Raw genomic sequence first — 115343 nt, forward strand, 5'->3', positions numbered from 1 at the left:
CGACAACATGGAAGCCGTTCTTGCCGAGGCGAATATGTCCTTGGCGAATCTCGTCCGGCTCAACGTGTACACCACCGATGTCGACGCGTTGCTGCCGCACTACGGCGACTTGGCAGCGCGACTGGGCGCGGTGGGCGTCAAGCCCACCAGCACCCTGCTCGGGGTCACCCGGCTCGCGATTCCCAGTTTGCTGGTCGAACTCGAGGGCACCGCGGTCGGGTAGATCGACCGCCGTTCATCCGCCTGTCGGGGCTGACTCCGGGGCGAGCACGATGTCGAATTCGACTCTGGACCAGGTGTTCTCGCCCAGATCGCGGCCGTCGGGCGTGGGTGTGCCCGCAGGTTGCTCCACGAAGTCTTTGATGAGCGTGTCCTTGACGCCGAACACCGAATCGCGATCGAGGAGTTCGTCGCCTCGGACGAAGATGTGTGTGATCAGTGTCCGTTGCCCCTCGGCGGTCACCATGAAATGCAGGTGAGATGCCCGCATCGGCGAGCGTCCCACGGCGTCGAGCATGCGGCCGACGGGTCCGTCGAACGGAATCGGGTACGGAGTGGGGGTCAGACCCCAGAATGCGAACCGGCCGTTGTCGTCGGAGAACAGATGGCCGCGAGCGGCAACACGTCCGTCGGAGTACTGGACGTCGTAGAACCCGTCGTCGTCGGCCTCCCACACCTCGATGCGAGCATGTGCAACGGGATTCCCATCGATGTCGGTGACCGTGCCCTCGACCCAGCAGGCCTGCCCCGGTGCGCCCTGGGAGATATCACCGCCAGACTCGATGGCGGGGGCGTCGTCGACGAAGAACGGACCGAACACCGTCGACTCCGTTTCACCGGCCACCGCTTCGTTGTTGACGGTCACGGTCTGCATCGAGGCACCGAAGACGTCGGACAGGAGAATGAATTCCTGACGCCGGTCGTCTGTGATGTGACCGACCGCGGTGAGAAAGTCGATGGCGCTGGTCCATTCGTCCTGCGTCAGCCGAACTTCTCTGATGAACGCGTGCAGATGCTCGGTCAATCCCGTGAGCACTTCCCGCAGTCGAGGATCGGGGGCACCCGCGAAGCTGGCGACGACCTTGTCGGTCAGTTCACGCTCCCGGTTGCTCTGCTCGGAGGAGACCTCGGTGCGATCGTCGATACTCATGTCAGTGGCTCTCCTGGTCGGAAGTCGTTCCTGCCCAGGCGTTGCGAAGCAGGATCGTGAGCGATTCGGTGGTGACCGGCCGTGGATTCGAGGCGTGAGCTGCGTCGAGGACGAGTGCGACGGCCTCGTCGAGATCGGACTCCTGCAGACCGTAGTCCCGCAGTGCGGTGGGTGCGTCGAGTTCGGTGCGCAGCGAGCGCAGTCCCTCTACAGCACTGGTGCTGCCGAACGCCTCCGCCATGCGCTGCTCGGCCGCGGGTGCATACGGACCGTTGTACTCGAGTACGTGCTGCAGCACGACTGCATGGGTTTGGGCGTGAGGCATGTTGTAGGTACCACCGAGCACATGGCAGATCTTGTGATGCAGTCCGGAGCCGGCCGACGCGAATGCCACCGCGGACAGGTAAGCGCCGTAGAGGGTTTGCTCGTGGCCGGACTGACTCGCCGAATCGTGCTTGATCTCCCGTAGCCCCCGTGACAGCGCGCCGATGGCCTCGACGGCAAGAGTGGAGTTGATCGGGTCGGCTCGCGGTGCCCACATCGAGTCGACGGAATGCGCCAAGGCATTGAGTCCGGACGCCACACTCAGCTCCACCGGAAGGGTCAGCAACGAGAGGACGTCGTAGATCACCGTGGTGGGGAGCACTCGCGCGTCGACGCCGGTGGTCTTGCGCGAGGCCTCGGTCAGTCCCCACACGTTCGTGGCCTCGGAGCCCGCGTACGTGGTGGGGATCGCGACGATGGGAATGCCGGTGGTGAGTGCGACTGCTTTCGCGAGACCGGTGGTGGAGCCGCCGCCGATGCTGACCAGCAGGTCCACCTCGTGCGTGCTCGCGGCGGCGCGCGCCTTCTCCGCCGTCTCGATCGGAACATGCGGCACCACATCGGAATACATCAGTCGAGGCTCGATCTCACGGCAGACCGATTTCGCCAGATCCGTTTCGGCAGGGCCTGCGATGACCATGACGGACGTCGCGCCCAATCGGTCGACCTCGGCAGCGAGGTGCGAGGACGACCTGCCTGCGCCGAACAAGACGCGTTGAGCGAGTGAATCGTGCTCGAATTCGAGCATCCGTGCCTCCGCAGTTTTTTCGATCGTGTGAGTGGAGCGAGCGTGTGAACCGGGACGAGTCAGCGCGAGGGCCGCGGAGTCGGCTGGTAGGCGAGGAGCAACCACTGGTCGTTTTCGTTGACCCACACTGCGATCGAGTTGTTCACCAGTTCTTTGTCCTTGCCGTTGGCAGTGATGCTTGCATTCATCTCGCCGACGACGACCGCGGTGTTTCCCACGACGAGGATGTCCTCGGTGGGGTGATCGATGCGGTGGTAGACGTAGAAGCCGGAGGTGACCTTCTCCAGGTAGGAGCTGACCGAATCTCGACTGCCGTCGGAGTGGGTGTAGACGAGGTCGGGGTGGCAGCAGCTGGTGAAGGTGTCCAGGTCTCCGTCGACGATCGCGGTGTAGCGCTTGTTCTCGAGCTCGGAGATCGTGGCCTTGATGGCGTCGATGTCGAGTTCCTGTGCCTGTGTCATGGGGGTTCTCCTGGGGAAGTCGAGCGGCCACGAGTGTGCCGGTAGGTGAGACGGTAGGCAGCCGATCAGCAAGTGTCAACTGTCACAGAACACCTTCGATGTCGGCGATCGGCTCGGTTTACGGTGGTTCGACTCTGATGTCGAACGCATACGAACCGACATTTCTGCAGTTGAAGGCCACTGCTGCAACCGCAATAGTGGCGTACCCCATGACCTGCTTGACAAAGTGACCCACTGCACAGTTCAATCAGGACAGGACATTCATGCAGCACTGGTGGACATTCTGAATCCTGCGTCGACGGGCACCGCCGAGTTCTTCGCGACAGAACATTCCGCCGACTCCATCACCCTCATCGCCCGATCAACGGAGAACTCTCGTGACATCACACGGTCAATCGGTTGGGGGACCCGCTCCCTCGACGGGCGTCGGGCCCACTCCCGGGAACGAACGATCGACGGCAGGCGTCCTACGCACGGCTCTGAGCGGCCGAGCCAGGGGTGCCGCCGCCATCGGAATCGCCACTGTCGTGCTGTTCCTGATCAGTGCCGTGCTCGCGCCCCAGAGCGTCAGCGGTGGCGCGATCTCCGCGATGTTGCCCTTCGCGGCCATCCTGGCGGTCGTTGCGATCGGGCAGACCCTGGTCGTACAGCAGGGCGGCATCGATCTGTCGGTACCGGGAGTGTTCTCACTGTCGGTCGTCGTGGTCACCAAGCTCGGGGCCAGCGGCACACCCGGTGCGATCCTCGCGGCGGTCCTCGCTGCACTGGCCATCTCCGCGGGGGCAGGAGCCGTCTCGGGCTTCGTCGTCGCTCGGTTGAACGTCGCTCCGATCGTCGCGACCCTGGGTATGAACGCGCTGCTCATCGGTGCGACCTGGGCGGTGTCCGAGGGCGCTGCGCGCCGCACCCCGACCGGACTGTCCGACGTCATCGGCTCGACGATCCTCGGAGTTCCGGTCACCGTCGTCGTCGCGGTCGTCCTGACGATAATCGTCGGGGTCGTCGTTCGGCTCACCCCCTCCGGCCGCATCTTCGAAGCCGTCGGTGCCAACCCGCGGGTTGCGGTCGCGGCAGGTATCGCGCCGCTGCGCTACACCCTGAGCGCGTATTCCGTTGCCGCCCTGCTGTATGCCGTCGCCGGCGTGATGTTGACGGGCATCGTCAACACACCGGGAATCAGCGAGGGCAACACCTATCTTCTGCCGTCGGTCGCAGCCGTGGTCCTCGGCGGCACGTCGTTGCTCGGCGGTAAGGGCAGCGTGCTGGCGTCGTTGATCGCCGCAGTGTTCTTCACCCAGGTTGACCGTCTGGCCTCGACTCTGGGGCTCGCGTACGGCTGGCAGATTCTCATCCAGGCTCTCGCACTCGGTCTCGGTGTGGCATTCCACAGTGGGTTCAGGCCGGGCGCGCGGCTTCGGTCGGGCCCGAAACGCCACGCGCCGGCCGCCGAGGAGCCGCGGGCATCGGTCGAGGTCCCATGACCCCGCGCATCCGACACCTGCCCCGGCACGACATTCGTCATTCCCCTGCGACTCGAGGACTCCATCGATGAAGCTCACGACCTACACCCTGCGGATGCTGACCCTGCTGCCCGTTGCCGCCCTGGTGGCGGGCTGCTCGGTGGGCGGTTTCGAGACCGTGTCCAGCAGCGAGCCGCGTCCGGATTGGTGCGGACCCACCCCGGCGGTCATCGGATTCGCCGACGGAAACGGCGGAAACAGTTGGAAGAGAACCAATTTCGCCGAGCTCAGCGACGAGCTGGCCAAGTGCTCGTCGGTGACGGACCTCATCACCACCGATGCCCAGGGAGACACTCAGAAGGCAATCGCCGACATCAAGAGCCTCGGCGCACAAGGCGTCGACGGGATGATCGTGTTCCCCGAGGCCGGAAAGGCCGTTCTTCCCGCGTTGCGCTACGAGTACAAGGCAGGCGTTGCCGTTGTCCCGTACCGAATATCTCCCGGTGGGGACGAGGGATCGGAATACACCACGTTCGTCGCGGCCGATTTCGCAGCGATCGGCCGGCTCTATGCCGAGTGGCTGGTGAAGTCACTGCCGAACGGTGAAGGCAACGTCCTGTTCCTCGGCGGTCCGCCCGCGAACTCCCAGGATCTCGCCGAATACCAAGGCATGCAGGAAGTTCTGGTCGACCACCCCGGCATCAAGTTGATCGGTGACCAGCCGTTCACGGTCACCAACTGGACTCCCGCCGAGACCCAGCAGGCCACGTCGACCATGCTCTCGCGTTACCCACAGATCGATGCGGTCATGACGGACTTCGCGGCGACCAGCATCATGACGGCATTCCAGCAGGCGGGCCGCCCGTTGCCGCTGATCGCATCGGCGGACTCCAACGGATTGTCCTGCCAGTACGAGCAGTTGAAGGCCACCAACCCGGGGTTCGAGCTGTTCACGGTCACCTCGCAGACGTACATGGTGCGGCTGGCAGTCCAGCACGTGGTCGCCGAGGCCACCGGAGGCACCGCGCCCGATTCGAAGGTCGACGTGCCGGTGGCCTTCGAGGACTCGCTGAGCGGTACGCCGAGCACCCCGATCTGCGATCCGGCTCTTCCCGAGGATGCGCTCCTGTCGAGCGAACTCGATCCACAACGCATCGGAGAGGTGCTCCGATGACACGTCCGATCACACCGCAGCCAGTGCTGTCAGGAGCTTCGATGAACGAGACTTCAACGTCCACAGCCACTCTCACCGAGCCGTACCTCCAGGTCCGCGGTATCGGCATGACCTTCGGCCCGGTCACCGCGCTGGCCGGGGTCGACATCGACATCCGGCCCGGTCAGGTGCATGCACTGCTGGGCGAGAACGGCGCAGGCAAGTCGACGCTGATGTCGATCATCTCCGGAACCCAGACCCCGACGTCGGGATCGGTCGTCGTCGACGGAGTCGAGCGAACCGACCTGACGCCGGCCGACGCACTGGCGCTGGGCATCTCGATCGTCCACCAGACCCCGGCTCTGTTGCCGGACCTGACGGTCACCGAGAACCTCGTGCTCGCCATCCCCCAGAGCATGCGGCCCTCGGTGTTCGAGATGGGCCCGTGGGTGACCGAGAAGCTGGCCGTGGTGGGGTGCACGGTGCACCCGGACACCAAGTGCGGCGACCTTCCCATTGCCGAGCGTCAACTCATCGAGATCGCCAAGGCGCTCGCCACCGACACCAAGGTGCTGATTCTCGACGAGCCGACCGCACCGCTGGTCCAGGACAAGGTCGACCTGCTCTTCGAGCGTGTGCGCCGGTTCGCTGCCGCCGGAGTTGCCGTCGTCTACATCACCCACCGCATCCCCGAGGTTCGGGAACTGGCGGACACGATGACGATTCTTCGTGACGGCCGGGTCCGTGGTTCCTACGACCCGCAGACGCTGACCGACGACGAGATCATCACGCTCATCGCAGGCCGTGACGTCGACGCGGTGTTTCCTCCGAAGGGTGCCGGGCCGACCGCGGAAGGCCTTGTCGTCGAGAACCTGTCGAGCCCGGACTTCGAGAACATCTCGTTCACGGTCGGTGCGGGCGAGATCGTCGGACTTGCCGGTGTCGCGGGCAACGGGCAGGTAGCTCTGCTCAGGGCACTGTCGGGTCTGACCGAATCCACCGGGACCGTGCGCTTGGGCGGTGAGCAGTTGACGCTGAAGTCCTCTGCCGACGCACACCGCGCCGGAATTGCGTTCATGCCGGCCGATCGCGCCGGTGAGGGCGTGCTGCCGGACTTCTCGATCAGGGAGAACTCCGCACTCGGCGCGTTCGGGAGATTCGTCTCGCACGGGATCATCGACAAGAGCCGCGAGAGCCGACTCACGACGGCCATGGCGACGGCACTGACCGTCAAGGCACCGAGCGTCGAGACAGCGGTGGGGAATCTGTCCGGAGGTAATCAGCAGAAAGTGGTGCTGGCTCGCGCACTGATGTCCGAGCCTGCTCTGGTGCTGGCCGAGGAGCCGACGCAGGGCGTCGACGCCGGAGCCCGCGCCGAGATCTATGCGCAGCTGCGTTCGGCGGCAGCGGCGGGGATGGCGATCGTCGTACTGTCCTCCGACGCAGTCGAACTCGAAGGTCTGTGCGACAGGGTTCTCGTCATCTCTCGCGGTGCCGTAGTCGAGTCGCTCAGCGGTGACGCAGTGACCGAACACAACATGATGCAGGCCATGGTCTCGGCCACCGGGCACCGAAGCAGCAGCGCGCCGACGCGTACCGGGGACGTGAGCGCACCGCCGAATCGACTCGTCCGGTCGTTACCCGCGTACACCTTGCTCGGTGCCATCATCGTGTTGTCCTTGATTGCGACCACTCAGAACGCTCGGTTCCTCGGTGAGGCCAACCTCGTGTCGGTTCTGCTCACGACCACCGCGCTGGCGTTCATCGCGCTCGGCCAGATGCTGGTGGTGATGACCGGCGGTATCGATCTGTCGGTCGGCCCGCTCACCGGGCTGGTGCTGGTCATCATCTCGTTCTTCTGGTTCGACGGGGCGTCGGCGGGGAGTTTGCTCGCCGGTGTCGCGGTTGCGGTGGTCGCCGCGGTGGTCGTCGGCGCAATCAACGGCGGTTTGATTCGAGGTCTCGGATTCACCGCGGTCGCAGCGACATTGGTGACCTACATCGGTATTCAGGGAATCTCACTGCTGTTGCGCCCGGAGATCGACGGCTACGTCGACTTCGCGATCCTCGACGTCATCAACTACAGCGTCGGTCCCATTCCCGTCGCCTTCGTCGTCGCTGTTCTCGCCGCCGTCGTGCTCGGTGTCGTCCTGCGCTTCTCTCGTCCCGGAATTGCTCTGCGCGCCTCGGGATCCGACACGGCGATCGCCGAGAAGATGGGCGTGCGCACCGGACTCACCGTCACAGCGGCCTACATCGGCTGCTCGTTGATGACGATGCTCGGCGGCATCATGCTGGTCGGTCAGGTCGGTGTCGGCGACCCGAATCAGGGCATCGGCTTCACCCTCTCGGCGATCACCGCGGTCGTCGTGGCCGGAACGCTGCTGCGCGGTGGTAGCGGTTCACCGATCGCAGTACTGCTCGGAGCGCTGCTCCTCCAGGTGATCCTGGCCCTGGCCAACTTCCTGCGTCTGGACACTGCCTGGCAGTACTGGCTGCAGGGAGCCATCGTCATCGTGGCCGCCGTGTTGTACATCGCTCTGCAACAGCGCAATTCGGGTCACAAGCGCTGACCCGGCCGCTCGTCACATCAACGTTCCACAGAGGAGACACGAGTGAAAGCACTCAGATTCGTCGCAGAGAACCGAGCCGAGGTCGCAGACCTGGACATACCCGCCATAGCGGCGGACGAGGTTCTGATCGCAGCACGATCGGTCGGCGTCTGTCACTCCGACATCGAACTGCTCGAGGGCCGCTACATCATCCCGTTCGAGTACCCCATCATCCCCGGCCACGAGTGGTCCGGTGAGGTGGCGAAAGTTGGCACCGACGTCGACGGTTTCGAGGTGGGAGACCGTGTCGTCGGAGAATGCGTCATCGGCGAGGACCACTTCGGGTTCTCCATCAGCGGGGCAGCGGCGGAGTTCTTCGTCGTCAAACCCGCATGGCTGCACAAGCTTCCCGACGAGGTCTCGTTCACCAGCGGTGCGCTCGTCGAGCCGTTCAGTTGCGGCTACTACGGGCTGATGCGTGCGGGGAACGTCAACGCGAGCGACGTACTCGTCGTACTCGGAGCGGGACCCATCGGGCTCGGCGTGGTCGCCGGTGGTGCCGCGATGGGGGCGACGACCATCGTCGTCGAACCGTCCGAGAGCCGCAGAGAGGCCGCCCTGTCGTTGGGGGCTGCGCACGCGGTGACCCCGGACGAGGTCGAGGATCTACTCCATCGTGAAAGCAACGGCCGTGGTGCCGATGTCGTCGTCGAGGCGACGGGTCGTCCCGAGGTGATGGCCAGCGCACTCGAACTCGCCGGGCACCGCGCACGTGTGGTGTACATCGGCATCGACGTTGGACGGTCGGCACCGGCCAAGCTCGGTCTGATCCAATCCAAGGAACTCGACATTCGCGGCGCGATCGGTTCACCGGGCGTGTGGCCGGCGACGCTGCGGTTCATCGCCAAGAGCGGACTCGATCTCGGTCGACTGGTGACACGCGAAATCGCCGCCGCCGACGCCGTCACGGCTCTCGACGAAGCACAGAAGCCGGCCGAGAACATCAAGGTGCACATCACTTTCGATGCCACTCTCTGACCTTCTGCACCTACGACACCGAGGAATTTTCATGACTCGTCTGGCCGACAAAGTTGCCATCGTCACCGGATCCGGAAACGGGATGGGCCGCGCGATGGCGACGCTGTTCGCAGCGAACGGGGCTGCGGTCGCAGTCACCGACGTCTCGGAGCAGGACGGAGCCGAGACCGTTCGACTGATCGAAGAAGCCGGCGGCCGAGCGTCGTTCTGGCACGTGGACGTCAGCGACGAAGCCGAGGTGTCCTCGGTGTTCGAGCAGGTGTCCGCGACGTTCGGGAAGATCGACATTCTCGTCAACAACGCCGGTATCGCCGGAGTGGACAAGCCGACCGACGAAGTCACCGAAGCGGAATGGGACGCGGTGTTCGCGGTCGATGTCAAGGGTGTCTTCTTCTGCACCAAACACGTCATCGGGCACCTGCGCGCCAACGGCGGCGGGAGCATCGTCAACATCTCGTCGATCTACGGACTCGTCGGGTCGCACGAGATGGCCCCGTATCACGCGGCCAAGGGTGCGGTGACGATCATGACGAAGAAGGACGCTGCGACCTACGGACGAGACAGGATTCGGGTCAACTCGGTCCATCCCGGAACCATCCTGACTCCGTTCGTGCGTGAACTGGCCGAGCGGAGCGAGGGTGGGCTCCGCGGCTACCTCGACATCATGGAACCGAAGCACCCGATCGGTCATGTCGGTGAGCCGGAGGACGTGGCCAACGCGGTGCTGTTCCTGGCCAGCGACGAGGCCCGCTTCGTTCACGGTGCCGCGCTGGTGGTCGACGGCGGCTACACCGCAGTGTGAGACCGAGTTACTTCTGACGCCCGACCACGAACCATACGGCGATGCAGGTCTCGTCGTGGGGATTGCTCAATCGGTGCGGAATGGAGGAGTCGAAATGCAGGCTGTCTCCGGGGCCGAGCACCTGCCGCGCGAAGGCGACCTGGATCTCGAGCCGGCCGGAGAGGATGTGGATGTATTCCTTGCCGCCGTGGTTCATCAGATTGTCTGCGGGGCAGGACTCGGTTCCGGCGGGGTAGGTGACGCGGAGGAACTCCACCTCGGGATCGTCGTCCGGAGTCAGTCGTTCCCAGCGGACGCCGCCGAGGTACAACTCGGGGCGTTCGTCGGCGCGCTGAAGTCCCGGAAGCGATCCCACCTCGGGGAGTGGCAGCACCGAGGACGGACGCCCGCTGCCGGCTGCGTGCGCAACTTCCGTGTGCTCGGCGAGCTTCGGCCGGGCCGGCGGTGGTGGGGATTCGAGGTCACGGGGTGCAACATCCTCGGCCATCAGCGAATCGAGCGAGAGCCCGAGTTCGGTGACCATGGCGTACAGCGTGCCGACCGAGGGTGCCGTGCGACCCAGCTCGACCTGAGAAATGAAGCTGGGGGACAGGTGAACTCGACGGGCCATCTCACGCAGAGACATGTTCGCCTTCTCGCGCGCACCCCGTAGGCGCAGGCCCATCTGTGCGTTCATCTGAACGGCTGTCTCGGTCGTGTCGACCCCGACGCTCTCTTCGGTCATCTTCTCTGTCGCCTCCCACTCTGCAACGAACGTCTCCCCCTGACACTGGGTGTACGCACCCACTGGACGGACCGTAGTGCATCGATTGTCTCATTGGTCGGCCATTCCGCTGTTCGGTGCTCTTCCATAGCATTTCGTGTCGGAAACGCTATGCACTGAACATGTGCAGTGTTACTCTACACTCAGGTTAGTAGCGCACATCACAGTCTATTTTCGTCCAGGAGGAATCGTGCCCGACACCATGCATGCCGCCGTGTACTACGGCGCGCACGACATTCGCGTCGAGGAGGTTCCGGTTCCCCGACCCGCGCCGGGCGAGGCGCTCGTACGCGTCCTACGCTCGGGTATCTGCGGTACCGACGCCTCGGAGTGGGTCGCGGGACCCAAGACCTTCCCGGTTCTGCACCGCCACCCCAACAGTGGGCACCAGGGGCCGTTGATCCTCGGTCACGAATTCGTCGGAGAGGTCGTGGAAGCGGACCCCGATTCCGAGTTCACGGCCGGAGATCTGGTTGCCACCGGAGCCGGAATCTGGTGTGGCACATGCCGACGCTGCAAGGAAGGCCGCACCAACCAGTGCGCGACCTACACGACCCTGGGACTCAACGTCGACGGCGGCATGGCCGAGTACGCGCGTGTTCCTTCGAAGACACTCCGACGGTTGCCGGTGGGATTGTCCGTCGACCACGCCGGCCTCGCCCAGCCGTTGGCGGTCGGCATTCACGCGGCGCGGCGTTCGAGTGCCCGCGACGGTGACAACGTCGTGGTCATCGGAGCCGGAGCCATCGGCTCGTTCGTCCTCGCCGGCCTGAAGCACCTGGCTGATGTCGACGTCACCGTGGTCGACTTTCCGGGGAAGCGGCTCGATCGTGCGACGCGCCTCGGAGCGCGTCGCACGCTGACTCCGTCCGAGGACCTCGGCGCAGAGATCATCGAGGCACTGGGCGGAAAGAAGCCCGACGTCGTCATCGAAGCGAGTGGAGCACCCGGCCAATTGGTGTCGGCGCTGACCATGGTCGCCGATGGCGGCCGCGTACTCGCAGTAGGAATTCCCAAAGAGAAACCGGAGCTGGATGTGCATTCGCTCGTCTTTCGAGAGATCACTCTCGAAACCACCCTCGCGCACGTGTGCGACACCGATCTGCCTGCCGCACTGGACATTCTGAACAGCGGTCCGCTCGGCTCGGAGCTGGCCGAAGCGCCGGTAGGACTGGCGGATCTGCCGGCAGCGCTGGACCGGCTCTCGACCGGCAAGGTCGAGGGCAAAGTCCTCATCGATCCGGCCATCCGATGAGCGCGCCCAGCAAGGCGGCGCTCGTCATCGGGGCCACCGGCATTGCCGGCCAGACCATTTCGCGTCAGCTCGTCGACGCAGGGTGGACCACCTACGGTCTGGCCCGCGGCACGACCAATCCGGTCGAGGGCGTGGTGCCGGTCTCGGCGAATCTGCTCGATCCGGAGTCGCTTGCCGCCGCACTCGAGGGCGTCGACCCGGAGATCGTGTTCATCACGGCCTGGATGAAGCAGGACTCGGAGGCCGAGAACATCGAGGTCAACGGAGCCATCGTCCGCAACGTCCTCGGTGCCTTGAAGGGCAAGTCCGCGCTGCGTCACGTCGCGCTGATGACCGGCCTCAAGCACTACCTCGGCCCGTTCGACGATTACGCGACCGGTGTGATGGCCGAAACCCCGTTCCACGAGAGCGAACCCAGGCTGCCGAACCCGAACTTCTACTACACCCAAGAGGACGAGCTGTTCGCAGCGTCGGAAAAACAGGGGTTCACCTGGAGTGTGCACCGAGCACACACCGTCTTCGGCTACGCGGTGGGGAACGCGATGAACATGGCGCTGACCCTCGGCGTGTACGCCGAGATCTGCCGCGAAACCGGTGCGCCGTTCGTGTTCCCCGGCTCGGATACCCAGTGGAACGGCTTGACCGACATCACCGATGCGGACTTATTGGCCGAGCAGATGATCTGGGCTGCAACACATGTCGAGGGCGAGAACGAAGCCTTCAACATCGCGAACGGTGATGTGTTCCGATGGCGCTGGATGTGGCCGCAGATCGCGGAGGCGTTCGGCGTCGAACCCGTCGGATTCGCCGATGCCCCGAAGCCGCTGGACGAGCGAATGGGTGACGCCGCGAAGGTCTGGTCCGAGATCGCTGCGAAGCACGATCTGGTCGAAGCAGATGTCGATCGCCTTGCGTCCTGGTGGCATACGGACGGCGACCTGGGCCGCGACATCGAGTGCCTGACCGATATGACCAAGAGCCGCAAGGCCGGCTTCCTCGGATTCCGGTCCACGTTCGACAGCTTCCTGGACAAGATCGAGAGCTACCGCGCCGCCGGAGTGCTACCGAGGAGAGACCGATGAGCGAACAGTCCTCATTCAGCGGCAAGGGTGCAATCGTCACCGGTGCCGGCAGCGGTATCGGACGGGCGGTGGCGCATCGCCTGGCCGCCGCGGGTGCCCGGGTGCTCGCCGTCGACATGAACATGGCCGCCGCAGAGCGGACCGCGTCGGAGTCTCAGGGCGAGATCCATCCCTTCGCCGCCGACGTCTCCGTGCACGATCAGGTGAAAGCGTATGCCGACGCCGCGACGTCGCTGATCGGTGAACCTCGACTGTTCTTCAACAACGCCGGAGTCGAGGGAGTGCACAAGTCCATCGTCGACACCACCGAGAGCGAGTGGCGATCGGTGATCGATGTGAACCTCAACGGCATGTTCTTCGGACTCAAGAACGTACTGCCGCTGCTGCGTCGGTCCGGTGGCGGAGCCGTGGTCAATACCGGTTCGATTCTCAGCCTCAAGGGCGCACCGGATCGCTCCGACTACGTGGTGACCAAGCATGCAGTCCTCGGCCTGACCCGAAGCGCCGCAGCAGAATCCGCCGCCCACGGCATCCGCGTCAACTGCATCTGCCCGGGACCGGTCGACACACCGTTGATGTCGAGGTCCGAGAGTCTGGTCAACCCGGACGACCCGAACTTCGAGCGAGACCGGTTCATCGAGGGCACTCCGCTGCGACGCTATGGATCCCCCGAGGAGATCGCCGAGCTGGTGCTCTTCCTTCTACGCGAGGACGTCGGCTATCAGACCGGCTCCGCGGTCACCATCGACGGCGGAATCACCGCGGTCTGACGCAGGATCACCCCCTTCACACAGGTCATCAACTTCAGGAGAAAGCTATGCGCGCCGCGGTATTTCACGACCGACACGACGTACGGGTGGAAGATGTTCCGGCCCCGAAGATCGGCCCGGGCGAGGTTCTGCTTCGACCGTTCTTCTGCGGCATCTGCGGAACGGATCTGCACGAGTACGCCTTCGGCCCCATCGTCATCCCGACCGAACCCCACGCACTCACCGGTGCGAAAGCCCCGCAGGTGTTCGGCCACGAGTTCTCTGCTCGCGTCGTCGAGATCGGCTCGGATGTCGACTCGGTCTCGGTCGGCGACCGGGTGTCGGTGATGCCGCTCATCACCTGCGGCAAGTGCTACTACTGCCGTCGTGGGCTGAACCACCTCTGTGTCGTCATGGCCTGCACGGGCTTGAGCTGGGGCGGCGGCGGAATCTCGGAACTGGTTGCCGTGCAGGAACAACAGGTGTCGGTGCTACCGGACAGCGTCAGTGATGTGCAGGGCGCGCTCATCGAGCCGGCGGCGGTGGCGGCGTATGGCGTCGACTGCACCGGATTGCGGGCAGGCGACACCATTCTCATCACCGGTGCGGGACCGATCGGGGCACTGTCCGCTCTGTACGCACACGCGTCGGGAGCATCACGGATCATCGTCTCGGAGCCGAACGAGAAGCGACGCAAGCTGATCGAGGCCTTCGGAATCGCAGAGGTTCTGGACCCGACGCAGCAGGACATCCCGGCTGCCGTCCGCGCGCTGACCGGGGGCATCGGTGTCGACGCTGCTGCGGAATGCTCCGGTCATCAACTCGGCCTGACGGCAGCGCTCGAGAGCGTTCGTTCCGGCGGAACCGTCGCGCAGGTCGGTCTGCACGTCAAGCCGGCGACCATCGATCCGATGGCGATGGCGAACAAGGACCTGACGTTGGTGGGTACCTGGTGCTATCCGGTGTACGACTGGCCGCGGATCATCGCCCTGGTCGCATCGGGACGTTACCCGGTGGAAAAGGTGGTCTCGGAGATCATCGACGTCGAGAACATCGTCGTCGACGGGTTCGACAGGCTTCTCGATCCCCACGGTGACGCACAGAAGCTGCTGGTGCGAGTCGGCGGCGCAACAACTCCCTGATCGCCACGGCACTACACGCACTGCACGGTTCCGCCCCACGCTAGGAGAAGAAATGCACATCGGATTTGCCGGAGTCGGCCGCATGGGTACCCACATGGTTCGCCGCTTTCTCGAGGCAGGCCACACGGTCACCGCGTACGACCTGTATCTGACGGCGGACACAGCGCCTGCCGGACTGGTCGATCTCGGAATGACGATCACCACGACGCCTGCTGATCTGGCCGCAGCCGAGGTCTCTTTCAGTATGTTGCCCGACGCGGCTGCAACCGAGGAGGTGCTGTTCGGTGCGCACGGTATCGCCACGGCCGGGGCGACGGAGCACCTCCATGTGGTGATGGGAACCGTCGGACCGACCGCCGTACGCGAATTTGCCGAGCGGGCAGCAGGTTCGGGCACCACGGTGGTGGACGCACCAGTATCGGGCAGCGTGAGCCTGGCCGAGACCGGACAGATCACCACCATGGTCGGGTGCGACGACAGTCAATTCGCCTATCTGACGCCGATTCTGGAGGCTGTGACGCGCGCTCAGTTCCACACCGGCCCGGCCGGTACCGCCTCGGTGGCCAAGCTCGCGGTCAATTCGGTTCTGGCAGCACTGAATCAGGCCGTTGCCGAAGCGCTGATCCTGGGCGAATCCGCAGGCTTGGCCCCGTCTGCCCTGTACGAGGTATTGGGTTCGAGTGCCGTGGCTGCTCCGTACGTGGGCTACAAGAAGGAACATTTTCTCGATCCGGCCGCAGCGGGGGTGGCATTTCCGTTGTCGCTGTTGCACAAGGACGTGGGCCTCGGGCTCGCCTTGGCCCGCGACCATGCACTCGAGCTGCCGCAGGCCACGACCGTCGGCGATGTACTCGACCGGGCGCTGGAATCCGGACTCGGAGCGAAGGACATGGCGGCGGTACTCGAATTTCTGACGCCGTCCGACTCGAAGGGCTGACCGAGGCTCGCTGCTCAGTTCGACGTGGCTTGCTGCATCGACAGCACGAATCCGTGTCCGCCGCCCGCGTCGCAGATCATCGCTTCGACGCGGGAGAAGCACGTGAACCCGTTGAAGGTGATGGATGTGTTGTATTCCAACGGTTGTGCGTTCTCGACTCCGAATTCACCTTGGTTGAAGCACGTCGGCGTCACCTTCCCCGGAGTCATGTAGAAGCCCTTGCCGAGTTGGTCGATGGTGAACGACGGGGTGACGCAGTTCGCGCCGTCGGGTATCGGAGCATCTGCTGCTTGGCAGCCGGACGAGAATTCACTGTCGCCGATCTTGCAATAGATGTTGCCCGACGGCGACTTCCAGCCCACCTGATTGCCGTACGCGCTGTATCGGGCAGGGTCGACGGGGGTGATGGGTGCGGTGTTGTTCGCGGGATCGGCAGCGGTCGGGTTCGATTCGGTCGCCTGTGGCGCTTGTGTCGCACCTTCCGCGTCGCCATCGTTGGACTCGGTCGGCGCGGCGATGGTCACCTGCGGAGGCGCGGGTATCTGTGCGGCAACGCTGGTCGAGGGGGCGGGAGCGGCGGCCGGGGCATCCTGATTTCCGCATGCCGTCAGTACAACCGTCGCCAGTACTGCGGCGAGCGCGAATCTGCGGATCATCGTGAACTCCTTCATCAGAATGCGAGGTTGACGTCGCGGGAGATCATGAAGCCCCGGTCGCCGTCGTAGCAGGTGATGCCGGCCTCGGTGGAGCGACAGAAGGTGCCCATCACTCCGATGACCTGGCCGTATTCCAAGACTCGAGGGCGTTCAGGTCCGCCGACGAAGATGCCCTGATTGGTGCAGATCTGTTCGACGGTTCCGTCTTGGTTGATCTTCACCCCGTAGGTGTTGTTCTCGATGTTGAGGCACTCGCGGCCGGTGTTGCCCGGCACCGAGTAACGGACCTGGCAACCCACGATGGTCCCGGGCGCATTGGAGGAATTGAATCCGCAGAACACGTTCCGGCTGGGTGACTGGAAGAAGTACTGTCCTCCAGCTTGCTCGAAGTTGCGTGTATCGACGTTGACATCGTCGCGGCTCGGGGCGGGCGGTACGGCTGGTGTGCCCGCGGCGGTGGGAATTGCTTGTACTGGGGTGACTATGTCGGGAGCCTGTCCGATTCCGCCTGAACCGTTACCACCGTCGGAGTCGGAGTATCCGTTTGCCGACGGAGCAGCCGCTGCGCTGGTGGCCGGGGTGGGTTGGTTGATTCCAGATTCGTCGGAACCGCAGGCCGTGGCTGCGAGAGCGGTAACGGCGATCAGTGCGCATGTGGCCACGATTGTGCGGACTTGCCTCATTCGATGGTCCTCACCGGTGGCTGCGGAGTGCGTCACCTCTGATCATTGAATCGAACGGGCCAAGTGGTCTGTTAACGTCTTTCGTGTCACGACCCAGTCACGAATCGGTATCCGAGCGGTCCTTTTGTCGCTGTGGCTGCGAGGGTGGGTCGAGTAAAGACTCAAGAACCACTTGATGTTTCAGGTTCAACCTGGGGTTCTTGGTTCGATGTCACGAACGATCCGGGTATCTCGTTGTGCGACTTGAGCGAAAGGCGTGCTGTATGCGAAAAACATTGCGGCGAGCGGTCGTATCGATCGCACTGACGATTCCCCTGGTTCTGGGCATCGGCGCGGGAACGGCCGTGGCAGCGCCGCAGACCACGCTGCTCCAGATTCCGGTCGTCACCGGTTTCCAGATCGCACCCGGTGCCGTGCCCGGAGGGTTGTTCCAGACCATTCCGATGAAGGCGACGGTCGGTACCGAGCCGGGTGTTCTGCTGCTGTCCGCGGCGAATATCGCACCGTACGCAGACCAGTACCCGTACCGAAGTCTCGGTGTGAGCTGGCGAAACTGGGACATCGGCTTCCGTGGAACCGCGGGACTGCGGCATTGGCAGGACAACCCCAACCCGGGCCCGCCAAACGACCTCCCGCCGCTGCGCGGAGAACAGTTGCCACTCGAGGTCGCTCTACCCACGGGCAGTGGGTGGGTCGAAATCACCGTGACCCACTACCGCGACTACCACTACGGCGATCCCTACGCCGACACGCTGATCCCGGGCAAAGGCCTGATCTACGTGCCCTGATCGTCCAACCGAAAGGAAACTCGATGCGGAAATCGATCCGAAGCGGTGTCGCCGCCCTGGCGCTGACCGTCCCCCTGGTCTTCGGCATGGGTGCCGGAACTGCAACCGCTGCTCCGCAGGAGTCTGTGCTCCAGGTCCCCGTCGTCACCGGGCCGGAATTCGGCCCCGTGGGCGTTCCTGGCGGACTCATCCAGACCATCCCGATTCGAGCTGTGGTCGGTGAGAACCCGGGTGAGGTGCGTTTCTCGGCCGCCGACATCCGGCCGTACTACTACCAGTTCAATTACCGGCACGTGACGGTCAACTGGCGCAACCTGTCCACCGGCGAAGTGGGCTCCGCGGGCTTGCGGCACTGGAACGATGAGGTCGATCGGACTCAACCCGCCAATCAAGGTGGCTCGCAGGCGTATCGCCTGCCTCTCGAGGTGACGGCTCGGACGGGTGCAGGGCCTGTGTTCGTGACCGTCACCCACGACCGCGAGAATCCTGATGCGTCGAACGCCCTCATCCCCGGCTTGGGCGTGTTGTTCGTACCCTGACACGCGGTGTTGTAGGCGGTCAGGTACCCAGATCGCCTGCGATATCGGCGGCGGCGAGCATCGAAACCAGAAGCGGCACAACTCGTTTGGCGGCGATTCGATAGTCGCCGCGGCCGTGCTGTTCGACGATGTTCGCCGAACTCAGCGTCTTGAGGTGGTGATAGATCTGGCCGGACGAGCCGAGTCCCACGGCTGCAAGGAGATCTGCAGCGTTCGCCGGGCCTCGGAGCAGGATTCGCACGATCTGCAGTCGCACCGGATGTCCCAGTGCAGCAAGCACTTCTGATGCGGAGGGCACCGGTAGTTCCACGATGGCGTCGGGGGAGTAGCTGATGTCCCAGCGGACGGTGCCGTGCAGATGGACGTCGCCTTGGTAGGCGACCATGCCGCCTGTCGACTGGGCGGCCTCGTACTGCTGGGGAGCGTCGCGTCGTTCCAGCTCGGCGACGCGGGCTTCCAGCTCTGCCAGTCTCGACTCGAACTCTGTGCTCACACCACGCAGGCTATCCGGTCTAGAACCTCCGTCGAGAGCATCGCCTCGACGATGAGTTGCTGTTGCGCGCCGGCTCCTGCATACGCTTGCTCGAATTTGTCTGCAGAAAGACCATCGGTGAGCCAGACGGCCGTCGCGACTGTTCCGTCGTTGCGGCGCAACTCGAATCCCTGGGTGATCACACCCGCGAGGCTGCCACCTTTGAAGCCGACACCGAGAACGCCGTCACCTGCGGGTTGCCATTCCAGTTGGCGCAGAATGGTGTCGGATGCGTCGCCGTAGGTCCCGTCCGTGAAGGCGCGATACATCCCGTTCAATTGTTCGGCGGAACCTCCGCGAAAACTGCTCTCGACCCTGGCGGCCTGGTCTTCGAAGGTCGGCACTTGCACGGACGCCTCGACGTGGGCCCGGAACTGCGGGTCGAATGCCCACTTCTGAGCGGTCTCCCAGTTATCTGCGTCGGCGAGTTCGGGATCGAAGACCGAGAGCATGTCGGCCACCATGCTCGGTGCCTCGAAGTTCTCCCAACCTCCGGCTGCTGCGGCGTCGACGAGTGCCTGATCGCCGAGTCGGTAGCGGAGGTAGTCGGGCACCGAGTTGTCGCTTTCCTGGATCATGGCCGAGACCATGTCGTCGATGCGGACCGTGGCATTGGGGTCGGTTGCGTTGGTGCCGGCGTTGGCAATGCCCAACCGGGTCAAGGCCTTCGGGTGAGCGTTGGCGTCGGTACCGGGTACGTACCACCGCTCCCAATCCGTCAGGGCCACTTGCTCGTTGGGGTCGATGGTGCCGTTCGCGACTGCTTGCGCGTAGGCGGCGAGATGCACCACTTTGATCGCGGATGCGAGTACCTGTTTCTGGTCGGCCCGATGTTCGACGGTTCTGCCGCGGCCGTCGTCGATGACGAGGCCGACGGTGTCGGGTGCTTGATCGATCAGCCCGATCCACCCGTCTTCGGTCGCGAGGTCGGTGGACGTGACGGGAGCGCAGTTCTCCGGCGTCGGCGTGGTGGTGGTTGCTGCACCTGCGTCGGTGTCGGTGGCGCATCCGCCCACCAGCAGCACGGCCGCGCAGGTTGTCGAGATCCAGGTCGAGTGTCGCATCGAGTTCTCCGATTCGTTATTCCGTAATTACGGATAACCATAGAAGCTGATGTGTGGCTCGGCAACCCCTTCGCAGGGATCGAGCCGTTCAGAACAACGTGGGTGCGGTGTAGCGACCGTTCCGTGCTTCGTTCAATCGGGCGCTCCAGCGCTGCACGAGCCACATTTCGACGAGCTCGGGGCTGGTGCCGATGTCGCTGGCCCATGCGGTGATGAGTTCGACGTAGCGGTCGTAGCGGCGTCGAGTGAATCCGGTGACGGACGGATCTTCGAGCCACCCTTCGTGGATGAGTGTCGAGACTCCGTATTGATCGATCAGCTGAGCCGGGCCGCCGTAGACCGACGCCTTCACGGCCCACAGGAACGTGGCCATCAGGGACATCCCGACGCCCGGTGCGTCGGGCCAGCCGGACCAGGTCGAGTTCGGATGGTCGGCCACTGCGCGGTTGCGGACACAGCTGTCGAGCACAGCGAGAGTCTTGGCAACGGGGTTCTCGTCGGGGCGGCTGAGATGCGGGTTCATGACGTCCGGGAATCGTCGCATCGCTCTGCGGTGCCGGTGGCTGCCCTGCCACGCTGCGCAGAGAAACAGCAGTCCGAGCGAATCATGTTTGCCATCAGCCAGATCGGTGCCGATCCGAAGATCGTTGCGCTGCACGGTGGCATCGCCATACTCGACAATTTCGCCGTCGAGATTGCGCCCGCGCAGCCGCAGATCATGACCCGCGCGGTCGAGGTGGCCGTTCCACCAATCCAGGTCCACCTCCACACCGTCGTCGAGGACATGCAGGTCGTAGTTGCGGTGCTGACACCACTGCACACAGGCCGTGGGCGGCGGGAACCCCTCGTCGAGTCGTGACATACCGCCATCGAAGCATCGGGCACCGACAGAGTCTGTGACGTTTCCGATGTCCCTGCGAACTGTCGGTCCCATATGGAACTGTGGGGTCTGGTTAGCCATCAGAACGAACAGGGGAGTGCCGGTGACCAGTGCCGACCAGTTTTCCGACAGGCCGGTCGTCGACGTCGTGATCGACGCGCGGTGGTTGATCTAGCAACGCGTACGAACCTCGGTGACGCGGAGGTCGACGCGTGCCAGCGGTCGAGCGACTGTACCTACGTTGCCGTGCGGACGTTTTGGGCGATCGCCACGCTCGGAAGTTGCGAACGACGTTGGCTCACGTCAGGAATAGACAAGGAGAAATCTAGCGACGTCAGTTGACACGACGTCACCGTGTCCACGCGATCTCAAAATGCGCGGTAAATGGCCATAGGCATCGTGGGTGGAACGGATACGCGACGTACGTAGCCCGCTGCGGGACGATCCGATCAGTCGCTGATTGCGCTCGATACAGTCAGGCGTTGCGGCTGGTCGTCCCGCCGTGGATGTGTAGTCTTGAGATGGTTTGATGAGGGAAATCTACGTTCTTTGGTCAGGGGTAAGCGTGTCAGAGGGCTCGGGTTTGGAGAAATTCTGGGCTGATTTTGTTGCCCTGGATGAAAATGTTGGTTATTTCGTAACAGCAAGGCTTTTCGAGGGCACACCAGCTATATGGCCGGAAGAAGTCGAGTATGTTAGGTGGCGGCATGTTGTTGCAGATCTTTTAGGCGTCGATCCGGTCGGAGTGCAGTTGGTTGGTAGTGCAAGGCTGGGCTACTCGTTGAACCCGGGCAAGGATTTTCGTATCTTCCATGAGGGCTCTGATCTGGACATTGCAATTGTGTCTCAGGAGATCTTCGAGTCGACGTGGGTGGAGTTAAAGAGTCTGCTGGGCTCATCTGAATTCTCGGGGCAGAAAGGCTACTTGCGTAGGTTGGTCTTCGACGAATGTATCGGAACAGAAATGGTTTTGCCTCGTCTCTCAATTGGGGAAAAATGGTCCAAATCGCGAGATTCAATATCAGCAATGCTGGGCCCAGACTTCCGTGCGTTAGACGTAAACTATCGAATCTATCGGAATCATAGAGCGCTCCGTGATTATCAGATCCGAGGTGTGTCGACTGCACGTGATCGTGCAATAGAAGGAGGAGTTTCAAGTGGTCGATAGCGCATTGAAGTTTGAGATCGAGTCCAAGGTCGTCGCAGATTTTAGAAAAATGAGTCAATCTAAAGAACTAATTCTTCGGCCGCCATATCAGCGAAAGGCGGTTTGGCCGGACCTCGCTAAAGTCTCCCTCATGGAGACCATTTTGCTTGGTTATCCAATTCCTGAAATCTATTTGGCTTACGAGACTAGTGCAGACGGGGACCAGTCCGTGTCAGTGGTAGACGGGCAGCAGCGCCTTACTGCACTTTTGGAGTTCTTGGACAACGTTTACCCTCTCGACGGTCTCGAAGACGAGTCGTTGAAGGGGAGTTTTGAAGGAAAGTACTTTCGAGATCTCCCGGCCGATGTGCGCACTGACTTCTTCCAATATCGCTTTCCGATTCGACGTCTTTCCAACATTTCGGAGAATTTTGTGCGATCTGTCTTCGCACGCGTGAACCGTGTCAACATGGTTCTGACGGAACAAGAAATACGAAACGCGCTACTCCCGGGGCCGTTCAACGAGTTTCTACTAGACTGTGTAGCTCACGAAGTCAACACTTTATCTGGTGTGTTCAGCGGCGAAAGAAGGAAGCGCGGCGGCGATCTAGAGTTTTATGCTGAGGTGTTTACTACATGTATCTTCGGGATTTCTAACAAAAAGCAAGAACTGGATGAGAGATACAACGAGTTGTCCAGCAACTTTGAGGACTATCGCTCGCGTTCGGCTGAGTTTTTGGCGATGTTGACCAAGCTGACCGAACTTGTAAAGTGGGACGGGCGCACTCGTTGGTCCAATATAGTAGATCTTTTTACCTTGATCGAAGTCGGATGGAACTCCCGTGAGGAGATCAATCAATCCTTGCCTCAGGATGAAGTTGATAAGTTTCGAGAGGTAATGGATTTATTTCAACGCGCTGTGTCGTCATTTAGGCGTGATTTGAATCAGTCCTCCGGGTCCGCGGAGTCTGACGATTTGGTTGAAGCCATCTCGCTTATGTTGAGCATGGATCGCGAAGCTGTATTGAGGAACATAACGGACTACCTGTCCGGCGTGAGGAACTCGTCAGATTTGGGCTCACGACGCGCGCGGTCACAGGCGCTGAGTGCAATCACAAAAGCAGTTTTAACGTGATCTCTTTACCCGCGTCGTCTGCCCATGGCTTGGCGGAACTCGCGGACGCCAAAAAGTAAATACCGAATGATCGGTCCAGAGAATTTGTGATGCGGTTCAGGTGACTGATTACGCCTGCCAGATTCACGAGAACGGTGTCGCACTACTCGCCTCTCATGTTCCAGTGCATCCCTAGCCTTCGTTTAGCGAAATTTTCCAGTTCGGCATTCCGCGCCGGCCGACACGGGTGCCTCGACGCCCTGTAGTCAAGGCACAGATCTACTCGATGTGTGGAAGATGGAACCGTGACATTCACGCAATCGTGAATGTTAGGCGACCCGGAGGATCTCGTCGACGAGATGTCCGTAGGACCGGACACGCCCCTGCGAAACCATCCGTTCCAGCATCAGGCGGGGAGGCCACCGGTCTAAACCTTCCCTTTTCGTACCTGCAATCTCGGCTGCAGCGGCCCGAAGCTCAGGCAGCGCTACGTGGTACACGCAGTCCACCGATCCGGATCCGTAAGCGATTAGCTTCAGCATTGAGGGTCTCGGCTCCATTGTCAGCACTGCATAGTGGGGCATATGTCCACGTCGAAGACTGACTAGCTTCGCGCCCTGCGATACGCAGTCCTGAGCGCGGTCAGTACGGAGTGACCACTTCGAGGACAGGCCAACGAGGAGGCGGGCAGGATCGGTTGGCACCGACGCGGTGATGTCCAATTTCAACATCGACTCTTCGGGCATGGTGTCACTCAGTTGCATCACGAGCTCGTGGTCGGCTGCGGCTTCCGCTGCAGCAGCGCGAAGACGAGAACGAACGCCACTTGCGTCGGCCTGTAAGGCCCTCTCAAGCTCGAACTCAACGGCTGAGAGCAATTCTGAGGGCCCCTTGTAGTTCCTCGTGAAGGTCTTGAACACGTTCAGGTGTCTGTACTGCTCGAACTCCGACGCAGACCGGGAGTTCGCGATTCGAAGATCGGCCCGTACGGACTGGAGATGCTCCGCGGCGCGGGCCTCCATCACGCTGCCTACCTTAGGAATCTCCGACTGTTCAGGAGCCACCCCTAGCGCGCGAAACAGGGCGTGGCCCCACTCGATGGATCCCGCGTCGTTGTTGTCCGAGGTAGATGGGTTTCCATTCGGTCGGTATCCGCACAGGTCGGCAGCGAAGGGGGCAGTCACAGAACAGACCATGCCGGCACGGTCTCGAAGACTCTGCACCGACACGCGAATCTGTCGGACCTTCCGGCAATGATGGCCGAGTACGATCGAACGGATCTTCGGAGGGTGGCAATGGCTGATATTCGTACACTTGACCTGTTCGCGGGTGCTGGTGGTCTGTCGCTGGGTTTCGAGCTCGCAGACCTTGGATACAAGCCAGTCCACGCTGTCGAGATCGAGCCTGCTGCGGCGCGTACGTTCAAACGTCACTTCGGCTGCCCTGTTTACGACGGACCGATCGAAGACCTCGAACAATTCGAGAAGGCCGATGTCATCCTCGGTGGTCCGCCCTGCCAGGGATTCTCACCGCTCGGCCGGAACCGAGACGATGTATCCCGGGCACAGCTCAACGAGCTGTGGCAGCACTTCCTCCGCGCTGTAAAGCAGGTCAAGCCCAAGGCCTTTGTGATCGAGAACGTTCCCGAGTTCCAGAAGAGCGCGCAGTTCGCGAAGCTCCTCGAACTGCTGGACACCGATCCGGAGTTGAGGAAGTACGGGTTCTCCTACGGTGTCCTCAACGCGGCGGACTACGGAGTCCCTCAACGTAGACGGCGCGGAATCCTCCTCGCGGTCCGGAACCTGAAGATCGTGCCCTGGCCTCCTCCTCCGACGCACGGGCCGGAATCCTCAGGAGCGGTGCCGTATAACACTGTGAGGGATGCGATCAGCGACCTGCCCGTGGTTCCAGCGTCAACCGAGATCGGGACCTCGGGGTCGCATCTCGACCTTCACCTCGGTCGGAATGCGCGGCCAATGAGCTTGGAGCGGTACCGAGCGATTCCAGAAGGTGGCAACCGTTTCGATCTAGCGCTCAACAGACCAGATTTGCTGCCGACGTGCTGGGCGAACAAGCCCACCGGGACGACTGATGTGATGGGCAGGCTGTGGTGGGACCGGCCATCGGTGACGGTGCGGACGGAGTTCTATAAGCCTGAGAAAGGACGGTATCTCCACCCGGTTGCTGACAGGCCGATCACACACCGCGAAGCGGCGAGGCTGCAGTCCTTTCCGGACGCCTTCGAATTCGAAGGCACCAAGATCCAAGTTGCTCGCCAGATCGGGAACGCCGTTCCGCCGGAGCTTGCTACTGCGATCGCTCGGCATCTCGCGCGCCTGTTGGATAAGCGTGTTCCAGCATCGCGACGGAAGGCGATGTAGTTCTACAGAGCTGCGGTTCGGCTGTGTCCGAAGAGCAGACGCGTATCCGAACTAGGGCGGGGGTGGTGCCGGTCTGTCTCAGGCACTGAAAAAGTCATTCAGGTCGACTTTGCTAAACGTGGGCAGGCTGGCTGAGGTACGAGTTGATGGTCTGCGGTCGCGGCCGGTGTGTCTCGCGATGTCGGTGATCTTCCCGCCTCGTTGGTGTAGGACGTGCATTTTTGCGTCTGCCTCCCGTGTAAGCACGAGGAGCGGGTACATTTCGTTGCTGGTGTGGGGTCAGAGACCACCAGCATCCGGGTCAACTGCTCTCGTTGGCGGCGTCATACAGGTAGGGAATTTCGATGAGCGTCGTCAATGCGGCGGTGCGGACCTCGGACATCACCTTCCTGATTAGTGGCGAGAGCGATATGTGACTGTGCGCGATCAAGGATGAGCGCGAAGAAAGTCCTCGGTTGGGCGGTGGCCGATCACATGCGCACCGAGCTCGTTCTCAAGGCCTTCGACATTGCGGTCGCCGAAGGTGGCGGCGATGTTATGGACTTAAACAGAGATACTCAATCCACCGCTCAGGGGTTGAAGTAGGCATCCAAACGCTAGGGCTTGTGCCGTTTGATGCGCAAGACGGGCATGTGCTGGGACAACGCTGGTGCCGAAAGCCTGTGGTCGATCTTCAGCACGAGTACTACTACCGACGCACGTTCGCCCACAGGACTGAATTGGTTGCCGCAGTCGACAACTGGATGAATTTCTAGACACTCTCCGCAGGCAATCCACAATCGCAATGCCTAGCTCCGACAGTTACGAACAGTCACTGAACGCGCCACCATCGCCGCGTAACTTCTGTCCACTTTTCGGGATTAACCGCACGGTGCGTCGGTGTCCGCTTGACCGTAGCTTAAGAGGAAACCGGCAGACGGATCAGCTTCTTGCCCAACCAGGCACGCGCGGTCGAGAAGCTTGTTTTGATGCTCGCACGACACCTCCGGTACGAGGAGGCATGAGTGGCATGCGGCCAAGTTAGCGGCACCCGCGCCGGTCGACATCGACTCAAGGCAAACAGGATCGGCGGAGCACCACTCGGCTCGCTCTGTAGCAGATTGAAAAATGCGCATTACGTTTTCGACGGTTCCGTACGAGCACAGCCCGCCGAGGCTGCCAGCAGCATCTGCCGTGGCGGTGTAAAGCAGAATGCCTGACTGGCCTTGGTCTGCATAGATGCGTTCTCGGATGGATGAAGCCGGATAGCCCGTGTCCAAGGCGAGTTCGTTCAACAGTGCGTGTGATAGCGAATGGAGCAGCAGGAAGCGAGATGACACCCGGGGCACGAGGCCGACGCGCTCGGGTGCGGCAGCCTGTATGGCCTGCGTGAGCGCATCAGCGCGATCATGCGCGAACTTCTTCCGCTCCCAGCGCTTGAGGGCGGTGTCGCTCAGCCGAATGAATATGCCCTCGCCCAAAACTTCAACCGCCGGCAACCAGGCAGACTTCTTCCTCGTCAGCGATCCGGGGGAGGTTGCCACAGCGTCGTTGACGGTGCTGACCCGCGAGAAGCCTCGAAGGGCACGAACTTCGCGAAGGCGCGTGACGCGGGAGACCAATTCAATGCGATCATGGACAGGCCCGAGCGCGCCTACGACCGTTGGTTCGCAGACAAAGGTCTCGGTTCCGTCCATCTCTGGGTGCGACCTGCCCAACGCCTCGTATTCATCTGCACGGAGTTGCCTCGCGGCATCTTCGTACGACTGTGGTGTGGCACTGTGATTGCGGTATGCGTTGATGAGCTCTTGCTCGTTGACGTTGTACTGCCGAGCCCGTAGTCCCAGCATCACCACTACGTCGGCCTCGCGTATCTCCGAGAGCTCCGGCAGGATGCGCTCGAGAACGCGCTCGATGTCGGTTTGGGTTCGGTCGACGGTTAGAGCGGAACGCACATCGGCAAACCAAACGTTGGAGGCACCTCTCTGGAGGCCCACCAGCTGCTCGGCACAGTCCACGCGGTCGCCGTCGAGCCAAGGCGATGCCCCTCCGCACCGCATTCGTAATGAGTTGCTCCCAAGAGCACCTTCCAGTGTCCGGGATTGTCCGCAGCTGCACCGGATAGTAATTCCGGCCAACGTCGAGTCGGTTGCGTCGGTTTCGATTCGCAGGGCATGCTCTGAGTCTGAGATATCCGTTTTTCCGCGGTGCACCCAGTATCTATACGGGAAATCCTGAATGTGGCAGTTCGTGCAGCATGCGACAAATCTCGACGGAACCAACCTTGTCGTCAAACAGTGCCGGCACTTGTTGATGTACCGGTCTTCCAACTTGTCCGCTAGACGCCAGAATCTGTCGAGTCGCGAGCAGTTCGGGCAGTACACCCATTCGGGGAACCGGGCGATCGGGACCATGCTTCCGCCCTCTCCGCCGGGAGGGGCGTACAAACGGCTGACCCCGAGTAGTCCGCAGAGCCTCGGTTCGTCGATTTCGTCGGCGGGTCGCGGATTCCAATTGTCAAGGCCTGCAACAATGAAACTCTCGGACTCGACCGGCAAAATCGAACCGACACCGTACGTGTTTATTAGCTGGCTACGACGAACCGTGGCTTTGACAGGTGGCCGTCCACCTTTGAGGCTCCTACCGATTGCCATTTTATTGAGCCTCTCTTGCCAGGTACTTCTCGAATAACTGTGTCTCGGCGTCGACGTCACGCATGCTGGATAGTGTGGGCCAAGCAGGTTGTTGAACTGGATAGCTAGCGGGCTGCGAATTCCCGCTCGCCGACATCAGCAGCGGCTTCAACACGCTTTGCCTCTTTGCGCTCGGATGCGTCAGCTTGCCATACTCGTCAATCAAATCTCGTTCAGCTGATTCTTCCCAGGTCTTGATGTAGGTGAGCAGCTGGTCCCGGTAGGCCTCGTACTCGTCGGGTGCGATGCGCTCGGCTCGTGCGACGAGTGCGTCGAGAACTTTTCGTACCTCGATGGGATAATTTGCAATTGCAGTGGCCGCGTCGTCTGCACGAAGGCCCGGGATCAGCAGACGAATTGCGGCGACGAGCGTGCCATGGGCTCCTCGGTCGCGCGCTCGCGATGCGAAAGGTGTCGCCGTGGTAGCTTCCACTTCGCGGTAAAGGGCGCGGTGGAACGGGATGAACGATTCGTAGTGGGACGAGTCTCGTGAACGTTGCGCGTTGAGTGCGACGATGACGAGACCTGGGTGTCGTCGGCCGACGCGGCTTGTCGACTGGATGTACTCGGACGAACTTTGGGGTTGACCGGCAACGACCATGAGCCCTAGGCGGTCGATATCGAGACCAACCGAGATCATGTTGGTTGCGAGGACGACGTCAGGACTGTGTGGTGACGGGAAAGAAGTCTCCAAACTTCCCATCGCTGTCGGTATTTTGGTTTGGTCGACACGGGAGGTCAGCTCGACTGGCTCCTGCGAAATGCCTCTGGCCTCAGTCTGGTGTCGCGCGGCGACGATCCCAATGCGGTCCGGTACGTCATCCAAGACCTGGAGATACGTAGATCCCAGAACGCGCAAACTGTTGAAATAACCGAGCAGCGTCCAGTAATCGTCCCGCACAGCGTCATCAATCTCCAGTTCGCCGACCGACTGAAGCAGCACCGAGTACAAGCGCACCAGGAGAGTTGCTTGGCTTGTTCCTGGCGCCATCACCCCGACATAACGACGGGTTCCTTTTTGCTCGGGGGTCGCATCGACAGCGAAATAATTGTCGGATGGGTTGAGGCCAGGAGGCGGAAACTGAACGGACTTCCTGTCAAAAACTCTCTTAACTTGTTCTTGCGCGCGCCTAATCGTAGCGGTCGACGCCAACACCTTCGGCCGACCAGAATCCGTGCACGCCAGATCCAGCGCAGATTCGTACAAGCCAACCATTGTACCCAGCGGTCCGGATATCAAGTGCAGCTCGTCCTGAACGATCAAGTCTGGCCTGGAATCTGGGCCGTCGACCGAGAAAAGAGACCCGACGCGAGCCCTCCAGGTCATTAGGGCAAATTTGTCGACTGTCCCAATGATGAGAGACGGCCGCACCCGGTAGACATCATCATCGGTGACAAAGCAGGGAAGGCCGTCGCTGAATTCGCAGGAGTAGTTGGGACACTGAATGAGGAGCTCACTCTTGTTGACGATATGGTAATTCTTGTAAGTGAGTTCAGTTGAGCACCACGGGCAGCGTAGAAGCTGGACCGGTGTCGACCCTTCCGGTTGCTCACCTGACGAATACTTATTGAGAATTGTTCGCGCGTCGTCGACCTTGTTCGGCGATGCTTTGTCGCCTACCCACAGGCCTAGGGTGATTTCCTTCGATCGGGGTAGTTCGCGACGCCTTATCAGCTCGAGCGCGCAAATAAGCCCTGCTGCGCGTTCGAACTGTTGTCTGGTCAAGAGGCGAAGTGTGTATCGCATGATCGCCGACACACCGCCATCGTTGGCGCGCCGCAATCGTCGGAGAAGGACGGTGAGCGCGATGCATCCAAGGTAGGCCTCAGTTTTACCACCACCGGTTGGAAACCACAGCAGGTCGACTACATCCCGATCACCGTGCGTGGGGTCGGCGATCCCAGGGACGTTCATAAGTATGAAGGCAAGCTGAAATGGCCGCCATTTTTGAGCTGACGGGGCTTCGCCGCGTGCCTTGTCCTGTGCCTGTCGCTGTGCCACCATCGCTTCGTTCATCAGACGAAAAGCATGACCCACCTTGGGGTCGTCGAGTGCCGCAATACCCGCTCTCATCCGCTGTGCGCACACCTTTGCCATGTTGATGTGCTCAACCGCAGCGTCGCGAGACGGTCTGAGTAATGAATTGCTTTCCGCCTCCCGCTCCTCGATCCACCGTTCATACGCCGAGACCATGCTTGACAACTGTGTTCGGTCGTCGGTTGCAGCCAGGTTGTCCATGACAAGTTGGTAGGACCCGAATCGATCGTCCTCGTCTCCACCCGACGGGCGAGCGAGGCGCACGTCATGTGTTGGGAGAAAGGTCGTGCGGAGTTCAGTTACTTCTGTGACGGATTCGTCCCACGAGACAGAGCATCCGTGGCCGACGGCCAAGGCCGGCTCGTTTCGGTACAAGAACTCCGACGACCGCACGTCGGAATCCATACTCGCCACGTCTCGCGGACGTCGACGATCGACGAACTTGCCCCCCTCGGTTGCTACGGCAATCGACGGTCGGAACCAGCATGATGTGTCGTAGTGGCCCTCGCCGTCGCCCTGAACCTTCGTATTTACCAAGGACAGCGTAATTCGGACTATGTCATTCACCGGGGCACGTACTACACCCCGAAGCAGAAGGTTCTCGGCAACCTTGATGCGCACCTGGCGTGGTCCCGTCGGGTCTATCTCGACTGGTTTATCCATCGCAACGTGAACTGGTAACCAAGACCCATCACTCTGTTCTTCGTAGCGTCGCGCGTGAACACCGACGCGGACCGACGTGGTTTTTGTCGAATCCACACTGAAGGTCAAGCCCATTGCAGACGGCTTGTGCGCGTGGGACCGTGCTACGGCAGATTCGGTCGGGCCTCCGTCTACCGCGGATGAACGAGCGTCCTCCAGTGGGGCGTCTGCCTCGAGCTTCTCGTGATACTCGATCTCGTAAGATTTCTCTTGTTTTTGTGGGTGAAGGATCCCGACAATGATTCTGTTTAATGGGAACTCGGTGATGGGGCCGTCGGCCGGACCCATCAACTCATCTTCCAAGTTGTCGGCGATGCAGTCGCGCGCCTCGTACCACGGAGCCAGGTCTTCGGGCATCTACATTTCTCCCTCTCGTAGTACGTCGGCCATGCCAAATGGCCGAGCCTGCAACCAAAACCGCGTGCCGTCTGCGGTCGTCCATCTCGATTCGACACCGTCCATTGCGACGCTGCCGAGTTGCGGCCAACCGCCAGGACCTCGTCCTCGCAGCACTTTAGAGAATTTCACACCGAACTCGGGTGTCGTCGCGCCAACAACATCTCCACCCACCGTGCAGCGGTAGCTCGGCCAACCCGACCCGGAAGACAGTAAATCGAACTCGATTCGTTCACCTGATACGAGCGATCGCAGACGGGATTGACCGCTATCGCCTCCGATCATGTCGTCGATTCGCAAGTCTCCCGGGGTTATGAGTACCTGGGTAGGGTAGTTGAACGCGGGGTGCGGGCGATACATCAAGTTGGACCCTGGTGCGGTTTTGTAAAATGCACGTGCCCAATCCAATACGACAACCTTGTCGCGCGCGCGGGACAAGGCCACGAAGAGAAGCTCGCTTTCAGGCTCGCGCTTGCCTGCTGGTCTAAGAAGAGCTTGAACATCGGCGACTGCCACGTTGTCCCATTCAAGTCCCTTTGCTTGATGGATGGTAGAGACCACCGTCGCGCCTGCGTCGCGTGCGAACCATGGCTGTGTCCGATCGAAACCGACCGAACACAGCCGCGCAATCGACTCCCAGCTGATGGTCGATCCCGAGTGGGTTGCGTGAAGGAGTAGTCGAAACCAGCCCTCTTCAACGTCGTCGCGATTCGACGCGAATTCTGTGAAGGCCGAGATTGACACGGGCCGACCAGCTACGGCAGTCCAAAGGTCGGCCAACCACGGGTCCACTACGATCTGCCGGGTTTCACTGTGGTTGGCACGGCAGGGCAAACCTAACTTCGCGAGCTCGTCGAAGAGCGCTACGACTTCCGCGTTCGTACGTACCAGGACCGCGGTCGGGCCCGCCCAGCTGGTCGCCCGGTGCGCGAATTGCACGGTCGTGAGGTGTGACAAGTCCGTCGTCAGGTCGTCGAGCAAGTTGGTGCGATCGGTGTCGGTGGCGTGCCGCATATCGCGAGCTGCCGCCAATACTTTTCGGGGACCGCGTCCTTGCGCTCGATATTCTCCGTCGAGAGTCAGCAACGAGGTCACCCCACGATCTTGCAGGCCTGCTACGAGGGTCTCCCATGCCGACTGATCGCTGCGCACCGATTCGTCGAGGAATTCGTATATGGATTGAAGAGGATCGCCAAAAATGGTCAATCCAGCGTCCATGTTCAGTCGGTCGATGAGCGAGAGCAGGAACGTTCGCCTCACACGGGTCACATCCTGCGCCTCGTCGACTATGAGGTGGACCAAACTGTCCAATTCCCCGTTGTAGTCAAGCCTCATCTTGGTTGTCGCTAACTCGACAACCCGATCAAAATCGATCCGTTCATTGAATGAATCTCCGGTTGTCTCGGTCAATTCCCATGCCAGGGAGTCCAGTGTCATGGCGACAACACCTTCATAGACTTCGTCGAGGCCGTTGCCGAAAGCAGAGACCGACGCGGCAATCGCAGCGCTGGAGAACGATACGAAGAGCACCTTCGGATCGTCGTCAAAATCCGCATCTGTTCTACGGAGAATGTCTTCGACAAGCGCAACTGCAGTCGCTGTCTTGCCCGCGCCCGGGCCGGCCACGACGATGCGGCGGTCCGACAAATTCGCGTGAACGACTAGTCGCTGAGCTTCGTCAAGATCGATGTGCACCTACCTCTGGCTCTTCCGTTTCGAGGATCTCCGTCAGGCTGTCGTACACGATACTGTCGCCGAACTCGACGATGTTGTCTAGCACGTTGACGATGAGTACCTCTTCGCTTCCACCGTTTTTCGGTCCACGAAGTCCTCTTCCGATCATCTGCTGATATCGGACTTCGCTGCTGGTCGGCCTGGTGATGTACACAGCGCGGGTCATCGGCGCGTCAAATCCTTGGGACAGCACGGCATAATTCGTAAGTACACGCAGTTCGCCGGACTTGAAGCGCTGGACTGCACTTCGTCGGTCGTCTGGGCTGGTATCGGTATCGATTGAAGCTGCGGGTCGACCATTCAATGTCAACAAGGTCGCGAGCGTCTGCGCATTTTCTACCGACGCCGCGAATACGACAATCGGCCAGTCGTCGGGTTTGCTCAAGATGGAGTCGAGGATCGTCCGGGTGCGGTCCTCGCGCTGGCCAAGCCTCTTTTCCGCATTTTTCGGCATCCAGTACTTTTTGCTGAATTCCTCCAACTCTTGATCCGAGAGTTCGATGGATACACCGTGAAGAATCTCAAGGCGCGCACGCGCAAGCACTCGATCGCGCTGCAGCCGGACCTGCGGTACGTCGTTACCGAACACGCCTTCGTCGAGAAGGTTATCGTCGAAGCGCCGGAGAAGGCGGAGAGTCTCCTCGCTGTCCTTACGTCCGCGGAACGGGGTTGCCGTCAGACCCAGGAGTGGCTTGTCTCGCTCACGGCTGCCCCTGCCGGTCCATTCCAGTATCTGGGTATACGACTTGTGAAGTGCCCCATGTGCTTCGTCGATCACCACCAACGGACTGTCCGCAAGCCACGCAAAGTCGGGTTGATCAACTGCCCTCTTCAGAATTTTTTGCCAGGTGGCGACGACAACCTGAACGCCACCGCTTTCCTCTTCGGTCTCGTAATTCGACCAGAACCGGCTGAGCACAAGTTGAGTATCTTGTTGTCCTTCGGCGCGCCATAAGTAAGACCAAGCGTCGATTGCCTGCTCACAAAGCTCCTCGCCGTCGGCAAGCCAGAGTATGGGGCCTGAAAAGCCGGAAGTGGACTCTCCCATCGCCCCACCTCGGATGGCGTAGATGATCGTCTGAACTGCGACACGCGTTTTTCCGGCACCGGTGGGCAGGGACACGATTCCCCGGTTCGGGCCGTCACCGATCAGCATGCCGAGCAAACGGTTTGAGACAGCTTCCTGGTAGTCGTGGAGTGGTTTTAGCTTCGTCGGGCCCTCGATGTACTCCGTTGGCTTGTTTCGGCGCCCGGTCTTCTGCCCAGCCCACTCGTCTCCGAAGCCAAGTTCGCGAACCCATTTCCGAGTTTGGAAGGACCCGTGCCATGTCGAAGGTGGGGGGACCGGAAGGCCGCCGGCCTCAACCTTGCAAACACGCTCCAGCGCACGAGTCCCCAGCATCGTAATGCAAAGCCTCGTGAGCTCGGGTCCGCTGAGCAGTGTGCCAGCGGTCGCGTTGAGGTAATCGAGGGCGTCCTTGGGAATGAGGGCCTTCAACCTGTCCTCACCAGCGAACAATAGGAGCCTCTCGCTGTCGTTGGCTGCGCCTCTAATCTGTCGCATCAGTTTGGTGTCGCGTTTGCGCTGTCGAGCATCGAGGTACGCATCGACCTGTTCTCGCGAGTCGTCGAGTTCGAGGCAGGCAAGAACCTGTTGAAGAATCGCTCTCTCGTTCTCACCGGTGACGAGAATTGTGTCGCTCTCTCGTCCGTATTGACAATCGACCCGGACTTCCGGTCGGCCAGGCACAGCGGCAACTTTACTGATTGAGAGACACTTCTGGACTGACAAGTCATCGGGGTCGTCATCCAGATCGGACTCATCGAAAATATCGAATAGCTCCACTAGACGTGTTGGTTCCGCGCTGGTCTCGTACGAGTAGGTGAGTGGTAGTTCGCGACCTTCCAAGCAGCCCCAGAACTCGCGCAGGTTGTAGCAGTCCTCCGCCGTGTCCAGCAGCACACAAGGAATGCCGAATTCTTCGAGGTCGCGCTGGGCCTCGACGTTCGGCGCAACTGCTACCTCGCTCGTCGTGACGGCCGTCCAGGTCCCTTGTTGTCGGACCCAGATGGTGGGCGGTGCGGTGTCGGTGTGAGTGTGGCACCACCAACCGTAGATCCGTCCGACTCGCTCAATGTCGTCGCGGTCCTTGTGCGCATCGACCAGCCATTGGAAGTCATCAGCGCCTAGTTTTGCTATGTCAGACCGGAGCCGCAGCAACTTGGAGATTTCGTCGCTGAGCTCCGAAATGTTTGCTGTCGGGAGCAGACCTTGAAACTCACCTTGTTCGACCGACGGAGTGAACGCGTTCGACACTTGCACTATGCCGAGGCCAGTCGGGAGCATCCCTTCGTTCTTGACCCACCAAAGCTCCGGTGCGATATATCGAGCAGCTTTATTCACCGAGGGATGAGACACACGAACATGTGAATCACGAAGTTCTTTCAGAACCGCCACGGTGAGCGCCGCTCGGTTGGTCGGACTAAGTTCGGGGAGGCACTGGAGCGGTTGTAGAGCAGTATCAACGTTGTCGACGTTTAGATTCTCACGGGCCTGAATGCCTAGCTTCATGTGATCGCCGACGTTTTCTTTCAGTTCTTTGAGATATCTACCCAGCCATTTTTCTCGGGGGTGCGTTGCGTCTCTGACAGGTCGCGACCGTACTCCGAGAAGTGCAAGTATCTCGGCGTCTGCAGCATGGTAAGCGTTGTCAACCAGATGGGCCGCGTCTTCCTTTATCTGTTTCAGATAGTCCCCGGCGAGATACATATCGATGGGTAGCACCCATTCCGATCGGCCATTCTTTACGCGCACGATTTTTTCTGCCCGGCCATGCAGAATGCGGTCGAAAGAATCCTGCACCGACGATTCGCCCGATCCCCTCATCGCGATCCAGAGCGCGTCCCAGTCGACTACGCCTTCGCGAGCCAAGGTGGACATCAGCTGGCTCATCTCACCGCCATCTTCGAACGAGGTGATTCCAAGATGGTTCAGCGCGGTAAGGGTCGATGCGGAACGGGTGACATCACCATCGATGAACACCGCCCCGCCTTGATCAGGGTCAGTTCTGATGAAGCAGCGCCCGCGCACCGGCTGCTGCAGTTTGCCGTTCTCCAGCAGGACGATCTGGGAGTCGCGCACGTCCAGCTGCGCGTTGCCACCCAGCGCTTCAATTTCAGCTGCAAGCTCGATCGCTGCGGCAGACTGCTGGGCAGTTGGAACAGCCACAACAGCCTCGATCCAGCTGACAATGCGCCCAACCCGATGCGCATTGTCCTGCATCAGGCGGTCTACCTTCGACACTCGATCTTTGTTAGCCGTGCAGTCGGGGTGAACCCACTCACTGCGGGCTCCCGCAATGTTCAGCCAATGTTCGGTGTAATTTCCCACAATCTCGCTGGGAACGCGACGCACGGAATTGGCGGACCGAAGCTGACCGTCTAGATCGGGAAGGCAGCGTGCATCTCGGAGAGCCTGGTACACAGGCTCGTTCAGTACGCCGTCGGACCAACTCCGCACCTCACGCCCGCGGGCTGGTAGAACGTCGATGTATCTCCCGTACGACCCTGCCGTAGCCAGCTCCTTCCGGCCTTCAACCACGAGTTGAGGCAGGACATCTGCAAGTATCTCTCGGTTGAATTCGCATTCGATGACATTTATACGATCGTCGGAAAGCTTCCACGGAGCGTTTACCCGGCCACTGAGCGACAGGTCGGATTTGACCGGAAAGAAAGCAGACAACTGTCCGAGGCCAAGCTTGCCAGCGGTTGGCACTGCCCAGCTCACTGTCACGGAATCTCGACGTGCTGCATACCCGGCGGAGGCTAACGATGCTCCGGAGGGCTTGTGCTCGCGCGAAAGGACGAGCCACTCGCGCTCGCCGTCTTCAGTGGTAAGTGTGACCCGGTTGCCCTTCTTGGTCGCGGAAAAGGATCGTTGTTCGTCGGCGACGTAGTCGCGAAGGTCCAGCTGACGAACGTGTGGCGCGAACAAGCTGAAGGACTCGTCGAACTCCGCAATCTCCTCCGAGAGATGTGCTGCTGCTCCAGGCTTGAGTGGCACTTTGACCACTGTCACAGCCCAATTGGTCATCTCAGCAAGTAGAGGGTCGGAGCGGATTTCTAGCGTTGGGTCGATGACCCAAGAAAGCCTGAGCGAAGGCACGTCAACGCCGTCGAAGTCCTGCCCCAGTTCCTCTGTAAGCTCCGTTGCAGTTCGGTGCCGGCTGAATTCGAAGGAGACGGTCTGACTGAAGATCTGGGGGCCGTCGGATACTCCGCTTATTGATTTGAAGCCAAGTCCGAACCGCCCAATCTCGTCGCCGGTTTTGTTGGACAGATGTGTGTACAGAAGAGCGCGTACACCGGCTCCCTCGAACGGCTCTCCTTGGTTGGCAACATAGAGCGCATCGTCAGTGAGAGTTACCTGGACGCGCCCGCGAGCACCACGAAGTGCATCAGCAGCGTTCTGGACCAGCTCTTGAATTTGTTTGCGCCCGTAGCCGCCCTCGGCTATCCCTCGCTCCTTGCCCGCGTCTTCCTGCACCCGGTTGACATCCTGGCGGTACACCTGAACGCATTTTGCGTGGAAGTCGTTGACGAGACCCATGAGTTCTTGACTTGGGGTGGACCAGCTTTGCGCGCGCATCGAGCCTCCGTGACGAGGGTGCTAAGGGGCACCTTCTGCTTGTCTATGTCCAAATTACTACCAGGCGTTACCGACAATGAATTGAAGGCATTCCGGGCGGTCTCCTTGTCCGTTGTACCTGCTAAGCAGAGCATGATGGGCGATTTCTGCATGCAAACCTCGATTTGCTTCACCATCGGCGGTTGAATCGGTACCGTGGGCGAACAACTCAAATCGTGCGGGAGACTGCGTGTGAGACCCGCTCATACTTCTACGGGAGTGTCGCTGGCCAGGAGATCGAATCGCCAACCGTCGCTCCGATTTGGAGGGGTAGTGCCGCGACGTCTTGCGTCGGCAAGGACAGCGGGGTTGAACACGATCCGGTCGGACATCGAGATACGATTTAGCGCTGTGGACACATCTAAGACCGATCTTCTTTCTCGTCATGAGGTGGTCGATCTGTTCGCTGGCCCAGGTGGACTCGATGTAGGGGCTCACTGGCTAGGTATGAAGTCCACTGGAATCGAACTCGACCGCCATGCCTGCGCCACCAGGGCTTCGGCAGGACTGCTGACTGTGCAGGGCGATGTCCGGGACTTCGGTCCGCACGACTTTCCTGACGCGACAATCCTCGCGGGAGGTCCGCCGTGTCAGACCTACACACTCGCGGGGAACGGTGCAGGGAGGCATGCGTTGAAGAAGGTCCTCGCGCTTGTGGATGAGATGTCAGGCGGTGCAGACGTCTCGACCAGTCTGGCGATGTTCGAGGATGAGCGAACGGGGTTGGTGCTGGAGCCGCTTCGTTGGGCACTGCAGGCCATTCGTCGGAAGCGACCGTACGAGGCAGTCGTGATGGAGCAGGTTCCTGCCGTATTGCCGATTTGGCAGGCAATCCGGACGGTCCTGGAACGACACGGGTATGGATCGGACTGCGGGATATTGAGGACAGAGCAGTTCGGTGTGCCCCAAACGCGCCGTCGCGCCATCTTGGTCGCACGCTGGCAAGGTTCTGTGAAGTTGCCAGATCCGTCGCACCAGCATTTCCGTAAGGGAATACCCCGGCAAGCCGAGATGGGGCTGGAGCCGTGGGTTTCGATGAACGACGCCCTCGGCCGCGATGAGGGTTTCACGGTCGTCTCGAACTACGGAAGCGGTGGTGACCCGAAGAATCGAGGAAGGCGCGACTCCGGCGAGCCTGCTGCAACGGTCACGGGCAAGGTCACCCGAAACCGACTTGAGATGACGGATGGCACGACTGCCAAGCTGACTTTGCAGGAAGCTGGACGGTTACAGACGTTCCCACTCGACTATCCGTGGTCGGGTAATGATGTCGGTCAGCAGATAGGAAATGCGATCCCGCCACGACTTGCCGCTCACGTGCTAGCGGCGGCAACAGATGGGATAGTCGACGGCGAGCTTCTCGACCGGGCTGTTGAGGCCAAATGGTTAGAGTCACGTGGCGGTGTTTGCGTACTTGCAAGGACGGATTCAAAGGAGCACTCCGAGGTTGCTCCTTAAGCCATCGGCGGACAGGTGTCCGGACAGCGTGCCTGTTGGGGCTGATCGGCAACCGGCGTGGTCACGTGGCTCCTCGTGCAGATTGATACGGGCAGAGTGAAGGTACCAATAAGGACGCGAGATACGTGGACACTGAATTCAATTGGTGATTAGCGGTTCTGGCTCGGCTCGCTCACGTGACCATTCCCGCTCTGAAGGCAGCCAGAGCCGCCTCGACTCGATTGCGCACACCAAGTTTCATGAAGATCCCGGAGATGTGGGTCTTCACCGTCGTCTCGCTGAGATACAGCTCGGCAGAGATGTCCGCATTGGTCGACCCAGTAGCCAAGATGCGCAGCACTTCTCGCTCTCGCGGGCTCAGCACGTCCATCGACACCGATTGCTGGGCCACCGGCAACACCGATGTCGCCACAATCTTCCGCAGCGAATCCTCACTGAACAGAGTGTTGCCGGATGCCACTGCTCGAACCGACTGATGGAACGTCTCGGGCGCCTCGCTTTTGCTCAAAAAGCTGTGTGCACCAGCCTCAATCGCTCGAACCACCAGATCGTCCACATCCATCGCCGTCATCGCAATGACCTTCGGTGGATCGGCTAGCGTCATCAATTCGCGGGTGGAATCCAGCCCGCCGACCCGTCGCATCTGAAGATCCATCAGCACCACGTGTGGCCGGAACGCCGAAACAGCAGCAGGCACCTGGTCGCCGTCCTCCACATCGGCCACCACCGAAATGTCTGGGGTCTTCGCAAAGATGTCCGTCACCCCACGCCGAACGAAGGGATCGTCGTCGACGATCAGAACGGTGATCACGGCTGGCGCTGTCATAGTTCGCTGAGCTTAGAACGCGACTCCGACACTGCCCGTCAGGCGTACCACGGCAGCCAGCACGAGACCACGAATTCGCCCGCCTGCACGCCCGCTACGAACGTGCCGCCCACCCCGTGGACCTGTTCGGCCAAGCCCGCCAACCCGGTACCCGACCCGTGCTCGAACGCCGGTTGACCCGTCAGCTGATTGCGCACATCGACGCGCACGCCCGTCTGATCGGACCCGTACACCGCCACTCGAATGGTGGAACCGCCAGCATGCTTCTGCGCGTTGGTGAGCGATTCCTGCACCACCCGATACGCCACATGACTGCTCGCAGCGCCGATCTCACCGGGCGTCACATCGAGCATCAGCGACGTGTGCAAGCCCGCGTCTCGCGCCGAGTGCACCAGATCGGAAATGCCCTCGACGCTTTGCCGGCCGCCGCTCGAGGCATCGGCCGATCCGCGCAATACGCCGATGATGCGCGTGAGTTCGTCGAGCGCATCGTGCGCGGTCTGCCGAATCAACGACGCAGTTTGAGCTACCTTCTCGGGTCCATCGGCGCTATTGACCTGCATTCCGCCTGCAAACAGCGAGATGCGACTGAGGCTGGCCGCGAGGGTGTCGTGCATGTCGCGAGCAATGCGGGCACGTTCCGCATTCAGCAGCATCTCCTCACGAAGAGCGTTGGACTCCACCGTCACCTTGTCTCGCGTGACCACCGCCTCCGTCAGGTCGGATCGCGTGCGGCGCAGTATTGCTCCACCCACGACCAACCCGACCAGCACTGCCGCGACGACCCACGGAATCCACGCCAGGACGTCCCATTCCACCGGCATCGACCCATCCTCGGCCTTCGTCGAACCGATGGTCAGGACGGAGTAGTACCGACTGCGATGCGCGTCGTACGTCAACGACACCCCGCACGCGACGTACACCGCGACGGCAGTAATCACGAGCGGCTTGGTGCGCGCGAACGCACCGACAGCAAACAGGGCAATTAACGCCGCCGTCGCATCGGTGGCGAAGAACAGCGGCCCGGCCAACGCCAGTCCCAGAACGACCCATGGCCGTTCGTGTCGCCAGATCAAGGCGACACCGGCGATCAGATTGAGCGTGACGCCGATGCCCAGGTTCCACCCCGGCGTCCCGGACGAGCCCGCCAACCCGGCGGTCATCAACGAGCAGAACAGGCTGAAGGCCACCGCCGCCGTAGTCCAGGCTTTGCGGCGCAGGGTGCCAGTCCGGTGGGTCCTCACGAACGCAAGGGTACGGCCGAGCACCGACACCGCGAATCGTCCGAACGGCCCGCATGGCCGATCGGATGCGACCGAAAGGAGGAAGCGCACCGACCGGTCAGCCGAGGCGCGGACAGGGCCGACTGCGGTGTGGTTGATGCATCGCCGAACGAGAGGAATTTCGACATGACCAACCACAACCCCCAGCCTCAATACGCCCCGCCCGCTCCCGAGCAGAAGAAGAGTTGGTTTGCCCGACACAAGATCCTGACCGTCATCCTGGCGATCGTCGTGCTGGGTGTCCTCATCCGGCTCGTCGGTGGCGGTTCGTCCGAGACGCCGACAGCTCCCGCGCCGGCAGGATCCCCGTCGTCAGAAGAAGCGGCTCCTGCTGCCCCGGCCGAGCCGACTCAGCCGGGTATCGGCGTCCCAGTCCGTGACGGGAAGTTCGAGTTCGTCGTCACGGCCGTCGCGCCACCCGTCACGACCGTCGGCTCGGAATACCTGACACAGACTGCGCAGGGTGAGTACGTCCAGGTGACCATGACCGTGCGCAACATCGGCGACCGAGCACAGAGCTTGGACGCGACGTCGCAGAAGTTGCTCGACGCCGACGGCAAGCAGTACTCGGTCGACAGCCTCGCAACTGCTTACCTCGACGAGGGCATCGGCTACGAACAGATCAACCCGGGCAATGCGTTGGACACGACCGTCGTGTTCGACGTTCCTGTCGGGACCTTGCCTGCCGAGATCGAGCTGCATGATTCGGCGTTCTCGGGCGGCACGACGGTTGCGCTTCGGTAGCCGTCGCTAGTCGCTCTTCCGTTCTCCCGCAATTCGATTCATTCGACGCAGTTCCGGCTGCGTCCCACGGAAGGAAACAATGACCAACCCGAAACTCTCTCTCGTCGCCGCACTGCTCGATCGCTCCGGCTCGATGCATTCCATCGCCGACGACACCCGCGGCGGATTCGACTCGTTCATCACCAAGGAGCGTGAGGCCGACGGCCGGACCGTGGTCACGCTGGCACAGTTCGACAACCGGTACGAGCTGGTCTACGACAGTGTGCCCATCGACGACATTGCACCTTTGGTGCTCCAACCGCGGGGTGGCACCGCGTTGTACGACGCGATCGGCCGGCTCGTCAGCGAGGTCGGCGCGCGCCTTGGCGCGACACCGGAGGACGAGCGTCCCGGCTCGGTGACGGTGCTCGTGATGACCGACGGTCACGAGAACGCGAGCCGGGAATGGACGAATTCGGCTGTGCGCGAACTGATCCAACGGCAGGAGGCCGAGTACAGCTGGGACTTCGTGTTCCTGGGATCGAACATCGACGCCGTCGAGGTGGGTGCCGATCTGGGCTTTCAGCGGGACAAGTCGATGACGTACGTCTCGACGTCGGTCGGCGTGACGGCAGCCTTCGATTCCGTGGCGGCCTATCAGCATCGGAAGCGATCGGCTGGTGTCGATGCGTGTTCGGTTTCGGCCTTCACCCCGGAGGATCGCAGACGGGCGCGAGGGGAGTAGGAGCGGTCGGCGACGGCCAGGTGCGTGGCCACTCGCTGCAGACTCTCGACTGCCATCCGTGTGGAACCGCGCACGGCGCTGCTGCGTCTAACAGGCAGCGGCTCGATAGGTCAACAGATTCTGGACGTTTGCTGGGGGAGGTTTTGATGGGATCTGAACCGTTGTCGGTGGTGCTGGGGGAATTACGTGGTTTGTGTCGGTCGACTTACCGTGTTGCCGATGAGCTTGCTCGCGCACTCAGTTCGGTACAACCTGATGTCGAACGTGTGGCCGATGGTTGGGTCGGTGCTTCCGGTAGTGCGTTCTATGCTCATTGGGAGGAGCTGTGTAATCGTGCCCGGGTTGTGACACAGGAGCTCGCATCGATCGCAGTCGATCTCGAGCAAGCATCTCGGGAGTATGTCGATGCAGATGATGTGATCGCACTGCGCGTATCGGTTCTCGACCTTGACTGAACCCGAAGCTGAGTTCGCCGTCCAGCTGGGCGATCTTGAAACTTTGGTCTTGCGGCTCGACGGGTTGATCGAGTCTGTTGATCGAAACGTGGCTGAGCTGTCCGCGCAGGCAGCGAGTGTGAGGTCGTGGTGGACCGGTGAGGCAGCTGACGCCTACACCGAACGACACCATGCTTGGCATGCCGCAGTGAGTGAGTTGACCGACGAAATCTTCGATGTTCAGGCGCGCCTCAGAAACGCGCACCACCAGTATTCGGATGCCGTAGTAACCAACTTGAAAATGCTTGGGCGGGAATGAAGTTCCGTGGCTCCGAATAAAATTCATGTGGATCCCAACACCTACTACGCTGCCGCCAACGTGTGTTTCAGGGTGGCATCGGGCCTGTGCGACGCAGTGCGCTCCGCGGGGAGTGTGTTGGATCGGTGTGGCTCGATGGCAGGCGCCTATCCCGAAGGTGCCACCTGGGCCGGAAGATACGACGAGCATGTCAACGACTTCTATTTGGGTGCGAACGATTTGGTGGAAGCGCTCGAAAACTACGGCGACGTGTTGACCCAGGCGGGCTACAACTACGCCGTCGCGGAGTGGGCAGCCAGCCAGTCAAGTGGCCTGCCGACTATGCCTGAGCTACCGAACTACATCGAAACGACAGTTCTCACACCAGCGCCGGCGGCAGGGGGAACCGGTGAAGGGCTGCTCGATGACGGTCTCGGGCTGGTCGGGGAGATCGGAATACCGATTCCAGACGGTGACACAGCCAAACTGGAGCTCGCCTCGGGCGCGTGGAACGTTCTCGCTACGGGCAGTGGAACGACCAATCTGCCAGAGGATCTCGCCGCCGCGGCAGCGTTGTTTGCCGCTACGACTGGCCCCGACGTCGAATTCATCGATGACGACTTACGCGAGTTGGGCACGGCGGCATCCGACTTGATCGCCGCAGCAGCTGAACTGCGCGACGCGTGTGCCGAATACAAGGCGTCGTTAGTGGAACTGCGTGAGGATCTCGAGTCGATCCTCACTGACCTTGCAAGAGAACTTGCGGTAACCGTAGCCGTGGCGATCGCGGCCTCGTTCATCACTTTTGGGGCCGGGGCTATTGCTGGTGTCGGTGCGTCGACGAGAGCTGTGCTGAAGTACGGGAAGATCGTCCGAGATGCCATCGTCCTCTGGAAATCAGCCAAAGGTATGGGCACCAGGCTTGAATTCGCGAAGGACCTCAAGCGGCTGCCTGCAACTTTGGGACGAATCAAGGATCTGGGAACGCGGACGAAGGCTGCCCCGGTGGGACCGCCGCCGCATGTTCCTAGCGGGTGGGTACGTTCCCCCGTAAGGAATGGAAAGGGCGAGATGTGGCAGAAGCCGGGATCCTCCGGAAATTCTGATTCGATGCGGATCATGGATCCGACTGCGCGGTACCCAAACGGGTACGTTCGCTACTACAACGAACACGGTCAGCCCATCAACATGGACGGTAAACCGGGGCCCAACCCTGAGACTCATTTTCCCATCGAGCCGGACGGCTCATTTTCAGTCCCGAGAGGGTGGTAGCACGTGGACATTCCTTTGGTCGGTCAAGTGATCGCGTCTCTCGAGTTCGGGTTCTCCCTGGCGCTGCGTACGAATCATGACTACGAACTGCGCATCGAATCGACTTTTCGACTCGATGAACCTGGGTCCGATGGGTTCCGAGGTGTGCCGGACGCAACGTTGTCCGAAAACACCGTTGTCAGGCGTCTCCAGGGCAGACAGGTCGTGCGTGCGCACGCTTCCGACGACGGCGACCTGCGAATTCAATTTGCCGACCTTGCAAGCCTCGTAGTTCCTTTCGACCCCGATTTCGAGGCCTGGACCGTTGCGGCACCCGAAGGTTTCAAGGCAGTCAGCGTGGCCGGTGGCGGGCTCACAGTCTGGGAGTGAGGGGGGCGGTATCAGCACGGACGGATGCCGATCGATACGAGGCCGATACGCGATCTACTGCTGGTCTCGGTTCTTGCGGGCGCGCGTGTATTCATCCGGCTCAACTCGCGACTGCACGAATGCTTTTCGTGCGCCGAAGGACGAGGTAGTGGGCGTCGTGGAAGACCATCAGCAGCTGACGTCCCGGACACGCACGTTTGTCAGACCCTGCAGATTCGGTTTCGGACGAGTCAAGCAAATCGTCAACGATCGGGGAAACGCATGGACGGGGCAACTGTGGTCGAGCACGTGTGGTTGGTGTTGGGTTCCGCGATGACGCCTGCGGCGATGGTCGGCGTGTGGAAGTACCTCATGAGGGATACCAAGTCAACGCGGATCGACGAGGCATTTCGTACACGGGACCTGGCCCTCGCGCAAGCGAAGAGGTTGCGGGAGGACGGGTACGTCATGGAGGCGCAGGAGCGCGAAATGGACGGGCATCATGCGGTAGCACGAGTCTTCGCTCGGTTCTCATTTTATCGAAGCAATCCGCGGGTAATTTACATCGAGATTCTCTACGCGGTCACGCTGGCGGCCGTGGTAGTGGCCTCGGGGCTCGCGCTCCTCGGCGTTCCGAACTCCCTGTGGCCCGCAGTAACGCTGTGCGTCTTGTCGCTGTTCGTTCTTCTTGCATTCCTGGTCAGCGAGCATTGGGCGTCACGGACGGTATCCGAGATGGCTCGCATCAGAGCTGAGGAGACGCATAGCTTTCGTGTGCACACCAACGAAGCAGCGGCATAGATTCGATGAAGAGCCGAGGCCTGGCCGGGAGACCGATCGTCCCGTCGAGCCGGACGTACCGTTCGCATTCCCGAAGAGTCAGTTGCGCGCGAAGGCTATAAGACCAGAGCGTGAATCGGCGTTGGCACCCTACCCAGCAACGCAGCCGTAACAGCGCTACTCGCCAGGAAGTCGCGGTCGTTGTAGTACTCGAACATGGCCGAGAGACGCTGTTGCGCATCGGAACTCAATCCGCTGCCGTGGACGCTCATCCACTCGTCGCCACCGATGGAATCCGTCGACACCACCCGACCCGTCATCGCCTCGACCAGGCGCACCACGTCTCGGACACTCAACATCTCCGGTCCCCCCAGCTCGTACGTCGACCCATGGTGGACGTCCGCACCCTCGACCAGAATCCGGGCTGCCACCTCGGCGACATCGTCGAGGCTGACAAACGAGAACTTCGTGTCCAGGCAGTAGGGCACAACGAGACTCGGAGAACCGGTCAGAACCGCCTCGAAGTTCTGCGCATAGGCGCACGGCTGCAGGATGGTCCAGTGCATACCGGTCCCGCTGCAGAAGGCACGCAGCTCCTCCTCGCAGCGAGCCTTGTCCATGTGGTGCGGCATTCTCGGGCTGTAGGGCCAGGCCACCGAGTGGTAGACGACGTGGTCGACTCCTGCCGAAGTCGCCGCTTCGAGTGCCCGCGAAAGTAGAGCAGGCTCATCCGGATGCACATTGGGCGCAATGAAATACACGCCGCGGCACCCGGTGAAGGCCTCCACAAGGCCTGCACCGGTTTCCAGGTCCACCGGAAAGTCCGGTGCAGAACGACTCAGTCGCCGCACCACCGCCACACCGTCGAGTGCATCTGCGACGGCTCGTCCGGTCTTGCCCGTGGCACCGACGATCGCGATGTCGGTGCCACGGGACACATCAAGCTCCATCAGCAAATCTCAGCGATCGATGAAGTCGTACTCGGCGAACTTCGCGCCACCGGACAGGCGTTCGTAGCCGGGCCCACGGTCGAAGAACGGCTCGTCGTTGCCGCGAGCATTGCGCATCTCGGCACGCAGCTTCTCCGATGCCTCGACATCCGCTGTCGCCGCGGATTCTGCAATGACGACGCCATAGTCCTTGGCCGCGAATTCACGAGAGACTTTGCCCCACAGCACGTCCTGCTCGACAGATTCGATGGGACGCTCGAGCGGATCGCCCCAGCCGCCGCCACCCGTCGTGCGGATACGGATGGTGTCGCCCGCCAGGATCGGCTCGGCGTCGGTCAACGCGTCGAACTCACGCTCGTTGGGCTGACCCGGATTCAGCGTCACCGAGAACGATCCGCCGGCCTTGCCGCCCTTGACGCCCCAGCACGCAAGAATCGAACGGTCGGCGATGGACATGAAGTGCGCATCCTTGAGCATCCGGATGTGCTTCTCGTAACCGAGGCCGCCGCGATAACGTCCGGCACCGCCGGAATCCTTGGCCAAGCCGAGCTTTTCGACGATGAACGGGAAACGGCTCTCGGTGAACTCGGTGGGCAGGTTCCGGGAATCGGGCACGACGTGGATGGTGTCCTCACCGTCCGCGTAATGCCGTCCACCGGAGCCGCCACCGAGTACCTCACGCATGAGGTACGAGTTGCCGTCGAAGTCATCCCCGTACACACCGGTGTAGCGAATGGTCTCCTGATCGGCAGGCATGTTGCCGTCCACAGCCTTTGCCACCACACCGGCGAGCACACCGAGCAGACGCAGGATGACGAACGTCCGGGCATTGGTCGGGGCCGGGAAGATCGGGGTGATGAGCGTTCCCTTCTCGGGGAACTTCATCTCGATCAGCGGAATGACACCCTCGTTGACGTCGAGCTCCGCCATGCGCTCGGGGGAGTCCGCGAGGTTGCGGAGCACCGGCGCAAGCCATTTGGCGAGGAAGTTTCCGTCGGCGTAATCGCCGCAGTGGTTGATCGGACCCTTGGCCTGCGGTCCGGTTCCGGTGAAGTCCAGGATGAGTCGCTCGCCGCCCTCGTCCTCTGGACCGGTCTTGGTCAACGTGATCCGCTGAACGTGCAACATGGGCTCGTCGACGCCGTCGTGCTCGGCGTAGTCCTCCCAGGTGTACTCGCCCTTGGGGATCTTGCTCAGAATCTCACGACGGTAGATCTCGGTGGTCGCATCCATCATCGAGTCGAAGCACGCCTCGACGGTATCGACGCCGTACCGCTCGTACAGCTCCGTCATCCGCCGCGCACCCATGAGGCAAGCGGAACATTCTGCGTCGAGATCGGCGGCCAGGGCGTCGGGCATCCGGGAATTGCGCGTCATGATGGTCAACGCGGCCTGGTTGGGGACGCCCTGATCCCACAGTTTGATGGGCGGAACCATCAGGCCCTCTTCATACACGGTGGTCGCGCCGGACGGCATCGAGCCGGGGCAGCAGCCGCCGATGTCGTCGTGATGGCCGAATGCCTGAACGAAGGACACCACTGTCGGCTCGGTGTCACCGGGCTTGGTCGCGAACACCGGCACCGTGACGCACAGGTCGGGCAGGTGGCCGATGCCGCCTTCGGAGAGGTAGACGTCGTTGTGGAAGTAGACGTCACCCGGCTTCATGGTTTCCAGCGGGAAATCGCGGGCAACCGGATGCACCAGCGCGGAGTAGGAACGGCCGGTGAGCTTGCGCAGATTGCGGTCGTGGATGCCGGCGCGGAAATCGTGGGCGTCGCGGATCATCGGTGATCGCGACGTCCGCGAAATGGCCGTTTCCACTTCCATTTCGACACTCGCGAGGTAGCCGGCCACGATCTCGACGAGAACGGGATCGGGCGCAGGTGCGTCGACCGGAGAGAGTCGGTAGGGCTTGTTGTTCACCTTGTCGATGACGGTCATCAGTTCGCTCCGTTCGAGTCGAGAGTGCGGGTGATGCGGACGTTGCCGAACGTGTCGATGCGGGCCGAGAAGCCCGGGTCGATCGGCACGGTGGAGCTGAATTCTTCGATGACGGCCGGGCCGGTGATCGAGTCACCGGCACCCAGATCCGCACGGCTGTAGATGGCGGTCTCGTGCCAACCGTCGAAGTACGCCTGACGCGTTCCGGTGCGGGCACTTTCGGCTCCGGTGCCGGCGGCGATTTCCGACAGCACGGGGCGCTTGATGGGGCCGATACCGCTGACCCGCAGGTTGACCCACTCGACGAACTGACTCTGATCGCCGCGGAAGTCGTAGCCGTACAGCTCGCGGTGTGCTTCGTGGAAGGCCTCGGCGGCCTGATCGATGCTCGCCTGGGTGATCTCACCGTCGGCGATCGGGACGCGCACCTCGAAGGCCTGCCCGAAGTAGCGCAGGTCGGCAGAGCGTGCGTAGCGACGATCCTCGGCGGCGAAGCCTTCACCGGCGAGTGCGTCGTCGGCGCGCGCAGCGAGCACGGCGAGCTCCGACTCCAAGTCCTTGGCGCGCAGACGATCGTGGCGGCTGACGTGCGTCTGCACGTAGTCGTTGCGGACATCGACGGTCAGCAGTCCGAACGCCGAGACGTTGCCCGGGTTGAGCGGCACCAGAACGTCTTTGAGCCCCAGGATGTCCACGAGGCGGCAGGCGAGCAGTGAACCGGAGCCGCCGAAAGTGACGAGGGTGAAGTCTCGGACGTCGAGTCCGCGCTTGACCGAGATCTGCCGCAGTGCATTGGCCTGGTTCCACGCGGACACTTCGAGAATGCCGGTGCCACAGGCCTCGACCTCGAGGGAGAGCTGGTGCGCCAGATCTTCGATGCCCTTGCGTGCCAGATCGGTATCGAGCGGGATCTCGCCGCCGAGCAGGTGGGGAGGGATCCGGCCGAGGAGAACGTGGGCGTCGGTGATGGTCGGTGCGGAGCCGCCGTTTCCGTAGCACATGGGTCCGGGATCGGCTCCGGCCGAATGTGGCCCGACGCGCAGCGTGCCCTCGGGGGTCATCCAGGCGATCGATCCACCACCTGCGCCGACGGTGACGACGTCGATCATCGGAATCTTCGACGGGTAGTTCCCGACGCGTCCCTCGGTGGTCAATGCGGGCTCACCGCGGACCACGACGGTGACGTCGGTGGAGGTGCCGCCGCCGTCGCACGTCAACACCTGCTCGACGCCCGCAGCGCTGGCCACCAGAGCTGCCCCGAGAGCGCCGGCAGCGGGACCGGAGAGCACGGTGGTGATGGGCTGGTGCACAACCTCTTTGGCGGACAGGACGCCGCCATTGGACTTCATCACGTAGAACGGCACGTCGCGTGCATCGCCGGTTTCGGTGGCGAACTCGCGCAGCCGGTTCGCGATGTTGTTGACGTAGGAGCGAATGTTCGGCTTGACGGCCGCGTCGACCAACGTGGTGATGGCGCGCTCGAATTCGCGGTATTCACGCAGCACCTCGGTGGAGATGGAGACCGTCGCCTCGGGGTATTCCTCGTGCAGGATGTCGCGGACGCGCTGCTCGTGGTCCGGGTTGGCGTAGGAGTGCACCAGGCAGACGCCCAGCGTCTTGACACCCTCGGCCTTGAAGAAGGCGGCCGCGGCGCGCACATCGTCGTCGTTGAGCGGGCGAATCTCGTTGCCGTCGAACGAGAGCCGGCCGCGGATGGTGCGGACGCGGTGTGCGGGCACGATGCGATCGGGCTTGACCCAGAAGTACGAGTTGCCATAGCCGTCGGGTACCGACTGGCGGGCGATTTCGAGTACGTGTTCGTAGCCCTCGGTGGTGATGAACCCCAGGTTCTCGACCTTGCCCTCGAGCAACTTGTTGGTGGCGACGGTGGTGCCGTGGCTGACGGCGCTGAGCGAATCACCCGAGACACCCAGCTGCCGAAGCACTTTGTCGATGCCCGTCAGAAATCCCTCGGCCGGATCGCTGGGCGTGGAGGGGGTCTTGGTGGTGACCATGGCACCGGACTCCTCGTCCACTGCCACGACGTCGGTGAATGTGCCACCGGTGTCGATGCCGACCCGAATCTTTCGTGGTTCCACGCTTCCTCCTCAGTAAGTTTCGTAGGCCACGCGTCCGAAGCTCGGATCTGCGGGTGCCTGACGTGTACTCACATTCGACCCGTTATGCGCGTCACAATCTTTGGCACAAGGTGCCAAACTCCGACCGTGCATTTGAGCTCCGCGCGCTCTGCAGCACCATCGAATTGGCAGTTTTTACAATGCGGAAGGCCGCTCACCCCGCACTGGGGGTGAGCGGCCTTACGCCCACGAGGCTGAAGCTACCGATTACACGACGAACGAGTGAGCACGCTGCCCAGGACAACTCCGGCCAAGGCAATGCTCGCGCCCGCCGCAGCAGCGATCAGCGCACCGTGAACGGACGGCGCGGCCACCGGAGCGCCTGCACCGACCGAACGTCCACCCGCGGCTGCGACCGGCAGCGCGATGGAACCACCCGCTGCGTCGGCGGGGGACGCAGCGGCGGATGCCGAGGCCTCGGGCACCCCGTTCGCGATGACGCCGTCGAGTCCGTTGAAGAACACTCCGGCCATCTTCTTGGCGACGCCGGTGATCATGCGCTGCCCGACGCCGCCGACCATGCCCCCGACAACGGCATCGGCGTCGTAGCTGAGCAGGGTGCCACCGCTCTGGGTCTGCTCGAGCTTGATGGTGACATCGGCGCGCACAGTGCCCGGCGCACCCGCACCGGAGGCTGTCATGACGAACGACTCGGGCCGATTCTGTTGTGAGAGCAGCACTTCACCGTCGTACGTGCCTTTGATCGCCGCGACCCCGGCCGTGATGGAGAGCTTGTAGTGATCGTCGCTGAGCTGCTCGAGCGATTGCACACCGGGGATGGTCGCGGCCAGGACTCGGCCGTCCTGCATGCTGTCGTACACCTCGGCGGGCGGTGCGGTGAGCGTTGCGGTGCCTGCGATTCTCATGAATTCTCCTTGGATGACTGGGCGACCGCGTGGGTCAGCCGCAGTTCGTACAGGTCGGACGGGGATATGGGCATCGAGGTGATCGGGAAGCCTTCGGCGTCCTCGACCGCAGCCGCGATGACGGCGGTAGTGGGAATGACGCCGGCTTCACCGGCACCCTTCATTCCCAACGGGTTGAGGCCGGACGGGGTGACGGTGTGATCCATCTCGATCGTCTCGGGAACTTCGGTCACGAACGGCATCAGGAAGTCCATGAACGAGGCGTTGAGCAGCTGGCCGTGCTCGTCGTAGACGATCTTCTCGTACAACGCGCCGCCGATACCCTGGGCGACTCCGCCGTGGATCTGGCCCTCGACGATCCGAGGGTTGATGACGTTGCCGCAGTCGTGCACCACCGCGTAGCGCTCGACGTGTATCTCGGCTGTCACCGGATCGGTTTCGACGATCGCGGCGTGGATGCCCGACGCGAAGGTCGACCGCGGGGGCGAGTAGTACCCCGTCGCTTCCAAGCCCGGCTGCTCGCCCTCGGGGACCGGCGGGATCGTCATGTCGGTGTCCATCTTCGCGAAGCCCGTCGCCTGCCTCGATTCCTTGTCGAAGGCATACCGCAGCGGATTGGACAGTACGGCAACCACTCCGAGTGAGATGGATGTGCCCTCGGCTCCGGGTTCGGTGCCGATCTTGCTCACGTAGCCCCCGCGTAGTTCCAACTCGACGGGGTCGAGATCGAGTGCACGCCCGGCGATGATCTTCGCCTTCTCGGCCACCATCTGCGCGGCCACATGGAACGCAGATCCCGACATGACTGCGCCACGAGAGGCGAATGTACCGACTGCATAACCGAATCGACGCGTATCGCCGGTGGTGATCTCGACGTCGGCGATCGACACACCCAGGTCGTCGGCGATGATCTGCGCGAACGTCGTCTGATGACCCTGGCCCTGGGTGGTCAAACCCGTTGCGCCCTTGATCTTTCCCGAGTTCTCGATCAGGACGTGCGCACCCTCGTACGGTCCGGGGCCGGTGCCCTCGACGTACGCGCCGACGCCGATGCCGACGGTGCGTCCCTGCGCCGCTGCCTGCTTCTTGTACTCCGGGAAGCCGTCCCAGTCGATCAGTGCCTTGAGCTTGTCGATCCCGGCCTGGTAATCGCCGGTGTCGTAGATCAACGGTCGACCGTCCTGGAACATCAGACCGAAGTCGTAGGGCATCTCCTCGGGCCTGATGAGGTTCTTCTCTCGTACCTGCAACCGGTCCTTGCCGAGATACTGGGCGATGGCGTCCATCGACCGTTCCATCGCGAAGACGCCCTGCGGACGGCCGGCACCGCGATAGGGGATGACGATGACGGTGTTGGTGTACAGCGAATAACCGTTGCAGCGGAACGAGACCGGCTTGTAGGGGCCGAGCACCTGCGTCGCCGTGTTGATCAGCACGATGATGCCGTACGGCAGGTACGCGCCGTTGTCGTGCCAGACGGTGAAGTCGAACGCCAGCAACCGTCCTTCATCGTCGAACCCCAGGGTGACCTCTTGGACCTGGGCCCGTTCGTGGGCGCTCGAGATGAAGTGCTCACGACGGTCTTCGACCCATTTGACCTCGTTCGAGATGCCGGCTCGTCCCAACTGACGCGCTGCCCACGTCACCATGACCTCTTCGGGCCACGGGTGCATGATCTTGACGCCGAAACCGCCACCGACGTCCGGTGCGATGCAGTGAATCTTGTTCATTGCCATGCCGAGTCGCGCTGCGACGGCCGCGCGTACCGAGGTGGAGGTCTGCGTCGACGACCAGAAGGTCAGCGTTTCCTCGTCGCTGTCCCACCGCGCATAGACACCCTTGCCCTCCAACGGCATTGCTGCCGAACGCTCCACGTCGAGATTGAGCGTGATTCGGTGCGGTGCCGTCGCCAATTCGCGGTCGATGTCGCCGAAGCTGTGCTGCAGATGCGCTGCAACATTGTCGGGTACATCGTCGTGCACGTGCCGAGTCGCGGCGCGAGCGGTCTCGATTCCTACGACCGGATCGAGAATGTCGTAGGTGACCTCGATGGCCGCGCAGGCATCCTCGGCCACGTAGCGGCTCTGCGCGATGACCATGACGATGGCCTCGCCGACGTGGTTGACCTCGTCCTTGGCGAGGGGAAAGCCGTTGCGCGGGGCGATGATTGCCGGGTGTGGGATCAACAGCGGCAAGCCCTCGGCCATCTCGGGAGAGTCCGCTTCGAGATCGTCGTAGGTGTATACCGCGTGCACGCCCTGCATCGCGAGAGCGGCGTCGATGTCGATCCCGGTGATCCGCGCATGTGCGTGCGGTGACCGAACGAAGGCCGCGATCAGTGCGCCGTGTCCGAGGTCGTCGAGATACTTGCCCTTCCCGCTGAGCAGTCGATTGTCCTCCGACCGCGAGAGCGGTTGTCCGAAGAGCGGGGCAGTGTTGGTCGGGGTGTGCGGTGGGGCCGTGCGGGTGGTGCTCATGCTCGGCCCATCCGTCCGCCGACGGGATTGGTGGTTCCCCGTACTTTCCGGTCCAGTGCCGCTCGGCTGGATTCGTCGTCCGGCCCGAGGGGGAATTCGCCCGCGCGTTCACGCTTGATCTCGGCGGCGCGCAGCACCGAGGCCTTGATGTTCTGGTAGCCCGTGCACCGACAGATGTTGCCGGCGATGGCCTCGGTGGCTTCTTCCTGCGTCGGCGAGTCGTTTTCTTCGAGGAACGCCGCGATGGTGGTGACGAATCCTGGTGTGCAAAAGCCGCATTGCAGACCGTGGCAGTCCTTGAACGCCTGCTGCACGGGGTGCAGCGTGCCGTCCGGCTCCACCAAACCCTCCACCGTGGTGACACTCTGGCCCTCGAGGCTGGCGGCCAGCATCAGGCAGGCCCGGACGGGCTTACCGTCGAGCAGCACGGTGCAAGCACCGCACACGCCGTGCTCGCACCCTACGTGGGTGCCGGTCTGGCGAAGATTGTGGCGGATGGCGTCGGAGGCGATTGTTCGGGCGGGAACGACGATCGTTTGTTTCGTCGAGTTGAGCGTGAACGTCACCTGTACGTGTTGTTCGCCGGTCTCGACCATCAGATCGTCGAGGTGTTGTTCGATATCTGTTGTCGTCATTACTGGTTCACTCCGGAATCGACGTGCAGCGCTGCCTGGTGCGTGGTCAACGAGGATGCGCCGTCGACTGCGGCGGCCATCACCACCCGTGCGGTCAGCGCTGCGACGAGTTGAGATCGGTAGGCGGCTGTGGCGTGAATATCGGGCTCGGTCTCGATGCGATGCCGGGCAGCTTCGGACAGTGCGTTCCACTTCGGATCACGCGCGTCGGGCACGCGCGCCCCAGCGATGACGTCGCTGAAGTCGACGACCTCGCCGAATTCGCCTGCGGAGACGTAGGTGACGTGAGCCGTACGTACCTCGTCATCGGCCACCGAGACACGGGCCGCAACCCCGACGAGCGCGTAATCGCCGTGGCGGCGCGCGATTTCGTCGATGGCGGTTCCCACGCCCGGTCGAACTGCGGGAACGGTTGCTGAGACGGCGATCTCGTCGGTCTCGAGCGAGGACTCCAGCGGACCGAGAAACAGATCTTTCGCGGCGATCTCGCGTCGTCCCCGTACGGACTGGACCGTGACCGAACCGTCGAGCAACCGGATCACGGCGGGCATCTCGGCCGACGGGTCGGCGTGAACGATGGATCCGACGGTGGTTCCACGGTTCCTGATCGTCGGGTGGGCCACCAACTGCAACGCTCGTCCGAGCAATGGCTGGGTCCGAGCGGCCGCGCGGTCCGAGGCCACGGATGCGTGCGTGGCGAGCGCGGCGAAGGTCACGCCCGACTGCGTGGAGGCGGTGATGTCTGCGAGCCCGTCGATGCCGGTGATGTCGATCAGGTTGCCGGGGGCCGCCAACCGCATCGACAACATCGGGATGAGCGACTGCCCGCCGGCGAGTACCTTGCCGTCGACTTCCGCCAGAATCTGGCACGCCTCCTCGATCGACCGAGGTCGATGGTATTTCAGTGGAGAAGGTTTCATATCCCGATCCTGCCTGCCTGTGCCGATAAGTGTTTCGTCAAGAGGTGACAAACGTCACGCCTCAGTGTGGCAATCGCTCGTTACCGCAACGGCTCGAGGGGGCCCACCTCGGTCGTGCCCCCACGGGTGGCCGATCGACGGGTGGGTGAGTGGTCGATCGGTGTCTTCATGTGCTCTGGGGCAATGCGTGCACACAGGTGGTAGAGCCCGATGACGATGATGGTGCCCAACGAGATACCGCTGAGCGAGAACGAATCGCTGAAGACGAGGGAGGTGTCTCCGATGGCGATGATCAGTCCGGCGGCGACGGGCATCATGTTGAGCGGGTTGCCGAAGTCGACGCCGTTCTCGCGCCAGATCTTCGCGCCGAGAAGGCCGATCATGCCGTACAGCACCACAGTGATGCCGCCGAGTACGCCTCCCGGCGTGGCAGAGATCAGGGCACCGAACTTGGGCGAGAATCCGAGGATCACTGCGATGAGTCCGGCAGCGGTGTAGGCGGCCGTCGAGTACACCTTGGTGGCGGCCATGACGCCGATGTTCTCGGCGTAGGTTGTCGTGGGCGAGCCACCGACCGAACTGGCCAACACCGTCGCGACGCCGTCTGCAGCCAGTGCGCGTCCCATCATCGGGTCCAGGTCGTCCCCGGTCATCTCGGCGACGGCTTTGACGTGTCCGGCGTTTTCGGCGATCAGGGCGATGACACCGGGGAGCACAAGGACGATGAAGGCCAGGCTGAACGATGGTGCATGGATACCCACGATGCCGTTCGCTTCGTCGCTGAACGGCGGCAAGCCGAACCACTGCGACGACTCGACACCCGACCAATTGACCCGGAAGTGCTCGGTCACCTCGCCGGCCGTGGCGTCGTAGGACGTGATGGGGCCCGATACGAGATCGAGTATCCACGAGAGCAGGTATCCGAAGACCAGGGACAACAGGATTGCGATGCGTCCGAGGAATCCGCGCAGAGCAACACTCATGACGATCAGGACGAACATCACTGCGAGAGCGACCCATTGATCCTGGGGCCAATACGTGCTGGCGACAACGGGGGCCAAGTTGAAGCCGATCAACATGACCACCGCGCCGGTGACGACCGGGGGCAGCACCTTGACCACCACGCCGCCGCCCATGAAGTGAATGGCGAGGCCCGCGAGTGCGAGCACCACACCGGATACCAGGATGGCTCCGGTGACCTCGGCCGACGTGCCGCCCTGCGCACGAATGGCGGCGACGCCACCGACGAAGACTGCGGAAGTGCCCAGGTAGCTGGGGATTCGGCCCTTGACCATGAGCAGGAACAGGATCGTGCAGAAGCCCGACATGAGGATGGCCAGCTGGGGGTTGAGTCCCATGATGATGGGGAAGACGAACGTGGCCCCGAACATCGACACGACGTGTTGGCCTCCGAGGCTGATGGTGCGTCCCCAGTTCAATCGCTCGTTCGGTGCGACCACTTCGCCCGGTGCGACGTTCTTTCCGTCTCCATGAATCTTCCAGATAGGCATGTCGAGCCTTTCTTCGACGTCCCGAACCAAGTGGCCCGTGAGAATGGGTAAAGTGTTGTGCTGCAACGGTACTGCGGCTGGATCAGGTAACTACGAGCGCAATCTGCCAAGTACTCGGTGGTCCGGCCGTCACATCTGGTGGTCGATGCCGCGCATCGCGATGATCTTCAGTGCGAGGGACAGATCGAGCCGCAGATCTGCGCGGTCGGTGAAGGGGCCCAGAATCTTCTCGAGTTTGACGATTCGGTAGCGAAGAGTGTTGTAGTGAAAATGAAGTGCGCGAGCAGTTTCCGCGATGTTGATGTTGGTGGACAGCAGCATCTCCAGTGTCTTGCGCATGTCCCGTGCCTCGTCGCTGTGTCCTGCGAGATCGTGCAACGTCTCTCGTGTGAACGACTCGAGTTCGTCGTCGTTGTCGACCAGGCTCAACAGACGAAAGACACCGAGTTCGTCGAACGCGGTGACGGCCCAGTCACCGGCGATTCGGCGGCCGACTTTCACCGCAGTTCGGGCCTGACCGTAGGTTGCGGGGATGTCCTCGACCACAGTGCAGGGCCGTGAAATGCCGACGGTGAAGGGTTGTCGACCGCCGCCGCCGTCGCCGTGAACTCGCTCGACGATCTCGTGCACGTTCGAGACCGTCTCGGGGCCACTGCCCATGATGATCACGGTTTCGTTGCCCAGGACGGCGATCGCGGCGTGCGGGTCTTGCTGCGCAAGCGCTCCGGAGAATGCCGACATCTGCCGATCGACGAGGGGTCTGCGTGTAGGCATCGGCTCGTTTCCGCACGGTATCGGTTCGATTGCGACGACAACGACAGGCCGTCCGATGTCCCAACCGAATCGTCGGGCGTGCGCCACGGCGTGTGCATGTTCGCCGCCTCGTCCCAGCAGCAGATCGCGCAAGAAGTTCGACCGGTGCTTTTCCTCGACCGCCGACAGTGCGAGATCGCGAGTGACTGCCACCGCGAACACTCCGGCTGCGGTATCCGCGGCGTAGAGGTCCGATTCCGCCAGCTCTCGACGAGAGGAGGACAGTACTACGCGGCCGTGATCGGTTCCGTTCGCCGTGATTGCGCACACGGCTATCGAATTGTCCTGGAGCGAGCGCAAACCCAGTCCACCGTCGATGGAATCGGTACGCAGCCGCCCGGTGGAATCGAGGGCCGTGCTACTCCGAAGTGCCCGCAGTTCCGCGTCATTGCCGGCGGTGGTGATCTCTCGGCCGTCTACCGTGGTGATCGACACGGCCACATCGCATTCGACGGATGCGGCGGACGCCAAGTCCGTCACCCCGCCACCGGCGAGAGCTATCTCGGTGAGTGTCCGACGCAGACGTTCCGACCGAAACATGGCGCGCGTGTGCATCTTCGATCTCTCGCGAAGGCCTGCGGTGAGCTGATGATCGGTGTCGAGTTGCTCGTTCGTCGTCAGCAGTGGAAAGCCCAGCTCGTCTGCGCTCAGCCGAATGCACTCCGGTACCGCGGCTGCATCGTCGACCTGCACGATGATGCCCGCTACGCCGAGGGCATGTGCGCGGGCCAGGAACGCCGCCGTCGCCTCCGTGATGTGTTCGAGAGCCTCGTATGTCGTCGACAGCAGGTCACCCGGCCGCAGCCAGAACCACATGCCGCTGGGATCTTCGATCTGGTTCACCCGCGATACCGAGCGGTCGAGTCCGGTGCGGCCTGCCCGAAGGGTCGCGTGCGCGAACAACCTCGACTGGAGGAGGTTGCCGACTGTATGTGGAGCCGCAGTGGTGCTCACCGGCTGCTCGTCGATCGCTGTCAGCACCGCACGGCCGATCGCGACTCTGTGCGATTGTTGCTGTCGGACAGTACATCACGGTGTATCGGGCCGCTGAGGTCGCGCAACTCGAGCCCCGTGGTCTGCCGTGACGTCTTCAGGATTTCGGCCAGGATGGATACGGCCGTTTCCGCGGGAGTTCGTGCCCCCAGATCCAGACCGATGGGGGAGTGCAGCCGTTCCAGCTCGGTGTCGGTCACCCCACGCTCGCCGAGCAGCTCGATGCGGCGGCGGTGAGTGGACCGACTCCCGAGCGCGCCGACGTACCCAGCGTCACTGCGCAACGCGCGTTCGAGAAGGGGAATGTCGAACTTCTCGTCGTGAGTGAGAACTGCGACGACTGTGCGCTCGTCGACCGGCGCAGTCTCGAGAAACGTATGTGGCCACGAAACCACGACCTCGACGGCATCGGGGAATCGCGCCCGAGTGGCGAATACCGCACGCGCGTCGACGACGGTGACGGCGTAGCCGGCGAACGTTCCCAGATGGCACAGAGCGGCGGCGAAATCGATGGCGCCGAAGACGTACATCCGGGGTGGAGGTCCGAAGAGCTCCACCATGATCGGACTTTCGCCGATGTCTGTGAATCGAACGTCGTGAACCGATTCGCCGCGCTGCAGCGCCGCTCGGACGGACCGTTCCAGAGTCGATCCGTCGGACTGAACGTCGATGACTCCGTCCGAATCCACGGTGACGTCCGATCCGAGAACCGCGTGCCGTGTCGGAGCATCGGCCGTCAGGTCGGTGAGAACGGCGACCGGCTCGCCCGCAGTGATGAGACGTGACACTTCCGCGAGCGAATCGCACGCTTCGCCGTCGATGAGACGAACGAACACCTCGATGGTTCCGCCACACGTGAGGCCGACCCCGATGGCGTCGTCGTCCGCCACGCGATAGGTCTCGCTCCTGGCACAGCCGTCGGCGAGGACCTCGTTGGCAAGTTCGTACAAGGCACCCTCGACGCAACCGCCGGAGACGCTGCCGATCACCTGTCCGAAGGCCGACACGGCCATTGCCGCCCCGGCGGGGCGGGGCGAGGACTGCCAGGTCCGTACCACGGTGGCGAGGGCGAAGGGCTCACGCTCGAGCAGCCATGGGGCGAGATCGTCGAGGATGTCGCGCATGCCGCCGCCTTCCTACTGGATGAGTGATGCCCATCACGTTAGTTGGCGGCGCTGCTTCGACGTGAAACATAACTCGACCAAATCCGAAGCGGGTCATTGTAAGAACTCGCCGTCGCGGGTGGTGGTGACACGGGGGATTCAGCTCAACACTGCAGCGACCGCGAGCGCGTGGTGTTCGTGCCACGGCCGGGCGATGACCTGGACACCGATCGGCAGACCACTCTCCGAGGTGGCAACAGGAACCACCACCGACGGCAGACCGAGGATGCTGATCGCGCGACTGCTGGCCAACGCCTGCGACCACGACAATGCGGTGCCGTCCACGTCGAAGCTCGTCCGTTCGAGCGGTGGGGCGAGAATCGACGCGACCGGGAGTACCAAGACGTCGCCCATCTCGGACAGCAACCGATGCTGCAGTTCGGCGCGGTGAGCCCACAGTGCCTCGACGTCCGCCGCCAACGTCGGTCGGACGGAGGCGAGGATCGCCCTGATGTTGTCACTGAATTCGGCGGGCCCGTACTGCTCGATGTCGGTCTGAGTTTCGCAGGCGCGCATGCGCGTGAACAGGTCGTCGGCTTCGCACAGCGCAGTGCCTCGGTAGGGCGCGACCGACCTGACGGACGAGGCGGTGCGCAGGGCGGCCGCTTCGGTGGCGGCGCGGATCTCCGCGTCGATCGGAACTGTTCCTTCTCCTGGTGCCCAACGGATATCGAGATTGTGGGTGTTCACTTCCGCAGGGTCGATCCACCGGTACTGCGGTGACGAGAGCACCCTCAGTACCAGGCTCACGTCGTCGAGGGAGCGTGCCATCGGCCCGATGGTCTGCACCGCACCGTGCATGGTCGCCGCATTCGTCAGGACCCGGTGATCGCTCATGACACCGGGATATTGGCCGTCCGGGTCCACTCTTCCCGGTGTAGGCCTGATCGAATACAGACCTGTGCAGTGCGCGGGCCAGCGCACGGAGCCACCGAAATCGGTGCCCAGCCCCAGAACACTCATGCCCGACGCGATCGCCGCAGACTCGCCGCCGCTGCTGCCTCCGGGGGACAGCCTTGTCCCCGCCGGTGACAGCGGATTGACGGTGTAGCCGAACACGTCGTTGTGCGTCAGGCCGCTGGCACCGAATTCGGGAGTGTTCGTCTTGCCGATGAGGATCGCATCTTCGGCGCGCATGCGGGCGACGGCCGGTGCATCGATGCGAGGAACGTTGTCTGCGAGAGCATAAGAGCCTGCAGTGGTGCGGACACCCGCGGTGGCGATCAGATCCTTGACCGTGAACGGCACTCCGGCGAGCGCCCCGACAGGCTCTCCGAGGGCGACGCGGGCGTCGATCTCATCGGCAGCCGACAAAGCCGATGTGCCCGCGACCGTGACGACTGCGTTGATCTCGGAATTGATTTGATCGAGGTGTTCGAGGTGTTGTTCGATCACCTCGCGCGCGGAGAGGCTACCCGAGCGCACCGCCGCGGCCAGGGAACGAGCATCGGATCCGATCGAATTGCGTTCGAGCACTGGGTAACTCCTGAGTGAATGTCACAGACCCTTCATTTCCGCCACGCGTAACGCGAGCGCCACGTCCAGGCGCAGAATCGGATCGGTGGTGAACGGGCCGACGATGGACTCCAGCTTGCCGATTCGGTAGCGGAGGGTGTTGTAGTGGAAGTGCAGCACGCGCGCCGTTTCGGCGACATTGCAGTTGGTATCCAACAGCGCTTGCAGCGTCTGGCGCAGATCGAGAGCATCGGCATCGTCGCCCGCGAGTGAACCCAATACTTCGCTCGCGAACGCCTGTAACTCCGCGGCATCGGTCACCAGGGACAGCAGGCGGTGCACACCCAGGCTGTCGAAATGTGCCACCGACCCGTTGCCGCTCATGCGCCGGCCGACCATGACGGCCTTGCGCGCTTGATCGTAGGCGCGCGGAATATCGGCGACGGAGTCGATGACACGGCTGACCCCTGCGCCGAAGGAATTTCGGCCACCACCTTTGTCGCCGGCCACGGCCCCGATCAGATCCTCGACCACCTCGTGTTCGGTGCCGGGCTCGGCCGGCATGAGGATGACGACCTCGTTGCTGAATCCGACAACGGGTGCCCGTCGATCCCGACGCCGCACGACCTGTTGCCACGCTGCGGTGAGACGCTCCTGCGGCAGCCGTCCGGAGACCGCAGGCTTCATCGAATTACGCACGGCCGCTTCGGCGATCTCGTCCAGTTGAGCCACGATGACGACCATGCGTCGGTTGACGTCCCAGTCCAACTGCGCGCAGTACTCGATGATCTGTTCGGGGGATTCGGCCGCTCCGTTGAGAACATCGCGCAGAAAGTCACCTCGAAACTTGGATTCCACCGCCGAGACCGCGAGCTTCTTGATGACCGCCAACGCGACCACCGTGGCCGCACGTTCGAGAGACTGCATGGTGACAGGCCCGAGGCGTCCGGCCTCTGCCACCGCAACGATGAGGCCGTGGTCGGTTCCGCCCGCGATGATCGGTGCCACTGCCATGCGGTGCGTGGTATCACCCGGCACCGGCTGAAGTCCCTCGTGAAGGCGCTCGGTGAGCAGCCGACCCGATGGATCGAACAGCGGCATCTCTTCGAGTGCAGCAAGATCCGCATCGGCCCCGGCCGTCGCCTGCACTCTGCCGTCGGGTGTGCAGATCAACACCGATGCCTCGAAGAGCGTGGCCACCTCGTCGGCGATCTGCGGTAGGTCTCCGCCTTCGAGCACGATCGAGGTGAGTGCTCGATGCATTCGGTCGGCGATGTCGAGTGCCCACGCCTGTCGATCGACGAGGTGGGTGAAGACCTCGGAGATGACCTCGTCGAAACCCACGTCGCGGCGAATGAGGAAGAGGGGAAGGTCGAGTCGGTCGGCTGCCTCGATCATTGCGGCGGGGACTTCCCCGAAATAGCGGCCTTCCTTGACGCCGAGCGCTGCCGCACCGCGTTCGGCCAGTCCTTCGACAAGCTCGACGAGCGCGTGTGCATCGAACGGACGTCCTGAATCTCCATGTCGGAGAGGGAAACCCGTTGTCAGCAGAAGTTCGTTCTGTTTCACCCAGGGCAGGATGTCAGGAACTTCGATGACGTTGACGCGTCGTACGATCTTCTCGAGGCCACGCTCGCCGGCGACCAGAGTGGATCCCGAGAGGCTGGGCAGTGAGAGCAATTCTTCGACCGTCAGTGCGTAACCCGCCGACGCCGGAAAGTCTCGTGCTCGTGGACGAATTTCACCGACGATGTCATCCATTGTTAGACCGTACTCCGCCCGCTAGATTCACAGTGCCAGTGGTTCAGCGGGCGTGGAGCGCAGGAGGGACGACGCGTTCGACCCAACGAGAGGCTTGCTCGTAGGCGTACGCGAGCTGCAGAACTGCGCGGTCGGCACCGTGCCTGCCGATGATCTGTACCCCCATCGGTAGGCCGCGATCGTCGAAACCGACCGGCACGGCCGCAATGGGAACACCGGCCATCGTCCACGGCACCACCGTCTCCATCCACCGGTGGTAGGTGTCCATCGAACGCCCCGCGATGGACTGCGGCCAGTGCTGTTCCTTGTCGAACGGGAATACCTGGGCGCTGGGTGCGAGAACGAAGTCGTAGGTCTCGAACAGCGTGTTGAGGGCAGCGTTCCAGACGTTGCGCTTCTGCGCTGCCATGGTGATGTCGAGGGCGCTGAGTGCGACGGCATGCTCCATCTCCCAGACCATTTCGGGCTTCATCAATGCACGCGTCCGAGGATCCGCATACAGGTCGGCCATCCCGAGCTGAGCCCACCAACGCCACGTCAGGAACGAATCCCAGATGTGGGCCGGGTCGTAGTCGGGCAGAGCTGCATCGACCTCGCAACCGAGATCGGCGAAGACGGGGAACGCGGATTCGCACAGGTCGAGTACGCCGGGTTCGGTTGCCAGATAACCGTTCCAATCACCGACCCACGCAATCCGGGCCCCCCGAAAGCTGCGTTCGAGGGTGCGAGTGAAGATTTCCGGGTCCTCGTCGATTGCGAGTGGAGCGTTGGCATCCGGGCCTGCCATCGTCGAGAGCAAATGAGCGACGTCGGTGACCGATCGTCCCATCGGGCCGGCCACTGCGCCTTGGGCGACGAAACCGGGCTCGGGGATTCGTCCCCAGGACGGCCGGAAACCGACGACGTTGTTGAAGGCCGCCGGATTGCGCAGCGAACCCATGTAGTCGGTGCCGTCGGCCACGGGCAGCATGCGCAGCGCGAGTGCCGCCGCCGCTCCTCCGCTGCTGCCGCCTGCGGTGCGCGAGGTGTCGTACGGGGACACCGTGGTGCCGTACACAGGGTTGTACGTCTGGGATCCGTAGCCGAATTCCGGGGTGTTCGTCTTGCCGATGATGATGGCTCCGGCGGCTCTGATTCGAGCGACGAAAAGGTCGTCCGCCTCGGCGATCCGATCCGCGAAGATGGCCGATCCCGAGGTGAACGGCAGGCCCTTCACAGCCGAAAGATCCTTCACCGCATGGGGAAACCCGTGCATCCACCCGAGGTACTGCCCCTGCGCCAGCTGATCGTCACGTTCTTGCGCTTCGGCGATCAACTCGTCGCGGGCACGAAGGGCCACGATGGCGTTGACGGTGGGATTGTGGATATCGATGTGGTCCAGGTACGCCGTCATGGTCTCGACACAGGACACCTCCCGACGCTTGATCTTTCCGCTGAGTTCGAGTGCGTCGAACATCAGAAGTTCGGTAGCGGGTCCGGCGGTGGTTGCCATGGGAGTTCCTTCGTTCGAGATCCACAATTTAGAGGTCCACAGTGTCGAGATCCGAGAGATGCAGTGGTGAGGGCCGAATGCCGCGCGGCTCCGACTGATCGGTTCCGCGCGGCGTTCGTTCGATAGTGGAGCTCTGCGCTATCCGAGGTCGACGATGGCAGCGACAGGCCCGCCGCCCTCGGGGCCCTGGTGTGCGGCCGAGACCGAGACGAACACTGCCGGGTCGCCGGTCACTGCGGCGGTGACTCCACCGACGCATGCCTTGATCTGGCGGTGCCAGTGCACGTCGGAGTCGTCGAGCATGGCGTTGCGTCGGCCGCGGACCGTACCGTCCTGGCTCGCTTCGCATTTGAGAAACACGTTGACCAGCTTACCGTCGAGATCCTTGGTGTGCGGGCGCTCGGGAAGGTCGAGACCGGCGTCCTTGATCGCGTTCCAGATGCCGTCCTGATCCAGCGCGTCGTTCATGACACTGTGGCCGATGCGGTAGCGACCGCCGATGCCGCGGGTGTTGCCGACCACGACGATCTGCGCGCGGTCCAGCTCGACACCGGACGAGCACGACGCGACGGAGGAGTACAGCTCGCGGCTGTGCATGACGTCCTCGTCGGTCGGCATGTCGATCTCACCGAGGGCAACAGCGATACCGAGAGCGGTTCCGCCGTTCGAGAGGTCCATGGACTCGTGGGTCTGCTCGGTCCAGACCGTCTTGCCACGGCTCTTGGCGTCGCGGATGGTGTGAATCGTCAGCAGCGGCGTCTTGGTCTGTACGTAATGCACGTCGGCGGGATCGCTGATGCCCGCGTTGGCCATTGCGTCCTTCACCGCTGCCGCCACCTTGGTGATCATCGCGGTACGGCCGATGTCCTCGGGCATCAACTGCTCGCTCATTGCGACACCGACGGTCAGACGCGGCTCTTCGGTCTGCACTGCCTTGTCCGACGGTACGGTCGCGAAAATCGTTGCGTGCGGGCTGATCACACCGTCGGTTCCGCCGGACCACACGATGGGCACCTCGCCCACATCGTGCGCACTGCGAGTGCCTTTGGCGGACAGTACTTCACGGAACGCCCGGTCGGCGATGATGCGGGTGTAGTCGTTGACGCCACCGTTGCCCTCGGTCTTGCCGATGACCGCGATGACGCGGTCGGCGTCGAGCACCCCGTCGTCGATGAGCTTTGCCAGTTCGCTGGCATCGGACACGTTGTGGAGCGGGACCTTGCGGACCTCGATTGCATCGGGCACTGAAATCTCCTTCATCGCGGACTGTGGTTTACGGCAGAGTCGGCCGGCGTTGGCGCGGCGGTGCTCGTGCCTCTCGAACGTTATCGACCGTTCGAGGGGGTATGCACTGGCAAGCTTTGCCCAATGAGTGCTTCTTTTTGGTGATCGGACATCCCCAGGTAGCGGTATCGCTGCAGTCGTCGGACCACCAGATCTGCAGGATCAGCGGCCAGGAGTACGGCCAACTCGTGCTCGAGCACGGTACCGAGACGAGAGAGGAATGCTGCGGGCTCGTCGGAGGCATCCGGGCGTTCTGCCACGATCCGATCGATGACGCCGTTTCGGAGCAGGTCGATGCTCCGTACGCCCTGCTCGTCCGCCATGTCCGCAGCGCGGTCGACAGTGTGGAACTTGATCGCCGACGCACCCTCGGGAGGCAGCGGTGACAGCCAGCCGTGCTGTGCGCACAGCACCCGGTCGGCCGGGAGTAGCGCGAGGGCACCGCCCCCTGCTCCCTGGCCCAACAGTAGGCAGATCGTCGGTGCCTTCAGCGTCGTGAGTTCGACCAGGCACCTGGCTATTTCACCCGCCAGGCCGCCTTCCTCGGCCTCTTTGCTCAATGCGGCACCCGCCGTGTCGATGACGGTGACGAGAGGCAGTTGCAGTTCCTCGGCCAGTCGCATACCGCGGCGCGCTTCGCGCAGTCCTGCCGGTCCGAGAGGCTGGTCTGCGAAGGTGCGATCCTGACCGAGCAATACGCACGCTGATGCGCCGAACTTGGCCAATGCGAGAAACAATCCCGGCTCTATTTCGCCGGCCCCAGTCCCTTGCAGCGGCGTCACCGTGTTCGCTGCCGACCGCACCAGTTGTCGCACGCCTGGCCGTTCCGGCCGTCGGGAGCGTTGGATGGATTCCCAGGCCGGCACGTCGTCGAGATGTTCCAACGGGATGTTGGGAACGGGTGGAGGTGGCTCGTGCGGTGCGCACAGCACGGCCAGTGCCGAGATCGCGACTTCACGTAATTCCGCGGGTGGGACGACCGCGTCGACAAGTCCTCTGGCCGCTAGGTTTTCGGCGGTCTGCACGCCTACGGGAAACTTTGCGCCGTAGAGAGCCTCGTACACGCGCGGGCCGAGAAACCCGAGTAACGCGCCCGGTTCGGCTGCGGTCACGTGGCCGAGCGAGCCCCACGATGCCAGCGCGCCGCCGGTGGTGGGGTGACGGAGATAGACGGCGTAGGCGAGGCCCGCCGACTTGTGTGCCGCGATCGCCGCCGAAATCTTCACCATCTGCAGAAACGCGACGGTGCCCTCCTGCATGCGTGTTCCACCTGAGGTGGGCACTGCCAGCAGCGGGAGCTTCTGCGCAGTGGCCTTTTCTACGGTCTGCACCAGTCGTTCCGCGGCTGCGGTGCCGATGGACCCAGCGAGAAAACCGAACTCGCACATGACAAGTGCCACACGTCGACCGGCCAGTGTCGCTTCGCCGGTCAGTACCGACTCGTCGCAGCCGGTCGTTTCGCGAGCCGCCGCGAGCTCATCGAGATAACTCTGCTGTGGAGGCCCGTGGACCCCGATCGGGGGTAGCGGTTCACCGTCCCAGCGAACGAAACTACCGTCGTCGACGACCATCTCCACCAGTTCGAGAGCGCCGAGGCGGGTCGGTACGTCTGTCCGGGTCACGACGTCGACTCCAGCCATGCGCGGATCGAGTCGCCGTGCTGATCAAGGGTGGGAGGAGCAGCATGGGTCTCACGCATACCGGCACCCTCGCAGTCACTGTCGAAACGAAGTGCTGGGCCGGGCAGCGTGATGGTGCCGAGAGCAGAGTGGTCGACGTCGATCAGCAGCCCCTGCGACCGGGTCTGCTCCCACGTGTAGACCTCGGCGAGATCGCGGACACGCCCTGCGGGAATGCCCAATTCACCGAGCAATCCGAGCAGTTTGTCGGTGGGCCAGTCTGCGAAAGCCTCCTCGACCGCAGCGATCACCGCTTCTCGATCGGCGACGCGTTGAGGGTTGGTTTCCCACTCCGGTCGGTCCAGTCCGAACTCGGGGGCGAAGCGCCGCCACAGCCCTTCACTGCCGACAGCGATCTGTACCAAACCTTCTGCCGAGTGGAAGAGGCCGTACGGGCAGATCGACGGATGATGCCCGCCGGTGGGTCGGGGCACCTCACCGGCGACGGTGTAGCGGGTGCCCTGGAACGCGTGGACGCCAACGATGGAGGCCAACAGGCTGGTCCGCACGACTCGTCCACGACCGGTGGTGTTGCGTTCGTGCAGTGCAGCGACTACGCCGTAGGCACCGTTCATGCCTGCGAGCAGGTCCCCGAAAGGAACACCGACCCGCGTCGGTTCGTCACGGGAGGGCCCGGTCAGCGACATCAATCCTGCTTCGCCCTGGGCGATTTGGTCGTAACCGGGTCGAGCGCCTTCGGGACCGTCGTGCCCGAACCCGGTGATCGAGAGGATGACCAGGCGCGGATTCAGCTGGTGTAACGCCTCCATGCTGAATCCGAGGCGGTCGAGGACTCCGGGTCGAAAGTTCTCGACGAGCACGTCTGCGCGGCCGATGAGGTCGGTCAGGGTTGCCCGATCGTCGGGGGCCTTGAGATCGAGCGCGATGGATTCCTTGTTGCGATTACAGGAGAGGAAGTACGTCGAATGCCGGTCACCGTCGCTGTCGGGCACGAAGGGCGGCCCCCAGCTTCGGGTGTCGTCACCGCCGGTCGGTGTCTCGACCTTGATCACTCGCGCACCGAGATCGCCCAGCATCATGGCGGCTTGGGGGCCGGCGAGTGCGCGGGAGAGGTCGACGACGAGACAGTCCGACAGCGGGCCGACCGTCATCGGACTGCCCCACACGTGTCGGTGCTTTCGGTGTGGGCGGCGAGGCCGAATGGAGTGCAGGGAGGCGTCATGGATCCGAGTCAACGTGCCCATCACTGTCGAGTCGTTGGCAAATGTTGCCGACGCTGATAGGTGGGTTTCGGATGTCTTCGAGTACCCGTAGGCAAAGGACACGGCAGGTGGACGAACGGTCGATCGACGGCCCATAATCACCGACCATGGACACACTGATAGTCGATCACCCTTTGACTGCAGCACTTTTGACGACCATGCGCGATGTGCACAGTGACAACGCCACCTTCAGATCTGCGCTGCGACAGCTTACGCACACGTTGGTCTACGAAGCGTTGCGTGATGCGCGGGTGGTGGAATTCGATGTCGACACTCCGGTTTCCCGCACCACCGGTGTCCGGCTCGCACACCCACCTCTGCTTGTGCCGGTGTTGCGCGCCGGACTCGGAATGGTCGAACAGGCGAGCACTCTGATTCCCCAGTCCGGAGTCGGATTCATCGGCATGGCACGCGACGAGGAGACCCTCGAACCCGTGCCGTATCTGGAGTCGCTGCCTGTCGATCTGTCCGGCACACCGGTCTTCGTTCTCGATCCGATGGTGGCAACCGGTGGATCGATGGTTAGGACGATCGATCTGCTGGTGGCCCGCGGAGCAACAGACGTGGTGGTCGTCTGTGTAGTCGTGACACCCGAAGGCCTTGCTGCTCTGGAGAAGTCCGCTCATCCGGTCAGAGTCGTCACCGCTGCCATCGACGATGAGCTCAACGATCACGGCATCGTCGTGCCCGGTCTGGGTGACGCGGGGGACCGGCAGTTCGGGCCCCGCTGACAATCCTGAATATGACGAGAACGATTCTTATACAACAATGTCCGTTGTTCAGCCCACCCGGATGCGCCTCAGTGGCAATCCTCGTCCACCTGTTGCGCGACGCATCGCGTCAGAACAGGTTTGGGCGACCACGACCAACGAGAAGATGATGGAACAGTCAAAGCGTGCAGTGCGTGCTGCGAGAGCAATTGCGTGACTGTGAGCCGCAGGCATGGTCGTGAGTGTTTCGAGTGCCGGTGGGGTCGAGAACACATGTTGCCCAGAGGGCAGCCGACGACTTCGGAACTGATTTCTGATCGCTCGTCGACTACTGGTGATCGAAGTCGTCTGATAGGTCGATGTGGTATCCCTGCAGCCAAGAAAAATCGACCCGTAGATCTGTGATCTTGTTTCGGCCCAGCCAGATTGGAGAGCCTACGGGTTGACTTGCATACAGTCCCCGTGCTGATGTGACCACTCGATCGAATTGCACCGGCCAGTCGATGGTTGCAGCCAATTCGGTGATGGAATCGCGGCCGCGGTCGAGCGCACGTAGGACGTGTGGTCGCGCGGGCAACAGCTGAGACTTGCTGGTGTTGCAGGATGGGCAAGCCAACACCAAGTTCGCGAGGCCGTCGATCCCGACCCTCGACCATGGAAGTACGTGGTCGACATGGGCTTCTGGTCCCACTCGCGTCGAGCAGTAGAAGCACGACGGCCCGAAGGCCTTGATCAACGCGGCTCTGGGACGGATGAGCGCGATTCGACTGTTGCCGAACAGGTGGCCTTCGAGATCCGGCACGTCCTCGTCGAGAAAGCTGTTCTTTCGCCGGACGTCGTCGACCCACGCCAGCATCAACGCAGGCTTGAGTAGTGCGGACAATCGCGCCAGCGCGAAACACACTCCGGGGTACAGCGTGATCCGGTTTCCGTGGGCCAAGACCGTGGTCATGCCCATCTTTGCGCTCATCCAACTGTCGTCGTACAGAAACGACTCGCTCGCGTACCCGCCCGGAACTCGCTGCAGGCGATACAGCGGCTGTGTGGCGAGAACGAGCTTCACCTTCTTGATCATCTCGCGGAACAGGTCAGGGTTCCTCCGTGAAGCGATGTCCAGCGGCGTTTCTCGGCCGGCGGTCGCCGTCGCTCGAGCAAACTCGCGGACAGCGTCGGGAATCGTCGCTCTGGCCTGCGTGGACTGGCGGAGGTAGTGACCGTCGAAGTCACGTACCTGCCGCCAGTACAGACCGACAACGCGCGCGGCCAAGTCGTCGAGATCGACATCCACCGCTGCGTTGTGATCACTGGGAACGTTGTCGACCGAGAATTCGAGCAGTGCGACCAGTACAGCCAATTTGTATGTGGCGACACGTGCGCCGGAGTCGAGAACGCTGACCAGGTGCTGGCCCAGCGTCAGCGGATCAGCGGGCGAGGGAATCGACATATCTGCAGACTACTGAGCATGGGAAAATTTGTTCGTGATCTGATCCCAAAGATCATCGAAGACTAGGGCTGCGTACCGCAATATTGGGCTCTCGATCCCACGGACTCGGGAGAGACGTTGATCGGCAAACTGTTTGAGGAAGCAGGAGAATTGCGTATGGCAGATCCGGAGAACATGACTGAGGAACTGGCCGACGTCCGCGATGTCGTCACTGCACAGGCCACGCATCTGGGCTCGACCGACGAGGCTCTGGTCGGTCTGGCTGCAGACAAATTTGTACGCCTAGCCTTCGAACAACAGCCTTGAAAGTCCAATTGCGGCCTTGCGTCCGACTTTGAGCTCGAGTCGTTGCTGCAACAGAGTGGGTAACGAAAGGGGACCGATGCGCGATTAGTTCTCGGGTGTCCGCAGGCGGCGGACTTGTAAAAGAGAGCGCGGGCGTATGGGCTTCATGGATGGTCTGATCGGCAATGCAGGAAAGATCGATCCTGCAGCGGCGCATCAGGAGTACAGCCGCCTTCTGGGTAGTGGCGAGCAGATTCACGCGGCTTATCAGTTGGTTCGGGATGCCTTCCTTTTCACCAACCGTCGTTTGCTGATGATCGATAAGCAAGGACTGACCGGAAAGAAGGTCGAGTACCACAGCGTGCTTTACCGTTCGATCACTCACTTCGCTGTCGAAACCGCTGGTACGTTCGATCTGGACGCCGAGTTGAAGATTTGGATCTCGGGCAACGCGACGCCTATTCAGAAGCAGTTCACTAAGCAGGTCGACATCTACGAGGTCCAAGCGATTCTCTCGCATTTCGTGGTGTCCTGACCTCCCCTCCGTGAGGGTTGATTGATCGGCTTCTTCATCGACCGCCGTATTTCGAGGTGATACGACTTTCCAACCACTGCAGTGCGATGGTGGGCGGCAGTGCCATCACGAGGATCAGCACAACCGTGCCCATGATGTTCTCCATTCGAACCAGGCTGACGTTGCGCAGGAGTTCGTATCCGATGCCACTGGATGACGAGAACATCTCGGCGAGAAGCAGTCCCAGGAACGCCAAGCCGAAGGTCATGCGCATTCCCGTTGCGAGCGCCGGGAGCACCGCGGGAATAACGATCTGACGGATCAATCTGGGCCAGCTCACTTGCAGTGACGCCGCCATTTTCAGATGGATTTTCTGGACCGACGCCGTGGCTTCGACCGCGACGAGGAACATGGGGATGAAAGCGGCGTAGAAGGAGAAGCCGAATCGGCTCAGTGCGCCTATGCCGAGGAAAGACAGGAAGATCGGATACAGCACGATCTTCGGGATGCTGTTGATCGAGTAGACGATCGGGGCGATGGTACGGGTCCAGAACGGACTCAGACCCAGCGTCAGGCCCAGCAGGGAACCCACGACCGTGCTGGCGAGGAACGCAAGCACGAGGATACGCAGCGAGTCGCCGACATTGGCCCGGAAGTCTGCCTTGCCCAGGTCCTCGACGAGCGAGGCCATGGCCTCGGCCGGCGTCGGGAAGATGAGACTGTCGACCAGAACGGCCGCTACCCACCAGATCAAGACCGCAACGACGGCCACGACCAGAGGAGGGAGGAACCGTCGGGCGTTGGTGCGGCCCGCAGACGAGGTCACCTTCGCGGGAACTGTCGGGGCGGTGGCTACTCTGTCCAAGGTGCTGCTCATCAGCGGCGCCTCCAATCGAATCGGTTGAGCGCGAGAGAGATCAGCGAGGTCGAGAGCAGAGCGATCAGCGCCACGATGAGGATCCCGGCGTACATGTCTGCGATGTCGAACCCGTCGTAGGCGATGGAGATGAAGTGGCCCAGGCCTTGGGTCGAGAGGATGAACTCACTGGCCAACACCGAGATGACGGCGTACGAGAGCCCCAGCTTGAGTCCGGTCACGATGCTCGGCAACGCATACGGAAGAAGCACCGATCGGAAGTACTGCCACCGTGTGAGCATCAGTGTGGTGCCGAGCTTGGTGACGATCGGCGACACCGAGTTGAAGCCGGTGCGTGCATTCAGCGCCACCACACCGAACGCGAAGATGGTGGACAGAATAGCGATCGGAGCCACGCCGGCCCCGAACAGCACCACCATGATCGGGTAGAGCGCAAACGTGGGGACCGCGTAGTAGACGTTGAGGTACGGCTGAAATGCTCTGTCCCACAGCTCGTACCGCCACAGCACGTACGCGGCGGCGACACCGAGTACGGAACTGAGCACGAAGGCGAGGACGATGATCCCCAGCGTTCGGCCCAACTCGTCGATCAGGAAGTCCGGGTCGGTCAGTAGGCCCAGTGACGTCGAGAGCATGTCGGTCACCGGAACGATGTCCAGCGGTGAGGCGAAGAACCGTGCTGAGATGTCGATGACCACCAGCGCCGCGACGAGGATGAGCACGGTCCATCCCCAGGCGGGGAGACCGAGTTGGGTGGAGGGGGCCGGTCGGATGTATCCGGGAACCACTGAGGCGCGCGTGCTCTCGCGCGTGGGCGCACTCATGGTTCGATGCTCATCGTCTTTTTGGCCTCGTCCCGCAGCCGCGACCAGATACGTTCGTGCAGAGCGACAGCCCCAGGACTTGCCAGGACGTCCTCCGATCGAGGGCGCGGCAGATCGATGTCCACCTCGTCGATGAATCGACCGGGCCGCGCACTCATCACCAGCACGCGATCGGACAGCAGTACCGCTTCCTGAATGCTGTGGGTGATGAACAAAACTCCGCACGTGAGCTTTTCGACGATCTTGAGAAGCTCGTACGACATCACCAATCGCGTCTGCTCGTCGAGTGCACCGAACGGCTCGTCCGCGAGAATCAGATCGGGCTCCATGGACAGGCATCGTGCGATGGCCACACGCTGGCGCATACCGCCCGATAACTGGGTGGGGTAGTGGTCGCCGAACTTGCTCAGCCCCACAGTGTTCAGCAGCTCGTCGGCGCGGGCTCGACGCTCCTTCTTGCCGACCCCGCGGACTTCGAGGGCGAATGCGACGTTGTCGCGCACGGTCCGCCAGGGCAGCGTCGCCGATTCCTGGAAGATCACCGCAGTTTTGGACCGGGGCCCGGTCAACGGCCGACCGTCGATCTGCACGGTGCCGCCGTCGTGATCCTGCAGTCCTGCGAACACCTCGAGCAGAGTGGACTTCCCGCAGCCACTGGGGCCGACGACGGAGACGAATTCACCTCTGCCGATGGACAAGTCGATTTCGTGCAGGGCCGTCACGTCGCCGAAGTGTCTCGACACCGAGGACGCGACGGCGATGGCCGAGGTGGTGTCTTGGTGAGGTCGAACCGATGTTTGCGTCACGTCGCTACCTTCTGGTGGTGGGAAATTGTGGTCAGGATTCGCAGTCGTCGGGCATGTCGTTCGTGACTCCCTCGGCGAGAAAGTCCGGGTCGAACAGGGTGCAGAAATCGGGTTCACGATCGCTGCCCGACGCCTCCACTCCGTCCTGCGCAGACATGACGGACGCCGTATCGAACCCGCCGCCCCACGTGTCGACCGACGACGCCCGCTCGACCACCGCGGTGGCCGACTCCACGTCGAAGCCGGTGTAGTTGGCGTAAATCTCTGCTGCCGCAACAGGATCGGCTTTGATCGACGCGACTGCCTCGGTGTAGCCGGCGTTGATGGCGCGCACGACCCCGGGGTTGCTGGCGGCGTAGTCCTTGGTCGTGGTGATCGTCGACTGCAGGAAGCGCGACATGTAGTCGGGACTGCTGACGATCAGTTTGAAGTCCTCCGGTCGCTGTTCGGCGACGATGGAGGGAACGAGGGCGATATCGACGTTGCCGGCTTCGAGAAGCGCGAAGCCCTCGCCGATTCCGCCGGACGCAACCCGCTCGATCTGGCCGGCGTCGACGCCCGCGAGTGAGGGAATGAGGCGGGTGAGGGCGTCGGACGCCGAGTTGGGCCGGGTGTACGCCCAGCGGCGGACGTCCTCGATGGAGTTGATGTTCGGGTTCGAGGCGAGCGCGTAGAAATTCATCGGATACGGCCCTTGGGTGCCGCCGCCGACGATGCGTAGTTCGGAACCGGCCGCGTCCGCCTGCACGATCGACGGGTAACTGACTTCACCGATGGGGATGTTGCCGTCGAGCAGTGTGCGCATGGTCGCGCTGCCGCCCTTGCCCGGCACGATGTTCTCCACGATGACACCGTGCTTCTCGAACAGTCCCTGTTGCTGCGCGACAAGCCAAGGGATGCTGTAGATTTCGGCCGCTGCCGAGACGGTGACGTCGATCGTGACCGGATTGGCGGGGTCCGCGTCGGGACCGGGATCTGATCCGCAGGCCACCAATGCGGTGGACAGTGTCAGAACTGCCATGATGGACGTGGCTCGGCGTAAATGCATCTGCGTCCTCGCTGGATGATCGGCGTAGCACGGATCGAAGTAGTCCGCGCATTGCCGAGGTCTGGAATGTCGGCTGCCACAACCTCAGGTGTGGTGAGACCTAAGTAACAGCTGCGATCTACCTAAACATAAGATATATAGGCAGTCAAGGGCCGCGTATTCCCGCCTAGACGTAGAAATCGGCGCAGTTTCGGCCACAAAAGTCTGATGTATGAAGCGGAATCGACGTGATGGCCGCTCTCCGAGTGATCGGTGCATGTCGATAGACCCGCCAGGCTAGGCTCGAGCCGATCGTCAGCCGTCGTCGAGATACAGGGGGAGAAGTGGTCGAATCCGCGTCGCTCAAGGGCACAGCCAAGAGCGTCCCCGCGTATGCGGTTCTCGCCGGACATCTGCGCACCCGCATCCTGTCCGGTGAACTGCAGCCCGGTGAGCGTCTCCCCGGCGAAGCGGAGCTGACCGCAGAATTCGGCGTGGGCCGCAGCACCATTCGTGAAGCCCTCCGCTCCCTGGCCAGCCAGAACCTGATCGAGACGACGCGTGGAGTCACCGGAGGTAGCTTCGTCGCCGTCCCCAGCGTCGGACATATCAGCGAGCACCTGGAAACCGGTGTCGCCCTGATGGCCGCCGCGGAGACCGTCACCGTCGACCAGCTGATGGAAGTCCGCAACCTGATGGAGGTGCCGGCCGCCGGTATCGCTGCATTCCGCCGCACCGACGAGCATCTCGAACAACTCAACGCGTCGATCTTCGACCCCAACGAAGTGCAGGGGCCCGAAACCTTCGCCAAGAACCAGGAATTCCACCTGGTCTTGCTCCGTGCCGCCCACAATCCGCTGCTCGAGCTCATCACCGCACCCGTCTTCCGTGTCTTGTCCGGCCGATTCGGTCGCGATCACGCGCCCGAGGGCTTCTGGCAGTGTGTCGACAGTGACCATCGGGGTCTGCGCGACGTGGTGGCGGCCGGCGATTCGATGGCTGCGATGGACCTGATGCGTAAGCACCTCGACCACCTCGGGGACTCCTACCGTCAGATGGATCGACTCCGCAAACCGTAAACATCTGCTCTTTCTCGACCTTTTCGACGTGAAGTCCCTCGATTATGGGTTTCGCTGAGCCCTTGACGCCGTAAACATCTGATGTTTATGGTCTAGGTAAGGCACTCGCCAAACCGACACGAGGAGACACGGTGGCAATCCATCCGGCCGTTCTGGGGCGCTTCTTCGACGACTACGCCGTGGGGGACGTCTACCAACATCCCTTCGGGCGGACGATCTCGGAGACCGACAACACGTGGATCACGCTGCTGTCGCTCAACACCAACCAGAACCACTTCAACGCGCATCTGGCGTCGCAAAACCCCATCACAGATGGGAAGGTCATCGTCAACTCCGGCTTCACAGTCTCTGTGGTACTGGGACTTTCGGTGATCGACATGAGTCAGAACGCAATCTCGAACCTTGCCTTCACCGACATCAAGATGTCCCACCCGGTGTACGCAGGCGACACGCTCTACGCCGAAAGCATCTGCACCGGACTGCGTAAGTCAGAGTCGCGCCCCTACGCCGGCATCGTCTCGATGATCACCCGCGGCCTCAATCAGGATGGCGTCGAGGTCATTTCGTGGAAGCGCTCGGTCATGGTCGCCACCCGTGACAGTGGCATCGGGCAGAACTACTTCCCCGAAGCGCAGAACGGCCCGCTCGAACTTCCCCAGATTAAGGATTCCGACGCATGAGGCCACTCGAAGACGTCCGCATCATCTCCCTCGAGCAGTACGGCGCAGGCCCGTTCGGCAGCCTCCATCTGGCCGACCTCGGCGCAGATGTCATCAAGATCGAGGACCCCAGCGTCGGCGGCGACGTCGGCCGCTACGTGCCGCCCTACAACGAGGGCGAGGACTCGCTGTTCTTCGAGAGCTTCAACCGCAACAAACGGTCTCTCTCACTGGATCTTTCGACCCCGAGTGGGCGAGCGGTGTTCGAGGACCTCGTCCGCACCAGCGACGCCGTCTACTCCAATCTCCGCGGTGACGTGCCGGAGAAGATCGGCATCACCTACGACCAGCTCAAGCACCTCAACCCCGCGATCGTGTGCTGCAGCCTCACCGGCTTCGGTATGACCGGCCCGCGCTCGAAAGAGCCCGGCTACGACTACATCCTGCAGGGTCTCGCCGGCTGGATGAGCGTCACCGGCGATCCCGACGGCCCGCCGACGAAATCCGGTCTGTCACTGGTCGATTACTCCGGTGGATTCGTCGCCGCGATCTCTCTGCTGTCGGGATTGCACGCGGCCCGGCGCGACGGCATCGGCGGTGACTGCGACGTCTCGCTGTACGACACGGCGATGTCTCTGCTCACGTATCCCGCGACGTGGCATCTCAATGCCGGCTTCGAGCCGATCCGCACGAAGAACTCGGCCCACCCGTCCCTGGTGCCGTTCCAGGCGTTCGAGGCAACGGACGGCTGGCTCATCGTCGGCTGCGCGAAGGAGAAGTTCTGGGACCGGCTCGTCGTCGCCATCGATCGCCCGGACCTCGGTGCCGATCCACGGTTCAGCAACTTCTCGCTGCGCGGCAAGCACCAGGACGTACTGCTGCCGATCCTGGAAGAGGTGTTCGCCACCAACACCGTCGAACATTGGCTCTCGAAGCTCGGCCCTGCCGGGGTACCTACCGGTCCGATCAACGACGTCGAGCACGCCTTGACCGAGCCGCACACGATCGCCCGTAATCTCGTGGTCGAGACCGAGCATCCGGTGTACAACACGGTGCGTCAGGTCGCGTCCCCGGTGAACTTCGGTTCCGAGGCCAAGCAGTACCGCCGTGCGCCGCAGCGCAACGAGCACTTCGACGACATCGTGCGCGACCAACTGGGCTACGACGACGAACGCGTCGCGAAGCTCAAGGCCGAGGGTGCGTTCGGAACGGCCAAGGACGAGGTCCGGGCGTGAGTTCGACGGTTCTGGCGCAGTGGGCATCGGGTGTCACCGTCGCCGACCTGCCCGAGAACGTCCGGCATTCGGCGGCGCGACACTTGCTCGATGGCGTCGGGAATACCGTTGCGGCCCAACGTCTCGGCTACGGCCGACCGGGCTGGACGGTGGCCGACACATTGGGTGGACCAGCTGAGGCGCGGCCGCTCACCGGCACTCGAGGACTGTCCGCGCCGGCAGCCGCCTTCGCGACCGGTGTGATGCTGCATGCGCTGGACTTCGACGACACGCATGCGGGCGCATTGGTCCACGCGACGGCAGTCTCGCTTCCCGCCGCATTCGCCGTTGGGCAGCAGGTGTCGGCCTCCGGATCGGATGTGTTGACGGCCGCAGCCCTCGGTCTCGAAACCGCCTGTCGTCTCGGTGAAGTCAGTCCGCACGGATTTCACGCTCGGGGCGTGCATGCCACGGCAGCGGTGGGACCGTTGGCAGCCGCACTCGTCGCCGGACACCTCTCGAAGTTCGACACCGAGACGTTGGTCAACGCCCTGGGTATCGCCGGGTCGTCGAGTTCGGGATTGCTCGAGTTCCTCGACACGGACGCCGACACCAAGGCACTGCATCCCGGATCGGCCAGCATGAACGGTGTTCTGGCCGCACGGCTCGCCGCCGCCGGTGCCACCGGACCGTCCTCGGTTCTCGAAGGTCGCCGCGGCATCTACGCTGCGCTGACCGATCGGCCGACGAACTTCGCGGCGCTGACCGAAGGACTCGGCACGCGGTGGGAAGCCACCCGAATCGGCATCAAGCCGTACCCCAGCTGCCAGCTTATGCACGTCACACTCGACGCCGTCTCGAAGGCGCTCGGCGACAATGCGGTTCAGGCGAGCGACGTCGCCGACATCGAGGTGTTCGTTCACCCCGACTCGAGCCCGTTCGTCTGTGGCCCGAACACCGGGGTCGCGTCACCGCGCAGCACCTACGACGGCAAGTTCGATCTGCCGTGGAGTGTCGCCGCGCTACTGCACGACGGGGCCATCACCGTCTCGACCTACACCGACGAATCCATCGCACGCGAGGACGTTCTTGTCACGGCCCGCAAGGTGCGGGTGACGAACCTCCCGTCCGAGGTTCCCGCGGCGGCTGCGTCGGGCAGGGCGGTTCTCACCCTCACCGACGGACGAGTGCTCGACGCCTCCGTCGGCGGCAGCCAAGGCTCTGCCGGGTTCCCGCTGAGCGACGACCGGCTGCTGGAGAAGTTCCTCGCCAACTGCGGCAACGACTCTCGTGCCACCGAGCTCGCCAACCGCGTCCTCGGACTTGTCGACGAACCCGACCTGGCCGCCATTCTCGATCTCGCCGCAGCCATCGCGCCGGCACCTTGACACTTCGATCGACGACACCCCAATCGACAGGACTTCACCATGGACTTCACGTACGACGAACAGCAGATGGCATTCCGGAAAGCATTGCGCACCTTCGTCGACAAGGAAATCATCCCGGTCGCGAACGAGTGGGAGAAGACGGGCCGATACCCCACCGAGATCGTCGAACACATGAAGGCCATGGGCCTGTTCGGGATCACGACGCCGGAGGAGTACGGCGGACTCGACCTCGACAAGGTCTCGTTCACCCTGGTGTACGAGGAGCTCGCCCGCGGATGGATGGGCGTCGCCGGAATTCTCGGCAGCCACAACCTCTCGTGCTGGATGATCGGCAAGCACGGCACCGAGGAGCAGAAGAAGACACTGCTGCCCAAGCTCGCGTCCGGTGAATGGCGAACGGGTGTCGGTCTGACCGAGCCCGGTGCCGGAACCGACCTGCAGGGCATCAAGACCACCGCCAAGCGCGACGGCGACCACTACGTCGTCAACGGTGCGAAGACATGGATCACCAACGCACGGCATGCGAATGTGCTTCCGGTACTGGTCAAGACCGACAGCACGACGACGCCGGCGCACAAGGGCATGTCGCTGCTGTTGATCGACACCACGACCGACGGGTTCGAGGTGCAGCGCGACATGGGCAAGCTCGGCTACAAGGGCACCGAATCGTGTGAGATCACGTTCACCGATGTACGTGTGCCCGTCGATGCGCTGCTCGGTGGTGTGGAGGGTCGTGGGCTTCAGCAGGCACTGTCGGGCCTCGAGATCGGCCGTCTCAACATCGCCGGACGCAGTGTCGGCATCGCGCAGGCTGCCTACGACGCCGCACTCGAATACGCGAAGCAGCGCACCGCATTCGGTCAGCCCATCGCCGAGTTCCAGGCCATTCAGCTCAAGATCGCCGACATCGCGACCCAGCTGCAGGCAGCGCGCTTGATGACGTACTGGGCTGCATCGCAGGCAGATTCGGGTAAGCGCGTCGACATGGAAGCCGGCATGGCGAAGTACTTCGCCTCCGAGGCCGCCATCACCGCCAGCCTCGAAGCCATGCGCATCCACGGTGGCTACGGCTACTCAACAGAATTCGTCGTCGAGCGCCTCTACCGAGATGCTCCGCTGATGGCCATCGGTGAGGGCACCAACGACATCATGCGCACCGTCATCGCGAAGTCCCTGGTCGCGGGTACCGGAGTCATCGGATGAAGTCGGCTCTGACGTACCTCTACGTCCCGGGGGATGTACCGGAGCGGTTCGACAAGGCGCTGGCATCGGGTACGGACGCGGTGGTGCTCGACCTAGAGGACGCCGTCACCGCGGCGAACAAGGACCACGCACGTGCGACGGTGGCTGCGTGGGTTGCGGCCTGCGAACCGGGTGACGTGCAGATCTGGGTGCGCGTCAATCCAGGTCCGTTGCAGGAGGACGATATTCGTGCGGTGTTGCACCCGAACCTGACCGGTATCTGGCTGCCGAAGGTGTCGTCTGCTGGTGAGATCGAGCAAGCCGATGCTCTACTGAGTGGCAGTAGCGCGGTGGTCTCGCCCCTCATCGAGACGGCCGCCGGAGTGTTCGCCGCTCTCGAGATCGCCCGCGCCCCTCGGGTTAAGTTTCTTCAAATCGGTGAGGTGGACCTGGCCGCCGATCTGGGCGTCGACGGCTCCGCGCAGTCGTTGTCGTTCGTGCGGGCTCAGGTAGTGGCGGCCAGCGTCGCGGCCGGAATCGATCCGCCGCCGGCCGCGGTGTCGCGAAACTTCCGCGACGCCGAGGCCTTCGAGGCCGATACTCGAACGCTGGCCGGTCTTGGTTTCGTCGGTCGTGCGTGTATTCATCCGGCTCAACTGGCCCCTGTGCAAACGGTATTCGTGCCGTCGGAGACGGAGGTCCGCGAGGCCGAGGAACTGTTGTCCGACTTGGATCGGGCTACCTCGGGCGTGGCCGTCGACAGCAAGGGATTCCTGATCGACGAGGCAGTGGCCCGAACCGCTCGTCGAGTGGTGGAACGTGCCGCGCGGGAGTCGATCAGCACCTGACGTCAGCCGAGTCTGGCAGCGCCGAGTCGGCCACTCGATGCCTGGACTCGGACAATCGGCTGTGTTCACCAGGCCACGGGTCCGGCGTCGTCGAAGAATCCGCCCCGCGGGCCGTCGTCGGGCAGGGTGGCGAGCTTCACAGCGATGCGTGCACCTTCCTCCGGCGTGCGTGTAGATGCGAATCCGGTGAAATCCGTTGCCACATAGCCCGGGCAGCATGCATTGACGATCACCGCAGTGTCCGCGAGCTGCCGCGCGTACTGCACGGTCATCGCGTTCAGCATGGTCTTGGACGGGGCATATGCCGCCATGATCGGGCCGGTCTGCAGCGCGAGCGAGCCCATGTTGCTCGAGACATTGACAATGCGTGGCGAGGCAGACCGAAGAAGCGCCGGGAGTAGTGCGTTCGTCACTCTGATGACCCCGAAAACGTTGGTATCGAGGGTAGTCCGCAATACGTCGATGTCCAGCGTCGTCGGATTCTGTTGGTCGCCGCCGGCAATGCCTGCGTTGTTCACCAGTATGTCGAGGTCGTGGATCGCGTCGGCGACGGCAGCAACGCTGTGATCCGACGTTACATCGACGGGGACTCCGAACGCGTCGATGCCTGCAGCACGAAGTTTGTCGACCGCGTCCTGTCGTCGTGCATCGTTGCGGGCCCCGACTCCCACTCTGATTCCCTGCAGTCCGAGTCCGTGCGCGATGGCAAAGCCGATCCCTTTGTTGGCGCCGGTAACCAGCGCGGTCTTCGTTGTCATGCAGTCCATGGTCGGCGTCTGGCGCAGGTGCGTCCAATACCGATCGACCAACCAGTGATACTCAACGGGTATCACAACTAGGCTGTCGGCGTGGACGATCTCGAAACGCGTGAACTCCGGTATTTCGTTGCCGTTGCTGAGGAACTGCATTTCGGACGCGCGGCGCAGCGCTTGGGGATCGCCCAGCCACCGCTCTCGCGGGCGATCAGCAGGATGGAGCGCCGACTCGGCGTCGCCCTCCTGGATCGGAATCGTCGCGGAGTGTCACTCACTGCTGCCGGTGCCGGGCTCTTGAGGGACGCTGTAACGGCGCTCGACGCCGTCGCTGCGGCAGTGCAGCGAGCGCGAAGCGCCGGTGACGTCATCAAACTGGTGACCAAAGCCGGTGCGTCCCATGAGCTTTTACGACGCGTGCTCGACGTGCACCCCGTGAAGGTGGACATCGTGTTGTGTGAAGTCGGTGAGCAGGCCGAATATCTCCGCCGCGGTGACGCTGATGTGGCGTTGATGCATCGCCCTGTCGATGACCTCGTCGGGTTCGACTTCGAGGACCTCCTCACCGAGGGGCAGGTCGCGATCGTTCCGTGTGATCACCCCTTGGCCTCGAAAAGCGAAGTGGCCATGGACGATATCCGGGACGTGCCGGACCTGCCGATGGCCCGATGGCCGCAGCTCGACGGGACCTATCCGGAGGGGCCTGGGCCTGAGGTGCGTGCTCAATCGCAGATTGCCCAACTGGTCGCGCTGGGTCAGGCGCTGCTGGTGATCCCAGCGTCGAGTCGCGCGTGGCAGTGGCCCGAGCATGTGGCCGTACCTGTGTCCGACGCGCCGATGATCACGACGGTCATCGCGTGGCCGGCCGGAGTCCGATCGCCGGCGGTATCGGCCTTGGTCACGTCGGCTGTCGGTGCATCTTCGATGACGAACTGAACCCGTCGGCGGTGCCGAATCGCCAACCGCCGTCGTACTGACCGAGGCGTCAGCCGAAGGCGATGCGAAGCCCGACGCTCGCCGTCGCCCCACCGGCGCTGAGGATGAAGTTGTGCCGTCCTTCGTCGCGGAAGACCATCTGCATCGGCAGGAACCAGAACCGATTCTCGCCGGTGAAGCCGGCACCGGGGATCTGGAGCCCTCGCTGATTGACGATGTGTTCGCCGTTCGCGTCGAGGACTTCGAGCGTCGCGGGGAAGTCAAGACCGATGTCGTCGGGTCCCGTCTGCAGCAGCGCGACCAGCCGGCATTCGAGCATGCGGGTGTCGCGAGGGACCGTGCAGGTGTCCCAGACACCGCCGAGAATGTCGAGCATGTCGTTGGAGGCTCGCGCATACTCGGCGAAGAACAATCCGGTGATGATCATCGGTTGCGGTCATCCGTTTCGTAGTATCGAAGTGACTTCATGGCGTCCAGGACGGTCGGGCGCAAGGGTGCCGGCACCTCGTATGTCCCGTCGCAGACCAGCCACCCGTCGGCGATGAATTGGTCCAGTAGGCCGCGGAGCATCAACGCAATGATGTGTTCGTACAGATCTCCGGAGTGGGCCGAACCGACTTCCGGGAGCCGCGTCCGTGGAGTGCTCGTCATCGCCGCGAGAACTATCTGTCCGGCAACGACATCGGGGGCCTGCGACTGGCGGCGCGGGTCCTCGCTGAGGAAGTACCGGCGGATGACGTGCGAGAGAGCCGTCCGGTGGGCGGCCAGCGAGCCGGGAAGTGAGTGGGCGAACTCGTCGGCCCAGGGACCGCGTATCGCCGTGGTGGATGTCAGCTCGATCAATCCGGCCGCCGTTGCCGCATCCCACAATGTCATCAAGTCGCGGATGTCGCGCATGGATCTCGAGTTCCGCGCTCGCGCGTCCAGATCCACCCCGACGGCCTCCGCCAGCTCGCTGACCGACCCGGGCCGGGGAACACCTGTGCCGGTGATCGGTCGTGACGGACCGAGCCAGTCGAGGAGCGAACGAAGCTGCGCTATCGGCTTCGATGCGGTCAGCGCTGCGAACTCGTCCTCGGCGGTCGGTGGTGTGAGCTCGATATCGTGGGGCGTCGGTCCTTCGACCGGGGACTCGACTGCCGGCTCGATGTCGTCGACGAATTCCGTGTTGGTGGTGCGGGATCCCCGGCGACCGAACAGTGGAATCACGCGAGCAAGGTTGCTGTCTGTTCGGTCGGAGGGCACGAACACAGCATAGGAAAAATGTGCGCCCTGCGACGGAACGAACTGAACCGCAGTTCGTCCTCTGGACACGTTTATGCTGGTCGCGATGGACGGCAACTCCATCCCCGCTCTCCAAGGTTGGATGCCACGCGACGCAGCAGCAGATCCGACTCGTCGCGATGATCTGATTCATCTCCTCGATCCTTTCCGGGACGAGGAACGGCCTGGTGCGACTAGCGTGCGTCGACTGCGCGACATGCTGGATCTGTGGGGAACACATCTACGCTGCTCGCCTGAGGTCACCGAAGCACGAGCTCACCTGCGTCCGATCCAAAGGAACCGATGCGCCGGTAGCTGCGTCCAACACCAAGGACGGGTTCCAAGGACGGAGTGCTGTGAGCAAGATGCGATTGCTGATCGGGAGTGCGGTCGGACTGATGCTGGTGACAACCGGATGCGGAGGGGCGACCGAAGGCATTCCCCCTGCGGGCCCGTCGACGACATCGGTCATGACAACCGCTCCGGCGAATGGTGCGTGGGATCCGTGCACCATCCCAGACGCTGCCATCGAAGACGCGGGCTTGGCGGTGGAGACGAAGTCCTCGAACTTGGTAGGGGATCTACCGATCTCGGAAGACTGGATGACGTGCATCTGGACCAACCCTCTGCCGACGCCGTGGTATCACCTTGGCATCTTCTCGTCCGATCAGAGCCTGGAATATCTACGTGGCGGTGAGCGCTTCGGGCAGTTCGAGCCGATCGAGGGTCTCGACGGTTTACGGTTCCGCCGGACTACTCAGTACGACGAGGTCAACTGCGGCGTTGCTTTCGGACACCCGAATGGCGTGTTCTACCTCATCCTTGACGGCTTTCTAGCGACCGAGCCCCTTGGAGACCCGTGTGTCGAGGTCGAACGGTTGGCGCGTTCGCTCCGACCATCCATGCCTTCATCGAACTAGTGGGGGAAGAACCGATGGGTTCAGAGACGAACGAACTTGCGGCATCGATGCAGCAGTGGAAGTCGCTGTCGAGTCAGGCCGAGTCCGGGCAACTCGAGATTCCACACGGCGTGGCGTTCCAGTGCGACGAGGTCTGCGCTGCCTACATCAGGCACTTGCAAGATATGGCGCGTAAGACTGAGTATTTGGTCGACGGCAAGGCATTCGGCACCTTGGATTCGGCCAGGCAGCTCGGCGAGAAGTTCGAGAGGATTGCCTTCAGTGGTGATCGATCGCTGCGCGTCGTGCTGATGCAACATATCGAGGTCATCGAGCTGATGCGGTCGGTGTTCAAGCGTTATTTCGATGAGGCCGAGTACGCCGATCAGCGGACATTGAAGTCCATTGGGGAGATCGCGGAGGGTCTGGGCAAGTGACTTTTCCTATCTAGGTGTGATCGGTGCCGCTGGGCGTCAGAGCAGGTACTGCGCTGCTGTCGAATCGGTAGTCGAGCTGAAGGCTTGATTGTGACTGAAATGCATTGAGCAGCAGAAAGACCGAGCGTTGCGCACGGACAGCATGGTTCTACTGGAGGTCTCGCTGCCGTGGTCGGACTCCTTTTTCGGGGCGCAGTCGTTGACTGGGCTCTGAGTCGGGGGCTCCTGAAGTGCGAAATGGGTTGAGCTGCTCAGCTGATCCCAATGATTGTCCAAGCCGTAACCCTCGGCTATTGTCGAAGAAGGTTCAAGAGTGACAGCCGTCGGTACCTGGCCGGCTGTCCGGCAACCCCGTCTCCATCGACAGGGTGCCCCAGGGGAAGAACCGGCGCATCCCGCAGCCGCGGGCGCGCAAGTCGATGGAGGGTTGCACCTCCAGAATGAGGTGAACAATGTCCGGTAGTGACGAACTCGAAGCAGCACAGGCGAAGTGGGAACCCATTCCGCACGAACGCCGTCGTACCTGGTGCCAGACGCTCCTGAGTTACCCGCCGATCTGGTACGGCGTGTTTCCGATGCTCGAGACTCGAAGGCTGGTCCTCCAAGGCGGGTACGCGAACGCCGAAGCCTGGATCGACCTCGCGAAACGTGCTGAAGCAGTGGGCTTCACGCCCCGGACGTGGCTGATCTTTCGACAGAGTCTCGAACCCGCGTACCTGAAGGATCGGTTCCCGTCCCATCCCGAGAACATGCCCAAGCGGCGTGGGAACGGCGGTGTCGAGACGGTGGTCGTCGACCCCGAGGACTTTTCCGAGTGGCCATGGTTGTTCGAGGCGGGGTATCGCGCGGGAGAGGCGACCTTGCAGACGCTCTCTCGCTGAAGCCATCCACCAGGCCCTCGACGGGGTCGGCTTGTCAGTGGAACCGCGGAGATCGCTGCTGCGTCTGACAGTCAGGAGCGGCAATGACTGTCGACCGATTCCGGAAGGGTGGACGCGTGTGGAGCTTCCTCTCGTACGGCACACGATTGTGTCTATGGAATGCGGGTTCCCCCTCACGTTGCGTACAGATCGTGATTGCGAAATTCGCATCGAGTCGAATTTTCGAGTCACTGAGCTTGGGACCGTGGTGTTCCGAGGTCTGCCGCACACGCTGCTATCCGAAGACAGCACTGTCCAGCGTCTTATCGGCAGACTGGTCGCGTACGCGTGTGCATCCGATGATGGCGGCTTGCTAATGGAGTTCGCCGACCGTGCAAGCTTGGTAGTTCCCTTCGACCCTGATTTCGAAGCGTGGACCGTTGCAGCGCCCGAGGGCTTCAAGGCAGTCAGTGTGGCGGGCGGCGGGCTTACGGTGTGGGACTGAAACAAATATCTGGCGAGTGCTACTGGACCAGAAAACAGCCCAAGACTATGGAACCGGCGCGATCCCTGCTGCGTCTGATGCTGTGGGGCGGCGATCGGGCCGCGTCGGCGCCGCCATCGGTGATGGTGCTGCGGTAGTTGCCGACACTGGGTCGGCAATCGGCGAACTGGCGACAGGGGCGTGGGATGCGATTTTCTGACGTGCGGCCCAGTGAAGTGCGGCGCTGGGTGGCATCGCCGGGGTCGATGATCGCTCGAAGCGCGATCTTCGGGGTTGCCGCGCTGATTGCTCTGTACTTGTGCGCGGTGAGTGTCGTGGAGGGAATGATCGCCTCTGCTCTGTCGACATTCGGATTTTCTGTGTTATGCATCAGCACAATGGCTTTCGCGTGGACCAACGTTCCGTCGATCAAGACAGGCTCTGACGTCCGCCGTTGGGTGCAGGGCTCGACTGTGCGCTACAACCCGCTGGGCTTGAGGTTGCTCGTCGTGATAGTCAGCTCTCTGTCGATCTGCGTGATCGCGATGGGTTTCACCTCGGGTGGGGTGGGATGGGTTCTTGCTGCGATGGGATTGTCCATGGCCTCGTTCCTGATTCCAATCCTGTTGCGCAGTATTCGCAACGGCTACCTCGAGCTCTCGGATGACGGTATTCGCCACCGCGGCTGGGCATTCGACATCCAGGTACCGTGGGTGGACGTAAGAGACACCGCTGTGGTCGTGGAGTCGTACCCGTTGGTTCTGGTGAGGGTCGACGAAATGGCGAAGATGAACCGGCGCTTCACAACCTTGCTCTGGAGAATCGAAATTATGCCGAAAGGTCAGTACATCGAACTCGACTGCAGACGCTTCGATGTCCGCCCGGTGGCGCTGGAACAGTGGATTCGCTTCTACATCGACAACCCGGAGGTCCGAGTCGAACTTGGAACCGATGCAGCAGCAAAGAGACTGACGAGCTTCGGTGAACAGCGCGCATGACCGAACTGTCCGAGGCCATACACGAGTTCGGGTACGCAGGATCCGGAAATCGTTGCGTACGAGATGATCGGAACCCTATTGCCGAGAACCGATCGGGATCCATGGCTGAGCTCTACGGCCACGCGGGGTTGCAGTCCGCCTGGCCGGTCGGGCACCGTCATTGTGGCGTTGTCAACGCGAATCCATAGGCGACACAGGCGTTCCGGCTCGAGTCCGCAAAGTAAGGTCACAGCCCAGCGCATTCGCGATGGCGATCGCACCATCGAGTTGGATCGAGTCTTTGCCGCCTTCGAGAGCTTGGACCGTCGACCGACCCACGTTGGCGAGCAATGCCAACTCTGCTTGAGTGAGGCGTAACTGAAGCCGACGTGCGACGAAGGCGGCCGCCACCTCACTCGGATATCTCCGACTTCGTCGTCGCGGATGGGCCATATTCGCTCCTTATGCTTGCTATTACATGCATAGGCAACAATACGCCCCGCTGTTATAGGACTGAGCCCTGTTATGCCTGCGAACGAAGGCATAACGGCGTATCCGAATGTCGAATCGCCCGTGTCGGTGGTCAGTTCATTGCGATACTGAATCGACATTGCCTGTACCGGGGACGGGTCCATGCAGTCTCGACCACCTCGGAGTTGGCATGTCCACGAGAACCTTCATCGCAATCACCGCAGCAGCGCTGGTCTGCGTCGGCTGCTCGAGCAGCCCCAACGAGACACCGAGCGAAGCTGTTCCTGTGACGAGCAGTTCGAGCGTATCGGTGTCGGCGTCGCCTACCTCCAGTGTGGACGTGACGGCGGCACCTGAGCCGCCGCCTGTTCCTCAGCCCCAACCAATCACCTACGAGTGCGGCGACTTGGATCTGTATGAGTCCGGCACCGCCCTGTACTCGGACGGCACGACAGGGTACGAAGCCGAGTGCGATACATATGTCGCGCCGGCACCGCCTGAATTGAGATATTGCGATTACGGCGGCACCGCGGTCTTGACCGATGGGTCGTACGTGGTGAACGACCCGAGATGCGCGGCGACCGCGCCGGTACCCGATGCAGGGTATCCGTACAACGAATCCGAGGATCGAAACGGCGATGGCGTCGTGAATGGCTACGAGCGGTGCGGAGTCCTGTGCGGTGAAGAACCCACCAGCGGGGATATCCAAACCCAGTACGGCTGCGAGCAGGGCTACATCACTGGTCCACAGTGCGAATAGAACGACCCGTGTTCGGCATTTGCCGTATTGCCATTGAGCCGTGCGGCATAGTGACCACCACTGTCCGTTGGCGTCGAAGGTGGAACCTCCGTGGGGAATGCAGTGAAGACCGGACGTGACGAGTGGGTCGTCGTCGATGTCGAGACCTCGGGTCTGAAGGCATCACGTGATCGGGTGCTCAGCGTGGCCGCTACGACAGTCGACGAGGACGGACGCGTCGGACGCGAACTGTCGACTCTGGTCAACCCGGGCTGCGATCCGGGTCCGGTACACATCCACAAACTGACGCCCGAACGGCTTGCCGGTGCGCCGACGTTCGACATGATCGCCCCGCAGCTCATGGATCTGCTCGACGGTCGAACCTTGGTCGCGCACAACGCAAGTTTCGATCACGGCTTCCTGAAGCTCGAATCGATGCGTGCGGGCATCGACATGCCGACGAAGCAACGGTTGTGCACCGTGGCATTGTCGAGGCGACTACAACTCGACACTCCCAACCACAAGCTGTCCACCTTGGCCGCACACTGGAAAGTGCTGCAGTCCAATGCGCACGACGCCTACGACGATGCCCGAGTGCTGGCGCAGGTGTTCACTCACAGTGCTCGACTGGCCAGGTCGCTCGAACTTCCCCTTCCGGTCGTCACGTGCACCGAGCGCCTGACGCTGTATCCGGACACCGTGCCTCGAACGCATTGCACGTGGGAGAACCCCGGTCCTCTTGCTGGGGACGGCGGTCTGATTCAGGGCATGCGGGTCGTGATCAGCGGCGACACGCGCATTCCGCGGTTGCGTCTGGCCGCTCAGGTCACCGAAGCTGGCTTGGACGTGATGAACTCCGTCAGCCGATTCACCAGTGTGGTGGTGTGCTCGGATCCCACGACCGAAAGCAGAAAGGTCGAGCGAGCTCGGGCCCATGGACTTCGGATAATCTCGGAGTCCGAACTGCTCGACCTGCTACGGGATGTGCAACAAGGAACGCCCAAAGGTACTCGGCCGCAGGTCCAGCCGAAGCCAACCGTGCAGCAGCCCGATCCAGTCGCCAAGCCCTGGCAGACAAGAAGGGTCTTGGTGATGGGTGGTTCGCATGCCGATTCTGTGCTGATGCGTTCCCGCCTGATCCAACTCGGTGCGACACCGGCTGTGAATCTCAGCGCTGGCGTGACCGACATCCTGATTCTGGACGGCGGCGATGGAGATCCCCGGATGCCGAAAGTGAAAGAACGGGATCTCACGTTGCTGACACCGGCGGCGATTGACCGTGAGCTCAAAATCGAGGTGCCTGCTCCGCTTCCGGCGCGGCGGTCCCGAATCGCCCCGCTGGTGCCACGTGGTGGTGTCGTCGATCTGGATCCAAGCTTCACCATGCTGACTTTGAACAGTTCGTGGCGGGCCGACGAGTCCGATCAGGTCGGTGTCGACGTCGTCGCATTCCTGGTCAACGACGACGAGTTGGTCTCCAGTGACGAGGATTTCGTGTTCTACAACGCTCCGGCCACCTCGGACGGTGCCGTCTCGATGTCGATCGACGGTGACAGTGAGCAGGGTGTCCGGATCGATCTGACACTCGTTCCCGAGGAATGCGCGCGCATAGTCATCGCCGCAGCCATAGACGGCGACAAGACGTTCGGCGACGTCGGTGCAGTCTCTGTATCGCTCGATGGAGTCGATTCGACGGTCGCCACGGCCGTGCTCGACGCAGCCACGACAGAACAGTCGATGCTGTTGGCCGAGATCTACCGCCGAGGGAGTGGATGGCGCTTTCGACCAATCGGCCAAGGTTATGACGACGGATTGGCTGAACTGGCCGTCAGATACGGCGTGGAAGTCGACGAGTAGCCAAGAACAGGATCCTGTCAGGCATGTCCCAGCGTGCCCGGGACGGCGCGACGCGGCGTCAGCTCGAACGCGTTGCCCAAAGAACACTGACTTCGTTGGGTCCGGTGCAGTCGATCGCAGGCTGATATGCCAACCGTCTCTCGATCGTTCCTATTCAGGCGAGATGTGCAGAATGCGATCAGCGGGACAGGGAGGTTACGAACGCAGGGCCGGTGGCAACCAGCTGGGCCATTCGGCCTGTCCTACGAGGTGACCGCGATCGAACCGCGCAATCGTGCGGAATGGGCGTCGCGCTGATGAATTGTCGTACACCTGAGCGCGATCCACCATCTCGACCGCAGAGCGAAGGAGAGGCCACAACCGGTCGTAACGTTCGCGAATTTTCGCCTCCGGGACCGAATGACCGCCTTGATCGACACGGTTTTGTACTCGGGCCACAGCCGTTTCGACGGGAATTGCGATGACGTGTAGCGTCACCAAATAGCCTGCACTGACGGCAGACTGGACCAGTTCGATCTTGGACTCGTGCGAGAAGACGGTCTCGGTGACGAACGACGATCGTGCCGAGAGGAATTCCGCACGCAGCTCGGCAGCAACTTTCGACGCATCGTAGGCGTGCGCAGACTCGTCGCCGGGCCATCGATCGTGCGCGATCTCGTCGGCATTGACGAACGGAAGATGCGTGACGGGTGACAGTACGCGCGCGTTGAACGTGCTCTTGCCGGCACCATTGGGTCCAGCGAGTAGATGGAGTACAGGGTCCGAGATCGGTGTTGTCACGATGGGCTGTCTCGGGAGCGCGCTCTATCGATGGTTGCTCCACTCGACTTTGCCGTCCTCGTCCGACTCGACGTACGAGCGACCTTCTGCAGTGAATTCACTCTCGAAGTCGAGCGACTCCGTCACCGATTCGATCTGTTCTGTCCATTCCGCGCGAACGACGGCCTGCCTGTGCGGCGTCAGGTCGTCATAGCGCGCCTTACCTGCGAGCACATCGGCAATATCGCGTGCCGAGACTCGATGTGAAAGCTCCATCTCACGGCCGATCAGTGCCCAGTGGGCAATCTGTTGGGCGGCACTCCGGCTTGCAGCAGATCCGGCCACTTTTGCCGCATCGTAGAGTTCGTCGTCGATACGTAGAGACGAGGTGGTGCCCATGTGATGTCCTATCGCCGCAGCAGTACCGCCAGTGTAGCAATCTGCCACAACGCTCTGCTGGGTCTCGCGAGCAACGAGGTCCGACGAGTCCCCGTCACGCGCCGTTCAGCGCACCGAGCAGCCCGGTGAAGGTAGCCCCACCCGTCAGGCCAGGACTGTCGCGAACTGTTCGAGGAAGTAGTCGACGTCCGCCGCTTCGATGCTCAACGGCGGTCTGATCTTCAGGGTATTTCCGTACAGACCGGTGGCCGAGATCAGCACCCCGCGTTTCTTCATGGCGTTGACCACGCGCAATGCCTCGGCCGGATCCGGTTGACCTGCAGGGCCGATGAATTCGACTCCGACGAACAATCCCGCACCCCGGACGTCCCCGATGGAATCGACGCGATCAGCGACCGTGCGCAGGCCCGCCAGCATGCGCTCACCCATGGCGGCGGAGTTTGACACCAGGTCCTCGTCTCGGATCACGTCCAGCACGGCTTGCGCCGCAGCGATGGTCACCGGATTGCCACCGAAAGTGTTGAAATAGCGCAGGTCTCGTCCGAACTGCTCGGCCAGTGAACTCTGCATCACCAGTCCGGCGATGGGCATGCCATTGCCCATCGGTTTGCCCATCGTGACGATGTCGGGCAGCAACCCGTGCCGCTCGAAGCCCCACATCGATGCGCCCAGCCGGCCGAATCCCGGCTGCACCTCGTCGGCGATCAACATTCCACCCGCGGCGTGAACGACATCTGCCGCGGGCTTCAGGAAGGGTGTGGGCTCCGGCAAGATCCCATCGGAGGCGAAGATCGAGTCGATCATCAGAGCCGCGATGCCGATCCCGGACGCGGCCAGGTCGTCGATCTGCGCCTGCACCTGTTCGGCGAACCACGTCCCCAGATCGCCCTCGACCCGGTACGCATCCGGTGCCGGAACCGTCCGCAACCACGGAGCGTTGCGGACGGAGGTCGGACCCATCGACGGCGAACATGCCGCCACATCCACAGTCCCACCGTGATAGGCACTTTCGGTGACGATGATGCCCTGGCGTCCGGTCGCGTGCCGTGCGATGCGGAGAGCGAGGTCGTTGGCCTCGGATCCGGTGCACGTGAACATCGCGGTGTCCAACCGGTCGGGGAAGGTGCCGACCAGATCCTCGGCGTAGTTGATCACCGCTTCGTGCAGGTACCGCGTGTGCGTGTTGATCAACGACATTTGCCGGGTGACGGCCTCGACCACCCGGGGATGGCAATGCCCCACGCTGGCAACGTTGTTGTACATGTCGAGGTATCGCGTGCCATCGGCGTCGTACACATACACACCCTCGCCTCGTACCAACTCGAGCGGAGTCTCGTACATCAGGTGATAGGCAGGCCCGAGTACCCGCCTTCGGCGCTCGACCAGATCGAGCGTGCGGGTGCTGAGCCCCACGGCCGAGGATGCATCGAAACCGTTGACGCTCAGGGCTCCGACGCGATCGAGTGTGGTCACCTCACAACCCCTGCAGCCAGAACGCCCAACGCGGATCCGCCATCTTCATCCTCGCGCGGGCAAGCTTCCAGGTTCCGTACTTGTGGTAGTCGAAATCCCATGCAGTGCTGAGCTTGTGGTTCATGCAACCCCACAGTCCCCATTTGACGTCGGCGAGTGCGCTACACACCTGCACCCGGGAGATCATCGACCACTCGGCTTTGCCGTAGAACTCCTCGATCAACTCCATCGTCTGCTGCTCGCCGTAGAACATCTCGGTGATCATCACGGCCAGCTCGTACGCGCGGTCGTTGTTCGACGCGAACTCGTAGTCCACCAATTTCATCGGCAGGCCGTCGCCGATGAGGATGTTTCCTGGCATCGGGTCGTTGTGACACGCGACCAGATCCAGACCGGACGCCAGCATCGCGTTCTTCGCCTGCCCGTATTCCGCGAGGATCACCTCGGCGTCGCGCGGCAACCGCACGCCGAGTTCGGCAACCTGATCGAGGTGTTCGTCGATCATGTCGAAAATAGTCTTCGTGATGCTGAGCTTGCTTCCCGAGTGCAGCACGCGATACAGATCGATCATGCCGAGGGGAATCTCGGGTCGCTTGAGGTCACCGTTGGTGCACGCACGATAGCCTTCGAGGAACTCGATCACCTCCACGCCGGTCACCGGATCGAACAGCACTACCTCGGGTCCGATGTCCAAAGCGCCTGCGCGACGGGCCGCTTCGTTGGCCAGCGACCGGTCGATGAACGAATCCGTTCCGGCTCCGGGGAGTTTCATGAAGTAGCGCTTGGGCTTCCCTTCGACGGTGATGCGCCAATTGCTGTTCATCAACCCTCCGGGTACCGGGGCATAGGTGATGTTCAGTCCCTCCCACTCCGCAACGGCGGCGAGGGCTTTCTCCACCTGCCGCTCGGGTTCGGTGTGGGCGGATCCCAGTGCGATCTCGTTCATGGCCACCTCAGATGTTCCGTACTCGGTCGTCGAAATGGGGGTCGCGCAGTCCAGCGCGCGCCCTCAGGAACTGCCAGTCGGAGAACTTCGAGTATTCGTGCGTCCCCGGCCTCATCGCGTCCGCATACGAGCCGATGAGGGCCCACCGCAGGCAGTCGGCGATGCCGTAGATACGGGCGCGATCGAACAGCGCACTGTCGAACGACCCCCACATCATCTCGAACACCTCACGTGCGTCGGTGTCGAACGGGCGGATCTCGGCGAGCAACGTACCGATGTCCTGCAGCGGATCCATCAGCGCCGCAACGTCCCAGTCGACGAGCCGCATGCTGCCGTCGTCGAGTACCAGGACGTTGGAGACATTGCCGTCGCCGTGGCATGGCACCGCGTCGACGCCGGCACTCTCGATCCGCGCTTCGGCTGGTCCGAGAGTGCGCAGCATCCAGTCGAAGTCGGCCGGTAATGCGCCGCCGACCCGCTCGACCAGGCCCCGCACATGGGCAAGGTCCTCGAACACCGACGCACGTCTGGTGATTCCGCTGAGCCGGTGAACGGAGGTCCGCAGTGCCACGAGCTTCTCGACGTTCGCATCCTCGTCGAACAGATCGAGCGTTGCGGTCGAACAGAGTCCGGTGAAATCCTCCATCACCAGCACACCGGACGCTGCGTCGGAGAAGAAGACAGCGGGGCCGACGCCCGCGTCACCGGCCGCGGTTGCAGCGGAGAACGTTGCTGCGATATCGATGTAGTCGCGGGCATGCGGTTCCATCACCTTCACGTACGCGGCCGAGCCCGCACCGGAGTCCGCAACCTCGGCCCGCGCCGAATAACGCTCGGAGTCAGCACCCCACCAGCTGGGGCTCGCCATCGTGGTTCCGGATTCCAGCGTCAATTCGCCCGAGGCCCAGATACCCAACTCGCTCAATGTCTGTCGCACGGTCATCCCAGCGCTCCGATCGTGTCAGCGGCCACAGCCGTCGGCCAATTCATCTCGATCTCACGTGCACCCTCGAGCCACTTCGTCAGCCGTAGCACCGCCTGATCTGCGAACCGCGGTCCGACGACCTGGATCCCGACGGGCATGTGTGCGCTGAAGCCGAAGCAGAGTGCCGAGGCAGGCTGTGCGGTCTGGTTGAACCACGCAGTGAAACTGCAGTGGCCCAACGGTTGTGCCGGGTCGAGGCCAACCTCTTCGGCCCCGAAACCCACCGTCGGAATGACCGGCGAGATGACGAAGTCGAACTCGGCCGTCTGCGCCCGAATAATCTCCTGCGAGCGCATCACCGCATCGGTGTCGCGCGAGAACCGAGCCGCCGAATACCCTGCCGCCGCCGTGGCCCAGTCCGCGACCGCGGGCAGTACCTGCGATCGACGATTCTCGGGAATGGCCTCCCACTCCGTGGTCGCACGAACCTGGAACAGGCGATCCAATGCCGGGTACGGATCTGCGCCGAAGACCGGCGGCATTTCGGCGACCACGGCACCCGCTGCACTCAGTTGCATTGCTGCAGAAAGCACCACGGCCTGTACGTCGTCGGAAACGGAGGGACCGTAGCCCATGTCCAGCATGACGCCGATGCGGAGTCCGGCAGGAGCCAGGCCTGCGCGTATGTCGGTGGTGTCCTCGTAGGGCAGGCTCCACGTGTCCCGTGGATCGGGCCTCGAGATGACACCGTAGAGATCGATGAGATCGTCGACGGTGCGCGCCATCGGACCGGCCGATCGCATGGTCGACGGAGCGGTATGCGGAATGCGGCCCTGCGTCGGCTTCAATGCGACGAGCCCGCAGTGTCCCGCGGGCAACCGCACCGACCCGGCGATATCGGAACCGACAGAACCGAAACCGATGCCCGACGCCAACGACGCACCTGCGCCGGCACTGGACCCGCCGGTGTTACGGGACAGGTCCCAGGGATTACGGGTGATTCCGTACAGCGAGCTGACGCCGGCTGCCATCATCCCCATGTCGGGCATGGTCGTCTTTCCGATGATGACTGCACCGGCTTCTTTGAGCCGGGCAGCCGGTGGTGAGTCGACGGTCGACATCGGCAGGTCCGCATTCGCGGCGACGCCGTGTCGCCACGGCATCCCGATCGCATGGATGCTGTCCTTGATCGTCACTGGAATGCCGTCCAGATCGCCTCGGGCACGACCGGATACGAGTCGATCGGTCGCGGCCTGAGCTGCCGCACGCGCACCCGATTCATCCACGTACGCCATCGCATTGATCACGGGGTCGATGGCCGCTAGATGCTCCAGCGTGGCATCGAGCAGGTGCAGGGGAGTGGTCTCACCGCTGCCGAACGCCTCGCGAATCTCGGCGATCGTCTTCGTCAAGATGGGATTCATCGAGTGCCTTTCGTGCCGGCGAGTTCGACGGGCAGGCCGACCCCGATATCGCCGCGCACCATGCGCGCGACCGTTTCGGCGAGCATCTTCACGCCGTCGAGTAGGTCGGTGTCGTGGGTCAGCTCCTTCTCGCTGTGCGAGATGCCGTCGACGCTGGGGACGAACAGCATCACCGTCGGAACGACGTCCTTGAGATTCACCGAGTCGTGGCCGGCCATGGTGAGCATCCGTCGACACGACAATCCGAGGGCCTCGGCGGCTTCCTCGGCGAGTTCGACGCCCTCGATCTGGTAGCTCGTGGACGGCCGCAGCGCCGACGTGTCGATGCTGACGCGCACCTCCCCGTCGGCGTTCACGGAATCGATTGCTGCAAGGATCTTCTCGTGGGCCTGCTCGAGAATCTCGGGATCGGAGGACCGGATGTCGATGGCCATGGTGACCTTCGACGGCACGACGATCGGGGAATTGGGTTCGACGTCGAACTCGCCGACCGAGGCCAGCAGCGCCTGTTCCGGAAACTGAGTCGTGAGATCGCGGGCAGCGAGCACGATGCGGGATGCGCCGACCAACGCGTCGTGACGCAGGGCCATATGAGTTGCGCCGGTGTGCGACTGCTCGCCGTGCACGGTGATCGAGTACTTCCGCGCGGCCCAGTTGGCGGTGACGATGCCGATCGTCGTGCCTGTGCTCTCGAGGATGGGACCCTGTTCGATGTGGATCTCGGCGTAGGAGGCGGCCTCGGGAGCGGAATCATTGCCGTGGAAACCGATATTGGACAAAGCATCCCGCACGCTGACACCACTACGGTCGGTGACCTTCAGGATGTCGTCGGCCTCGAACTTGCCGATGAAGACCCCGCTTCCCATCAGACTGGGCGAGAAGCGGGAGCCTTCCTCGTTGAACCAGTTCACCACCGCAAGGTTGAATTGTGGTGCGATCGACCCACGTTCGACACACTCGGCGACCTCGTACGCAGCGTGGGCTGCGGCGAGGACCCCGTAGGCCCCGTCGTACTTCCCGGCGGTCGGCTGACTGTCGAGATGCGAACCGACGAGGACGTACGGTGCGCCTGGCGCAAATTCCACGGTGCCGTACATGTTTCCCACCGCGTCGACAGTGGTGGTGAAGCCGTGCCGGTCGAACCAGTCGGCGAGGAACCGCCTGGTTCGACCGTCGTCGGCGGTTGCTGCCTCGCGGTGCACACCACCGGCGGCGGTGGCACCGAACTGCGACATAGCGGTGAAGTCGTCGAGAAATGTCACGGTCAGATCTTTTCCGGTGCGGGGTTGGTGGCCAGTTCTTCGATCTGATCCTCGAAGGACAGGTCGACCGGTGCCGTGCGGGTGGGACGCTTACCGACCTCGAACATCTCGTCGACGCGGGCCTTCTCCTCGGCCGTGGTTCCGGTGGCCTTGGAGACGACGAGGAACACGGCCAGGTTGACGGCCATGCCGACGACGCCACCGGTGAGGCTGCCCAGTCCGGCGATGTCGTCCGGGAAGATGGCGGTGAGCACCAGTGCGACGGTGAAGCCGGAGATCATTCCGGCGACTGCGCCCTTGCCGTTGCCGCCTCGCCAGAAGATGCCGAGGAACAGTGGAATGGCAAGCTGCACAACGCCTTGGTACGAGATCTGCGCGAGGAGTTGCAGGCGCGTCATGTTGAAGGTGGCGTAGGCAACGATGGCCGCCGCTGCCATGAACGCGAGCATGCTCGTCTTGGCCACCTTGGTGAGCTGGCTGTCGGTGAGCTTGCGCTTGTCGGAGTTGACGATGTCGTTGGCGATCTGCAGTCCGCAGACCTGCACGCTGCCGTCGATATGGCCCATGGACGCGGCGAACACCATGGTGGCGGCGAGCCCCAGAAGCCACGTCCCGCCGTAGCTTTCGGCAATGGTGAACCAGCCGGTCTGCGGCGAGTCGGCGACGGCGGGAATGACCGTGCCGGCGATGCCGACGAGCATGAGCAGGGAGTAGAAGACGCCGGAGATCAGCACGGTGCGGATGGTGCCGGACTTGACTGCGCGAACACTGGATGCGGTGTAGATGCGCTGGAAGCTCGTCGGCCAGCACAGCGATCCGACGACACCGGTGAAGATGAGCGCGAAGAGGTAGAACGGGCCGTAGGAGTCGCCGTCGCCGGGAACGCGCAGGTACTCGTCGGCGACGTCTCCGAGGGTCGAGAAGCTGATCGGACCGCCGGCGACACCGGAGAGCAGAATCAGGCACAGTGCCGCAGAGAAGACGTAGGCGACCAGACCTTGGAACATGTCGGTCATGATCAGGCCGCGCATGCCCATCTTGACGGTCCAGTACTGGCGGATGACGATGACGGCCAGGCCGACGAACAGGCACGTGGTGACCGACCATGCTCCGGCACTGGCGATCTGGAAGACCTCGCCGAGTGCCTGCATGCCGAGTACCACCCAGGGAAAGAGCGAGACGATGCCGATGACGCTGGCGACGATCTTGGTGGCGCGCGAGTTGAAGCGCAGGCCCAGCAGGTCGGGTTGTGAACGGAGGTTGTACTTCGCTCCCCAGCGCCAGGCGCGGGTGGCCATGAAGTACATCATGGCGACACCGAGGCTGGAGTACGCGAGACCGTACAGTCCGAATACTCCTGCGCCGCTGGCGAGTCCGAAGAACGCGATGAACACAGAGCCGGGCCACCACGAGTTGACGTAGCTCATCGCGACGTACCAGGGACCGTAGCTGCGACCGCCCACCGAGTACTCGTCGAACGTGGGGGAGGTCTTCTGTTGGGTGGTGTAGAGGATGAAGATGACGACGGCGTAGAAGACGCCGAGCATTCCCAGCATGATCAACATGTCATTCTCCAGTCAGCGGTGCGGTAGCGGGGAGAAGATCCTCGTCGAGTTCGCCGCGGATGTCCTCGACGATGTAGAGACCCCAGAGTGTGAGTCCGAGAACGACTCCGTTGATCAGCCAGTACATGATGGCGAACGGAATGCCGAGAATCTCGTAGCGAATGCCACTGCCCCACATGTACAGCGGGGGGAACAGTGCGAAGAGCAGAGCGAGAGCGTAGATACCGCCGAAGAACGTCATGATGCTCTTTCGGCTCAGGCCGCGAATGTACTCTTTCATGTGCGTCATCCTTGGTTGACTATTTTGAGAACCGAGTCGTGAATTGCGCCGTTGGTCGCAATCCCGTTGCCTTTGTCGAAGTCTCGCGCTCCGTCGAGCGAGGTGAACGTGCCGCCGGCTTCCTCGATGATCACCGGCATGGGGGCGAGATCGTAGATCTGCGTCGTGTAGTCGACCACTGCGTCGGCCTGGCCGCTCGCGACCATCATGTAGCCGTAGGCGTCGCCCCAGGTCCTCAGCACGGCACCCGTGGCGTGGAGGTCGACGATGGTATCCGGGTGCCAGTCCTCGAGCCAGGTTGCCATCACATAGGCACCGTCCAGATCTGTCCTGGTCGAAACATGTACCTGCTCACCGTTTTTCCAGCACCCTTTACCGCGCTCGGCGTGCATGAGGATGTCTGCGCTGGGTAGGTTGATGACGCCGAAGACGATCTGCTCGCCTTCTTCTAGCGCAATCAGGTTGGCGTACAGCGGAACTCCGTGCACGAACGACTTGGTGCCGTCGATCGGGTCGACGATCCATCGGTAGTCGGAGGTGCCGCTGGTTTCACCGAACTCCTCCCCGAGAAAGCCGTCGGTGGGGAAGTGTTCGGCGACGCCGGCTCTGATGTGCGTCTCGATATCGCGATCCGCTTGTGTAACAGGGGAACCGTCCTGTTTCTGTTCGACGGTGAGGGCTGAGGTGTCGAACCAGCGACGAGCGATCTCGCCCGCCGAGCGGGCGAGCTCCACGCCGAGAGCGGCGCGTGCCGACCTGGAATCCTCCACGGTGTTGCACCCTTCGGTAGATGTTGCGTTCTCGGGTAAGTGCAACGATGGGCGTAGACCATTTCTGGTTTTCTCGTCGATACGTGAACGTCGTGTAACGCGTGACCTGGTTGCGGGTCATAGGACACCCGCCGTGTTAATCGTGCGTTAATGCCCAGGTCGAGGGGTGTTGCTCGGGCCTGATTGAAGATTGAATGGGCTTCTGCAGTCGTGACGAGTGAATCGAGGTGATTCGGTGCTGTTGATGGAGCAGACGCACGCGGCGCTTCTTCGGTTGGCTGCCGAGCTCGAATCGCGGTCCGTCGCTCGGTTGCCTCCCGAACGCGAACTGGCCGAGCGACTCGGCACGTCACGGACGACGCTGCGCAAAGCACTGGATCTTCTCGAACGCGACGGCGTCATCCGACGGACGAAGGGGAGAGCCGGCGGTGCGTTCCTGACCTCGGTGACACCGGGTTCGTCGTCACCGGAAAGTGCGCAGTCCCTCTGTCAGAGCCGGCGACTGCTGCGGAGCCTCAACACCGTCAAGGGCGTCCCGCAGATGCTGCACGAACAGGGATTTCGCGACGGGACCAAGGTCATCTCGGCGCGGATCGCCGAGCCGAGCCCGGAGGCGGCGCAGGTACTGGGAGACGGACCGGTGGTTTCGTTGCTGCGGCTGCGCTTCGCGGACGGGGACACGCTGTCGCTGGAGCAGATGTACCTCAGCGACAGCATCTGTGGCCGAGTTCTGGAGACCCCGTTGAACTCGGTGTACGAGGCGTTGCGTACCAGGCTCGGCGTATCGGTCTGTATGGCAGACGAATCCATCGAATTGGCGACGATCAGTGCGCCTGCGGGCACGCTGCTCCGGCAACCCGAGGGAACACCCATCCTGAAGCTCGAACGCATCGGATACGACCAGTCCGAACGACCCGTCGAATATTCGGTGGACCTGTTCCGCGCCGACCGAACGCGATTGAGTGTGCGCACCTCGTCGCTGGTGAGTGCATCGGTCACGGAGACGTCGACGTAAAAAGCGGGCCCGGAGACCGTAGTCCCCGGGCCTGGACGTGGCTGGCTACTCGGTGCAGCAGTGCCCAGCGAGCTTCGGCGTCTCCGGTGCCAGATCCAGCATCGGATTGCCGTCGAAGAATCCCGTGGGCTTGAGGTGCAGACTCACATGGCTGACCGGCATGACCGGCCAATCCTCGGGGCGCACCACGTGGTGCGCGGCGATCGTGGGCCAGATGACCAGGTCTGCGTCTTCGAGTGAGCGATCCTGCGCGGTGTATGCCACCAGGCCGTCGAAGCCGGGATTCTGGGCCACGTACTCACCTGCTGCATAGCGTTCCCGTTCTGCGTACGGCGTCGCCCACAGGTGCTTGGTGGCGAACCCGCCTCGGCGAGCCTGCTGCGAACCAGGCTGTGCCAGAGGCAGAGCGACCGCACCGGACGGCTCGATCTTGTACCCGATGTGCCCACCGAGCTTGTTCTTCCTGTCCGCGTTGGCTATCAACCAGGAACGAGCCCGGAGTGGATCGGCGACGCGCTGCGCCTGCGATTCGGTGACGAGATGACGCTTGGTCTGCCGCCACGCGTTTCCGTGAGGATTGTCCGGCCCAGCGGGAACGGCCTCGGCTTCGAGTTCGTAGAGATTGTTGCGTGGCCCGTCCACGTTCATGTCCAGGCGAACGCTGAAGAAGTGTTGGTGATGCGGCCCGTAAAGACCGGGCGCGACGAGGGTGCCGAACTCGGGAATCCTGCCCGGCTCGATCGCGCCGGTGGAGATGATGCCGGTCAGCTTGATCTCGAATTCGATGGACCCGTCGAGATACAGATGCCAGTAGAAGCCGTAGTCGTAGTTGCCCACGGTGGCGAAGAACGACACCACGAGCCGACGGTTGCGTCGGACCTGGCCAACGTTGTCGCGGAAGTCGGTATGTTTCCAACCGATGCCGAAGTCCTCCTCGTGCATGCAGATCGCATTCGGAAGTTCGATCGGCTGACCGTCCTGATCGTTGACGTACGCGTCGAAGTAGTGAATTTCACCGAGGCAATCACAGCCCAGCTGAAGCGAATTGGCGAGAACGCCCAAACCGTACTCGCCCTCGTCGAACACGTTCTTGTTCCACTGGCTGTCACCGGGATCGCCGTAGGGCACGTACATTTCCGACAGCGACGCGCGATGGATGATCGGCCGCAGAGTTCCGCGATCGACGTAACCGACGTCGTGCAGCACCAACCCCTCACGGGGCGTGAAGCCGACGCGCAAGCGCCAATTCGCCCACTCGACGTAGTGGCCGTCCACCGTGAACGACGGACCGTCGGGTTGGGTGATGTCGATCTTCTTCATCGGTGCGCGTTGGTGGGGGAACTCCGGGACATTCCCGGGGCGTTCGTAGAATCCGGGTAGGTAGTTGCCGGGAGTCTGTGGGATGGGCACCACTCCGGTGTCTGCGACGTCGACCACCTCCATCGTGTCCATATCGACTGTGACGACGAGGTTCTCGACGGGCCGCGCATATCCGTTCTCCTGCGCTTCGCTTCGTACGAACGTCAGCGGGCGGGCGAGGCGTCGACCACCGGGATTGTCACCCTCCATGGTGTGGCCGCTGGCCCACTTGTCCACCATCGCCAGCGAGAAATCGGTGACGCCGCGCTTGACCATCGCCTCCTGCCACCGTGGATCGGCCTTGATGACGTCCTCGCAGCGAAGGAATTCCTCCAGCGTGATGGGTGGCTGGGCATCGGCGATCTCGGTGTAACTGATCAGGACATCATGGGTGAGCGAGACCACTGCCTCGAAGGTGGCATGGGCGTCCCGGTCACGCAGGACGACGAATGCTCGACGGTCCGTATCCGATTGCTGCAGATCGGCTTTGGTCGGCTCCAGCAGCTCGATGTAGACGAAGCGCGCAGCGGAGGTCAGACTCTGCTCGCGAGTCACGATCGCCGACGTCCTCGAAATCTCCTGCGGGGTCAGCGGTTCGAGGGGGTGAACTACAACGGGCGCAAAGGTATCGGTCATCGTGGCTCCTGCAATGGGTAGTGGAGAAGTTCCGGCGGAATGCGGCGCGTGCGAAGGAAAACGACGACGGCGGCGAGCGCGAGTTCGGTCGCAGCAAGAATCGAGGCCGCCGAGACGTCGCTGACCCTGTCGGTGACGAGGGCCTGATGATGCCCCGTCGGACCGGAGGCATGCGCAAGCAGCATCACGGCGCTCGACGTCGCCATGATCACCCACGGGCGATTGCTCGTCGACCGCCACAGATCGGCAGCACACAGCAGGCACACCACCGCCATGGCGGCGACCACAACACCGAGTGCGCTGCCGATCCCCATCCTCAGGTGGAGAAAGGCCGTGGTCACCGCCAGTGCAGCTGCACAACGGTTGATCAACACTGTCCGGGACTCCCTGTCGTCGCTGTCAATGACGACGTTAGGGGTAGACCATTACTGGTATTCGTAGGTCGTGTGAGGGACGTGTAACTCGCCGACCGGATCAGACCAACTCGATGACGTTCAATGCCCCGTCGGCATGCGAGCTACGCAGTCGCTTCTTGTCGTATTTGCCGACGCTGGTTTTCGGGACCTCGTCGATGAAGGTCCATCGCTCCGGCAGCTGCCAATGCGCGACGCGGCTGTCGAGGAACTCCTTGAGTTCTTCGGCTGTCACCGATGCGCCCTCGCGGACGACTACGGCCACCAGGGGCCGCTCGTCCCACTTCGGATCGGGCACCCCGATCACCGCGGCCTCGCGAACTGCCGGATGCCCCATCACCTGGTTCTCGAGCTCCACCGACGAGATCCATTCGCCACCGGACTTGATGATGTCCTTGGAGCGATCGGTCAGCCGCAGGTAGCCGCCCTCGGAGATGGTGCCCACGTCACCGGTCCGCAGCCAGCCGTCGTCGAACTTGTCGTCTGCGTCGGCGCGGTAGTAGCTGCCGGTGATCCAGGGGCCACGGACTTCGAGTTCACCGACGGTCTTACCGTCCCACGGCAATACCTCACCGGCATCGCCGACGAGCCGGGCTCGCACTCCGGCGACGAATCTGCCCTGCGTGCAACGCAAGTCGAACTCGTCCTCCGCCGACAGTCCGGCATCGGGCTTGCCGGACGTGCCCAGAGGCGATGTCTCGGTCATGCCCCAGGCCTGCGAAATGTGCACCCCGTACTTCTCGTGGAACGCCCGCATCAAACTCGGTGGACATGCGGCACCGCCGACCACCACGTCGCGCAGACTCGACAGATCGGCCGGGTGCTCGTCCAGGTGAGCGAGCAGCGCCTGCCAGATGGTCGGAACGGCCGCCGCGGCTGTCGGACGCAGTGTCGACATCATCTCCGCCAGCGGTGCCGGCTGCAGAAACCTGTCGGGCATGATCAACGATGCGCCGACCATCAGCGCTGCATAGGGCAACCCCCACGACATCGCGTGGAACATCGGCACGATGGCCAAGACCTTGTCGGACTGCGCGATCGCCATCGCGTCGGTCATACAGGCTTGCATCGAATGCAGGTAGATGGAGCGATGCGAATACACGACTCCCTTGGGGTCGCCGGTGGTGCCCGAGGTGTAACACATTGCGGCAGCGGATCGTTCGTCGAGCTCCGGCCAGTCGAACTCCTCCGGCTTGCCCGCGAGTAGGTCCTCGTAACCCAGCACCTCGATACCGTCGGGTGCAGTGACCTGCGTCGGGTCGACGCCGACGACAACGAGATGCCGCACGGTCTCGAACGTCGGCAGCAGAGGCGTCAGCAGGGGGAGCAGGCTCGCATCGGCGATGATCACCTGGTCCTCGGCATGGTTGACGATGTAGGTGAGCTGCTCGGGAAAGAGTCGAATGTTCAGTGTGTGCAGCACCGCGCCCATCGCAGGAATCGCCATGTACGCCTCCATGTGCGGGGCGTTGTTCCACATGAACGTTCCGACGCGCTGGTCGTCGTCGATGCCGATAGACCTCAGGCCGTGCGCCAGTTGCGCTGCCCGCCTGCCCAATTCCCCGAAGGTCACCGTGGTCGGACCGGTGTCCGTCCAGGTGGTGATCTCGGCCGAGGAGTGAATGGACGTCCCGAATCGAACCAGCTGGCCGATGGACAGTGGGGTGTCCTGCATGGTGCTCTTCATCGATCTCGCTCCTGAAGTCTCGGCATACACGTCGTTGTGCTGCGCGTCACACCATGCACGATACTGACTTACCCGGACGCGTGGTCTCGGGTACCTCGGATTCGGGCGTCGACCTCGCGAACCATGTCCTGATAGATCTCCGACGCGGGATCTATGACCGCGAAGTGGCCCCCGGGTCCTTCGACCGAGCCGACCGAATCCGAGCCCGCCGACGCGGCGGCGTAATACGCCCGACTGATCTCGAGCAGGTTGGGATCGTCCGATACCGCGCACACCACCAGATGCGGAACACCGAGCGGAAGCCTCGAGATCGGCGACGATGCCTCGTACGTCTCCTGCGCACCGGCGAATCGCGCACTGATCGCATTCGACACCGCACCCTCGCCGAGCCAGCGCTCATCGCCGACCCGTAGATCGAGGACGCCGGCCAGACTCACTGCGAGAGCCGGGGTTACGGCCTTTCCAGCCGAATCGGCTGCGAGGCGCAGAGCGAGTTGACCGCCCGCTGAATGGCCCATCAGGACTGTTCGGTTCAGATCAAGACTGCCGGGTGCCGTCTCCAGCGCTGCAAGCGCGGCTGCGACGTCGCCGGTCATCGCATCCCACCCGTGTTCGTCGGGGCGACGATATTCGACGTTCCACGTGGCGTAACCCCGCGCGGTCAGATCGACGGCCATCGCGTCCATCAGGTCGAATTCCCATCGCGAACGCCAGTAGCCACCGTGGATCAGCACGGCGACGGGAAACGGGCCATCGCCCTCGGGTAACCGCTGCTCGACGCGTTGCTCGGGGTGATCCCCGTACGACAGGATGGTTCCGGGGTGGAAGCGGTGGAAGTACACGCTGTCGATCGCGAACCGCAGACCGTCGAGTCCGCGGCCACGAATGTGAGTGCGGATGCCCGGCGATCTGTCCGGTGTGCACTGGCCCAGATCGACCCGAACGACACCGCTGTACGACGCCGTGTCGACCGGTATTCCGTCACCGGGAACGACGATCACCTCGTCGGAACCGGCTGCGGTGTCGACGATTCCGCCCGTCAGTCCTCGGGCCGACAGCGCCCTGGCGACCAGTTCCTGCGCCGTCGCGAGATCGGCGAACACGCCGGGAGCGGCGACGATGTCGAGGTGCGTCGAGGGGTGCGTCATGGGTTCACGCTACCCAGAACGGCGTCGACCGAACCCGAGACGGAGGGTCGGAGTGGGTCAGACCTTGTAGTACACCACCTGGTGGCTCGTAGCCAGCAAGGTTCCACCTTCGGTCCACAGTTCGGCCGTCTGATCGAAATAGCCCTGATGGAACCGGCGTGCCCGCGCCGTCCCGAGGACGTATCCGTCGGAGTGCTGCTCGAGATCGTCGGGCGTCGAGAAGTAGTGGATCGTCAGCGAGATGGTGCCGGCCGGCACGTAGCGACCGAGACGCTGAAAGATCCTGGGGTAGAACACATCGCTGAGCGAGGTCAGCGCAGCGAAGTCCACCGGGCGCGGCGGCGTGTCGCGGATCCACAGTGTCTCGGTCGAGTCCGGTGATTCCTGGTCGTTCAGAGCGCCTGCAACGAAACGCATCTCATAGTTCTGTGCCCAGGCGATCGCGTCGGGAAAGTTGCCTCGGGGCGTCTCGGCGGGGGAGGGGACGGCAGGTGCCACGGCCTCGGTGTTGTCCCACGTCTCGCGCCGCGTCCCGAATACCGCCGTGGCCGTAGTTGCGACGGCACCGTCCTGGACGAGTTCGAGGTACCAGTGCTGATTGCTCCGGTTGGTTCGCACGGCGCGCGCCGAGATCTCGAACTCGCCCTCGGCCACCGGACCGGCGAAGTTGACCGTCAGCGAGACCGGTGATCCGAGGCATTCCGGATGCCGTTCGATGGCTCGGATGAACGTCGCAGCAGTGATGCCACCGAACGGGCCGACCATGTTGTTGTACGGCGCCGAAGTCCTGCCGCGATACGTGCCGTCGCCGACGGTCTCGAGGGCGACTGCTGTGTCGAACGGATGCATTGTTCTCCCGTAGGTCTCTATCGTCGTTCGTGCCGATTCAAACTATCCGGCCTACTCGGGCGGTACGCAGGGTGGCTCCCTCACGGAATGATTCGCTGGCGACGCAGCTCGGCGAACGTGGCACGGGCCGCCACGCGGTGGAAACTAGCTGTCGTTGCGACGGAGCCCGCGAGACACCAGGTTGATGACTCCGGACAGTGCGAGACTGCCGCCAGGGTAAATGAGAAGACCGAGTGAAAAGATGACGGGTTCCGATGCGTCCTTCACCATGAACGCAGCACCGATACCGGTCAGGATAAGTCCGAGGATGGTGAGGAGCGCGATTGTTCGCCGGCTCTGACGGGACAACCACGTCGAGATCAAGGCTGCGAAACCGGCGAAGACACAGAGGAAAATCGACGCAATGAACAACGCATCCGACTCGACGACTGTGGCCACAAAGAACATGGATCCGCCGATGAGGAGAAGAGCCAGCTCAGGAGCAGGCTGTCGTTGAGGAGCATCGGGATTCATTGTGGCCGTTCCCTCGCGAAATCTACCGCGCGAGTGAGCGATGCTGCCCCCAGTAGTAGACCGTTCCTGGCCGCAACATCGGAAGCACGCTCTCGGAGCGCTCCGGGGTCGGTCGCGTAGGCGATCGCGTGCAGGTCGATGCGTTGCAACAGCTTCTTCGTCACGGGTCGTTTGCTGTCCCAGAATGCCAGTGCAGCAATGAGATCCGTGGCCTCCTGGCCGGTCAACAGCGCCTGGGCGACCGCGCATGCCGCTGGGTCCTCGAACGGCAGGAGATAGGTGGCATCGTCGAACACCGCAGGTCTGCCGCCGTAGGGGCCCACCATTCTGAACTGCGGAACCTTGTGGAATCCGGAGATCGCGATCTTGTACGGCGCAAACGTGTACGGCCCCACACCGAAGATGCAGAAGCGGGCCCTGTTGCGGTAGATCGACGACTTCCGTCCGTCGAGCACAGCGGCGTTGTCGGTCAAGTACTTCCACAGCTTCGGCGCGCTGGCCGCCAATTGCGCTGTGTCGTCACCGGTATGCGACTGCGGCACGATCATCCACCGCGACACTTCGGTGAGCTTGTCGCGGTAGACATCGGTGCACTTGAACAATGGATACAGGAACTCGCTCTCGACGTCCACCGAAGCTCCGAGTTTGGTTCGTGGACCGTCGTTCTCGGTCAGTTCCATGACGGCAGAAGCGTCGTGTTTGATGCCCTGCCGCCACATCAGTGAACTGATGCCATCGAACTGCTTGCTGCGCTGGTACGCATCGACGTTCGCGACGAGTTGGCCGTCGATGACCCCGATTCTGTTGTCCGGTTGTGACACAACGATGTTCGGATAGGTCTGTGCGGTGTAGTCGGTCTTGCCCGGCCCGAGTTCCACGGTGAACCAGCAAGCGTCGACCCCTGCGTCGAACCACTTCTTCGCATCGATCATTCGTAGACTCGAACCGGTCACCGGAAGCTGCTGCCGAGCGCAGTGCAACAGCACGTTTCGAGCAACCTGGGTCTTGCAGATCACCGCGATGGTCACCGGTCTATCGCTGAACTCGGCGAGGAGCTTGATCCAAATGAATTCTGCGATGTCGAAATTGGAGCTTCCGGTGATCGCATCGATTCCGCGCGCGTTCTCGGTGTTCGCACGAGCCGGTCTGTTGCTCGAGCCCAGAACCGAGAGCTGAGAATTGGTCACCCATGGTGGGTTGCCGACGACGAGAGTCGGGCCGGGCGCGGATGTCCATGCGATGTCGCGTGCAAGGTCGAAATCGAAGATCGAGGCAGTGATCACTCTGCCGAATGTCGATGCGGCCACGGCGTACTCGGGTTGCACCTCGATTCCGACACGTTCTGCATCGGGATGGCGCTCCCCGACGGCAGACAGGAAGTTTCCGACACCGCACGTGGGTTCGAGGACGCGGGTCCACATCCTTCGAGGCAAGGTGTTGACCAACGCACGTGCCAACTCGATCGGGGTCTGGAAGTCCCCGAACTCGTTGTTGGGCATCGGTGCCTCCGGCAGTGGTGCGGACAGGTGCCTTCCGTGACACGGGAGCGGAGGCCCCGGAGCCACGGCACCACACCGATGCCGGAGGCACTAATGTGGACTTCGATGAAGCTTTCGCGTGCGGCGCTGCTGCTGTCAACTCTGGTGTTCATCGTTGCTCTGATCTGGGTCGCCGTCACCGCGGGGGATCGAGTTCCCGCGCACTTCGACGGATCCGGTCAGGTCGATCGCATGGAGTCGAAGCTGTCCTTCCTGCTCACGATGGGCGGCATCGGATTCGCGACGATCGGGTTGTTCGCGAGTATCGGTTGGTGGTTGCCCAAGGTTCCGGCGTCCATGGTGAATCTGCCGAGTCGAAGGATGCACGAGTACTGGACTGCCGCCGAGAATCGACCGGAGCTGAACCGGAAGATGGCCGAGGATCTCGACTGGATCGGCGCGGCAACGGCATTGCTCTTCGCCTGGATCACCGGCGTTGCGGGCGCGACCACAGGCGACTCGGTCAGCGCCTGGGTTCTCGCGGTACCGACGGCGCTGTACGTGCTGGCCATTCTGGGATACGTGGTGTTCGTCGTCAAAGGTGGCCGGTACCGCGTTCCGACGGACTGATTCAGGGGAGTGGTTGCAGCATCGCCAGTTTGGTGCCCGACTGCACCAGATAGCTGCCATCGGCGGCATCGACCAGCATCTCGAAGCTCATCGATTCGTCATCAGGAAACATCCTCGACGTCGACGCAGTCCACTCGGTCTCACCGGTGGTCACGTCGACCGCGGACAGATCCGTGCCGGCCGAGGTCAACACCAGATCACCGTCGCGCCCGATGATGCTGCCGTTCAGCCCGGCCTGCCACAGATGCTCGCCGTCTCGCAGATCGAGCGCTGTGGTGCCGTTGGATGCCTGTAGCAACCCGACGTGGCCGATGACGTACTTCAGAGTGGCGTACGTGCGGGGCTCGTTGAGTTCGTCTCCGGGAAAGTCGTACGACAAGGCGTCGTCGCGCCACAGTTGCTCACCTGTGGTGCGATCGAAGGCCGTATCGCCGAGAACGATCGGGATCGACGTGTCGGTGGGCTCGTCCAGCGAAGGCTGTTGTACGACAGGACTGTCCGAACGTGCGAGGACCGTGCCGTCCAGTCGGAAGGCGACCGACCCTCTCGGTTCCGAACTCGTACCCTCGCAATCTTGCACCGATGCAATGGCCAGGTCGCCCATGGTGCGTCCCACGGCTCCGAGGCAATCCTCGAGGCTGTCCGTCTTCCAGAGTTGTCGGCCGGTCGCGGCGTCGAACGTGGAGAAACCGCCCCCGACGTCGAAGGTTCCGATGTCGTCACCGACCTTCAGTGCGGTGGCGTAGTCGTCTTCCCAACCGGCCCACGCGTGCAGCGGTACCGTCCAATCGGCGCTGGGATTATCCAGCGTGCCGCGGTGCAGCAGAACATCGTTACCCTCGAGGTCGCCCGATGTCGTGTACACGCGATCGTTTGCGACGGTGACGGCGAAAAGATCGAGATCAGTAGGGTAGTTTCGCGATTCGCCGGTGGCCGGATCGAAAGTGACGTAGCCCGGAGTCTCACCCCAGCTGGGCTGGTGGCAGACCAGCTGTCCGTCGAGCGGCTCGTCGGCGCACGCCGCTAGGTCCGGGGCAGGGGTCTTCCACAGAACTGTGCCGTCCGTGGTGTCGATTCCGACCATGACTGCCTCGTCGTTGCCGGATTCCGAGGACACGACTGCCAGTGTGAGAGCTGTACCGCCGATCACTATCGAACCGAGACCCCACGCATACATGGAACCGGTACGCGGAGAGGCGAAGGTAGCTCCCTCGAGACCCATGTCCGCCGCGTCGACGGCCCACGCCAACCCCGGCGCGGCGTCCGAGGAGTCGGTGATCTTCTCGATGGTCGTCGATCGGTCCTGTGCCACAACGGCTACCGCAGCACCGACCGACAGCGTCGTTACGACCGCCGCAACGACCAATTTCGTCGTCTCGTTCCATCGCGTCATGGAAGGTCCAATCCTGGTGTGTTCGCCAGGTTCTCGAGCAATGCTGGATCCGCCGTCGGTCGGTCCGTCGACACCGCGATCTCGAGCCCTAACGGCGTGACGACGGAGACCGAGGACCCCGTCCCGTACTCGTTCGGTGACAGAAGCTGGGGTTTCGCCATTGTCGTCGAATCGGATTCGATGTCAGGAGTGGCCCGAGTAACAGTGATCGTGAGTTGCCCGGCAGTGCTGTTCACCGTCTGACAGAGCCCGGAACCGAAGTCACTGGTGTGCAGTGCGCCGAGGGGTGGTGTCGGTGCCAGTGCTGCCACGTCGGCTCGGCGTAAGGCGTCGTTGAGCGTTCGAGTCTCGTCGCGAGAGAACGACGCCGTCGGTGACTCGTCCCAGCCGCCGTAGCAGTCGGTGACATTGCCCGGTGTTCCCGCAGGGACGGGAGCAGTGATCCTGAGCGCAGGATCGGTGGCTATTCGGACCAGGTCGTCGAGCGTCAGTGACAACGTGTCCGGGTCGTTCCCGCCCGAGACGGAGACAGAGACGACAGTGTTGTCCGGGGTGTACGCGGTGGCCGTCCGGGAGTAGGACCGCTGACCGTCGGTTTCGCGCCACGTGTCGTCGGCGTCCAGCACCGTTCCGTCCGAAAGACTCCGTCGCTCGTCCACTTGTCCTGCCACACACGGTGGTGGTTCGGCCGAGTCTGCCGGGCCGACAGAAACACTGAGATAGTCGGACCCGCCACCCGCGGCCAGTGGGGCGGATGCATGCGCCGAGTCGAGGACGAAATCCTGAGATTCGTCCGACGCGGGTATCGGCCCGAAGTACAAGGACCTTGTCGATGAGATCTCGGCGGGAAGCGCTGCCATCAACGCCTCGGACATGAGGTGAGCTCTGGGTCCGTCGTACCAGGGGGCGGCTGGATTGTCGTACGACTCGTCGCCCATCGTGGCGATGCCGAAGTACGAGGATTCGCTCGGAGGCTCGACGGTATCGCACCCCGGGATGCTCGCCGACGCGTCGACCTCCGGGGTGACCACCACGTACTCAGGTTGCGGGGGATCCGGAACGGGAGTCGCCGATGTCGTTGGTAATGAGGTCAATTCGGGCTCTGCGGTTGGAGCGGTCAATCCCGCTACGACCACGCCGAGTGCTACTATCGACACGAGAACGAGTGCGGTCAGCAGCGCAGAATGATTGCGTTCGGTGGGCTGCGTGTCCTCGTCCATGGCCCTCGCTCCGTTCGTCACCATTGCGACGAACGTCGCGCAATATTCATACCATTCGTTTTGCTAATCGAGGTGGGTGTGGCAGGCAGACGAGATCCTCACTGCACCCGACCGGTTCGCCGACGGAATCCGGCGGGACCTGATGGCACGCGGTCGATGCTCAGCGCGCGCTGAGTCCGTCGAGGAGAAGTTCACCGACGAACGTCGCGTTGTCCTGCGGGCTGTTCTGTCGTCGGGTGAAACACCGCATCAGGAGAGTGTTGGTGATTCCTGCAGCGAGATCGACTGGGCTCGAGCTCTTTCGGAAGATTCCGGTGTCCTGCCCTCGTGCGATGACCGGTGCGATGATTGCCGGCAGGTTGAGCTTTTCCTTGATCGAGATCAGTCCCTCCGGTTCGCCGTAAGTGTCGTGTGCGACGGCGACGAGGAGAGCGTCCATGAATTCGAGTTCGTCGGAGGCGAGTTGCGCGCACCGCAGCATGTGATTCTGCAGAATCGTGAGCTCGTCGAGGCCGAGCAGTTGGTCGTCGGCCACCGACTCGCGAAGACGATCGACCCGGCTCTGCAGTGCCGCAACGATGACGGACGGCTTGGTCGGAAACAGAGTCTTGCACGCTGCCCTCGGCACTCCGGCGATATCGGCGACGTCGTCCATGCGCGTCATGAAGTACCCACGCTTACCGAACTCGTCGCGCGCCGCGGTGACGATCGCGGCACGCGGATCGCGAGGAAGTGGCCGCTCCTCGACCGGTACACCGACATCCCGCACGACGTCGTCGAGGTGCTGATGATGTCCGGACGTGTCGACGACGGCCCCGAGGAAGGCCAGCACCGCGTCCGACATCACATCGGGAGATACGGAGGAGGCGTCCACCTGACTGCGGATGCGAAAACCGTCGACGACAGCATTGACGGTCACGGCGAACGATCGGGCCGTGAAGGGACGGCGAAAAGCGCCACCGTCGGGATCGAACAGTGCCTCGAATGCCTCGAGTACGGCATCGTCTCGAACGCGGTAGCTTCCGGCGAGGGTCCCGGAAGTCGGCCCGCTGAAAACAAGATCGAGAAGAGACTCGGTGATGCTCCTCCGGTCGACGACCGCCGGGAAGTAGCGCGCAACGAGCGCAGTCACCGTCGCGCGAATCGATGCACCGCTGCCCGTCATCTGGATGCGAACAGTCTCGTGAACGTCGGTGGGTGGAGGATTTCGAGACAAATGTTCGACGACCGTGGCGAGGAAGTCGGATTTGGTGCTGAACTTGCGGAAGAACGTTGCTGTCGAAGAGTCGGCCTCGTGAACTACGTCTTCGATACGTAATCCGCGTTCGAGAATCTTCTGCGGATGGGTGACCAACAATGTGACACCCGCCTCGACGAAGTGGGCGGCGGTCGCGTCGAGCTCGGTCATAGTGGCGGACTTTACCGAGGTGGGGCCGACCGTGACGGCGCAGGTGACAGTGTTCACTCTCGGGTGAGAGCAACCTCGGTCATTCCTCGGAGTGACGCAGCGGAGCGAGTGCTGTGTCATTGGCCGTGTCAGTGCCACCGGGACAGCGGTGACGCCCGAAAA

The 115343-nt window shown here is 62.5% G+C and carries 106 protein-coding genes and 1 riboswitch (1 of these 107 cut by a window edge); of the genes, 44 read left to right on the plus strand and 62 right to left on the minus strand.

Annotated elements, in window-relative coordinates; translation table 11 throughout:
- Positions 1 to 223: the 3' portion of a RidA family protein gene (locus R3P95_RS20830; RefSeq protein WP_317549333.1), read on the plus strand. 173 nt of this gene lie to the left of the window's left edge; the window shows 223 of its 396 coding nt (coding positions 174-396); the start codon falls outside the window, past its left edge; its stop codon occupies positions 221 to 223.
- Positions 224 to 235: 12 nt separating this feature from the next.
- Here R3P95_RS20830 and R3P95_RS20835 read toward each other — a convergent pair whose 3' ends face one another.
- The 3 genes from R3P95_RS20835 to R3P95_RS20845 are packed head-to-tail and all read right to left on the minus strand — an operon-like array spanning position 236 to position 2683.
- Entirely contained in the window at positions 236 to 1150 is a 915-nt protein-coding gene (locus R3P95_RS20835) for a dioxygenase family protein (protein WP_317549334.1), read from the minus strand.
- A 1-nt stretch (position 1151) separates the two neighbouring features.
- Positions 1152 to 2222: a maleylacetate reductase gene (locus R3P95_RS20840; RefSeq protein ID WP_317549335.1), complete on the minus strand. Its 1071-nt coding sequence runs from the start codon at positions 2220 to 2222 to the stop codon at positions 1152 to 1154.
- Positions 2223 to 2281: 59 nt separating this feature from the next.
- On the minus strand, positions 2282 to 2683 hold the full coding sequence (locus tag R3P95_RS20845) for a nuclear transport factor 2 family protein (RefSeq protein WP_300514977.1): 402 nt from the start codon (positions 2681 to 2683) through the stop codon (positions 2282 to 2284).
- A 377-nt stretch (positions 2684 to 3060) separates the two neighbouring features.
- Here R3P95_RS20845 and R3P95_RS20850 point away from each other — a divergent pair, with 377 nt between their 5' ends.
- From R3P95_RS20850 to R3P95_RS20870, 5 genes are all read left to right on the plus strand, one after another.
- Positions 3061 to 4164 carry an ABC transporter permease gene (locus tag R3P95_RS20850; RefSeq protein WP_317549336.1) on the plus strand — a complete coding sequence of 368 codons (1104 nt, stop codon included), beginning with the start codon at positions 3061 to 3063 and terminating at the stop codon, positions 4162 to 4164.
- A 67-nt stretch (positions 4165 to 4231) separates the two neighbouring features.
- Positions 4232 to 5317: an ABC transporter substrate-binding protein gene (locus R3P95_RS20855; protein WP_300514971.1), complete on the plus strand. Its 1086-nt coding sequence runs from the start codon at positions 4232 to 4234 to the stop codon at positions 5315 to 5317.
- A gap of 41 nt (positions 5318 to 5358) precedes the next feature.
- A complete protein-coding gene (locus tag R3P95_RS20860) occupies positions 5359 to 7869 on the plus strand; it encodes an ATP-binding cassette domain-containing protein (RefSeq protein ID WP_317549337.1) in 2511 nt (836 codons plus the stop codon).
- Positions 7870 to 7911: 42 nt separating this feature from the next.
- Positions 7912 to 8886: a zinc-dependent alcohol dehydrogenase gene (locus tag R3P95_RS20865; protein WP_317549338.1), complete on the plus strand. Its 975-nt coding sequence runs from the start codon at positions 7912 to 7914 to the stop codon at positions 8884 to 8886.
- A 31-nt stretch (positions 8887 to 8917) separates the two neighbouring features.
- Positions 8918 to 9688 carry an SDR family NAD(P)-dependent oxidoreductase gene (locus R3P95_RS20870; protein WP_317549339.1) on the plus strand — a complete coding sequence of 257 codons (771 nt, stop codon included), beginning with the start codon at positions 8918 to 8920 and terminating at the stop codon, positions 9686 to 9688.
- A gap of 7 nt (positions 9689 to 9695) precedes the next feature.
- Here R3P95_RS20870 and R3P95_RS20875 read toward each other — a convergent pair whose 3' ends face one another.
- A complete protein-coding gene (locus R3P95_RS20875; RefSeq protein ID WP_317549340.1) occupies positions 9696 to 10412 on the minus strand; it encodes a helix-turn-helix domain-containing protein in 717 nt (238 codons plus the stop codon).
- Positions 10413 to 10641: 229 nt separating this feature from the next.
- Between R3P95_RS20875 and R3P95_RS20880 the strand changes: the two genes are divergently transcribed.
- From R3P95_RS20880 to R3P95_RS20900, 5 genes are read left to right on the plus strand one after another with little or no spacing between them, the layout of a single operon-like run.
- Positions 10642 to 11706, plus strand: a complete 1065-nt coding sequence (locus R3P95_RS20880) for a zinc-dependent alcohol dehydrogenase (protein WP_317549341.1) — start codon at positions 10642 to 10644, stop codon at positions 11704 to 11706.
- Positions 11703 to 12788 (plus strand): SDR family oxidoreductase, encoded by a 1086-nt coding sequence (locus tag R3P95_RS20885; RefSeq protein WP_317549342.1) that lies wholly within the window; start codon positions 11703 to 11705, stop codon positions 12786 to 12788. The genes R3P95_RS20880 and R3P95_RS20885 overlap by 4 nt, the downstream gene beginning before the upstream one ends.
- On the plus strand, positions 12785 to 13558 hold the full coding sequence (locus R3P95_RS20890) for an SDR family NAD(P)-dependent oxidoreductase (protein ID WP_317549343.1): 774 nt from the start codon (positions 12785 to 12787) through the stop codon (positions 13556 to 13558). Before R3P95_RS20885 ends, R3P95_RS20890 begins: the two co-directional genes overlap by 4 nt.
- A gap of 47 nt (positions 13559 to 13605) precedes the next feature.
- Positions 13606 to 14679: a 2,3-butanediol dehydrogenase gene (locus R3P95_RS20895; RefSeq protein ID WP_317549344.1), complete on the plus strand. Its 1074-nt coding sequence runs from the start codon at positions 13606 to 13608 to the stop codon at positions 14677 to 14679.
- 52 nt (positions 14680 to 14731) lie between these two features.
- Entirely contained in the window at positions 14732 to 15616 is an 885-nt protein-coding gene (locus tag R3P95_RS20900) for an NAD(P)-dependent oxidoreductase (RefSeq protein ID WP_317549345.1), read from the plus strand.
- Positions 15617 to 15630: 14 nt separating this feature from the next.
- Here the strand turns inward: R3P95_RS20900 and R3P95_RS20905 are convergent, their stop codons facing one another.
- Together R3P95_RS20905 and R3P95_RS20910 are read right to left on the minus strand one after the other, a co-directional pair.
- Complete coding sequence (locus tag R3P95_RS20905; protein WP_317549346.1) at positions 15631 to 16272, minus strand: hypothetical protein; 642 nt, start codon at positions 16270 to 16272, stop codon at positions 15631 to 15633.
- A 14-nt stretch (positions 16273 to 16286) separates the two neighbouring features.
- Positions 16287 to 16955, minus strand: a complete 669-nt coding sequence (locus R3P95_RS20910; protein WP_317549347.1) for a hypothetical protein — start codon at positions 16953 to 16955, stop codon at positions 16287 to 16289.
- Positions 16956 to 17218: 263 nt separating this feature from the next.
- Here R3P95_RS20910 and R3P95_RS20915 point away from each other — a divergent pair, with 263 nt between their 5' ends.
- Both R3P95_RS20915 and R3P95_RS20920 read left to right on the plus strand, forming a co-directional pair.
- Positions 17219 to 17743, plus strand: coding sequence for a hypothetical protein (locus R3P95_RS20915; RefSeq protein ID WP_317549348.1), 525 nt, complete (start codon positions 17219 to 17221; stop codon positions 17741 to 17743).
- Between the two features lie 23 nt (positions 17744 to 17766).
- Positions 17767 to 18282, plus strand: a complete 516-nt coding sequence (locus tag R3P95_RS20920) for a hypothetical protein (RefSeq protein ID WP_317549349.1) — start codon at positions 17767 to 17769, stop codon at positions 18280 to 18282.
- A 19-nt stretch (positions 18283 to 18301) separates the two neighbouring features.
- Here the strand turns inward: R3P95_RS20920 and R3P95_RS20925 are convergent, their stop codons facing one another.
- The 3 genes from R3P95_RS20925 to R3P95_RS20935 all read right to left on the minus strand — a co-directional run bounded on the left by R3P95_RS20925 (position 18302) and on the right by R3P95_RS20935 (position 20740).
- Positions 18302 to 18775 carry an ArsR/SmtB family transcription factor gene (locus tag R3P95_RS20925; RefSeq protein WP_317549350.1) on the minus strand — a complete coding sequence of 158 codons (474 nt, stop codon included), beginning with the start codon at positions 18773 to 18775 and terminating at the stop codon, positions 18302 to 18304.
- A complete protein-coding gene (locus tag R3P95_RS20930; protein ID WP_317549351.1) occupies positions 18772 to 19878 on the minus strand; it encodes a serine hydrolase in 1107 nt (368 codons plus the stop codon). Before R3P95_RS20930 ends, R3P95_RS20925 begins: the two co-directional genes overlap by 4 nt.
- Positions 19879 to 19966: 88 nt before the next feature.
- A complete protein-coding gene (locus R3P95_RS20935) occupies positions 19967 to 20740 on the minus strand; it encodes an 8-oxoguanine DNA glycosylase OGG fold protein (protein WP_317549352.1) in 774 nt (257 codons plus the stop codon).
- Between the two features lie 583 nt (positions 20741 to 21323).
- On the opposite strand from R3P95_RS20935, the gene R3P95_RS20940 reads away from it, so the two are divergent.
- Both R3P95_RS20940 and R3P95_RS20945 read left to right on the plus strand, forming a co-directional pair.
- Entirely contained in the window at positions 21324 to 21926 is a 603-nt protein-coding gene (locus tag R3P95_RS20940) for a hypothetical protein (RefSeq protein ID WP_317549353.1), read from the plus strand.
- Positions 21916 to 23040, plus strand: a complete 1125-nt coding sequence (locus tag R3P95_RS20945) for a DUF262 domain-containing protein (protein WP_317549354.1) — start codon at positions 21916 to 21918, stop codon at positions 23038 to 23040. Before R3P95_RS20940 ends, R3P95_RS20945 begins: the two co-directional genes overlap by 11 nt.
- A 308-nt stretch (positions 23041 to 23348) precedes the next feature.
- On the opposite strand, the gene R3P95_RS20950 is transcribed toward R3P95_RS20945, so the two are convergent.
- Complete coding sequence (locus R3P95_RS20950; protein ID WP_317549461.1) at positions 23349 to 24041, minus strand: NgoMIV family type II restriction endonuclease; 693 nt, start codon at positions 24039 to 24041, stop codon at positions 23349 to 23351.
- A gap of 273 nt (positions 24042 to 24314) precedes the next feature.
- On the opposite strand from R3P95_RS20950, the gene R3P95_RS20955 reads away from it, so the two are divergent.
- Together R3P95_RS20955 and R3P95_RS20960 are read left to right on the plus strand one after the other, a co-directional pair.
- Positions 24315 to 25400, plus strand: a complete 1086-nt coding sequence (locus R3P95_RS20955) for a DNA cytosine methyltransferase (RefSeq protein WP_317549355.1) — start codon at positions 24315 to 24317, stop codon at positions 25398 to 25400.
- Positions 25401 to 25832: 432 nt separating this feature from the next.
- On the plus strand, positions 25833 to 25985 hold the full coding sequence (locus R3P95_RS20960; protein WP_317549356.1) for a hypothetical protein: 153 nt from the start codon (positions 25833 to 25835) through the stop codon (positions 25983 to 25985).
- A 275-nt stretch (positions 25986 to 26260) separates the two neighbouring features.
- Here R3P95_RS20960 and R3P95_RS20965 read toward each other — a convergent pair whose 3' ends face one another.
- The 4 genes from R3P95_RS20965 to R3P95_RS20980 are packed head-to-tail and all read right to left on the minus strand — an operon-like array spanning position 26261 to position 37590.
- On the minus strand, positions 26261 to 28033 hold the full coding sequence (locus R3P95_RS20965) for a DUF1998 domain-containing protein (protein ID WP_317549357.1): 1773 nt from the start codon (positions 28031 to 28033) through the stop codon (positions 26261 to 26263).
- A 1-nt stretch (position 28034) separates the two neighbouring features.
- Positions 28035 to 31169, minus strand: coding sequence for a helicase-related protein (locus R3P95_RS20970; RefSeq protein WP_317549358.1), 3135 nt, complete (start codon positions 31167 to 31169; stop codon positions 28035 to 28037).
- On the minus strand, positions 31170 to 32903 hold the full coding sequence (locus tag R3P95_RS20975; protein WP_317549359.1) for a 3'-5' exonuclease: 1734 nt from the start codon (positions 32901 to 32903) through the stop codon (positions 31170 to 31172).
- A complete protein-coding gene (locus R3P95_RS20980) occupies positions 32887 to 37590 on the minus strand; it encodes a DEAD/DEAH box helicase (RefSeq protein ID WP_317549360.1) in 4704 nt (1567 codons plus the stop codon). Before R3P95_RS20980 ends, R3P95_RS20975 begins: the two co-directional genes overlap by 17 nt.
- A gap of 390 nt (positions 37591 to 37980) precedes the next feature.
- On the opposite strand from R3P95_RS20980, the gene R3P95_RS20985 reads away from it, so the two are divergent.
- Positions 37981 to 39087 (plus strand): DNA cytosine methyltransferase, encoded by a 1107-nt coding sequence (locus R3P95_RS20985; RefSeq protein ID WP_317549361.1) that lies wholly within the window; start codon positions 37981 to 37983, stop codon positions 39085 to 39087.
- Positions 39088 to 39259: 172 nt separating this feature from the next.
- On the opposite strand, the gene R3P95_RS20990 is transcribed toward R3P95_RS20985, so the two are convergent.
- Together R3P95_RS20990 and R3P95_RS20995 are read right to left on the minus strand one after the other, a co-directional pair.
- Positions 39260 to 39913 (minus strand): response regulator transcription factor, encoded by a 654-nt coding sequence (locus tag R3P95_RS20990; protein WP_317549362.1) that lies wholly within the window; start codon positions 39911 to 39913, stop codon positions 39260 to 39262.
- Between the two features lie 38 nt (positions 39914 to 39951).
- Positions 39952 to 41187 carry a sensor histidine kinase gene (locus R3P95_RS20995; RefSeq protein ID WP_394855446.1) on the minus strand — a complete coding sequence of 412 codons (1236 nt, stop codon included), beginning with the start codon at positions 41185 to 41187 and terminating at the stop codon, positions 39952 to 39954.
- 135 nt (positions 41188 to 41322) lie between these two features.
- On the opposite strand from R3P95_RS20995, the gene R3P95_RS21000 reads away from it, so the two are divergent.
- The 7 genes from R3P95_RS21000 (at position 41323) to R3P95_RS21025 (ending at position 45817) form a co-directional block, all read left to right on the plus strand.
- Positions 41323 to 41940 carry a DUF4352 domain-containing protein gene (locus R3P95_RS21000; RefSeq protein WP_317549364.1) on the plus strand — a complete coding sequence of 206 codons (618 nt, stop codon included), beginning with the start codon at positions 41323 to 41325 and terminating at the stop codon, positions 41938 to 41940.
- 79 nt (positions 41941 to 42019) lie between these two features.
- On the plus strand, positions 42020 to 42664 hold the full coding sequence (locus R3P95_RS21005) for a vWA domain-containing protein (RefSeq protein ID WP_317549365.1): 645 nt from the start codon (positions 42020 to 42022) through the stop codon (positions 42662 to 42664).
- A 146-nt stretch (positions 42665 to 42810) separates the two neighbouring features.
- The gene (locus R3P95_RS21010) at positions 42811 to 43119 is read left to right on the plus strand and encodes a WXG100 family type VII secretion target (RefSeq protein WP_317549366.1); all 309 of its coding nucleotides are present in this window, start codon (positions 42811 to 42813) and stop codon (positions 43117 to 43119) included.
- Complete coding sequence (locus R3P95_RS21015) at positions 43112 to 43417, plus strand: WXG100 family type VII secretion target (protein WP_317549367.1); 306 nt, start codon at positions 43112 to 43114, stop codon at positions 43415 to 43417. Before R3P95_RS21010 ends, R3P95_RS21015 begins: the two co-directional genes overlap by 8 nt.
- A 6-nt stretch (positions 43418 to 43423) precedes the next feature.
- A complete protein-coding gene (locus R3P95_RS21020; protein ID WP_317549368.1) occupies positions 43424 to 44668 on the plus strand; it encodes a WXG100 family type VII secretion target in 1245 nt (414 codons plus the stop codon).
- Between the two features lie 3 nt (positions 44669 to 44671).
- Positions 44672 to 45037: a DUF6188 family protein gene (locus R3P95_RS26180; RefSeq protein WP_394855447.1), complete on the plus strand. Its 366-nt coding sequence runs from the start codon at positions 44672 to 44674 to the stop codon at positions 45035 to 45037.
- A gap of 261 nt (positions 45038 to 45298) precedes the next feature.
- On the plus strand, positions 45299 to 45817 hold the full coding sequence (locus R3P95_RS21025; protein ID WP_317549369.1) for a hypothetical protein: 519 nt from the start codon (positions 45299 to 45301) through the stop codon (positions 45815 to 45817).
- A 95-nt stretch (positions 45818 to 45912) separates the two neighbouring features.
- On the opposite strand, the gene R3P95_RS21030 is transcribed toward R3P95_RS21025, so the two are convergent.
- The 16 genes from R3P95_RS21030 to R3P95_RS21105 form a co-directional block, all read right to left on the minus strand.
- Entirely contained in the window at positions 45913 to 46746 is an 834-nt protein-coding gene (locus R3P95_RS21030) for an SDR family oxidoreductase (protein WP_317549370.1), read from the minus strand.
- 9 nt (positions 46747 to 46755) lie between these two features.
- Entirely contained in the window at positions 46756 to 48687 is a 1932-nt protein-coding gene (locus tag R3P95_RS21035) for a hydantoinase B/oxoprolinase family protein (RefSeq protein ID WP_317549371.1), read from the minus strand.
- Complete coding sequence (locus R3P95_RS21040; protein ID WP_317549372.1) at positions 48687 to 50786, minus strand: hydantoinase/oxoprolinase family protein; 2100 nt, start codon at positions 50784 to 50786, stop codon at positions 48687 to 48689. Before R3P95_RS21040 ends, R3P95_RS21035 begins: the two co-directional genes overlap by 1 nt.
- A gap of 239 nt (positions 50787 to 51025) precedes the next feature.
- A complete protein-coding gene (locus R3P95_RS21045) occupies positions 51026 to 51691 on the minus strand; it encodes an SRPBCC family protein (RefSeq protein ID WP_317549373.1) in 666 nt (221 codons plus the stop codon).
- Positions 51688 to 54168 carry an aerobic carbon-monoxide dehydrogenase large subunit gene (gene cutA / locus R3P95_RS21050; protein ID WP_317549374.1) on the minus strand — a complete coding sequence of 827 codons (2481 nt, stop codon included), beginning with the start codon at positions 54166 to 54168 and terminating at the stop codon, positions 51688 to 51690. Before cutA ends, R3P95_RS21045 begins: the two co-directional genes overlap by 4 nt.
- The gene (locus R3P95_RS21055; protein ID WP_317549375.1) at positions 54165 to 54803 is read right to left on the minus strand and encodes a (2Fe-2S)-binding protein; all 639 of its coding nucleotides are present in this window, start codon (positions 54801 to 54803) and stop codon (positions 54165 to 54167) included. The genes cutA and R3P95_RS21055 overlap by 4 nt, the downstream gene beginning before the upstream one ends.
- Positions 54803 to 55723 (minus strand): FAD binding domain-containing protein, encoded by a 921-nt coding sequence (locus R3P95_RS21060; protein ID WP_317549376.1) that lies wholly within the window; start codon positions 55721 to 55723, stop codon positions 54803 to 54805. Before R3P95_RS21060 ends, R3P95_RS21055 begins: the two co-directional genes overlap by 1 nt.
- Before the next feature lie 80 nt (positions 55724 to 55803).
- The gene (locus tag R3P95_RS21065) at positions 55804 to 57234 is read right to left on the minus strand and encodes a uracil-xanthine permease family protein (RefSeq protein WP_317549377.1); all 1431 of its coding nucleotides are present in this window, start codon (positions 57232 to 57234) and stop codon (positions 55804 to 55806) included.
- A 129-nt stretch (positions 57235 to 57363) separates the two neighbouring features.
- Complete coding sequence (locus R3P95_RS21070; RefSeq protein WP_317549378.1) at positions 57364 to 59001, minus strand: helix-turn-helix domain-containing protein; 1638 nt, start codon at positions 58999 to 59001, stop codon at positions 57364 to 57366.
- Between the two features lie 20 nt (positions 59002 to 59021).
- A complete protein-coding gene (locus R3P95_RS21075; RefSeq protein ID WP_317549379.1) occupies positions 59022 to 60164 on the minus strand; it encodes an XdhC family protein in 1143 nt (380 codons plus the stop codon).
- 138 nt (positions 60165 to 60302) lie between these two features.
- Positions 60303 to 61679 (minus strand): amidase, encoded by a 1377-nt coding sequence (locus R3P95_RS21080; RefSeq protein ID WP_317549380.1) that lies wholly within the window; start codon positions 61677 to 61679, stop codon positions 60303 to 60305.
- A gap of 21 nt (positions 61680 to 61700) precedes the next feature.
- Positions 61701 to 63419, minus strand: a complete 1719-nt coding sequence (locus tag R3P95_RS21085; protein ID WP_317549381.1) for a PucR family transcriptional regulator — start codon at positions 63417 to 63419, stop codon at positions 61701 to 61703.
- Positions 63420 to 63462: 43 nt separating this feature from the next.
- A complete protein-coding gene (locus R3P95_RS21090; protein WP_317549382.1) occupies positions 63463 to 64911 on the minus strand; it encodes an amidase in 1449 nt (482 codons plus the stop codon).
- Positions 64912 to 65049: 138 nt separating this feature from the next.
- Positions 65050 to 66156 carry a barbiturase gene (locus R3P95_RS21095; RefSeq protein ID WP_094640050.1) on the minus strand — a complete coding sequence of 369 codons (1107 nt, stop codon included), beginning with the start codon at positions 66154 to 66156 and terminating at the stop codon, positions 65050 to 65052.
- Between the two features lie 80 nt (positions 66157 to 66236).
- A complete protein-coding gene (locus R3P95_RS21100) occupies positions 66237 to 67766 on the minus strand; it encodes a carboxyl transferase domain-containing protein (RefSeq protein WP_317549462.1) in 1530 nt (509 codons plus the stop codon).
- A gap of 47 nt (positions 67767 to 67813) precedes the next feature.
- A complete protein-coding gene (locus R3P95_RS21105) occupies positions 67814 to 68986 on the minus strand; it encodes a CaiB/BaiF CoA transferase family protein (RefSeq protein ID WP_317549383.1) in 1173 nt (390 codons plus the stop codon).
- 218 nt (positions 68987 to 69204) lie between these two features.
- Here R3P95_RS21105 and upp point away from each other — a divergent pair, with 218 nt between their 5' ends.
- Complete coding sequence (upp, locus tag R3P95_RS21110; protein ID WP_317549384.1) at positions 69205 to 69828, plus strand: uracil phosphoribosyltransferase; 624 nt, start codon at positions 69205 to 69207, stop codon at positions 69826 to 69828.
- A 307-nt stretch (positions 69829 to 70135) separates the two neighbouring features.
- Here the strand turns inward: upp and R3P95_RS21115 are convergent, their stop codons facing one another.
- Entirely contained in the window at positions 70136 to 71251 is a 1116-nt protein-coding gene (locus tag R3P95_RS21115) for an HNH endonuclease (RefSeq protein WP_317549385.1), read from the minus strand.
- A 117-nt stretch (positions 71252 to 71368) separates the two neighbouring features.
- Here R3P95_RS21115 and R3P95_RS21120 point away from each other — a divergent pair, with 117 nt between their 5' ends.
- Complete coding sequence (locus tag R3P95_RS21120; protein ID WP_317549386.1) at positions 71369 to 71557, plus strand: hypothetical protein; 189 nt, start codon at positions 71369 to 71371, stop codon at positions 71555 to 71557.
- Between the two features lie 136 nt (positions 71558 to 71693).
- On the plus strand, positions 71694 to 72071 hold the full coding sequence (locus tag R3P95_RS21125) for a PH domain-containing protein (RefSeq protein WP_032379830.1): 378 nt from the start codon (positions 71694 to 71696) through the stop codon (positions 72069 to 72071).
- Positions 72072 to 72105: 34 nt separating this feature from the next.
- Here the strand turns inward: R3P95_RS21125 and R3P95_RS21130 are convergent, their stop codons facing one another.
- Genes R3P95_RS21130 through R3P95_RS21145 form a run of 4 tightly spaced genes read right to left on the minus strand, consistent with a single transcriptional unit; the run spans position 72106 to position 75578 of the window.
- Positions 72106 to 72927, minus strand: a complete 822-nt coding sequence (locus R3P95_RS21130; protein ID WP_317549387.1) for an ABC transporter permease — start codon at positions 72925 to 72927, stop codon at positions 72106 to 72108.
- Positions 72927 to 73751: an ABC transporter permease gene (locus tag R3P95_RS21135; RefSeq protein ID WP_317549388.1), complete on the minus strand. Its 825-nt coding sequence runs from the start codon at positions 73749 to 73751 to the stop codon at positions 72927 to 72929. Before R3P95_RS21135 ends, R3P95_RS21130 begins: the two co-directional genes overlap by 1 nt.
- A complete protein-coding gene (locus R3P95_RS21140) occupies positions 73748 to 74557 on the minus strand; it encodes an ABC transporter ATP-binding protein (RefSeq protein WP_317549389.1) in 810 nt (269 codons plus the stop codon). Before R3P95_RS21140 ends, R3P95_RS21135 begins: the two co-directional genes overlap by 4 nt.
- 31 nt (positions 74558 to 74588) lie before the next feature.
- A complete protein-coding gene (locus R3P95_RS21145) occupies positions 74589 to 75578 on the minus strand; it encodes an ABC transporter substrate-binding protein (RefSeq protein WP_317549390.1) in 990 nt (329 codons plus the stop codon).
- 350 nt (positions 75579 to 75928) lie between these two features.
- Here R3P95_RS21145 and R3P95_RS21150 point away from each other — a divergent pair, with 350 nt between their 5' ends.
- The 6 genes from R3P95_RS21150 (at position 75929) to R3P95_RS21175 (ending at position 81954) form a co-directional block, all read left to right on the plus strand.
- Positions 75929 to 76663 (plus strand): FadR/GntR family transcriptional regulator, encoded by a 735-nt coding sequence (locus R3P95_RS21150; protein WP_317549391.1) that lies wholly within the window; start codon positions 75929 to 75931, stop codon positions 76661 to 76663.
- A 131-nt stretch (positions 76664 to 76794) separates the two neighbouring features.
- Complete coding sequence (locus tag R3P95_RS21155; RefSeq protein ID WP_032379726.1) at positions 76795 to 77343, plus strand: MaoC family dehydratase; 549 nt, start codon at positions 76795 to 76797, stop codon at positions 77341 to 77343.
- Positions 77340 to 78557, plus strand: a complete 1218-nt coding sequence (locus tag R3P95_RS21160) for a CaiB/BaiF CoA transferase family protein (protein WP_317549392.1) — start codon at positions 77340 to 77342, stop codon at positions 78555 to 78557. The genes R3P95_RS21155 and R3P95_RS21160 overlap by 4 nt, the downstream gene beginning before the upstream one ends.
- Positions 78554 to 79924 (plus strand): MmgE/PrpD family protein, encoded by a 1371-nt coding sequence (locus R3P95_RS21165; RefSeq protein ID WP_317549393.1) that lies wholly within the window; start codon positions 78554 to 78556, stop codon positions 79922 to 79924. The genes R3P95_RS21160 and R3P95_RS21165 overlap by 4 nt, the downstream gene beginning before the upstream one ends.
- A 39-nt stretch (positions 79925 to 79963) precedes the next feature.
- Positions 79964 to 81127: an acyl-CoA dehydrogenase family protein gene (locus tag R3P95_RS21170; RefSeq protein ID WP_094688265.1), complete on the plus strand. Its 1164-nt coding sequence runs from the start codon at positions 79964 to 79966 to the stop codon at positions 81125 to 81127.
- Positions 81124 to 81954, plus strand: a complete 831-nt coding sequence (locus tag R3P95_RS21175) for an HpcH/HpaI aldolase/citrate lyase family protein (protein WP_317549394.1) — start codon at positions 81124 to 81126, stop codon at positions 81952 to 81954. Before R3P95_RS21170 ends, R3P95_RS21175 begins: the two co-directional genes overlap by 4 nt.
- A gap of 65 nt (positions 81955 to 82019) precedes the next feature.
- Here R3P95_RS21175 and R3P95_RS21180 read toward each other — a convergent pair whose 3' ends face one another.
- Positions 82020 to 82712, minus strand: coding sequence for an SDR family oxidoreductase (locus tag R3P95_RS21180; protein ID WP_317549395.1), 693 nt, complete (start codon positions 82710 to 82712; stop codon positions 82020 to 82022).
- A 90-nt stretch (positions 82713 to 82802) separates the two neighbouring features.
- Here R3P95_RS21180 and R3P95_RS21185 point away from each other — a divergent pair, with 90 nt between their 5' ends.
- Positions 82803 to 83642: a LysR family transcriptional regulator gene (locus R3P95_RS21185; RefSeq protein ID WP_317549396.1), complete on the plus strand. Its 840-nt coding sequence runs from the start codon at positions 82803 to 82805 to the stop codon at positions 83640 to 83642.
- Positions 83643 to 83691: 49 nt separating this feature from the next.
- Here R3P95_RS21185 and R3P95_RS21190 read toward each other — a convergent pair whose 3' ends face one another.
- On the minus strand, positions 83692 to 84069 hold the full coding sequence (locus R3P95_RS21190; RefSeq protein WP_317549397.1) for a DUF6941 family protein: 378 nt from the start codon (positions 84067 to 84069) through the stop codon (positions 83692 to 83694).
- Positions 84066 to 84887 carry a hypothetical protein gene (locus R3P95_RS21195; RefSeq protein WP_317549398.1) on the minus strand — a complete coding sequence of 274 codons (822 nt, stop codon included), beginning with the start codon at positions 84885 to 84887 and terminating at the stop codon, positions 84066 to 84068. Before R3P95_RS21195 ends, R3P95_RS21190 begins: the two co-directional genes overlap by 4 nt.
- Positions 84888 to 85270: 383 nt before the next feature.
- Here R3P95_RS21195 and R3P95_RS21205 point away from each other — a divergent pair, with 383 nt between their 5' ends.
- The 4 genes from R3P95_RS21205 to R3P95_RS26185 all read left to right on the plus strand — a co-directional run bounded on the left by R3P95_RS21205 (position 85271) and on the right by R3P95_RS26185 (position 87606).
- Entirely contained in the window at positions 85271 to 85825 is a 555-nt protein-coding gene (locus R3P95_RS21205) for a DUF3558 domain-containing protein (RefSeq protein WP_317549463.1), read from the plus strand.
- Positions 85826 to 85839: 14 nt separating this feature from the next.
- The gene (locus tag R3P95_RS21210) at positions 85840 to 86241 is read left to right on the plus strand and encodes a hypothetical protein (protein ID WP_317549399.1); all 402 of its coding nucleotides are present in this window, start codon (positions 85840 to 85842) and stop codon (positions 86239 to 86241) included.
- A 305-nt stretch (positions 86242 to 86546) separates the two neighbouring features.
- Positions 86547 to 86665, plus strand: a riboswitch (SAM riboswitch).
- Positions 86666 to 86693: 28 nt separating this feature from the next.
- Positions 86694 to 87122, plus strand: coding sequence for a mandelate racemase/muconate lactonizing protein (locus tag R3P95_RS21215; RefSeq protein WP_317549400.1), 429 nt, complete (start codon positions 86694 to 86696; stop codon positions 87120 to 87122).
- Between the two features lie 118 nt (positions 87123 to 87240).
- Positions 87241 to 87606: a DUF6188 family protein gene (locus tag R3P95_RS26185; protein WP_394855448.1), complete on the plus strand. Its 366-nt coding sequence runs from the start codon at positions 87241 to 87243 to the stop codon at positions 87604 to 87606.
- Positions 87607 to 87625: 19 nt separating this feature from the next.
- Here the strand turns inward: R3P95_RS26185 and R3P95_RS21220 are convergent, their stop codons facing one another.
- On the minus strand, positions 87626 to 88018 hold the full coding sequence (locus R3P95_RS21220; protein WP_317549401.1) for a hypothetical protein: 393 nt from the start codon (positions 88016 to 88018) through the stop codon (positions 87626 to 87628).
- Positions 88019 to 88094: 76 nt separating this feature from the next.
- On the opposite strand from R3P95_RS21220, the gene R3P95_RS21225 reads away from it, so the two are divergent.
- Positions 88095 to 88583: a hypothetical protein gene (locus tag R3P95_RS21225; protein ID WP_317549402.1), complete on the plus strand. Its 489-nt coding sequence runs from the start codon at positions 88095 to 88097 to the stop codon at positions 88581 to 88583.
- Positions 88584 to 88754: 171 nt separating this feature from the next.
- On the opposite strand, the gene R3P95_RS21230 is transcribed toward R3P95_RS21225, so the two are convergent.
- Complete coding sequence (locus R3P95_RS21230) at positions 88755 to 89015, minus strand: helix-turn-helix domain-containing protein (RefSeq protein WP_317549403.1); 261 nt, start codon at positions 89013 to 89015, stop codon at positions 88755 to 88757.
- 358 nt (positions 89016 to 89373) lie between these two features.
- Between R3P95_RS21230 and R3P95_RS21235 the strand changes: the two genes are divergently transcribed.
- Together R3P95_RS21235 and R3P95_RS21240 are read left to right on the plus strand one after the other, a co-directional pair.
- Positions 89374 to 89793, plus strand: coding sequence for a hypothetical protein (locus R3P95_RS21235; protein ID WP_317549404.1), 420 nt, complete (start codon positions 89374 to 89376; stop codon positions 89791 to 89793).
- 90 nt (positions 89794 to 89883) lie between these two features.
- Entirely contained in the window at positions 89884 to 91629 is a 1746-nt protein-coding gene (locus tag R3P95_RS21240; RefSeq protein ID WP_317549405.1) for a TerD family protein, read from the plus strand.
- A gap of 195 nt (positions 91630 to 91824) precedes the next feature.
- On the opposite strand, the gene R3P95_RS21245 is transcribed toward R3P95_RS21240, so the two are convergent.
- The 10 genes from R3P95_RS21245 to R3P95_RS21290 form a co-directional block, all read right to left on the minus strand.
- Positions 91825 to 92409, minus strand: coding sequence for a zeta toxin family protein (locus R3P95_RS21245; RefSeq protein ID WP_317549406.1), 585 nt, complete (start codon positions 92407 to 92409; stop codon positions 91825 to 91827).
- A 24-nt stretch (positions 92410 to 92433) separates the two neighbouring features.
- Positions 92434 to 92787: a TA system antitoxin ParD family protein gene (locus R3P95_RS21250; RefSeq protein WP_317549407.1), complete on the minus strand. Its 354-nt coding sequence runs from the start codon at positions 92785 to 92787 to the stop codon at positions 92434 to 92436.
- Positions 92788 to 92931: 144 nt separating this feature from the next.
- The gene (locus R3P95_RS21255) at positions 92932 to 94260 is read right to left on the minus strand and encodes an aspartate aminotransferase family protein (protein ID WP_317549408.1); all 1329 of its coding nucleotides are present in this window, start codon (positions 94258 to 94260) and stop codon (positions 92932 to 92934) included.
- A gap of 1 nt (position 94261) precedes the next feature.
- Positions 94262 to 95206, minus strand: a complete 945-nt coding sequence (locus R3P95_RS21260; RefSeq protein ID WP_094741599.1) for a choline kinase family protein — start codon at positions 95204 to 95206, stop codon at positions 94262 to 94264.
- Positions 95207 to 95213: 7 nt separating this feature from the next.
- A complete protein-coding gene (locus R3P95_RS21265; RefSeq protein ID WP_317549409.1) occupies positions 95214 to 96149 on the minus strand; it encodes a phosphotransferase family protein in 936 nt (311 codons plus the stop codon).
- Positions 96146 to 97555 (minus strand): amidase, encoded by a 1410-nt coding sequence (locus R3P95_RS21270; protein WP_317549410.1) that lies wholly within the window; start codon positions 97553 to 97555, stop codon positions 96146 to 96148. Before R3P95_RS21270 ends, R3P95_RS21265 begins: the two co-directional genes overlap by 4 nt.
- Positions 97552 to 98817: a M20 family metallo-hydrolase gene (locus tag R3P95_RS21275; protein WP_317549411.1), complete on the minus strand. Its 1266-nt coding sequence runs from the start codon at positions 98815 to 98817 to the stop codon at positions 97552 to 97554. Before R3P95_RS21275 ends, R3P95_RS21270 begins: the two co-directional genes overlap by 4 nt.
- A 2-nt stretch (positions 98818 to 98819) precedes the next feature.
- A complete protein-coding gene (locus R3P95_RS21280) occupies positions 98820 to 100382 on the minus strand; it encodes a sodium:solute symporter family protein (RefSeq protein ID WP_317549412.1) in 1563 nt (520 codons plus the stop codon).
- 1 nt (position 100383) lies between these two features.
- Positions 100384 to 100662: a hypothetical protein gene (locus tag R3P95_RS21285; protein WP_094640059.1), complete on the minus strand. Its 279-nt coding sequence runs from the start codon at positions 100660 to 100662 to the stop codon at positions 100384 to 100386.
- A 5-nt stretch (positions 100663 to 100667) separates the two neighbouring features.
- A complete protein-coding gene (locus R3P95_RS21290; protein ID WP_269595406.1) occupies positions 100668 to 101432 on the minus strand; it encodes an inositol monophosphatase family protein in 765 nt (254 codons plus the stop codon).
- A gap of 244 nt (positions 101433 to 101676) precedes the next feature.
- Here R3P95_RS21290 and R3P95_RS21295 point away from each other — a divergent pair, with 244 nt between their 5' ends.
- Complete coding sequence (locus R3P95_RS21295) at positions 101677 to 102447, plus strand: GntR family transcriptional regulator (protein WP_317549464.1); 771 nt, start codon at positions 101677 to 101679, stop codon at positions 102445 to 102447.
- A 45-nt stretch (positions 102448 to 102492) separates the two neighbouring features.
- On the opposite strand, the gene R3P95_RS21300 is transcribed toward R3P95_RS21295, so the two are convergent.
- The 7 genes from R3P95_RS21300 to R3P95_RS21330 all read right to left on the minus strand — a co-directional run bounded on the left by R3P95_RS21300 (position 102493) and on the right by R3P95_RS21330 (position 110551).
- A complete protein-coding gene (locus tag R3P95_RS21300) occupies positions 102493 to 104442 on the minus strand; it encodes a primary-amine oxidase (protein ID WP_317549413.1) in 1950 nt (649 codons plus the stop codon).
- Positions 104439 to 104816: a hypothetical protein gene (locus R3P95_RS21305; protein WP_317549414.1), complete on the minus strand. Its 378-nt coding sequence runs from the start codon at positions 104814 to 104816 to the stop codon at positions 104439 to 104441. Before R3P95_RS21305 ends, R3P95_RS21300 begins: the two co-directional genes overlap by 4 nt.
- A gap of 100 nt (positions 104817 to 104916) precedes the next feature.
- Positions 104917 to 106542: a long-chain fatty acid--CoA ligase gene (locus R3P95_RS21310; protein WP_317549415.1), complete on the minus strand. Its 1626-nt coding sequence runs from the start codon at positions 106540 to 106542 to the stop codon at positions 104917 to 104919.
- A gap of 68 nt (positions 106543 to 106610) precedes the next feature.
- Positions 106611 to 107690, minus strand: coding sequence for an alpha/beta hydrolase (locus R3P95_RS21315; protein ID WP_317549416.1), 1080 nt, complete (start codon positions 107688 to 107690; stop codon positions 106611 to 106613).
- A 57-nt stretch (positions 107691 to 107747) separates the two neighbouring features.
- Positions 107748 to 108539, minus strand: a complete 792-nt coding sequence (locus tag R3P95_RS21320) for an acyl-CoA thioesterase (RefSeq protein WP_317549417.1) — start codon at positions 108537 to 108539, stop codon at positions 107748 to 107750.
- A 144-nt stretch (positions 108540 to 108683) separates the two neighbouring features.
- Positions 108684 to 109052 (minus strand): hypothetical protein, encoded by a 369-nt coding sequence (locus tag R3P95_RS21325; protein ID WP_317549418.1) that lies wholly within the window; start codon positions 109050 to 109052, stop codon positions 108684 to 108686.
- Positions 109049 to 110551, minus strand: a complete 1503-nt coding sequence (locus R3P95_RS21330) for a DNA methyltransferase family protein (protein WP_317549419.1) — start codon at positions 110549 to 110551, stop codon at positions 109049 to 109051. Before R3P95_RS21330 ends, R3P95_RS21325 begins: the two co-directional genes overlap by 4 nt.
- A gap of 105 nt (positions 110552 to 110656) precedes the next feature.
- Between R3P95_RS21330 and R3P95_RS21335 the strand changes: the two genes are divergently transcribed.
- The gene (locus tag R3P95_RS21335) at positions 110657 to 111160 is read left to right on the plus strand and encodes a DUF1648 domain-containing protein (RefSeq protein ID WP_317549420.1); all 504 of its coding nucleotides are present in this window, start codon (positions 110657 to 110659) and stop codon (positions 111158 to 111160) included.
- A gap of 1 nt (position 111161) precedes the next feature.
- On the opposite strand, the gene R3P95_RS21340 is transcribed toward R3P95_RS21335, so the two are convergent.
- From R3P95_RS21340 to R3P95_RS21350, 3 genes are all read right to left on the minus strand, one after another.
- The gene (locus R3P95_RS21340; protein WP_317549421.1) at positions 111162 to 112553 is read right to left on the minus strand and encodes an outer membrane protein assembly factor BamB family protein; all 1392 of its coding nucleotides are present in this window, start codon (positions 112551 to 112553) and stop codon (positions 111162 to 111164) included.
- Positions 112550 to 113773, minus strand: coding sequence for a hypothetical protein (locus R3P95_RS21345; protein WP_317549422.1), 1224 nt, complete (start codon positions 113771 to 113773; stop codon positions 112550 to 112552). The genes R3P95_RS21340 and R3P95_RS21345 overlap by 4 nt, the downstream gene beginning before the upstream one ends.
- 160 nt (positions 113774 to 113933) lie before the next feature.
- A complete protein-coding gene (locus R3P95_RS21350; RefSeq protein WP_317549423.1) occupies positions 113934 to 115181 on the minus strand; it encodes a TetR family transcriptional regulator C-terminal domain-containing protein in 1248 nt (415 codons plus the stop codon).
- Positions 115182 to 115343 lie beyond the last annotated feature (162 nt).

This window comes from Rhodococcus cercidiphylli (genome assembly GCF_033042225.1).
GTDB lineage: Bacteria > Actinomycetota > Actinomycetes > Mycobacteriales > Mycobacteriaceae > Rhodococcoides.

Excerpts from the sequence above, each read along its gene's own strand:
- R3P95_RS20835 (WP_317549334.1), bottom strand. The coding sequence starts at position 1,150 with ATGAGTATCGACGATCGCACCGAGGTCTCCTCCGAGCAGAGCAACCGG.
- R3P95_RS20840 (WP_317549335.1), bottom strand. The coding sequence starts at position 2,222 with ATGCTCGAATTCGAGCACGATTCACTCGCTCAACGCGTCTTGTTCGGC.
- R3P95_RS20845 (WP_300514977.1), bottom strand. The coding sequence starts at position 2,683 with ATGACACAGGCACAGGAACTCGACATCGACGCCATCAAGGCCACGATC.
- R3P95_RS20855 (WP_300514971.1), top strand. The coding sequence starts at position 4,232 with ATGAAGCTCACGACCTACACCCTGCGGATGCTGACCCTGCTGCCCGTT.
- R3P95_RS20860 (WP_317549337.1), top strand. The coding sequence starts at position 5,359 with ATGAACGAGACTTCAACGTCCACAGCCACTCTCACCGAGCCGTACCTC.
- R3P95_RS20870 (WP_317549339.1), top strand. The coding sequence starts at position 8,918 with ATGACTCGTCTGGCCGACAAAGTTGCCATCGTCACCGGATCCGGAAAC.
- R3P95_RS20875 (WP_317549340.1), bottom strand. The coding sequence starts at position 10,412 with ATGACCGAAGAGAGCGTCGGGGTCGACACGACCGAGACAGCCGTTCAG.
- R3P95_RS20885 (WP_317549342.1), top strand. The coding sequence starts at position 11,703 with ATGAGCGCGCCCAGCAAGGCGGCGCTCGTCATCGGGGCCACCGGCATT.
- R3P95_RS20890 (WP_317549343.1), top strand. The coding sequence starts at position 12,785 with ATGAGCGAACAGTCCTCATTCAGCGGCAAGGGTGCAATCGTCACCGGT.
- R3P95_RS20895 (WP_317549344.1), top strand. The coding sequence starts at position 13,606 with ATGCGCGCCGCGGTATTTCACGACCGACACGACGTACGGGTGGAAGAT.
- R3P95_RS20900 (WP_317549345.1), top strand. The coding sequence starts at position 14,732 with ATGCACATCGGATTTGCCGGAGTCGGCCGCATGGGTACCCACATGGTT.
- R3P95_RS20905 (WP_317549346.1), bottom strand. The coding sequence starts at position 16,272 with ATGATCCGCAGATTCGCGCTCGCCGCAGTACTGGCGACGGTTGTACTG.
- R3P95_RS20910 (WP_317549347.1), bottom strand. The coding sequence starts at position 16,955 with ATGAGGCAAGTCCGCACAATCGTGGCCACATGCGCACTGATCGCCGTT.
- R3P95_RS20915 (WP_317549348.1), top strand. The coding sequence starts at position 17,219 with ATGCGAAAAACATTGCGGCGAGCGGTCGTATCGATCGCACTGACGATT.
- R3P95_RS20920 (WP_317549349.1), top strand. The coding sequence starts at position 17,767 with ATGCGGAAATCGATCCGAAGCGGTGTCGCCGCCCTGGCGCTGACCGTC.
- R3P95_RS20930 (WP_317549351.1), bottom strand. The coding sequence starts at position 19,878 with ATGCGACACTCGACCTGGATCTCGACAACCTGCGCGGCCGTGCTGCTG.
- R3P95_RS20935 (WP_317549352.1), bottom strand. The coding sequence starts at position 20,740 with ATGTCACGACTCGACGAGGGGTTCCCGCCGCCCACGGCCTGTGTGCAG.
- R3P95_RS20950 (WP_317549461.1), bottom strand. The coding sequence starts at position 24,041 with ATGGAGGCCCGCGCCGCGGAGCATCTCCAGTCCGTACGGGCCGATCTT.
- R3P95_RS20955 (WP_317549355.1), top strand. The coding sequence starts at position 24,315 with ATGGCTGATATTCGTACACTTGACCTGTTCGCGGGTGCTGGTGGTCTG.
- R3P95_RS20960 (WP_317549356.1), top strand. The coding sequence starts at position 25,833 with ATGAGCGCGAAGAAAGTCCTCGGTTGGGCGGTGGCCGATCACATGCGC.
- R3P95_RS20965 (WP_317549357.1), bottom strand. The coding sequence starts at position 28,033 with ATGGCAATCGGTAGGAGCCTCAAAGGTGGACGGCCACCTGTCAAAGCC.
- R3P95_RS20970 (WP_317549358.1), bottom strand. The coding sequence starts at position 31,169 with ATGCCCGAAGACCTGGCTCCGTGGTACGAGGCGCGCGACTGCATCGCC.
- R3P95_RS20980 (WP_317549360.1), bottom strand. The coding sequence starts at position 37,590 with ATGCGCGCGCAAAGCTGGTCCACCCCAAGTCAAGAACTCATGGGTCTC.
- R3P95_RS20990 (WP_317549362.1), bottom strand. The coding sequence starts at position 39,913 with ATGACAGCGCCAGCCGTGATCACCGTTCTGATCGTCGACGACGATCCC.
- R3P95_RS21000 (WP_317549364.1), top strand. The coding sequence starts at position 41,323 with ATGACCAACCACAACCCCCAGCCTCAATACGCCCCGCCCGCTCCCGAG.
- R3P95_RS21005 (WP_317549365.1), top strand. The coding sequence starts at position 42,020 with ATGACCAACCCGAAACTCTCTCTCGTCGCCGCACTGCTCGATCGCTCC.
- R3P95_RS21010 (WP_317549366.1), top strand. The coding sequence starts at position 42,811 with ATGGGATCTGAACCGTTGTCGGTGGTGCTGGGGGAATTACGTGGTTTG.
- R3P95_RS21025 (WP_317549369.1), top strand. The coding sequence starts at position 45,299 with ATGGACGGGGCAACTGTGGTCGAGCACGTGTGGTTGGTGTTGGGTTCC.
- R3P95_RS21030 (WP_317549370.1), bottom strand. The coding sequence starts at position 46,746 with ATGGAGCTTGATGTGTCCCGTGGCACCGACATCGCGATCGTCGGTGCC.
- R3P95_RS21035 (WP_317549371.1), bottom strand. The coding sequence starts at position 48,687 with ATGACCGTCATCGACAAGGTGAACAACAAGCCCTACCGACTCTCTCCG.
- R3P95_RS21045 (WP_317549373.1), bottom strand. The coding sequence starts at position 51,691 with ATGAGAATCGCAGGCACCGCAACGCTCACCGCACCGCCCGCCGAGGTG.
- cutA (WP_317549374.1), bottom strand. The coding sequence starts at position 54,168 with ATGAGCACCACCCGCACGGCCCCACCGCACACCCCGACCAACACTGCC.
- R3P95_RS21055 (WP_317549375.1), bottom strand. The coding sequence starts at position 54,803 with ATGACGACAACAGATATCGAACAACACCTCGACGATCTGATGGTCGAG.
- R3P95_RS21060 (WP_317549376.1), bottom strand. The coding sequence starts at position 55,723 with ATGAAACCTTCTCCACTGAAATACCATCGACCTCGGTCGATCGAGGAG.
- R3P95_RS21065 (WP_317549377.1), bottom strand. The coding sequence starts at position 57,234 with ATGCCTATCTGGAAGATTCATGGAGACGGAAAGAACGTCGCACCGGGC.
- R3P95_RS21075 (WP_317549379.1), bottom strand. The coding sequence starts at position 60,164 with ATGCGCGACATCCTCGACGATCTCGCCCCATGGCTGCTCGAGCGTGAG.
- R3P95_RS21085 (WP_317549381.1), bottom strand. The coding sequence starts at position 63,419 with ATGGATGACATCGTCGGTGAAATTCGTCCACGAGCACGAGACTTTCCG.
- R3P95_RS21090 (WP_317549382.1), bottom strand. The coding sequence starts at position 64,911 with ATGGCAACCACCGCCGGACCCGCTACCGAACTTCTGATGTTCGACGCA.
- R3P95_RS21100 (WP_317549462.1), bottom strand. The coding sequence starts at position 67,766 with ATGGTCGTCGACGACGGTAGTTTCGTTCGCTGGGACGGTGAACCGCTA.
- R3P95_RS21105 (WP_317549383.1), bottom strand. The coding sequence starts at position 68,986 with ATGACGGTCGGCCCGCTGTCGGACTGTCTCGTCGTCGACCTCTCCCGC.
- upp (WP_317549384.1), top strand. The coding sequence starts at position 69,205 with ATGGACACACTGATAGTCGATCACCCTTTGACTGCAGCACTTTTGACG.
- R3P95_RS21115 (WP_317549385.1), bottom strand. The coding sequence starts at position 71,251 with ATGTCGATTCCCTCGCCCGCTGATCCGCTGACGCTGGGCCAGCACCTG.
- R3P95_RS21125 (WP_032379830.1), top strand. The coding sequence starts at position 71,694 with ATGGGCTTCATGGATGGTCTGATCGGCAATGCAGGAAAGATCGATCCT.
- R3P95_RS21130 (WP_317549387.1), bottom strand. The coding sequence starts at position 72,927 with ATGAGCAGCACCTTGGACAGAGTAGCCACCGCCCCGACAGTTCCCGCG.
- R3P95_RS21135 (WP_317549388.1), bottom strand. The coding sequence starts at position 73,751 with ATGAGTGCGCCCACGCGCGAGAGCACGCGCGCCTCAGTGGTTCCCGGA.
- R3P95_RS21145 (WP_317549390.1), bottom strand. The coding sequence starts at position 75,578 with ATGGCAGTTCTGACACTGTCCACCGCATTGGTGGCCTGCGGATCAGAT.
- R3P95_RS21160 (WP_317549392.1), top strand. The coding sequence starts at position 77,340 with ATGAGGCCACTCGAAGACGTCCGCATCATCTCCCTCGAGCAGTACGGC.
- R3P95_RS21170 (WP_094688265.1), top strand. The coding sequence starts at position 79,964 with ATGGACTTCACGTACGACGAACAGCAGATGGCATTCCGGAAAGCATTG.
- R3P95_RS21175 (WP_317549394.1), top strand. The coding sequence starts at position 81,124 with ATGAAGTCGGCTCTGACGTACCTCTACGTCCCGGGGGATGTACCGGAG.
- R3P95_RS21180 (WP_317549395.1), bottom strand. The coding sequence starts at position 82,712 with ATGACAACGAAGACCGCGCTGGTTACCGGCGCCAACAAAGGGATCGGC.
- R3P95_RS21190 (WP_317549397.1), bottom strand. The coding sequence starts at position 84,069 with ATGATCATCACCGGATTGTTCTTCGCCGAGTATGCGCGAGCCTCCAAC.
- R3P95_RS21205 (WP_317549463.1), top strand. The coding sequence starts at position 85,271 with ATGCGATTGCTGATCGGGAGTGCGGTCGGACTGATGCTGGTGACAACC.
- R3P95_RS21210 (WP_317549399.1), top strand. The coding sequence starts at position 85,840 with ATGGGTTCAGAGACGAACGAACTTGCGGCATCGATGCAGCAGTGGAAG.
- R3P95_RS21215 (WP_317549400.1), top strand. The coding sequence starts at position 86,694 with ATGTCCGGTAGTGACGAACTCGAAGCAGCACAGGCGAAGTGGGAACCC.
- R3P95_RS21230 (WP_317549403.1), bottom strand. The coding sequence starts at position 89,015 with ATGGCCCATCCGCGACGACGAAGTCGGAGATATCCGAGTGAGGTGGCG.
- R3P95_RS21250 (WP_317549407.1), bottom strand. The coding sequence starts at position 92,787 with ATGGGCACCACCTCGTCTCTACGTATCGACGACGAACTCTACGATGCG.
- R3P95_RS21260 (WP_094741599.1), bottom strand. The coding sequence starts at position 95,206 with ATGAACGAGATCGCACTGGGATCCGCCCACACCGAACCCGAGCGGCAG.
- R3P95_RS21265 (WP_317549409.1), bottom strand. The coding sequence starts at position 96,149 with ATGACCGTGCGACAGACATTGAGCGAGTTGGGTATCTGGGCCTCGGGC.
- R3P95_RS21270 (WP_317549410.1), bottom strand. The coding sequence starts at position 97,555 with ATGAATCCCATCTTGACGAAGACGATCGCCGAGATTCGCGAGGCGTTC.
- R3P95_RS21280 (WP_317549412.1), bottom strand. The coding sequence starts at position 100,382 with ATGTTGATCATGCTGGGAATGCTCGGCGTCTTCTACGCCGTCGTCATC.
- R3P95_RS21285 (WP_094640059.1), bottom strand. The coding sequence starts at position 100,662 with ATGAAAGAGTACATTCGCGGCCTGAGCCGAAAGAGCATCATGACGTTC.
- R3P95_RS21295 (WP_317549464.1), top strand. The coding sequence starts at position 101,677 with ATGGAGCAGACGCACGCGGCGCTTCTTCGGTTGGCTGCCGAGCTCGAA.
- R3P95_RS21300 (WP_317549413.1), bottom strand. The coding sequence starts at position 104,442 with ATGACCGATACCTTTGCGCCCGTTGTAGTTCACCCCCTCGAACCGCTG.
- R3P95_RS21310 (WP_317549415.1), bottom strand. The coding sequence starts at position 106,542 with ATGAAGAGCACCATGCAGGACACCCCACTGTCCATCGGCCAGCTGGTT.
- R3P95_RS21315 (WP_317549416.1), bottom strand. The coding sequence starts at position 107,690 with ATGACGCACCCCTCGACGCACCTCGACATCGTCGCCGCTCCCGGCGTG.
- R3P95_RS21320 (WP_317549417.1), bottom strand. The coding sequence starts at position 108,539 with ATGCATCCGTTCGACACAGCAGTCGCCCTCGAGACCGTCGGCGACGGC.
- R3P95_RS21325 (WP_317549418.1), bottom strand. The coding sequence starts at position 109,052 with ATGAATCCCGATGCTCCTCAACGACAGCCTGCTCCTGAGCTGGCTCTT.
- R3P95_RS21330 (WP_317549419.1), bottom strand. The coding sequence starts at position 110,551 with ATGCCCAACAACGAGTTCGGGGACTTCCAGACCCCGATCGAGTTGGCA.
- R3P95_RS21335 (WP_317549420.1), top strand. The coding sequence starts at position 110,657 with ATGAAGCTTTCGCGTGCGGCGCTGCTGCTGTCAACTCTGGTGTTCATC.
- R3P95_RS21340 (WP_317549421.1), bottom strand. The coding sequence starts at position 112,553 with ATGACGCGATGGAACGAGACGACGAAATTGGTCGTTGCGGCGGTCGTA.
- R3P95_RS21345 (WP_317549422.1), bottom strand. The coding sequence starts at position 113,773 with ATGGACGAGGACACGCAGCCCACCGAACGCAATCATTCTGCGCTGCTG.
- R3P95_RS21350 (WP_317549423.1), bottom strand. The coding sequence starts at position 115,181 with ATGACCGAGCTCGACGCGACCGCCGCCCACTTCGTCGAGGCGGGTGTC.